General features: G+C 73.6%; 80 protein-coding genes (2 of these 80 cut by a window edge). 39 read left to right on the top strand and 41 right to left on the bottom strand.

Annotated elements, in window-relative coordinates:
- A protein-coding gene (locus ABTY59_RS18835; RefSeq protein ID WP_502995383.1) for a phosphatase PAP2 family protein crosses the window boundary here: on the top strand, positions 1 to 377 show its 3' portion. It extends 346 nt beyond the left edge of the window; the window shows 377 of its 723 coding nt (coding positions 347–723); its start codon lies beyond the left edge, outside the window; it ends in the stop codon at positions 375 to 377.
- A 7-nt stretch (positions 378 to 384) separates the two neighbouring features.
- Here the strand turns inward: ABTY59_RS18835 and ABTY59_RS18830 are convergent, their stop codons facing one another.
- From ABTY59_RS18830 to ABTY59_RS18725, 22 genes are all read right to left on the bottom strand, one after another.
- Entirely contained in the window at positions 385 to 1,710 is a 1,326-nt protein-coding gene (locus ABTY59_RS18830; protein ID WP_352020087.1) for a glutamate-1-semialdehyde 2,1-aminomutase, read from the bottom strand.
- 7 nt (positions 1,711 to 1,717) lie between these two features.
- On the bottom strand, positions 1,718 to 2,269 hold the full coding sequence (rfbC, locus tag ABTY59_RS18825; protein ID WP_352020086.1) for a dTDP-4-dehydrorhamnose 3,5-epimerase: 552 nt from the start codon (positions 2,267 to 2,269) through the stop codon (positions 1,718 to 1,720).
- Entirely contained in the window at positions 2,266 to 3,486 is a 1,221-nt protein-coding gene (locus tag ABTY59_RS18820; RefSeq protein WP_352020085.1) for a polysaccharide pyruvyl transferase family protein, read from the bottom strand. Before ABTY59_RS18820 ends, rfbC begins: the two co-directional genes overlap by 4 nt.
- On the bottom strand, positions 3,483 to 4,448 hold the full coding sequence (locus ABTY59_RS18815) for a glycosyltransferase family 2 protein (RefSeq protein WP_352020084.1): 966 nt from the start codon (positions 4,446 to 4,448) through the stop codon (positions 3,483 to 3,485). Before ABTY59_RS18815 ends, ABTY59_RS18820 begins: the two co-directional genes overlap by 4 nt.
- Positions 4,445 to 5,737 carry an MATE family efflux transporter gene (locus ABTY59_RS18810; RefSeq protein ID WP_352020083.1) on the bottom strand — a complete coding sequence of 431 codons (1,293 nt, stop codon included), beginning with the start codon at positions 5,735 to 5,737 and terminating at the stop codon, positions 4,445 to 4,447. Before ABTY59_RS18810 ends, ABTY59_RS18815 begins: the two co-directional genes overlap by 4 nt.
- 5 nt (positions 5,738 to 5,742) lie before the next feature.
- On the bottom strand, positions 5,743 to 7,026 hold the full coding sequence (locus ABTY59_RS18805; RefSeq protein WP_352020082.1) for a DUF4910 domain-containing protein: 1,284 nt from the start codon (positions 7,024 to 7,026) through the stop codon (positions 5,743 to 5,745).
- On the bottom strand, positions 7,014 to 8,039 hold the full coding sequence (locus tag ABTY59_RS18800) for an NAD-dependent epimerase/dehydratase family protein (protein ID WP_352020081.1): 1,026 nt from the start codon (positions 8,037 to 8,039) through the stop codon (positions 7,014 to 7,016). The genes ABTY59_RS18805 and ABTY59_RS18800 overlap by 13 nt, the downstream gene beginning before the upstream one ends.
- A gap of 3 nt (positions 8,040 to 8,042) precedes the next feature.
- Positions 8,043 to 8,690, bottom strand: a complete 648-nt coding sequence (locus tag ABTY59_RS18795; protein WP_352020080.1) for a PIG-L deacetylase family protein — start codon at positions 8,688 to 8,690, stop codon at positions 8,043 to 8,045.
- On the bottom strand, positions 8,687 to 9,493 hold the full coding sequence (locus ABTY59_RS18790; RefSeq protein ID WP_352020079.1) for a glycosyltransferase family protein: 807 nt from the start codon (positions 9,491 to 9,493) through the stop codon (positions 8,687 to 8,689). The genes ABTY59_RS18795 and ABTY59_RS18790 overlap by 4 nt, the downstream gene beginning before the upstream one ends.
- Positions 9,490 to 10,725 (bottom strand): class I SAM-dependent methyltransferase, encoded by a 1,236-nt coding sequence (locus tag ABTY59_RS18785; protein WP_352020078.1) that lies wholly within the window; start codon positions 10,723 to 10,725, stop codon positions 9,490 to 9,492. Before ABTY59_RS18785 ends, ABTY59_RS18790 begins: the two co-directional genes overlap by 4 nt.
- On the bottom strand, positions 10,722 to 12,002 hold the full coding sequence (locus ABTY59_RS18780; RefSeq protein ID WP_352020077.1) for a glycosyltransferase: 1,281 nt from the start codon (positions 12,000 to 12,002) through the stop codon (positions 10,722 to 10,724). Before ABTY59_RS18780 ends, ABTY59_RS18785 begins: the two co-directional genes overlap by 4 nt.
- Before the next feature lie 7 nt (positions 12,003 to 12,009).
- Positions 12,010 to 13,263 (bottom strand): O-antigen ligase domain-containing protein, encoded by a 1,254-nt coding sequence (locus ABTY59_RS18775; RefSeq protein ID WP_352020076.1) that lies wholly within the window; start codon positions 13,261 to 13,263, stop codon positions 12,010 to 12,012.
- A 1-nt stretch (position 13,264) separates the two neighbouring features.
- A complete protein-coding gene (locus ABTY59_RS18770) occupies positions 13,265 to 14,836 on the bottom strand; it encodes a right-handed parallel beta-helix repeat-containing protein (RefSeq protein ID WP_352020203.1) in 1,572 nt (523 codons plus the stop codon).
- Between the two features lie 11 nt (positions 14,837 to 14,847).
- Entirely contained in the window at positions 14,848 to 16,806 is a 1,959-nt protein-coding gene (locus ABTY59_RS18765; protein WP_352020075.1) for a heparinase II/III family protein, read from the bottom strand.
- Entirely contained in the window at positions 16,803 to 18,989 is a 2,187-nt protein-coding gene (locus ABTY59_RS18760) for a bi-domain-containing oxidoreductase (protein WP_352020074.1), read from the bottom strand. The genes ABTY59_RS18765 and ABTY59_RS18760 overlap by 4 nt, the downstream gene beginning before the upstream one ends.
- A 29-nt stretch (positions 18,990 to 19,018) precedes the next feature.
- Positions 19,019 to 20,953, bottom strand: a complete 1,935-nt coding sequence (asnB, locus tag ABTY59_RS18755; protein ID WP_352020073.1) for an asparagine synthase (glutamine-hydrolyzing) — start codon at positions 20,951 to 20,953, stop codon at positions 19,019 to 19,021.
- A gap of 3 nt (positions 20,954 to 20,956) precedes the next feature.
- Positions 20,957 to 22,477 carry a Wzz/FepE/Etk N-terminal domain-containing protein gene (locus tag ABTY59_RS18750; protein WP_352020072.1) on the bottom strand — a complete coding sequence of 507 codons (1,521 nt, stop codon included), beginning with the start codon at positions 22,475 to 22,477 and terminating at the stop codon, positions 20,957 to 20,959.
- A complete protein-coding gene (locus tag ABTY59_RS18745) occupies positions 22,474 to 23,856 on the bottom strand; it encodes a Wzz/FepE/Etk N-terminal domain-containing protein (RefSeq protein ID WP_352020071.1) in 1,383 nt (460 codons plus the stop codon). The genes ABTY59_RS18750 and ABTY59_RS18745 overlap by 4 nt, the downstream gene beginning before the upstream one ends.
- A complete protein-coding gene (locus ABTY59_RS18740) occupies positions 23,853 to 25,133 on the bottom strand; it encodes a glycosyltransferase family 4 protein (protein WP_352020070.1) in 1,281 nt (426 codons plus the stop codon). Before ABTY59_RS18740 ends, ABTY59_RS18745 begins: the two co-directional genes overlap by 4 nt.
- Positions 25,123 to 26,439, bottom strand: coding sequence for a nucleotide sugar dehydrogenase (locus ABTY59_RS18735; protein WP_352020069.1), 1,317 nt, complete (start codon positions 26,437 to 26,439; stop codon positions 25,123 to 25,125). The genes ABTY59_RS18740 and ABTY59_RS18735 overlap by 11 nt, the downstream gene beginning before the upstream one ends.
- A 73-nt stretch (positions 26,440 to 26,512) precedes the next feature.
- The gene (locus tag ABTY59_RS18730) at positions 26,513 to 27,991 is read right to left on the bottom strand and encodes a sugar transferase (protein WP_352020068.1); all 1,479 of its coding nucleotides are present in this window, start codon (positions 27,989 to 27,991) and stop codon (positions 26,513 to 26,515) included.
- Between the two features lie 465 nt (positions 27,992 to 28,456).
- Entirely contained in the window at positions 28,457 to 29,005 is a 549-nt protein-coding gene (locus ABTY59_RS18725; RefSeq protein WP_352020067.1) for a GNAT family N-acetyltransferase, read from the bottom strand.
- Positions 29,006 to 29,132: 127 nt separating this feature from the next.
- On the opposite strand from ABTY59_RS18725, the gene ABTY59_RS18720 reads away from it, so the two are divergent.
- Genes ABTY59_RS18720 through ABTY59_RS18700 form a run of 5 tightly spaced genes read left to right on the top strand, consistent with a single transcriptional unit; the run spans position 29,133 to position 36,545 of the window.
- Entirely contained in the window at positions 29,133 to 29,636 is a 504-nt protein-coding gene (locus tag ABTY59_RS18720) for a hypothetical protein (protein WP_352020066.1), read from the top strand.
- Positions 29,606 to 31,030 carry a hypothetical protein gene (locus ABTY59_RS18715; RefSeq protein ID WP_352020065.1) on the top strand — a complete coding sequence of 475 codons (1,425 nt, stop codon included), beginning with the start codon at positions 29,606 to 29,608 and terminating at the stop codon, positions 31,028 to 31,030. The genes ABTY59_RS18720 and ABTY59_RS18715 overlap by 31 nt, the downstream gene beginning before the upstream one ends.
- The gene (locus ABTY59_RS18710) at positions 31,027 to 32,619 is read left to right on the top strand and encodes a VWA domain-containing protein (RefSeq protein WP_352020064.1); all 1,593 of its coding nucleotides are present in this window, start codon (positions 31,027 to 31,029) and stop codon (positions 32,617 to 32,619) included. Before ABTY59_RS18715 ends, ABTY59_RS18710 begins: the two co-directional genes overlap by 4 nt.
- Positions 32,620 to 32,637: 18 nt before the next feature.
- Positions 32,638 to 33,759 carry an ATP-binding protein gene (locus tag ABTY59_RS18705; protein ID WP_352020063.1) on the top strand — a complete coding sequence of 374 codons (1,122 nt, stop codon included), beginning with the start codon at positions 32,638 to 32,640 and terminating at the stop codon, positions 33,757 to 33,759.
- Positions 33,756 to 36,545 (top strand): DUF5682 family protein, encoded by a 2,790-nt coding sequence (locus ABTY59_RS18700; RefSeq protein ID WP_352020062.1) that lies wholly within the window; start codon positions 33,756 to 33,758, stop codon positions 36,543 to 36,545. Before ABTY59_RS18705 ends, ABTY59_RS18700 begins: the two co-directional genes overlap by 4 nt.
- An 85-nt stretch (positions 36,546 to 36,630) precedes the next feature.
- Here the strand turns inward: ABTY59_RS18700 and ABTY59_RS18695 are convergent, their stop codons facing one another.
- Positions 36,631 to 37,188 carry a mycothiol transferase gene (locus ABTY59_RS18695; protein ID WP_352020061.1) on the bottom strand — a complete coding sequence of 186 codons (558 nt, stop codon included), beginning with the start codon at positions 37,186 to 37,188 and terminating at the stop codon, positions 36,631 to 36,633.
- A 107-nt stretch (positions 37,189 to 37,295) separates the two neighbouring features.
- On the opposite strand from ABTY59_RS18695, the gene ABTY59_RS18690 reads away from it, so the two are divergent.
- Entirely contained in the window at positions 37,296 to 37,904 is a 609-nt protein-coding gene (locus ABTY59_RS18690) for a hypothetical protein (RefSeq protein ID WP_352020060.1), read from the top strand.
- A gap of 73 nt (positions 37,905 to 37,977) precedes the next feature.
- Positions 37,978 to 38,901 (top strand): GNAT family N-acetyltransferase, encoded by a 924-nt coding sequence (locus tag ABTY59_RS18685; protein ID WP_352020059.1) that lies wholly within the window; start codon positions 37,978 to 37,980, stop codon positions 38,899 to 38,901.
- On the opposite strand, the gene thpR is transcribed toward ABTY59_RS18685, so the two are convergent.
- On the bottom strand, positions 38,862 to 39,479 hold the full coding sequence (gene thpR, locus ABTY59_RS18680; protein WP_352020058.1) for an RNA 2',3'-cyclic phosphodiesterase: 618 nt from the start codon (positions 39,477 to 39,479) through the stop codon (positions 38,862 to 38,864). The genes ABTY59_RS18685 and thpR overlap by 40 nt on opposite strands.
- Positions 39,480 to 39,628: 149 nt before the next feature.
- The gene (locus ABTY59_RS18675) at positions 39,629 to 40,309 is read right to left on the bottom strand and encodes a TetR/AcrR family transcriptional regulator (protein WP_352020057.1); all 681 of its coding nucleotides are present in this window, start codon (positions 40,307 to 40,309) and stop codon (positions 39,629 to 39,631) included.
- A 204-nt stretch (positions 40,310 to 40,513) separates the two neighbouring features.
- On the opposite strand from ABTY59_RS18675, the gene ABTY59_RS18670 reads away from it, so the two are divergent.
- The 3 genes from ABTY59_RS18670 (at position 40,514) to ABTY59_RS18660 (ending at position 44,848) form a co-directional block, all read left to right on the top strand.
- A complete protein-coding gene (locus tag ABTY59_RS18670; RefSeq protein ID WP_352020056.1) occupies positions 40,514 to 42,013 on the top strand; it encodes a flavin-containing monooxygenase in 1,500 nt (499 codons plus the stop codon).
- Positions 42,014 to 42,208: 195 nt separating this feature from the next.
- A complete protein-coding gene (locus ABTY59_RS18665) occupies positions 42,209 to 43,168 on the top strand; it encodes an AurF N-oxygenase family protein (protein WP_352020055.1) in 960 nt (319 codons plus the stop codon).
- A 27-nt stretch (positions 43,169 to 43,195) separates the two neighbouring features.
- Complete coding sequence (locus tag ABTY59_RS18660) at positions 43,196 to 44,848, top strand: FAD-dependent oxidoreductase (RefSeq protein WP_352020054.1); 1,653 nt, start codon at positions 43,196 to 43,198, stop codon at positions 44,846 to 44,848.
- Here ABTY59_RS18660 and ABTY59_RS18655 read toward each other — a convergent pair.
- Positions 44,805 to 45,818, bottom strand: a complete 1,014-nt coding sequence (locus ABTY59_RS18655) for a LacI family DNA-binding transcriptional regulator (protein WP_352020053.1) — start codon at positions 45,816 to 45,818, stop codon at positions 44,805 to 44,807. The two genes, ABTY59_RS18660 and ABTY59_RS18655, sit on opposite strands and share 44 nt — an antisense overlap.
- A gap of 139 nt (positions 45,819 to 45,957) precedes the next feature.
- Here ABTY59_RS18655 and ABTY59_RS18650 point away from each other — a divergent pair, with 139 nt between their 5' ends.
- Both ABTY59_RS18650 and ABTY59_RS18645 read left to right on the top strand, forming a co-directional pair.
- Positions 45,958 to 47,019, top strand: coding sequence for a C45 family autoproteolytic acyltransferase/hydrolase (locus tag ABTY59_RS18650; RefSeq protein ID WP_352020052.1), 1,062 nt, complete (start codon positions 45,958 to 45,960; stop codon positions 47,017 to 47,019).
- 46 nt (positions 47,020 to 47,065) lie between these two features.
- Positions 47,066 to 48,397, top strand: a complete 1,332-nt coding sequence (locus ABTY59_RS18645; RefSeq protein ID WP_352020051.1) for an MFS transporter — start codon at positions 47,066 to 47,068, stop codon at positions 48,395 to 48,397.
- A gap of 184 nt (positions 48,398 to 48,581) precedes the next feature.
- On the opposite strand, the gene ABTY59_RS18640 is transcribed toward ABTY59_RS18645, so the two are convergent.
- The gene (locus ABTY59_RS18640) at positions 48,582 to 49,277 is read right to left on the bottom strand and encodes an esterase/lipase family protein (protein WP_352020050.1); all 696 of its coding nucleotides are present in this window, start codon (positions 49,275 to 49,277) and stop codon (positions 48,582 to 48,584) included.
- 129 nt (positions 49,278 to 49,406) lie between these two features.
- Between ABTY59_RS18640 and ABTY59_RS18635 the strand changes: the two genes are divergently transcribed.
- From ABTY59_RS18635 to ABTY59_RS18620, 4 genes are all read left to right on the top strand, one after another.
- Entirely contained in the window at positions 49,407 to 50,354 is a 948-nt protein-coding gene (locus ABTY59_RS18635) for a tetratricopeptide repeat protein (RefSeq protein WP_352020049.1), read from the top strand.
- A 204-nt stretch (positions 50,355 to 50,558) separates the two neighbouring features.
- A complete protein-coding gene (locus tag ABTY59_RS18630) occupies positions 50,559 to 52,916 on the top strand; it encodes a collagenase (RefSeq protein WP_352020048.1) in 2,358 nt (785 codons plus the stop codon).
- A gap of 94 nt (positions 52,917 to 53,010) precedes the next feature.
- Positions 53,011 to 53,970, top strand: coding sequence for a proline racemase family protein (locus ABTY59_RS18625; RefSeq protein WP_352020047.1), 960 nt, complete (start codon positions 53,011 to 53,013; stop codon positions 53,968 to 53,970).
- A 38-nt stretch (positions 53,971 to 54,008) separates the two neighbouring features.
- Positions 54,009 to 54,905 carry an ornithine cyclodeaminase family protein gene (locus tag ABTY59_RS18620; protein WP_352020202.1) on the top strand — a complete coding sequence of 299 codons (897 nt, stop codon included), beginning with the start codon at positions 54,009 to 54,011 and terminating at the stop codon, positions 54,903 to 54,905.
- A 23-nt stretch (positions 54,906 to 54,928) separates the two neighbouring features.
- Here the strand turns inward: ABTY59_RS18620 and ABTY59_RS18615 are convergent, their stop codons facing one another.
- The 6 genes from ABTY59_RS18615 to ABTY59_RS18590 form a co-directional block, all read right to left on the bottom strand.
- Positions 54,929 to 56,167 carry an NAD(P)/FAD-dependent oxidoreductase gene (locus tag ABTY59_RS18615; protein ID WP_352020046.1) on the bottom strand — a complete coding sequence of 413 codons (1,239 nt, stop codon included), beginning with the start codon at positions 56,165 to 56,167 and terminating at the stop codon, positions 54,929 to 54,931.
- 91 nt (positions 56,168 to 56,258) lie between these two features.
- Positions 56,259 to 57,248 (bottom strand): ABC transporter ATP-binding protein, encoded by a 990-nt coding sequence (locus ABTY59_RS18610; protein ID WP_352020045.1) that lies wholly within the window; start codon positions 57,246 to 57,248, stop codon positions 56,259 to 56,261.
- Positions 57,245 to 58,249, bottom strand: coding sequence for an ABC transporter ATP-binding protein (locus tag ABTY59_RS18605; RefSeq protein WP_352020044.1), 1,005 nt, complete (start codon positions 58,247 to 58,249; stop codon positions 57,245 to 57,247). The genes ABTY59_RS18610 and ABTY59_RS18605 overlap by 4 nt, the downstream gene beginning before the upstream one ends.
- Entirely contained in the window at positions 58,249 to 59,235 is a 987-nt protein-coding gene (locus ABTY59_RS18600; protein ID WP_352020043.1) for an ABC transporter permease, read from the bottom strand. The genes ABTY59_RS18605 and ABTY59_RS18600 overlap by 1 nt, the downstream gene beginning before the upstream one ends.
- Positions 59,232 to 60,164 carry an ABC transporter permease gene (locus tag ABTY59_RS18595; RefSeq protein ID WP_352020042.1) on the bottom strand — a complete coding sequence of 311 codons (933 nt, stop codon included), beginning with the start codon at positions 60,162 to 60,164 and terminating at the stop codon, positions 59,232 to 59,234. Before ABTY59_RS18595 ends, ABTY59_RS18600 begins: the two co-directional genes overlap by 4 nt.
- A 14-nt stretch (positions 60,165 to 60,178) precedes the next feature.
- Positions 60,179 to 61,924, bottom strand: a complete 1,746-nt coding sequence (locus ABTY59_RS18590) for an ABC transporter substrate-binding protein (protein ID WP_352020041.1) — start codon at positions 61,922 to 61,924, stop codon at positions 60,179 to 60,181.
- Positions 61,925 to 62,140: 216 nt separating this feature from the next.
- Between ABTY59_RS18590 and ABTY59_RS18585 the strand changes: the two genes are divergently transcribed.
- From ABTY59_RS18585 to ABTY59_RS18565, 5 genes are all read left to right on the top strand, one after another.
- Positions 62,141 to 63,298 carry an NAD(P)/FAD-dependent oxidoreductase gene (locus ABTY59_RS18585; protein ID WP_352020040.1) on the top strand — a complete coding sequence of 386 codons (1,158 nt, stop codon included), beginning with the start codon at positions 62,141 to 62,143 and terminating at the stop codon, positions 63,296 to 63,298.
- Positions 63,299 to 63,332: 34 nt separating this feature from the next.
- The gene (locus ABTY59_RS18580) at positions 63,333 to 63,647 is read left to right on the top strand and encodes a (2Fe-2S)-binding protein (RefSeq protein WP_184930662.1); all 315 of its coding nucleotides are present in this window, start codon (positions 63,333 to 63,335) and stop codon (positions 63,645 to 63,647) included.
- Entirely contained in the window at positions 63,628 to 65,088 is a 1,461-nt protein-coding gene (locus ABTY59_RS18575) for an FAD-dependent oxidoreductase (protein ID WP_352020039.1), read from the top strand. Before ABTY59_RS18580 ends, ABTY59_RS18575 begins: the two co-directional genes overlap by 20 nt.
- Positions 65,089 to 65,327: 239 nt before the next feature.
- The gene (locus tag ABTY59_RS18570) at positions 65,328 to 66,236 is read left to right on the top strand and encodes a dihydrodipicolinate synthase family protein (RefSeq protein WP_352020038.1); all 909 of its coding nucleotides are present in this window, start codon (positions 65,328 to 65,330) and stop codon (positions 66,234 to 66,236) included.
- Between the two features lie 118 nt (positions 66,237 to 66,354).
- Positions 66,355 to 67,749 (top strand): aldehyde dehydrogenase family protein, encoded by a 1,395-nt coding sequence (locus ABTY59_RS18565; protein ID WP_352020037.1) that lies wholly within the window; start codon positions 66,355 to 66,357, stop codon positions 67,747 to 67,749.
- 7 nt (positions 67,750 to 67,756) lie between these two features.
- Here the strand turns inward: ABTY59_RS18565 and ABTY59_RS18560 are convergent, their stop codons facing one another.
- Together ABTY59_RS18560 and ABTY59_RS18555 are read right to left on the bottom strand one after the other, a co-directional pair.
- Positions 67,757 to 68,863, bottom strand: a complete 1,107-nt coding sequence (locus ABTY59_RS18560; protein ID WP_352020201.1) for a serine hydrolase domain-containing protein — start codon at positions 68,861 to 68,863, stop codon at positions 67,757 to 67,759.
- A 217-nt stretch (positions 68,864 to 69,080) separates the two neighbouring features.
- Positions 69,081 to 69,977: an alpha/beta hydrolase gene (locus tag ABTY59_RS18555; protein ID WP_352020036.1), complete on the bottom strand. Its 897-nt coding sequence runs from the start codon at positions 69,975 to 69,977 to the stop codon at positions 69,081 to 69,083.
- A 118-nt stretch (positions 69,978 to 70,095) separates the two neighbouring features.
- Between ABTY59_RS18555 and ABTY59_RS18550 the strand changes: the two genes are divergently transcribed.
- Positions 70,096 to 71,124, top strand: coding sequence for a helix-turn-helix domain-containing protein (locus tag ABTY59_RS18550; RefSeq protein WP_352020035.1), 1,029 nt, complete (start codon positions 70,096 to 70,098; stop codon positions 71,122 to 71,124).
- A 13-nt stretch (positions 71,125 to 71,137) separates the two neighbouring features.
- Here ABTY59_RS18550 and ABTY59_RS18545 read toward each other — a convergent pair whose 3' ends face one another.
- The 3 genes from ABTY59_RS18545 to ABTY59_RS18535 form a co-directional block, all read right to left on the bottom strand.
- Positions 71,138 to 73,162, bottom strand: coding sequence for an ATP-binding cassette domain-containing protein (locus ABTY59_RS18545; RefSeq protein ID WP_352020034.1), 2,025 nt, complete (start codon positions 73,160 to 73,162; stop codon positions 71,138 to 71,140).
- A 191-nt stretch (positions 73,163 to 73,353) separates the two neighbouring features.
- Positions 73,354 to 73,800: a MarR family winged helix-turn-helix transcriptional regulator gene (locus ABTY59_RS18540; protein WP_352020033.1), complete on the bottom strand. Its 447-nt coding sequence runs from the start codon at positions 73,798 to 73,800 to the stop codon at positions 73,354 to 73,356.
- Positions 73,797 to 74,279, bottom strand: a complete 483-nt coding sequence (locus ABTY59_RS18535) for a MarR family winged helix-turn-helix transcriptional regulator (RefSeq protein WP_352020032.1) — start codon at positions 74,277 to 74,279, stop codon at positions 73,797 to 73,799. The genes ABTY59_RS18540 and ABTY59_RS18535 overlap by 4 nt, the downstream gene beginning before the upstream one ends.
- A 396-nt stretch (positions 74,280 to 74,675) precedes the next feature.
- On the opposite strand from ABTY59_RS18535, the gene ABTY59_RS18530 reads away from it, so the two are divergent.
- From ABTY59_RS18530 to ABTY59_RS18520, 3 genes are all read left to right on the top strand, one after another.
- Positions 74,676 to 76,073, top strand: coding sequence for an APC family permease (locus tag ABTY59_RS18530; RefSeq protein ID WP_352020031.1), 1,398 nt, complete (start codon positions 74,676 to 74,678; stop codon positions 76,071 to 76,073).
- Positions 76,074 to 76,264: 191 nt separating this feature from the next.
- The gene (locus tag ABTY59_RS18525) at positions 76,265 to 76,672 is read left to right on the top strand and encodes a hypothetical protein (RefSeq protein ID WP_352020030.1); all 408 of its coding nucleotides are present in this window, start codon (positions 76,265 to 76,267) and stop codon (positions 76,670 to 76,672) included.
- A gap of 177 nt (positions 76,673 to 76,849) precedes the next feature.
- On the top strand, positions 76,850 to 78,358 hold the full coding sequence (locus tag ABTY59_RS18520; RefSeq protein WP_352020029.1) for a right-handed parallel beta-helix repeat-containing protein: 1,509 nt from the start codon (positions 76,850 to 76,852) through the stop codon (positions 78,356 to 78,358).
- Positions 78,359 to 78,460: 102 nt separating this feature from the next.
- Here the strand turns inward: ABTY59_RS18520 and ABTY59_RS18515 are convergent, their stop codons facing one another.
- On the bottom strand, positions 78,461 to 78,859 hold the full coding sequence (locus tag ABTY59_RS18515) for a nuclear transport factor 2 family protein (RefSeq protein WP_352020028.1): 399 nt from the start codon (positions 78,857 to 78,859) through the stop codon (positions 78,461 to 78,463).
- A 215-nt stretch (positions 78,860 to 79,074) separates the two neighbouring features.
- Here ABTY59_RS18515 and ABTY59_RS18510 point away from each other — a divergent pair, with 215 nt between their 5' ends.
- The gene (locus tag ABTY59_RS18510; RefSeq protein ID WP_352020027.1) at positions 79,075 to 82,101 is read left to right on the top strand and encodes an AfsR/SARP family transcriptional regulator; all 3,027 of its coding nucleotides are present in this window, start codon (positions 79,075 to 79,077) and stop codon (positions 82,099 to 82,101) included.
- Positions 82,102 to 82,123: 22 nt separating this feature from the next.
- On the opposite strand, the gene ABTY59_RS18505 is transcribed toward ABTY59_RS18510, so the two are convergent.
- Positions 82,124 to 82,384, bottom strand: coding sequence for a hypothetical protein (locus ABTY59_RS18505; protein WP_352020026.1), 261 nt, complete (start codon positions 82,382 to 82,384; stop codon positions 82,124 to 82,126).
- A gap of 305 nt (positions 82,385 to 82,689) precedes the next feature.
- Between ABTY59_RS18505 and ABTY59_RS18500 the strand changes: the two genes are divergently transcribed.
- The 6 genes from ABTY59_RS18500 (at position 82,690) to ABTY59_RS18475 (ending at position 103,352) form a co-directional block, all read left to right on the top strand.
- Positions 82,690 to 84,024 (top strand): helix-turn-helix domain-containing protein, encoded by a 1,335-nt coding sequence (locus ABTY59_RS18500; protein ID WP_352020025.1) that lies wholly within the window; start codon positions 82,690 to 82,692, stop codon positions 84,022 to 84,024.
- Positions 84,025 to 84,502: 478 nt separating this feature from the next.
- The gene (locus ABTY59_RS18495) at positions 84,503 to 94,042 is read left to right on the top strand and encodes a non-ribosomal peptide synthetase (protein ID WP_352020024.1); all 9,540 of its coding nucleotides are present in this window, start codon (positions 84,503 to 84,505) and stop codon (positions 94,040 to 94,042) included.
- On the top strand, positions 94,039 to 94,824 hold the full coding sequence (locus tag ABTY59_RS18490) for a thioesterase II family protein (RefSeq protein ID WP_352020023.1): 786 nt from the start codon (positions 94,039 to 94,041) through the stop codon (positions 94,822 to 94,824). Before ABTY59_RS18495 ends, ABTY59_RS18490 begins: the two co-directional genes overlap by 4 nt.
- 46 nt (positions 94,825 to 94,870) lie before the next feature.
- Positions 94,871 to 95,905, top strand: a complete 1,035-nt coding sequence (locus ABTY59_RS18485) for a TauD/TfdA family dioxygenase (protein ID WP_352020022.1) — start codon at positions 94,871 to 94,873, stop codon at positions 95,903 to 95,905.
- An 8-nt stretch (positions 95,906 to 95,913) separates the two neighbouring features.
- On the top strand, positions 95,914 to 97,770 hold the full coding sequence (locus tag ABTY59_RS18480) for a non-ribosomal peptide synthetase (RefSeq protein ID WP_352020021.1): 1,857 nt from the start codon (positions 95,914 to 95,916) through the stop codon (positions 97,768 to 97,770).
- Between the two features lie 101 nt (positions 97,771 to 97,871).
- Complete coding sequence (locus tag ABTY59_RS18475) at positions 97,872 to 103,352, top strand: condensation domain-containing protein (RefSeq protein WP_352020020.1); 5,481 nt, start codon at positions 97,872 to 97,874, stop codon at positions 103,350 to 103,352.
- Between the two features lie 119 nt (positions 103,353 to 103,471).
- Here the strand turns inward: ABTY59_RS18475 and ABTY59_RS18470 are convergent, their stop codons facing one another.
- A complete protein-coding gene (locus ABTY59_RS18470) occupies positions 103,472 to 104,572 on the bottom strand; it encodes a serine hydrolase domain-containing protein (protein ID WP_352020019.1) in 1,101 nt (366 codons plus the stop codon).
- Positions 104,573 to 104,835: 263 nt separating this feature from the next.
- Here ABTY59_RS18470 and ABTY59_RS18465 point away from each other — a divergent pair, with 263 nt between their 5' ends.
- From ABTY59_RS18465 to ABTY59_RS18440, 6 genes are all read left to right on the top strand, one after another.
- On the top strand, positions 104,836 to 111,963 hold the full coding sequence (locus ABTY59_RS18465) for a non-ribosomal peptide synthetase (protein WP_352020018.1): 7,128 nt from the start codon (positions 104,836 to 104,838) through the stop codon (positions 111,961 to 111,963).
- Complete coding sequence (locus ABTY59_RS18460) at positions 111,960 to 112,175, top strand: MbtH family protein (RefSeq protein ID WP_352020017.1); 216 nt, start codon at positions 111,960 to 111,962, stop codon at positions 112,173 to 112,175. The genes ABTY59_RS18465 and ABTY59_RS18460 overlap by 4 nt, the downstream gene beginning before the upstream one ends.
- Before the next feature lie 165 nt (positions 112,176 to 112,340).
- Positions 112,341 to 112,751, top strand: a complete 411-nt coding sequence (locus tag ABTY59_RS18455) for a cobalamin B12-binding domain-containing protein (protein ID WP_352020016.1) — start codon at positions 112,341 to 112,343, stop codon at positions 112,749 to 112,751.
- A complete protein-coding gene (locus tag ABTY59_RS18450) occupies positions 112,748 to 114,061 on the top strand; it encodes a methylaspartate mutase (RefSeq protein ID WP_352020015.1) in 1,314 nt (437 codons plus the stop codon). The genes ABTY59_RS18455 and ABTY59_RS18450 overlap by 4 nt, the downstream gene beginning before the upstream one ends.
- 222 nt (positions 114,062 to 114,283) lie before the next feature.
- Positions 114,284 to 115,288: an asparagine synthetase A gene (locus tag ABTY59_RS18445; RefSeq protein WP_352020014.1), complete on the top strand. Its 1,005-nt coding sequence runs from the start codon at positions 114,284 to 114,286 to the stop codon at positions 115,286 to 115,288.
- A protein-coding gene (locus tag ABTY59_RS18440) for a glutamate synthase-related protein (protein ID WP_352020013.1) crosses the window boundary here: on the top strand, positions 115,285 to 115,343 show its start. It continues 1,240 nt past the right edge of the window; 59 of the gene's 1,299 nt are visible here — the first part of the coding sequence; it begins with the start codon at positions 115,285 to 115,287; its stop codon lies beyond the right edge, outside the window. The genes ABTY59_RS18445 and ABTY59_RS18440 overlap by 4 nt, the downstream gene beginning before the upstream one ends.

The following is a 115,343-nucleotide window of genomic DNA, read 5'->3' as shown; positions in this document are numbered from 1 at the left end:
TCGGCCTCAGCGTGGCGACGACGACGCTGCTCAAACCCGTGGTCGGACGCACCATCCACGGTGACGACAACCTGTCCTACCCGAGCGGCCACACCGCGTTCCTCACCGCGTTCGCCCTCACGGCGGCACTGCTCCTGGCCGCGCGGCTCGGCCTCGGCAGGGCGGTCGGCACGCTCCTCGTGCTCGTGGCGGCGCTGCTCGGCGGCGCCGCCATGGGCTGGGCGCAGGTCGTCCTCAGCGCGCACTATCCGACCGACACCCTCGGCGGCTGGTGCACGGCCCTCGCGGTGGTCCCGGCGACCGCCTGGCTGGTCGACCGGGCCGCCGGCCGGATGGCCGGCCGGCGGCCCGGTTCCGGCCGGCGGGACCCCCGCTGACCTCGGCTCACGCGAGGCGGCGGAACACGGGCTTGACCGGCCGCCCGCCCAGCCAGGGGGTGGGGTCGCCGGCGTCCAGGGCCTTCCGGTAGACCGCGCACGCCTCGGCCACGACCTCGACGGTGCGGTCGATGTCGGCGTCGTCGAGCGCGCTGCTCACCACGAACGACGGGGCCAGCACCCCGCCCGCAAGGAGCCGGCGGAGGAACAGCGTGCGGTACGGCTGAGAGGGCTGCCCCCGCTCGTCGAGGGTCGCGAAGACCAGGTTGCTGGCCCGGCCCCGGACGAGGACGTGGTCGCCGACGCCCATGCCGGCCGCGGCCGCGCGGACACCCGCCGCCAGCCGCTCGCCGAGCGCGTGCAGCCGCGCGGTGACGCCCTCCTCCACGTACGTGGCCTGCACGGCCATCGCGGCGGCCAGCGCGTGCGTCTCCGCGCCGTGCGTGGTCGAGAGCAGGAACACCCGGTCGGCGGAGTGCCGCAGCCCGCCCCGCTCCATCAGCTCGCGGCGCCCGGCGAGAGCCGACACGGCGAAGCCGTTGCCCAGCGCCTTGCCGAACGTGGAGAGGTCGGGAACGACCCCGTACAGTCCCTGGGCCCCGGCCTCCGACCACCGGAAACCGGAGATCATCTCGTCGAAGACCAGGAGGCAGCCGTGCCGGTCGGCCAGCTCCCGCAGCCCGGCGAGGTACCCGGCCGGGGGTTCGGTGTGCCCGGCCGGTTCGAGGATCAGACAGGCGATCTCGCCCTCGTGGCGGGTGAGCAGCTCCTCCGTTGCGGCCAGGTCCCCGTAGGGGAAGGCCACGGTGAGGTCGGTGGTCGCCGCCGGAATGCCCGCGGACATCGGCGTGGTGCCGATGAACCAGTCGTCGACGGAGAAGAACGGCTGGTCGCCGCAGATCGCCACCCGGGAGCGTCCGGTGACCGCGCGGGCGAGGCGCACCGCGGCGGTGGTGACGTCGGAGCCGTTCTTCGCGAACTTCACCATCTCGGCGGTCGGCACGGTGGCGAGGAAGCGCTCCGCGGCGTCGATCTCCAGCACGGACGGCCGGACGAAGTTGCCGCCGCGGTCGATCTCCCGCCGCACCGCCTCGACCACGCGCGGGTGGGCGTGGCCGAGGCTGACCGACCGCAGGCCCGAGCCGTACTCGATGTAGCGGTTGCCGTCGACGTCCCACACATGGGCGCCCCGGCCGTGGCTGATGACCGGGGCCAGGTCCTCGGGGTACTGGTCGTCGCCCTTGGCGTAGGTGTGCGCGCCCCCCGGGATCAGGGCGTGCAGCCGCTCGTTCGCCTGGCGCGACCGGGGCAGGAGGAAGTCTTCGGTGTTCACGCTGGTCTCACTTCTCCGCTTGCTTCAGGGCCTCGGCGAGGCGCGGCGCCTCCCGGTCCCGCTGGGACATCGAGGTGGCCGGCAGCGGCCACGGGACGGCGAGCTCGGGGTCGTCGAAGGCGATCGTCACGTCCTCGGCGGGATCGTGAGGACGGTCGATCCGGTACGAGGTGTCGGCGGTGTCGGTGAGCGCCTGGAAGCCGTGCGCACACCCGGCCGGGATGTAGAGCGTCACCTGCGTGTCGCCGGACAGCTCGAACGTGGCCACGTTGCGGTACGTCGGCGACTCCGGCCGCAGGTCGACCACCACGTCGAAGATCCTCCCGGACGAGCAGCGCACCAGCTTGGCCTCACCGGCGCCCGCGCGCAGATGGAGGCCGCGCAGCACGCCGCGCACCGAGCGGGACACGCTGTCCTGGACGAAGGCGTCCGGGTCGAGACCCACCGAGCGGACCACGTCGGCGTCGAACGTGCGGCAGAAGAAGCCGCGTTCGTCGGCGTACGGCGTCGGTTCGAACAGGAAGGCGCCGGAGATCTCCGGGACTTCGGTCGCTTTCATGGGGTCTCCCGCAGGGCGTGGACGTGGGCAGGGCGGTGCTTCGGGAAGAGCGCCGCGGTCAGGGCGGCGAACTGGTGCTCAAGGCGGCGGGCGGCGGCCCGGTTCCGCTCGGCGAGGGTCCGCCGCAGCTCCGCCGAGCCCTTCTCCAGCTCCCTGAACTGTTCGAGCAGCCGGTCGGCGTCGACCTCGCGGGCCGGATGGCAGTACGCGCCGAGGCCCATCCGCTCCATGAGCGCGTCGCTCTTCGTGGCGTAGCTGAGCGCGAGCGTGGGCGTGCCGGCCTTCAGCGCGCAGACCAGGTTGTGGTAGCGGGTCGCCACCACGGTGTCGGCGGCCGCCGTCTCCACCGTCAGTTCGGCGAGGGAGGCCGCCCCGGAGGCGGTGACCAGCGGGGAGTCCACCGCGTCGAGGATCGCGGCCACCACCGGCTCGTCGCAGGCGTCGCCGGTGAGCAGCCGGACCGTCCTGCCCTCCTCGACGAGCGCGCGGACGAACCGCGTGGTCCCGTCGAGGTAGCGCCGGTGGATCTCCTCCGCGCGGGCACGGTCGTCGTTGCCGCCGTGGAAGGCCATCACGCCGACGCACACCGGACCCGGGCGCCCGCCCCGGTCCGCGGGCGGCGTCGGCAGGGCGAAGGCGAGGTCCGGGTAGACCTCGTCCCGCGCGGTGTCCACGCCCATCGCCCGCATCGCGTCGCGGGACTGGGTGTCCCGGTACGAGCGGTACGCGGCGAGCCGCGCCGACCAGCGCACCAGGTTCCGGGTCGCCCGCTCGCCGATCGGGCCCGCGCCGACGCCGGCCAGCGCGACCCGGGTGCCGAACAGCCGCCCGGACGCGCAGAGCAGGAACAGCGCGTAGGGAAAGCCCCACGGCCGCAGCGGCAGCGTGGCCTCCAGGACGCCCATGCCAGGCACGATCACGACGTCGTGCCGGCGCACCCAGGCGGCGGTCCGGACGGCGTCGACCAGTTTGCCCAGGCCCTTGCCGGCGATCGCGCCCGCGCGCGACGCGGTCCGGTACTCCCCCCGGTACCAGTGCAGTCGGGTCGCGGGGATCCCGAACCGGGCCGTCACCGCTTCGGGGCCGCCGCACAGCGCGTCCACGACCGCTTCCGGGTGCTCGGCGCGGAGGTAGCCGAGCACGGCTTCCAGGGACCCGTCGTTGCCGAGGTTCCCCGAGCCGAGCAGGCCGAAGACCCCGACCCGTACCGGAGTCACCCCTGCCTCCCCGTACGCCCCGCCCGGCCCTCGCGCCCGGCGACCAGGTCGTCGACGGAGACCCCGAGCCGCGCCGGGTCGACCGGCGTGCGGTCCTCGACCCGCTCGCCCGCACCGGGGCGGACGCGGCTGGTCGCCCACGCGGCCAGGTGGCCGTGGCAGGCGCGCCGGTCGGCGGCGGACAGCGGCGCGCGCTGGATCGCCGACACGAAGCCCCAGACGTACTCGGCGAGCAGCCGGGGCGTCGGGTGCAGCACGCCCGCCCGGCGCGGGTCCAGGTTGACGCAGCGGGAACGCTTCGACGGGTTGGCGCGCTCGGCGCGGGTCGGGTGGTCGCGGCGGAAGTACAGCAGCTCCGGCACCTGGTGGAACGGCCCGTGCAGACCGATCTCGGAGACGAACGTGCGGTCCGCGTGGTGGTAGCTGTCGTGCGGCTTCACCCGGCGCAGCACATCGGCCCGCATCACCCCGTAGAAGTCGTCGCCGCCGGGCTCGAACAGCATGCTGCGGAAGCGCTCCGGCGCGGACGGGGAAGCCGTCGCCAGCGTGTACTCGTACGGCACCTTCACCTGGCCGTCCTCGTCGATGACCGCCTGGTCGGCGTGGGCGAGGATCACCTCGGGACGCTCGTCCAGCGCCTCCACGCACCGCCGCAGCAGGTCCCGGGCGTACAGGTCGTCGTGCGAGGCCCACTTGAACAGCTCGCCCCGGCACTCGGTGAACACGTAGTTGTGGTTCGGCGCGGCCCCGACGTTCCGGGGCAGCCGGATGTACCGGATGCGGGAGTCCTTCTCGGCGTACCGGAGGCAGATGTCCCGCGTGCCGTCGGTCGAGGCGTTGTCGGAGATGACCAGCTCGAAGTCCTCGTACGTCTGGCCGAGCAGCGCGTCGAGGGACTCGGCGAGGTACTCCTCGCCGTTGTACACGGGCAGGCCGATGCTCAGCCGGGGTCGGGCGGTCATGAGGTCCTCACTTCGGGAATGGAGTTCTGGTGGTGCTCCCGCAGGGCGGAGCGCAGCTGCAGCCACCACACGGCCGAGCCGCAGACGGTCGCGGCGGCGACGCCCCAGGCCGAGCCGACCGTGCCGGCCACGACCGCGCCGCCGAGTCCGCCGGCGACGTAACAGGCGGAGGCGATCAGCTGGCTGCGCAGACTGCGCCGGGCCGCGCCGAGCGCGCGCAGCCCGGCCGCCGCGCCGGTGCCGAGACCGGCGCCCGCGACGCCGACCGTGACCGGCACGATCAGCTCGGAGGCGGCGCTCCAGACGCCCCCGAGCACGAACGCGCCGGCGCGGTCCGGGACGAGCAGCAGCGCCCCGCCCCAGAGCAGCGCGCCGACGGCCTGCCCGCCGCCGAGCAGCAGGCAGAAGGCGCCGAGGCGGTGCGGGGCCCGCCGCAGCACCCGCGCCGCCTCCGCGACGGTGACCAGGGACAGGCCCATCAGCACGGCGAGGAACGGGCCGAGCAGCAGCTCGGCGCCCCGGACCACGCCCACCGCGCCGACCCCGACGATCGCGCCGAGCCCGTACGCCCGCAGCTGGCTCGCGCCGCTGTTGGTGACGTTCTCGACGAGGTACCGGGAGCCGAGGTCGCGGTGGGCGCCCAGCCACTCGCGCGCCCCGGCCGGCCGGGGCCGGATGCCGGACTGGAGCCAGCCGTACGCCGCGGCCACCGCGGCGGACCCGCCCCAGGCGAGCACGAAGGCGGCGACGCTGCCCACGCGGGCGGCGACCACCATGGCGGGGACCAGCGCGACGGCCCACACCATGTCGTTGACGAACGCCTTCCGCCCGGCGCCCGCGGCGAAGAACGCGAACCGCCACGCGTCCTGGAGCAGCAGCCCCGGCAGGACGACGCCGAGGCAGGCGAACGCGGTCCCCACACGGCCGCCGAGAGCGAGGCCGAACAGCAGGGACAGCGCGCCGAGGGCGACGCCGACGCCGAGCGCCGTCCCCGACGACCGGGCCACCGCCCCCCGCCACGTCGCGGCCGGCACGCCGCTGAAGCGGACCACCAGCGGGTCGGTGGACAGGCCGCGGGAGACGTTGAGCACCACGCCGTACGTCACCCAGGCCAGGCTGAACACGCCGAACGCGGTCAGCCCCAGCGAGCGCGCCACGTAGATCCCCACCGCGAAGTTGGACACGCTGGAGGCCGCCTGGTCGGCCAGCCCCCAGGACAGCCGGCCCGCCACGGCCCGCTTCCCGGTCCGCCGGTCCGGCGGTGTCGTCGTCTCCTCCTCGGTGGTCATCGGCGTCACGCCTTGATCAGCCCGGCGGCGGCCAGGGCGTCGGCGGCGTCGGCCACCGTGTCGAAGGGCAGCCCGGACCGCTCGGCGACGTCGAGCAGACCGTGCTCGCCGTCGGAGAGGCTGAGCACCCACAGCATGGCCATCTGCGCCTGCTTGGTGTCGCTGCGGCCACCGAGCGCCTCGTACAACCCCCGCCTGCCCAGCTGCGGTTCGCCGTAGGGGCTGAGGTTGACGTACCGGCGGTTGCGGTCGAGCACCGCGAAGGCCTCCTGGCAGACGGCGAGGGTGTCCGCCATCGCCTCCGGGGAGACGAAGTCCGGGTTGTCCGCCGAGGTGTGGTACTCGGGGTAGCCCGCGTAGGGGGTCCGGCTGAGCGAACCCACGCCGAGGTCGAACCCGGGGGAGCAGTACTGCCGCTCGTCGTAGCCGTACGGCGTGAACTCGTCGACCGTGTGCGGGCGTTCGGACGCGCGCAGGACGTGGGCCATCACCCGGTCGATCTCCGCGTCGCCCCGCCTGCTCCGCTTGTACGTCAGCTGCCCCGTGTCGCCCGCGCAGGCCAGCACCAGGCCGTGCTTGACCTCCTCGATCCGCTCCTGGTTCCGGGCCAGCCAGGTGATCGCCCCGATCGTGCCGGGCGCGTAGACGAAGCGGTACGTGTAGTACGGCGTCCGCTCCGCCAGCGCCCGGGCGAGGAACGTCGCCACCGCGATGCCCGCGAGGTTGTCGTTGGCCAGCGACGGGTGGCAGACGTGACAGGAGACGATCACCTCCTCGGCGACCCGCCCGGGAACCACGTGTTCGGCGTAGGTGAGGTGCCCGTCGCCGAGAGTGGAGTCGATACGCACCTCGTAGTCGCCCTCGGGCAGCGCGTCCAGGGTCTCCTGGGTGAGGCAGAACCCCCAGGCGGGCTGGTAGTAGCTGGTGCGGTACGGCACCCAGCCCGGGTGTTCCGGAAGGGTGTACAGGTGGTCGCGCAGCTCGGACAGGGGCATCGTCGCGGACACCGGCACGCTGTAGCCGAGCACGTGCAGGCTGGACGCGGCGAAGTCGACGACCCGCCGCCCCGAGGCGTCGGCGACGTACGCGTCCCGGATGTTCCACTCCTGCGGCACCGTCCAGTCGAGCACCTGGGTCCCGGTCGGCACCTCGTGCACCCGCAGCGGGACGTACTCGCCGATGATCTCCAGGGTGGCGCGCACCCCGTCGCCGGTGATGCTCCGGCAGAGCGGGTACAGCCGCTCCACCAGCGCGTGCATCTCCTCGCCGAGCTCGGTCACCGGCGCCACCGCAGGGTGTCGTCGACGGCACCGGTCCCCGACGCCGCCCGCAGCACGGCGAGGCGGGTGAAGCGCTGCTCGAAGTCCTCCCGGCTCAGCACGTGGTCCCGGTAGGCGTCGGCGAGTTCGAGCGCGCCGCGCTTCACCGTCCACTCGACGTCGAAGCCGGGGACCGCCTCGCGGAACCGGGAGAAGTCCACCCGGTACGAACGCGGGTCGGCGCCGTTCTCCCCGGTGATGACCACCTTCGCGCCCGAGACCGCCTCGGCGACCTGCTCGGCGATCTCGGCGACCGTCACGTTGTTGACCTCGCTGCCGATGTTGAACGCCCGGTCGTGCACCGCCTCCCGGGGGGCCGTCAGCGCGGCCGTGAACGCCCGCGCGATGTCGGCGGCGTGCACCAGCGGACGCCAGGGGGTGCCGTCGGAGAGGACGAGTACCTCGCCCGACAGCAGGGCGTGGCCCACCAGGTTGTTCAGCACGATGTCGGCGCGCAGCCGCGGCGAGTAGCCGAACGCGGTGGCGTTGCGCATGTACACCGGGGTGAAGTCGTCGTCGGCCAGGGCGTGCAGGTCGTCCTCCACGCGCACCTTCGACTCCGCGTACGGCGTCACCGGCCGCAGCGGGGCGTCCTCGCCCACCAGCTCGTCTCCGCCGGCCGCGCCGTACACCGAGCACGTCGAGGCGTACAGGAAGCGCCGCACCCCGGCCTCGCGGGCCAGCTCGGCGAGGCGTACGGACGCGTGGTGGTTGATGTCGTAGGTGAGCTCCGGCGCCAGCGAGCCCAGCGGGTCGTTGGAGAGCGCGGCCAGGTGGATCACGGCGTCCACCCCGGCCACGTGCTCGGCCGTGATGTCACGCAGGTCCACCCGGTGCCCCGGAGGGTCGGCGGGCTGCGGGCCGAGGACGCAGTCGGCGAACAGGCCGGCGTCGAGGCCGACGACCTCGTGCCCGGCGGCCGCGAGGACGGGAGCCATGACGGTGCCCAGGTAGCCCTGGTGTCCGGTCAGCAGTACGCGCAAGGTTCATTCCCCCAGATCGAGAGTGAGTTTGGTGACGGTGAACGCCTCGGCGTAGCGCGCGTGGCATTCGATGCCGCGGATGCGGGCTAGCCCGAGGAAGGCCTCCCGGTCGTACCAGGGGCGGTGCCGCTGCGAGGGATAGTGGTCCTGGAGCAGGCGCACCTTCTCCTCCGCGACCTCCGGCGCCAGCGGCTGGTACGCCGTGGGACGGCCGAGATCGCCGTCCCATTTGACGATCTCGTAGCGGAGCACCAGGTGGTCGCGGAACGCGGTCGTCACCAGCTTCGCGAGCCCGCGGTGGTCCTGGTGCGCGTCGTCGGTGCGCGGGGCCAGGATCAGCTCCGGCTCGGTCCGCCCGCGCAGCTCCTCCACCGCGGCCTTGGCCTCGTCCCAGTGCACCGGCAGCCGGCCGTCCGGCAGCTTCAGCACGGTCAGCCGCAGGTCGGCGCCCGGACAGAAGGCGGCGAGCGCCGCCCGCTCCTCGTCCTCGCGCTCGGTCCCGCCGCCCGAGAGCACCAGGACGTCGACGCGGACGCCCGGCCGCGCCCGGCACAGCGTGAGGAGCGTGCCGCCGGCGCCGATCGCGATGTCGTCGCAGTGCGCCGCCACCGCGACGACCCGGTCCGTACGCCCGGCACCCAGGCGGATCACGCCCGGGCTCCCGTGGTCGTCCCCGCGCCGTCCCGCTCCCACACGGCCCACGGGCGGTCGCCCGCGGCGTAGGCGGCATCGAGCGCGGCCCGCTCCTTGACGGTGTCGGTCGGCTTCCAGAAGCCGCGATGCCGGTGCGCCACCAGTCGGCCCTGCTTGGCGAGACCGGCACAGCCGTCGGCGACCAGGTCCCCGTTCTCCGGGATGTGGTCGAAGACCTCCTGGCGGAGCACGAAGTAGCCGCCGTTCTCCCACAGGGGCATGTCGCTCACCGCGGTGATGCCCCCGACCAGGCCGTCCTCGCCCAGGTCCACGCAGTGGAACGACTGCTGGGGCGGCACCACCATCATCGACGCACCGGCGTCGCGCCGCGAGAACCGGTCGACCATCTCGTCCAGCGGGGCGTCGGTCAGCACGTCCGCGTAGTTGGCGAGGAACATCTCGTCGCCGTCCAGGTGGTGCCGCACCCGGCGCAGCCGCTCGCCGATCGGCGACTCGATGCCGGTCTGCGCGAAGGTGATCGTCCAGTCCGATATGTCGGTGGACAGCAGCTCCGTCCGTCCGCCCCGCAGCACGAAGTCGTTGGACGTCGTCTCCTCGTAGGTGAGGAAGAAGTTCTTGATGTGGTGCGCCCCGTAGCCGAGGCACAGGATGAACTCCGTGTGCCCGAAGTGCGCGTAGTACCGCATGACGTGCCAGATCAGCGGGCGCGGACCGACCATCGCCATCGGCTTCGGCACGTCGTCCGAGGCTCCGCTGCGCATCCGCATCCCGTAGCCGCCGCAGAACAGTACGACCTTCATGCCTTCACCTCGACGATGCTCAGTTCCGGGATGGGGAAGACGAGCCGGCCGCCCCACTCGTGCACGAAGGACAACTGTTCGACCAGTTCCTCCCGCAGGTTCCACGGCAGGACCAGGACGTAGTCCGGCCTGTCGGCGGCGATCCGCTCGGGCGGCAGGATCGGGATCCGGGTGCCCGGGGTGAACCTGCCGTGCTTGTACGGGTTCCGGTCGACCGTGTACGCGAGCAGGTCGGGCCGGACGCCGCAGTGGTTGAGCAGGGTGTTGCCCTTGCCCGGGGCGCCGTAGCCGACGACCGTCTCGCCGCGCTCGGCCGCGTCGATGAGGAACCGCAGCAGGTCCCGGCGCACCTTCGCCACCCGGGCCGAGAACTCGGCGTACCCGGACAGCTCCTGGAGTCCCGCCGCCTTCTCCCGGTCGAGCACCTCGGCCACCCGGGCGCTCGGCTCGCCCGCGACCCCGGTCGGCCGGGCCCACAGCCGGATGGAGCCGCCGTGCGTCGGCAGCAGCTCGACGTCCACGAGCGCGAGCCCGCCGCTCGCGAGCGCCCGGGCCGCCGAGGCGACCGTGTAGTACTGGAAGTGCTCGTGGTAGATCGTGTCGTACTGGTTCTCCTCGATGAGGGTCAGCAGGTGCTGCACCTCGATGGAGACCCAGCCGTCGTCGGCGACCAGCGAGCGCAGCCCCTGGGTGAAGCCGACCACGTCGGGGATGTGCGCGTACACGTTGTTGGCCACGACCAGGTCCGCCGGGCCGTGCTCGGCCCGCACCGCCGCGCCGGTCTCCGGCGACAGGAACGCCGTCAGCGTCGGCACGCCCGCGTCCCGCGCCGCCGCACCGACGTTCACGGACGGCTCGACGCCCAGGCAGCGGATCCCCCGGTCCACCACGTGCTTCAGCAGGTACCCGTCGTTGCTCGCGACCTCGACCACGAAGGCGTCGGGACCGAGGCCCACGCGCTCCACGGCGCCGGCGACGAACGTGCGCGCGTGCTCCACCCAGGACGTCGAGTACGAGGAGAAGTAGGCGTACTCCTGGAACGTCTCCTCCGGGGTGATCAGCGGAGGGATCTGCGCGAGCCAGCAGTCCGTGCACACCCGCAGGTGCAACGGGTACGCCGGTTCCGGCAGGTCCAGTCGGTCCGCGGCGAGAAAGCTCTCGCACGGCGGCGTCGCCCCCAGGTCGACGACGCTCGCCAGCGCCGCCGAGCCGCAGAGTCGGCATCGTGTCATTTCTCCTGCCCCCCATCTCCGCCCGCGCGGATGCCCCGCGACGAGCCGGCTTCTTCGATCCCTACCGGCGGCGCGCTGTTCCCGCCGCCCGCCCGGCCCGCGATCGCGGTCCGGTACTCCTCCAGCAGGCGTTCGAGCCCGACGGACGGGCTGAACCTCTGCTCGTAACGGCGCCGCGCCGCCGCGCCCATCTCCCTGTTGCGGACCGGATCGCCCGCGATCCGGCGCATCCGGTCCGCCAGCGAGGCGGCCTCGCCCGGCGCGTGCAGCAGCCCGGTCACCCCCTCGTCGACGAGCTCGACGAAGGCGCCGTGACCTGCGGCGACGGCCGGGACCCCCGCCGCCATCGCCTCCGCGACCACCAGACCGAACGTCTCCAGGGACATCGAGGGCGCCACCACGGCGACCGACCGCGCGACGGCCCGCCGGCACTCCACGGGGTCGAGGAGCCCGACGTACGACACGTCGTCGCGGCCCGCCGCCCAGGCGGTCACCTCCCGCTCCAGCGGCCCCGCGCCCGCGATGACGAGCGGCACGCCCACCCCGCCGCCCGCCGCGATCTCGTCCCACGCGGCCATCAGCGGCCGCACGCCCTTGGCCTCCGCCAGGCGGCCCAGGAAGAGCAGGTGCTCGCCGTCGCCCTCGCGGCGCACGCCCGGCTCGGGCACGAAGTTGTACTTCACCGACAGCCGTTCGGCCGGCATGCCGGAGCGCACCAGGATGTCGCGCTGCGCCCCGGAGATGCAGAGGAACCGGTCCACTCCGGACCACCAGCGCCGCCGGTTGACCGTCATGCTCACCGCCAGCGGAACCGTCGCGAGCCGCGAGTCCCGGTAGCAGCCGTGCCGGACGGCGGGCAGCGCTCCCGGCGTCCCGACGCACTCGGTGCACTGCCGGCCGTCCCGGTGCAGCGTGCCGGGCGGGCAGATCTGCGTGTAGTTGTGCAGCGTCGCGACGACGGGCACACCGGCGTCCGCGCAGGCGGCGAGCACCGCGGGCGACAGCAGCGGGAAGACGTTGTGCACGTGCACCACGTCCGGCCGCTCCGCACGGAGCAGGGCGGCGAACTCCTTGCGCACCGCCGGGTTCCACGGCACGAGCAGCGGCACCGCGGCCTTGCCGAGCAGGGACCGGGCGGCGATCTCGTCGCTGCGCCGCTCGAACAGCTCCACCCGGTGGCCGGCCGCGCGCAGCAGCCCCACCTCCTCGTCGACGACGCGGTTCTCCCCGCTCGGCTGCGCCGACGAGTAGCGGTTGTGCACTACGAGGACATGCATGGTCAGGTCACCTCCGGGCCCAGCGCGGGATACGTCGTCGGGGGGTCTCGACCGCCGGCGGCGGCGGCGTCGCCTCGGCGGGTGCCGCGAGCAGCGAGACGGCCAGGGCCAGGTGCAGCAGGTACGCCGAGGCGTCGCCGAGCCCGACCTCGGTGTACGAGGAGAGCGCGCAGTAGCTGATCAGGAAGATCGCGCACGCCCTCGGCAGCGACGGCGGCCGCAGCAGCGCGACACCGCCGAGCACGATGACCATCGCCGCCACGATGGTGACGCCGACGAGGCCCTGCTCGTCGTAGACGGCCAGCCAGCTGTTGTCGATGGGAAGGCCGTCGAACGACTTGTCGCCCAGACCCATGCCGAACACCTCCTCGCCGACCGTCCGGGGCGCCGCGAGCAGGGCGTCCCAGACCTTGGCCCGGCCGGTGAGGTTGGCGAAGTTCTCCTGGCTCTGTCCGCGCAGGAACCAGGCCCGCAGCGCCGAACTGAACACCACCGCGCACACCGCCGCGCACACCACCGCCCAGGCGAAGAACCGGCGGGCCGCGGCGCTCGTCAGGATGAGCGAACCGATCGCGAGCACGAGCCCGATGAGCAGGCCCAGCGTGGCCGTCCTCGTGTGGGTCATCGCCAGCAGGACCAGGGACGGCACGATGACCACCACCGCGCCGGCCCCCGTGGTCCTGCGCCCGAGGAGGAGCAGCACCGTCAGCCCGATGATCACCGCGGCGTACTGCCCGATCTGCGGCGGGGTGAGCGGCCACAGCGCGCCGACCAGCCGCTGGCCGTAGTACTCGGGCATGGCCGTGCCGGGGGAGACGACCAACCCGGCGGCCACCAGGACGAGCACGGCGAAGTACATCCGGATGTGGTACCGGACGAAGGTGAGGCTGCCGTCCCACCAGCGGCTCAGCAGCCACAGCGTGCCGATGAACAGGGTCAGCCGGGCGCAGCGGAAGAGCGCGCCGAAGCCGACGTCCGGCTGCACGCTGGAGATCAGGCTCGGCACCAGCAGCAGGGTGAGCAGGAACAGGAAGGCGCTGGGCCGGAACCGCAGCCGCGGATTGAGCGCGAGCGCCAGCGCGAACGCGGTGACCAGCGCGCCCATCGTGACCATCTGGATCAGGGAGCGCGGCAGCGGGACGACGGTCTTCGCCCCGGCGGAGCCGAGCGTGTTGAGGGCGAGGCACGCCCAGACGATCCCCACGGCCTTCGGCGTGCCCGCGGTCCCCGGCGCGGCACCGGACTTCACGTTCCCCTCCATCTCAACCACCGGCCCGCGCGTCGAAGCTGCTGTCGGCGTCCTGCCGGTAGGGCGCGCCCCGCCACCGCGCGGGGTCGAGCCTGCTGCCCGCGTCGTGCGCGGTGAAGCTCCACGGCCCGCGGTAGACGTTGGCGTGCCAGCGGTTGTGCTGCTCCTGGGTGATCGCCCGTGCGACCCGGTCGCCCTTGTACGGCGACCAGTCGGGGGAGCCGCCGACGTCGGACAGCACCGCCATGCGGCCGCACTCCGTCGCGCAGCCGACGACGGACGGATCGAGGAGGAAGCGGTTGTCGTGGATGTCCACCCGCTGGGTCCTCCACCGGCAGTCGGCGTACAGCGGGGCGGAGGCGATCGCCGGCGGCGCGCAGCGCCGGGTGTCCTTCACCAGCAAGGTGCAGTAGTCGGCCGAGGTGTTGGCCGGGCTGTTGCAGAACCGGTCGGCGTTCTCCCACAGGGTGATGCCGTTCCAGTTGTCCTCCAGGACGTTGCCGTAGATCTCGATCCCGTCCGTCCGGGCCGGGACCCGCGGCTCGCCGCCGGACTCGGACACGTAGACCGTCGCGTACGGGAAGTCGTCCCCGTCCTCGGCGGACGCGCGGCCCTCGACCCAGTTGTTCCGCCGGATCGTGTTGTTCCGCACGACCGCGTTGTAGCTGGTCTCGTACATCAGCGCGGCACCGTCGTTGCCCTCCAGGACGTTGTCCTCGAAGAGGAAGTCGTTGTTGTTCGTGTCCGCCCACAGCCCGGCCCCGCGGTTGTCGTGCACCCAGTTGCCGCGGATGTCGGCGCCGTCGACGGCCCAGAACTTGATGCCCGCGGTGCAGCCGCAGCCCGGCTGCCGCCGCTCCCAGTCGTCGGTGTTGTTGCCGGTGATCTCGCTGCCCTCGACGACGAGGCCGCGGATCGAGTCACCGGTCTTGTAGGCGTTCATGCCGTACTGCCCGTTGCCGCGCAGACAGCTGGCGCGGACCCGCTGGCGGGCACCGGCCATCAGCCCCGCGCCCGCGTTGTGCTGGATCGTGCTGTGCTCCACGACCCATCCGTCGGCCATGTCGTGGTTGACCACGCCCTCGTCCTGCGGCGCGACGAACCCCTGCACGGTCAGATACCGGATGGCGACGTCCGGGGCGGTCCCGCCGAAGGCGTACTGGTTGGTCCTCCGGCCGTCGAGCACCGCGCCGGGCGCGCCGAGGTACCGGTTGCCCCGCTTGGCCTCCACCTGGGCGTAGGGGTCCGAGGAGAACCGGTGCGTGCCGGGCAGGAGCCAGAACGTGGTGTGCGGGGGATTGCGGTCGGTCTTCGCGACCAGGTCCCCGACCACGGCCGGGTCGACCGTCACCGCGCCCGCCGGAGCCTTCGCCGGACCGGCCGCGGGCGCGTCGCACACCCGGGCCACGGCCCCGGAGGGCGCACCGGACCCGGACGGCGCCGTCGACCCGGACGGGGCTGTGGACCCGGACGGCGCCCCGGCCCGCTGCGCCGGGGCGTCCGGTGCGCTCGTGCAGCCGGTCGCCACCGGCAGGGCCAGCGCCAGCGCCGCCACCGGCAACGCCCAGCGCCGCCTCTCGAACACCACGCCTCCCCCTAGCCGTGGAACCTGAGCACGGTGGTGAACCCCCGCGCGCCGTCGGCGAAACCGGTGCCGACCAGCGTCGTGCTGGGTTCCTTGCGCCCGAAGCCGGCCGAGTACCAGCCCAGCGGCGGCTCGGACTCGCCGCGGTGCGCCCGCCAGGACAGCTCCCCGGGCAGGTCGAGCGTCGCGGAACGGTCCTCGCCGTCCCGCGTCCAGGTCAGCACGGCCCGGGACTCCGTCAGCTCCGCCGTGATCTCCGGCCCGAGGTGGAACGCCAGCTCCAGGGACCGGCGCGGGCCGCTCACCTCGTCGACGACCCTCACCTCCCGGGTCTCGCCCGTCAGCTCCACCCGGCGCCGGTGCGTGGCGTCCTGGTAGCCGTCGTGCTCGGCGGACCAGCGGGCCACCTTCGCGTCGGAGGTGTCGGCGACCAGGACACGGCTGCGGGCGTGCCGGGTCCACAGGAACGGGCCGCCGGACACCGACTGGTCGGCGCCGCCGAGGCGCAGGGTGTTGTGGCCGAGGGTCGACCGGAAGTACCGCCGCCACTCGGGCTGCCCGTGGTAGCAGTACGTCCCCGGATCGGCGAGCACGTCGACCCCGTCGTGCCGGACCTCCACGGAGAGCGCGTCCGCGTGGGCGTGGGCGGCGATCGACAGGAAGCCGTGCGGGCCGCCGTCGCAGCGGCACCAGATCTCGCCCGGACCGCGCAGGATGGTCATCCCCGCGTCGGCGAAGTGCGTGGGGCGGCTCGTCGGGCGGGGCAGGGCCGGCGGGGTGCCCCCCTTCCCGTACGGCCGGATGAGCGCGGCGAGGAGCGGGGTGCGCACATCGGTGCCGGTTACCGCCGGCCACCAGCCGAGCCGGCCGAACACGGCGTCCCCGGTGGCGAGGAGCGAGCCCCAGCGGTCGGTGCCCGCGCCGTCCACGACCAGACCGTGCCCGTCGTCGGAGTCGCCCTGGCGCGGCGGCCGCAGCCGGGCGTCCACGACGGCCGCGAGCGCGTCGGTCATCCGCAGCAGCACCGGCCGGACCGCCCCGGGGACCGGGACGCCCGCGGCGTCCGCCTCGGCCACCGCCGCGAGCCCGAGTTCGAGCACGAGGCCGTGGTATTCGCTGGCCAGCTCCCGGTTGAGGCCGGAGTGGAAGGTGTTGCTCCGCAGGTGCCGCTCCAGGGACCGCAGCGCGTCGTCCCGCCAGCGCTCCGAGGAGGGGAACCAGCCGAACGCGCAGGCCGCGGCGAGCTGCCCGGCGGCCTCCGCGATCACGTGGTTGTTCGCCGAGGACCCCCGGCTGGGGAACGCGGCCAGCCACCGCTGGTGGTGCCAGATCTGCCGCAGCGCCACCGGGTTCTCCTCGAAGAGACCCCTCGCGCCCGCCCAGCCGTCGAGCAGCCGCCGGACCCACACCCAGGACAGGAGGCGGATGCCCAGCTCGATCCCGCTCGTCCAGTGCACCCCGCGCAGCGGGGCGTTGGCCGCCCACCACGACCGCAGGTGCTCGGCCACCCGCTCGGCGTACCGCTCGTCCCCGGTCAGGGCGTACGCGGCGGCGAGCACGGTGAGGTACTGGTGCCGCGACAGCTCCCAGATCTGCTTGATGTCCCCGACCAGCTCCTCGTCCCGGTAGGGCACGTCGAAGGCGTAGCCCCACGGGGCCCGGCGCCCGGTCTTCGGGTCGAGGCACCAGTCCGGGGCGACCAGGTCGTCGCGCTCCTCGCCGAAGTACTCGGCGTGCCCGGCCATCAGCCGGTCCGCCTCGGCGACGAGACGCTTCGCGGCGTCCGGCGGCACCGAGTCGATCGCCCCCGCGGGCAGCACGGCGGTGAACCGGGCGCCGGTCACGCCGGGGCAGACCGGCCGCGCCGAACGCCACAGCCGCCTGCGGACGGTGTCGCCGACCCGGCCGCCGACCTCCCGCGGACCCATCCGGGACAGCCGCCGCAGGTACCAGCCCGCGCTCATCGTCATCGGGCGTCCGCCAGCGTCACCGGCACACCGGCGGCCAGACCGGCCTGTACGGCGAGGGTGGCCGCCGTGGTGGCGACCAGCGACTCCAGCGGCACCGGCATCGGTCCGCCGGTCCGCACGGCCTTGACGAACGCGGCCAGCTCGGCGTTCTGCCCCTTGTCCCGGGCCTTCGGCAGCCGCGAACTGACCCACTTCTCCGGGCCGTGCACCGAGGCGCGGACGAAGTCGTCCAGGCGCAGCACCTTGCCGTCCGCGACCAGGTCCAGCGTCTCCTTGGGGTAGCCGGGCGCGCCGGTGGTGACGTAGCTGATGGCGGCGGTGGACCCGTCCGGGTACCGCAGCAGGATCTGGAGGTCCTCGTTGCCCGCGGGGGCGACCGCGTACACCGAGACCGGATCGGCCCCGAGGAGCCAGCTCGCCGTGTCGATGAAGTGTCCGCCCTCGCCTGCGAACCGCGAGCCCTCGGTGCCCTGCTGGAGGTACCAGCTGCCGTGCTGGAGCCGCCCCGCGTTGACCAGGTAGCGCAGGCTCGCCGGGCCGGTCCGGGCCCCGAACCGCTTCCTGGCGTCCTGGAGCAGCGGCGCGAACCGGCGGTTGAAGCCCACCTGGAGCCGGTCGTTGCCGGACTTCTCCACCGTGGCGAGCACGCCGGCCAGCTCGTCCTCCGTGAGCGCCAGCGGCTTCTCCACGAACACGGCCTTGCCGGCGAGCAGCGCCTTCTGGGTCAGGTCGGCGTGCGAGCTGTGGCGGGTGACCACGAACACCGCGTCGATCCCCGGGTCGCCGAGCACGGCGTCGAGATCGGTGGTGGCGCCGCGGAAGCCGAACTTCCGCTGGGCGTTGGCCGCGGAGAGCGCGGTCGTGGTGACGACCGTGGACAGCTCGACGCCGTCGCGCCCCACCAGGTGCGGCAGCAGCATCGACGTCGCGTAGTTCCCCGCGCCGACGAACGCCAGCCGCACCGGCCCCCGGGCGGAGCGGGCCGGAGCGGTCGCCGTGCCGGAGCGGCGCACCTCGGGAACGGTGACCGCAGGGGCCTCCGGCTCCCCCTCCGCCGTCTGCTCGGGGTAGCGGAACAGGACGGCCACGGCCTTCAGGTCGCCGTCCTTGAGCGACCGGTACGTCTCGACGGCGTCGTCGAAGTCGGCGACGTGGGAGATCAGCGGCTCCACGTCGACGCGGTCGCGGGCGAGGAGGTCGACGAAGCACGCCAGGTTGCGGCGCTCGGTCCAGCGCACATAGCCGATCGGGTAGTCCCGGCCCTCCAGCTCGTACTCCGGGTCGTAGCGCCCGGGGCCGTAACTGCGGGAGAACCGGACGTCGAGCTCCTTCTCGTAGTACGCGTTCCAGGGCAGGTCCAGACGGCACTTGCCGATGTCGACGACCCGGCCCCGGTCCCGGCTCAGCCGGGCGGCCAGCTCGACGGGCTGGTTGCTGCCCCCGCCGGCCGCCAGGTACACCTGGTCCACGCCGTGGCCGCCGGTCAGCTCGGCGACCGCCGCCTCCACGGCCGGTGACGCGGGATCACCGCAGGCGGCGGCGCCCATGCGCAGGGCCAGCTCACAGCGCTCCGGATCGGGGTCGACGCCGACGACCACCGCCCCCGCGGCGGACAGCAGCTGCACCACCAGCTGCCCGATCAGCCCGAGGCCGATGACCAGCGCCACCTCGCCGAGCTGCGGCTCGCCCTGGCGGACGCCCTGCAGGGCGATCGAACCGACCGTGCCGAAGGCCGCGTGCCGCGGCGCGAGACCCTCGGGGACCGGCGTGTAGAGGTTCTTCGGAACCCAGTTCAGCTCGGCGTGCAGCGCGTGCTCGTTGCCGGCGCAGGCCACCAGGTCGCCGACCTTCACGTCGTCGATCCCGGCACCGACCTGCTCGACCACCCCGCACAGCGAGTAGCCGAGCGGCGTGTAGGAGTCCAGCTTGCCCATCACCTTGCGATACGTGGCGGGCACCCCGTTGGTGGCCACGCTCTGCATCACCTTCGCCACCTGGTCCGGCCGGGAGCGGGCCTTGCCCAGCATCGACATCCCGGCCTCGGAGACCTTCATCAGCTCGGTGCCCGTGGATATCAGCGAGTAGGCGGTGCGGACCAGCACACCGCCCGGCTTGCACCCCGGCACCGGCACGTCGAGCACGGCCAGCTCGCCGCTCTTGTAGTTCTGCACAACCTGCTTCACTCGAAGTCCCCTTGTTCCAGAGCCGTCTTCTACGCAGCCGACCGAGCGTCCCGGCCGGACCCGGAGGTCGCGTCGCGGTACCAGTACTCGAGGGTCAGCACATGCCACAGATGCTTGGAGAAGTCCCGCTGCCCGGCCGCGTCCTCGGCGACCATGCGCGCCAGGGCGTCGCGGCGCAGCAGCCCGGACCGGACCAGCTCGCCGTCGTTCACCACCTCGCGCACCAGCGGCGCCAGATCCCGGCTCATCCAGGCCCGCAGCGGGGCGCTGAACAGCCCCTTGGGCCGGTACACGATCTCCCGCGGCAGGACCGAGGTGGCCGCCTCCTTGAGCACGGCCTTGCCCTGCCGGCCGACGATCTTGCGGTCGCCGGGCACGGTGAACGCCGCCTTCACCACCTCGACGTCCACGTACGGCACCCGTACCTCGGTCGACGCGGCCATGCTCGACCGGTCCGTGTAGGCGAGGTTCAGGCCCGGCAGGAACATCCGGGAGTCGCCGAGGCACATCCGGTTGACGAAGTCGTCGAGCTCGTTGTCCTCGTACACGTCGGCGTGCTCGGTCAGCACGTCGTCCACGGTCCCCGCCAGGTCCGGGTCGACCAGCGCGAGCAGCTCCTCCTGGTCGTACATGGTGTAGCTGCGGCGGAACGCGGTCTCCTCCGGCAGGTCGGCGAAGGACAGGAACCGCTTCGCGAACCGCACCGACCGGTACCCGCGGCGCGCGGTGGCGACCGGCAGCCGGTCCACCGCCGCGGACAGCCCGCGCCGCACCGGCCGCGGGACGCGCTGGTAGCGCAGCGCGATCAGATTGGCCAGGTGCTTGCGGTAGCCGGCGAACAGCTCGTCGGCGCCCATCCCCGAGAGCATCACCTTGACCCCGGCCTCCCGGGCGGCCGAGCAGATCAGGAACGTGTTGATCGCCGCCGGGTCGCCGATCGGCTCGTCCAGGTGGTACGTCATCTCCGGCAGCAGGTCCAGCACGTTCGGGGCGATCTCGATCTCGTGCAGGTCGACGCCGAACCGCGCGGCCACCTGCCGGGCGTAGCGCAGGTCGTCCGGCATCGCCTCGAACCGGGCGTCCTCGGCGCGGAACCCGATCGTGTAGGCGGAGATCCCGGGCTGGTGGCGGGCCGCGAGCGCGGTCAGCCAGCTGGAGTCGAGGCCGCCGGACAGGAAGGTCGCCACGGGCACGTCGGCGAGCAGATGGCGCCGGGTCGACTCCTCGACGATCGCGGCCAGGTCGGGCCGCTCGCCCGCCCGGGCCCGTTCCTGTCCCTCGGCGGCGACGTCCTTCAGGTTCCAGAACCGGCCGCGCTCCACCCCGCCGTCGGGCCGGCACCGCAGCCAGCTCCCCGGCGGCAGCTTCTCCGCCTCGCGGAACGCGCACCGGGAGTCCGGCACCCAGTAGTACAACAGCGAGGCCACCAGAGCCGCGTGGTCCACCTCCAGCTTCCCGCCCGTGGCGGCGGCGAGCGCCTTCAGCTCGGACGCGAACACCAGGCCCCCACCGCGCCGCAGCAGGAACAGCGGCTTGATCCCGAGCTGGTCACGGGCGAGCACCAGCTCGCCGGTGCGCTCGTCGAAGATCCCGAACGCGAACATGCCGCGCAGCCGGGGCAGACAGTCCGTGCCCCAGCGGCGCCACGCCTCCAGGAGCACCTCGGTGTCGGAGGTGCCGCGGAAGCGCACACCGGCCGCCGTCAGCTCCGCCCGGAGTTCGGGCGCGTTGTACAGCTCCCCGTTGTACGTGAGGACGAGTCCGTCCGAGACCATCGGCTGGGCGCCCGTCTCGGACAGATCGACGATGGCCAGCCGGCGGTGCCCGAGCTGCACGTCGCCGTCACCGACGGGGTGGCCGTACCGCCCGGCTCCGTCCGGACCGCGGTGGGCGAGGGTGTCGGTGAGCCGGTCGGTGACGATCTTCCCGTCCGGCCACCGGTACGTACCTGCGATGCCACACATGCTCTACCGCGCCTCCTGGTCGCTGTCCGGAACCCGCGCCGCCCACAGGGGCAGCCGTTCCGTCCGATGCCGTCCCGCACCGCTCGGCCGGGGCAGCCGTTCGTTCCGTCCGCGCAGCGCGGTCCCCGTCCCGTCCCACAGCGTGCCGTCGGTGCGGTCACGGGGATCGGGGTCGATCAGCACCACACCGATCACCGGGATGTGCTGGTCCGCGAGCTGCCGCGCCACCGTGTGCAGCCACGCGGCGCTGCCGTGCCCGGCACGCACCACGAGCACCGTGCGCGTACCGAGGTACTGGAGGTCGGTCCACGCCGTGCCCGGCGCCACCGAGCCCACGCCGACCCGGCGCTCCTGGTTCCGCCCGGCCGTGGCACGGTCACCGCTGACCACGGTGGGGTCGCCCGGCTTCGCGCGGCGGGCGGCGAGCGGCAGACCGGGCATGCCGTCGACGACGACCACCGGGCCGTCCGCCGCGAGGGCCTTGGCGAGGTCCCGGGCGATCATGCCCGTGGCCCCCACGCAGCCCAGTTCGAGGAGCGACACCGGCTCGGCGGAGCTCCGCACGGTGCGCGCCAGCGAAGCGGTCAGTCTCGTGCGCGCCGCCCGGGTCCCGCGGCGCCGCCAGGGCGCGGCCGAGCGGTGCGGCAGCTCCGCGACGACCGAGGCGCCGAGGTTCGCCGCGATGTCCCGGCGCAGCACGGGCCGGTCCGCCACCACCGCGCCGACCGCGGCCACCGCGAGGCCGAGCGCCAGGCCGAGCGCGAGCCCGATCGCGGCGTCGGTCGCGGCGGCCTTGGGCAGCGAGTGCCGCACCGGCCGCGGCGCGTCCACGATCTGGGTGCCGGCCACGAGATGGGGCGTGCCGATGCGCGCCTGCGCCGCGCGCTGGCCGTAGTCGGCGATCTGCGAGGTGAGTTCGGCCCGGCGGGAGAACAGCGACTCCATGTCCGCCGACGCCTTCGCCCCGTCATCCGACGCCCCGTCACCGATCGCCTTGTTGACGTCGGCGAGGTCCTCCCGCAGCCGGTCGCGCTGGTCGAGGAGCGCCTTCGACTCGGCGTCCGCGGCCTCCTGTATGCGCCGCACGTGGTCCGCGACGAACGCGTCGGCCAGCGCCTGGGCGCGGGCCACCGCCTCGGCCTCGCTGTCGCCCGACACGCTGATCTCCAGCACGTTGTTCGTCAGGCCGATGCCGCTGTAGTCCTCCATGAAGTCCTCCGGTTTCTCCGGGGAACCGAGGGTCTGCAGGGCCTTGGCGGCGATGCGTGTGGTCTGGAGCAGCGAGACGTCGGTCCGTATCAGCGTGCCGGGGTCGTTCGGCTGGTCCTCCTGATGGGCGACCAGCAGCTTGGTCACCGCGGTCGGCGGGGGCGGCAGCAGGACCGCCAGGGCCACGCCCGCGAGCATCCCGAGCAGCGCCAGCGACGACCAGAGGCGGCGCCGTCTCCGTACCGCCGCGACCAGCGGCTGGAGGTCGAGCAGGGGAGCCGCGGCCGACGGCTCCGGGGTCGTACTCGTCGTCACTCCGTACCTCCCGTGGCGCGCGCGCCGACGGCGGGCGCGGGTGCGTCGACGTCCCGGGAACGGCCGGAGGACCGCGGCGGGCGGGCCCAGACCGTGCCGGCGACGACGATGCCGACGACCTCGTGCCGGGCGTCGGCACACGCCTCGGCGATGCCGGCCAGCTCGCCGGCCGTCCAGCAGCCCGCGCTGAGCACGATGAGGGCACCGGACTCGTCCTCACGGTCCTGCACCATCGGCTGGGACACCGACACCCCCACCGTCCGCAGCCGGGGGTCCGCGCCGGACGACGCGCCCCCGGCCTCGGCGACGAGCTGCGCCGCGGCCCGCTCGGCGATCCGGTCGCCGTCCGGGACGACGACCAGGACCGGCAGGGGCGCCGGCACCAGGTCCCGGAGGCGGGCGTACACCCGCCGGTAGCGGATGCCCCGGCTGGCCTCGTCGCCCGCGGTCCGCGGAGTCGGCACGTCCCACCGGATGTCCACGCCGACCAGCCGCCGCAGCAGACCGCCCGGGCCACGGCCACCCGGCCGGTGCGCGGACTTGTCGGCGGGCACGTCCACGGTGCCGAGGAGCGCCGAGCCCAGCGCCTCGGCGATCTCCGTCTCGGTGCGCAGTCTCCGGCTCACCCGCGCCGAGGCGAGATGGGCGACGACCGCGACCAGGAAGAACAACAGCGCCCCGGCGACGACGAGCTGCGTCCGTGTCGGAGGCGCCTCGCCCGTCGGCCGCGCCGCGGGACCCATGACGACCAGCTTGGCCTTGTCGGTCGACGGGTCGGCCTTCTCCAGCTTGTCCATGGACTCCTGCAGCGAGGTGCGCAGCTTCGCCAGCTCGGTCCGGGTCTGCACGCTCTCCACGGTGTTCCCCGAACCGGCCCCGTCGGCCAGCTCGTCGATGCGGCGGCTGGTCTGCTCCACCAGCTTCCGCAGCGCGTCGTCCTGCGCGGCCGCGGCGGACGCGCCCGTGTCGCCCAGGATCTCCGCCGCGAACGTGACGAACTGCCGGGCCGTCTGGTCGGCGAGCTTCTGCGCGCGCTCCGGCGTGTCCGCCGTGCCCGAGATCCTGATGATGTTCCCGTCGGCGATCTCGGCGGTCACCCGGTCCTTCAGCTCGCCGCCGCCGACCCCCGCCCAGCCCAGCGAGGCGGCCGTGCGATCGACCACCACCGAACTGGTCGCGATCTGGGCCTGGGTCAGCAGTTCACGCTCCTCCCACGCCCCCGGCAGCAGCACCGACGCCGAGGTCGTGTAGCGCGGCGGCAGCAGCAGGGAGGTGCCGTAGCCGACGAGCGCACCGACCACGACGAGGAGGGTGAGCAGCCGTCGGCGCCGACGGACGATCCGCCCGATCGTGACCAGGCGTATGGTGTCATCGCTCAACGACGCGGCCTTCTCCCCGTCCGTACACGGCCGCCCACCGACAGGGGAGCGCGGTCACGGCAGGCGGCGGCGTAGGCCGCCAGCAGCGAGAGCTGCGAGTGCCGCCAGGAGAGCTGCCCGCCGATCCGCTCCTGGCCGATCTTGCCCATCCGGGCCCGCTCCTCCGGGTCGTCCAGAAGCCCCGCGATGAGCCCGGCGAACGCGGCCTCGTCGTTGGCGGGCGCGTACACGGCGGCGTCACCGGCGGAGACCCGCGCCTCGCGGAGCTCGAACGAGACGATGGGCCGGCCCATCACCATGTACTCCAGGACCTTGTTCATCGTCGACACGTCGTTGAGCGGATTGCGCGGGTCGGGGGAGAGGCAGACGTCGGCCGTGGACAGGTAGCGCGCCAGGTCGGCGTCCGGGATGCGCCCCGTGAACTGGACCTGCTCCGCGAGACCGAGCCGCCGGGACAGCTCGACCATGGCGTCGAAGGCGTCGCCGGCGCCCACGAACACCGCGTGCCAGTCGGTCCGTCCGAGCTCGTCGCGCAGCTTCGCCAACGACCGCAGGGCGTAGTCGACACCGTCCTGCGGGCCCATGACCCCCAGGTAGCACAGCAGATGGGGCTTGCCGCGCTTCAGCTCCGGCTCCGGCGGCACGGGATGGAACCGGTCGACGTCGGGCGCGCTGCGCACCACGAAGACGTCCTCCGGCCGCCGGCCTCCCCGGCGCACCGCGACGTCCCGGTAGCTCTCGTTCGTGGCGAGCACGACGTCGGCCGCCCGGTAGGTCATCCGCTCCAGCGCGCACACGGCGCGGTAGAGCAGGTCCTCACCGCGGTCGAACCGGGACAGGTACAGCTCGGGCACCAGGTCGTGCTGGTCGAAGACGAAGCGCGCCCCCTGCCGCTTCATCCACAGGGCGGGCAGGAACAGCAGGTCCGGCGGGTTGCAGGCGTGGACCACGTCGACCGGACCGACCTTGCGGGCCAGCCGGAGCGTGTGCCACAGCGCCGTTCCGTACTCCTTCAGATAGCCGGCGGGACCTCCGGTGGCCGCGCGCAGCGGATAGCGGTGGATCCGCACCCCGTCGATCACCGCCTCCGCCTCGGTGTCCCGCTTCTCGCCGCGGGGGCAGATGACGTGCACCTCCCAGCCCGCGTCGCGCAGCGTCGTGCACTCCTGCCACACACGCCGGTCGAACGGCACCGAGAGGTTCTCCACCAGGACCAGCGCGCGCCGGCCGGCCCCTTCGCCCTCGGTCCTGTCACCGCTGGTCTCATTACCAAGCAAGGCCCACGTACCCCGGTTCGGCCCGGCGCGCGTCGGCGTCGGGAAGGTGGATGAGGTCGACGATCACCGGGCTCTCACCGTGGGGGAGCGCCGCGAGGACGGCGGGGTCCCTGGTTCCGACCAGGCACACCTCGGCGTGGTCGAGGACCTCGCCGACGGATTCCGCGAGCAGCTGCGCGAGGTGCGGAAGCCGGGTCTCGATGTACTCGCGGTTCGCGCCGAGCAGCCGCGACAGGTTCACGTTGGGGTCGTAGATCCGCAGGTCGTACCCCTTGCCGAAGAGCCGCTCCGCCAGCTCGACGAGCGGGCTCTCGCGCAGGTCGTCGGTGCCGGGCTTGAAGGAGAGGCCGAACAGGCCCACCCGGCGCTTGCCGGTGCGCTCGACCAGCTCCACCGCGCGCTGGAGGTGGTCGGCGTTGGACGGCAGCACGTGCGACAGGATCGGCACCGACACGTCCGCCCGCTGCGCCGCGTGGACCAGGCTGCGCAGGTCCTTGGGCAGGCAGGAGCCGCCGAAGGCGAAACCGGGCCGCAGATAGGCGGGGCTGATGTTCAGCTTGCGGTCGGCCAGGAAGACGTCGATCACCTGGTGCGAGTCCACCCCGAGCGCCTGGCACACCGCGCCCAGCTCGTTCGCGAAGCCGATCTTGAGGCCGTGGAACGCGTTGTCCGCGTACTTGATCGCCTCGGCCGTCGGCACCGGCACCCGGAACACCTCCCCGGGCAGCCCCTCGTACAGCGACGCCACCACATCGCCGCTCGCCGCGTCGAGTTCGCCGACGACGGTCTTCGGCGGGTCGAAGAAGTCCCGCACGCTCGTGCCCTCGCGCAGGAACTCCGGGTTGACCGCGACCCCGATGTCCACCCCGGCCGTGCCGCCCGCGGCCTTCTCCAGGATCGGCACGAGCAGGTTCAGGCAGGTGCCCGGAAGCATGGTGCTGCGGAACACGACGGTGTGCCGCCCACCGCGCTCCGCCACCGCGGCACCGATCTCCTCGGTGACCCGCTCCAGATACGTCGTGCACAGGCTGCCGTTGGGCTCCGACGGCGTGCCGACGCACACCAGCGACACCTCGCTGTCCGCGATCGCCGCGCGGACGTCACGGGTGGCGCGCAGCGCCCCCGTCCGCACGACCTCGGCGATGAGCTCGCCGATCCGCTCCTCGACCACCGGGGCCTTGCCGTCGTTGACCAGGTCCACCTTCACCTGGTTGACGTCCACCCCGATGACCTCGTGGCCCATGCTGGCCAGGCACGCGGCCGACACACAGCCCACGTACCCGAGCCCGAAAACGCTGATCCTCATGACTCGTTCCTCCCCCCAGTCAGGCCCTCCCGGCCGGCGCTCCCCGCGCCGGCCGGACGATGAACTCCGTGCATCAGTAGGCCCCCTGCCCGTACAGCACCGCCCGCAGCGTCTTCCACAGGATCACGGTGTCCAGGGCGAGCGACCAGTCCTCGACGTACCGCAGGTCGAGTCGGACCGCCTCCTCCCAGGACAGGTCGCTGCGTCCGCTGATCTGCCACAGACCGGTGAGCCCCGGCTTGACCAGCAGACGGCGCCGGACGTCCGGGCCGTACGCGGCGCACTCCTCCGGCAGCGGAGGCCGCGGACCGACGAGCGACATCGACCCCGTGAGCACGTTCAGGAGCTGCGGCAGCTCGTCGATCGAGTACCGGCGCAGCACCGCGCCCACCCGGGTCACCCGGGGATCCCGGCGGACCTTGAACAGCAGCCCCGCGCCCTCGTCGCGGTCCGCCAGCTCGGCGCGCGCCCCGTGCGCCCCGGTCACCATCGTGCGGAACTTCAGAATGGTGAACTCGCGGCCGTCCTTGCCGACCCGGCGCTGGAGGTAGAAGGCCCCGCCCCGGCTGTCCGCGAGCACGAGCAGTCCGACGATCAGCATGAGGGGCGCGAACAGCAGCAGCAGGAACGCGGCGCCCACCCGGTCGACGACCCCCTTGACCGCGCGGCGGCCGCCGGTGAAGGCCGGCATGCTGACCCGCAGCAGCGGGATCCCGAGCACCGCGTCGACGTGCAGCCGGGGTCCGGCCACCTCCATCAGCACCGGCGCCACGACCATCTCGGCGTCGCTGCCCTCGAGGTTCCACGCCAGCCGCTGCAGCCGGGCCGGCGACCAGTGCGGGTCCGGAGTGACCGCGACGACGCGGTAGCCGTCGCGGCGGACGTGCGTGGCGACGTCCGCCAGCGGGCCGACCACCGGCACCCCGTCCAGCTGGCCGTCGTCGGGCCCGAGGCCGTCCGTCGTGCACACCGCGTCCACCCGCCAGCCGAGGTGCGGGAACTTGCGGGTGCGGGTGATGAAGTCGCGCACGGTGTCCGGGCTTCCGGCGGCGAGCACCGGCCGCAGGCAACGCCCCTCCTTGCGCTGCTTGTGCAGCCAGAGCCGCAGCAGGTACCGCGTGGGAATCGTCACCAGCGCGATCGTCGGGACCGCGACGAAGATCCAGAGCTTGATGTTGTTCGAGGTGAGGGCGATCCCGCCGAGCGCGAGGACGACGGTCGCCGTGAACAGGGAGCGTCCGAGCCGGCGGAACTCCTCGGCACCCTGGCCGAGCACGGCCGGAGCCCACGCGCGGCTCACCGCGAGCGCGCCCAGCACGAGCAGTTCGGTGCCGAACGCGAGAATGCCCCACTTCTCATGCCAGTTGGCCGCGTCCCGGGCTCCGAAGAAGCCGCCGATCGCCGTCACGACCAAGGCGGTGGCCATGGTGTCGGCGATGATCACCGCGGCGCGGTAGCGCTGCTCCCAGTCGCTCGTGGCCCGGCCGATCGCGCCGCTCTCCAGCCCGTCGCGCGTCGACGGAAACGGGCTGACCAATTCCCCCTGCTGCACGGACCCCCCCAGGGTGCCAGTGGGCTCGACGTGTTGGCTCCACACGGTTCCTCCCCCTCGGGAGGCCCCCGCCTCCCGCGCTGTTCCTCCCCTCGGGAGGCCCCCGCCTCCCGCGCCGCGCTGTTCCTCTCCCCGGGAGGCACCCGCCCACCCCGCGAACGACGTACCGGCTACCGCAGCGCTACTCGAACACCCCGCCCAGGACGATTGATCACGCTTTGTCGCCTGGTGTCCGGGCTTGTGAAGCAAGGTCAATCTAGAGCATCGAAGACCCTGCGGAAGAGGGATGTGCGCAACTTGTGCTGAACCTTTGGAGGTTGATCGGAAAGCGGCAGTCCGCCCGACGGGACGCTCCTGGCGGGGACGTGCCCTGTGACCTGTGGTGACGGGTGTTCAGCGGGCTGTAGGCACCTCGCACCGAGACGCCTCGCCGTCCGGGCGCCATGGTCGAGCTTGGCTTGTTTTTTAACCTGGTCGGGGGTGGTGGGAGGGACAACCCGGGCTCTGGACACCGGGGTTACACTCCGCCGCCTTCTCCACCTCACCTGCCGGAGACCTCCGAGGTGGCAACAATCGGCGGGTCCCGCTCCCCGGCGGCGACCCCGGCCGCATTCGCGTGGATACGATCCGATCGAGACCCCGCTCCTCGAACCCGAACCGCACCACGGCCCTGGCGGCCTCCGTGGCCAGCCCCGCCCCCCAGTGGGCCCGCCCCAACCGCCAGCCGATCTCGACCGCGGGCAGCACCTCCGGCAGGAAGCGCGGCACCGACAGGCCGGTGAAACCGGCCAGTTCGCCGGTCGACCGGATCTCCACGGCGAACAGGCCGAAGCCCTCGGCCTCCCACTCGCTCTCCCAGGCGCGGATCCCGTCGCGGGTCTGCCGCTCGTCACGGACGCCGCCGTCCCGGATCCAGCGCATGACCTCGGGGTCGCCGTTGACGGCGGCCATGGGCGCGACGTCCTCCTCGCGCCAGCGCCGCAGGACCAGTCGGGAAGTCTCGAGCGTCACCATCCCCGCATGATGAGTCGCGCCGGGGCCGCCCGTCACCCCGGGGGCGTTGTCAGTGGGCGGGGATACGTTGTCGATGTTCCGCCGCTCCGGCGTGAACAACCCCTTTGACGTGCATGGGAGAAGTGCGTTGCCGGTCTGGGAGAGGTCGAGCGCGGCGCGGGTGGTACCGCCCGCGCGGCCGCGGAAGCTTGCCAAGGTGCCGTTCGTCGAACTGGCCGACGGGCGCTTGCAGGGCGTGGTGTCCAGCGGCTCCGACATCGGACGCGTGTACGTGTCCTCGATCGCCGCCGGAACGTTCGCGTTCGCGTGCAGCACCAACAACAACCGCCCCTGCGGAGGCGCGCGCGGCTCGTTCTGCAACCACCTCCGCGCGCTCGTCACCGAGGCGGTCCTGCAGTACGGCGCGCGGCGCGTCGCCCGCTACCTGAAGGCGGAGACGCCCGACCCGGAGCCCGACGCCGCCGCGCTCGTCGCGGCGATGACCGCCACCCGCCCCGCGCAGGGCGACACCTCGGCCGCCGCACCCGTCTTCAGCCGGTTCCTGCGGCACCTGGCCTACCTCGAACGGGAGCCGGTCACCGCGCCGTCGACCGAGATGCAGTGGTTCCCGGCGACGAGGGCGGCCGCCTGATGCGTACGGACCTGCTCGCCGACCCCGTCGACGGTCTCGACGAGGCGCTCACCGCCGTCGACGCCTTCGACGACGTGCTCGTCACCGGCCTGCTCCGCCCGGGGCCCGCGCAGACGGAGGGTCTCGCCGCGCTCGCGGGCGCCCTCGCCGGCTCGCCGCTCGCCGCCCTCGTCGCCGAGGCCGCCGAGAAGGCCGCGTCCGGCGCCGCCGGCGAGGACCACTTCGTCGCCCTCGCCGCCGCGCGCACCGCGCTCATGGGCTCCGTCCACGACGCCCTGACGGCCCGCGTCTCGGACGTCACCGGCCGCCCCACGGCGGAGGAGCCCGCGCGGCCCACCGGCGACGCCGAGCCCGCCGCCAACCCGCTGGCCGCCGCCCGCGCCTGGCTGTGCGACCTCGCCCGCGCGGGCTGGCAGGGCATCGACCACGAACTCGTCGGCGGCGCCGCGCCCGTGGTGTCCGCGCTGCTCCCCGACCCCGCGCTCCGCAGACAGGCGACCCTCCTCGACGGCTTCTCCGCCGAACTCGCCGCGTCCTGCCCGGGCGCGACCCTGGAGCGGACACCGGTGCGCCGCTGGGCCGATCTGTGGTCGCGCGCCCTGCTCCTGACCCTGCCCGGCGCAGCCCGCACGCCCGCCGTGACCACCGCCACGGGCCGCCTGCTGCCCCTGGGCCTCGACCTCCAGGAGCACGCGACCGCCGTACAGGCGCAGGTCCACGCCGTGCTCGAACCGGCCGACGGCACGCCGCCACGCCTGGTCCGGGCCGCCGTGTCCGCGCCCAAGCCGGACACCGTCGTCGGCGCCGGACTCTGGCAGCTGCTCCGGCCGCGCATGTCGCTGCTCGCCGCCGTGAGCGAGGGCCGCGCCGTGGAACTCGACGCCATGCCCGTCACCGCCGACGGCGACCTCCTCTGGGACGACGACCGTGCCCGTGCGGGGGAACCCGCCGACCCCTTCGCCACGGCCCGGGTCGCGCTCGCCACCGCGACCGACCCCGTCGCCGCACCCCTGGACCGGCACCCGGTCCGGATCGCGGTACCCGTCCTCCTGGAGGGGTACGCGGTGGAGCGCGCGGACGACGGCACGCTGACGTTCACCGTGGCGGGCTGCCGGCTGGCCGTCGACACCGACCGCGCACCGGCCGCGGGACCGCTCACCCCCGAGGCCGTCGCCGCGTCCGGCGCGTGCCTCGGACTGCTCCGCTGGGACGCCGGAGCGTTCCTGCTCCAGCCGCTCGCCGTCGAGTCGACCGTCCGGAAGAAGACCGTCGCCGTCCACGCGGGCGCGTGGGCCGGGGGCACCGCCGACAAGGCCGGAGCCCGCGCGGAGAAGGCGGCGACCGACGCGGTGGCCGTCCTCCGCGAGCGAGCGGGAAGGCTGCTGCGCGCATGACCGGACCCACCACACCACCGGAACCCGGCACCACGCCGCCGGCGCCTGCCACCACGTGGGGGCCCGCCGCCACGCCGGGGCCCGCCGCCACGCCGGGGCCCGCGATTCCGCCGGCGTCCGCCACTACGCCGGGGCCCGCGACCACCTCCGAGGCCACGCCCACGCCCGAGCCCGAGTCCACGTCCGAGCCCACGTCCGCGCCCGTGACCACCTCCGAGCCCTCCGAGCCCTCCGAGCCCTCCGAGCCCGTCGGGCCCGACGCCGATGTCAACCGGCGGCAGGTGCTCTACTGGCGGCTCCTCGCCCGGCTCTTCGACCCCGAGGAGCAGGCCGCCCTGGAGGCGGCGAGCCTCGCCGTCGTCGAGGACACCGGTCTGCCGGCCGCGCTGCTCGACCCCGGCGTCTCCGTGGACTCCGTCGTCCAGCGCCACCCCGGGCTCGCCGAGGAGCTCGACGGCCTGATGACCCCCGAGCCCGAGCCGGACGGCGCGCGCGACCGGGCCGCCGAAGTGCGCCGCGCCGCGCTCGCCTCGAAGCTGCTGCTCAACGTCTTCTCGACGGGCTCCGGCACCGTCTCCGCCGGGCAGCTCGCCCGCTGGCAGTCGGACGCGGGATGGCTGGAGCGCGCGCTGGGCTCCCCGCCCGGCGGCCTGCGCGGCGCCGGGGCGGCCGGCGCCGCCCTCACCGGCGACGTCGGCGGCCTCGGCCCCGAACTCGGCGCCATCGAGGCCGACCTCGTCCACCGCATGCACCTGCGCGAGGTGCTGGCCGACCCCGTGCTGGCCGCCCGGCTCACCCCCAGCATGTCCCTGATCGAGCAGCTGCTGCGCGACAAGGGCAACCTCTCGGGGGTCGCCCTGGCCAACGCCAAGGCGCTGATCAAGCGGTACGTCGACGAGGTCGCCGAGGTGCTCCGCACGCAGGTCGAGAAGGCCACCGTCGGCGAACTCGACCGCTCGGTCCCGCCCAAGCGGGTCTTCCGGAACCTGGACCTCGACCGCACCCTCTGGAAGAACCTCACCAACTGGAGCCCGGAGGAGGAGCGGCTCTACGTCGACCGCCTCTACTACCGGCACACCGTCCGCAGGACCACGCCCCAGCGCCTGATCGTGGTCGTGGACCAGTCCGGTTCCATGGTCGACTCCATGGTCAACTGCACCATCCTCGCCTCGATCTTCGCCGGGCTGCCCAAGGTGGACGTCCACCTCATCGCGTACGACACCCGTGCGATCGACCTCACCCCCTGGGTGCGGGACCCGTTCGACGTGCTCCTGCGCACCAACCTCGGCGGCGGCAACGACGGCCCGGTGGCGATGGCCATGGCCCGGCCGAAGATCGCCGAACCGAAGAACACCGTCATGGTCTGGATCTCCGACTTCTACGAGTTCGACCGCTCACAGCCGCTGTTCGAGGGCATCGAGGAGGTGCACCGCTCCGGGGTGCGGTTCATCCCCGTGGGCTCGGTGACCAGCTCCGGCCGCCAGGAGGTCAACCCCTGGTTCCGGGAGCGGTTCAAGGCCCTCGGCACCCCCGTGGTCTCCGGCCACATCGACAAGCTCGTGCACGAACTCAAGACCTTCCTCACCTGAGACCGAAAGGCCCTTCGCATGTCCGACCTGCTCCGCGCTCCCGCCGAGATCAAGTACGCCGAGGAACTCGACTGGCTGGAGTCGATCGACGACCACCCCAAGCCCTTCTCCTGGCGCCTGTCCCCGAAGATGGTCCGCCTGTTCATCCTGGGCTCCGAGCGCGCCGACGGCCTGGACCGCGAGGTGGCGCAGAAGTGGTTCGGCGACCGCAGCTTCGTCGAGCGCTCCATCGTCACCCTCGCCTCCGACCGCGGCCTGCTCCTCATCGGCGACCCCGGCACCGGCAAGAGCTGGCTCGCCGAGCTCCTCTCGGCCGCGATCAGCCGCAACTCCACCCAGGTGGTCCAGGGCACGGCCGGCACGACCGAGGACCACATCAAGTACTCGTGGAACGTGTCGATGGTCATCGCCAAGGGCCAGTCCCGCGAGTCGATGATCCCCTCGCCGATCATGACGGCGATGGAGACCGGCACCATCGGCCGCTTCGAGGAGCTGACCCGCGCCACCAGCGACGTCCAGGACGCGCTCATCTCGATCCTCTCCGAGAAGTACGTCTCGGTCCCCGAACTCGACGGCGCCGACGGCGAGAACATCGTGTTCGCCAAGCCCGGCTTCTCGGTCATCGCGACCGCCAACAGCCGCGACCGGGGCGTCAACGACCTCTCGTCCGCGCTCAAGCGCCGCTTCAACTTCGTCCGCATCCCCGTCGTGACGAACAAGAAGAGCGAGGCCGAGATCGTCCGCTTCCGCACCGAGGAGCTGCTGCGCCGGCACTCCATCGAGCTGGACGTGCCGCCCACCCTCCTCGACGTGCTCCTGCAGAGCTTCGCCGACCTGCGGGCCTCCGCCGCCGCGGCAGGCGGCGACGACGAGAAGCTGGAGTCGGCGCTGTCGACCGCCGAGCAGATCGGCGTCCTGGAGGACTCGATCCTGCACGGCAACTTCTTCGGTGAACGCACCCTGACGGCCCGCTCCCTCGCCGCCTCCCTGGTCGGCACGCTGGCCCGGCGCGAGCCGGAGGACCTGGCCATCCTCAACAAGTACCTGCACGGCGTCGTCGAGCCGCGCGGCAAGGAAGAGGGCGGCTCGTGGCCGGAGTTCCTCGAAGGCGGCCGCGAAGCGATCGCGAAGCTGTCGTGACCGGGGCGCCGTTCGCCGCGCTCCGCGGTCAACTCCACGAGGCCGCGGCGCGGTTCGCCGGTGGACCGGACGCCCTGGAGGGCATCCTCCTCGGGCTCGTCGACGACGTCGACCGCGCCGTCGCGGAGCCGCTGGAGATCTTCCCGGTGTGCCACCACTCGCCCGCCTCCGCCCTCGCCATGGCCCGCCGGCTGCGCGAGAAGCAGCCCAAGGTCGTCTACCTGGAGCTGTGCGAGGACATGGCGCCGCTCCTCACCGAACTGCGGAACTGCCGGCTGCCCGTGGCGGTGCAGGCGTTCGCGAGCGACATCGACGGCTTCCCCGCCGACTGGGCGCCGCTGTCGGTCGTCGCCCCGATCACGGAGGCCTCCGCCGAGTACCAGGCCCTCGCGTACGCCCTCGACACCCCCGGCGTGGAGCTGGTCCTCGTCGACCGCTCCTCGGACCACGTCTTCCAGTGGGATCCCCGGCACGACCGCCCCGACGCCCGGGCCCCGGAGGGCGCCGGGACCGCGACGGGCACCGAAGCGGAGACCGCGCTCCACGGCGAGGCCGTCGGCGTCGAGATCGGCGACCTGCGTCCCCGCTTCGCCGACCTGGAGGAACACCTCCTCCGGCACGGCAAGGTGCGGCACTGGTCGGAGTGGTGGCACCAGTACGTCGAGGTGCCGCTCGGCGACAGCGACCACGACACCTACCGCCAGGTCATGTTCCTCATCGGCAGCCTGTTCCGGCGGCTCGCCCCGGGCGACGGCGACCGCGTCCGCGTCGACGAGGACCGCGAGCGCCACATGTGGACCCGGATGCGCGAGCACCTGGCGGCCACCGGCACCGACCCGGCGGACTGCCTGTACGTATGCGGCGCCTTCCACGCGGCCAGCCGGGTCGCCGAGTTCGGCGTGCACGGCGGCGACGGCTTCGAGATCACGCCCCGCACGGCCACGACCTGGCAGTACGGGCTGATCCCTTCCAGCAACGCCGCCATCGAGGCCCAGTTCGGCCTCGCCTCCGGCTCCGTGTCCCTCGCGGCGACCCAGTGGACGAAGAACCTCAAGCGCACCCGGGTGAAGCCGTACCGCCTGGACGGCCAGGCCGGCACGAAGCGGACGGGGACCAGGGCGGTCGCGCCGACCGTGCCTCCCGCCGCCGCGCCACCGGCCGAGGACCGGCTCAGCGGCTTCCTCCAGAGGCCGCCGGTCCTCGACACCCTGGACGAGGCCGAACTCCTCGGCTGGTCCGTGGACGTCGTCCGCGCCGCCCGCCGCAACGGCTACCTCGCCTCCACCGCCGACGCGATCGCCGTCTTCGAGACCTCGATCCTGCTCGCCGGCATGCGGGACCGGGCCAAGCCCACCCCGTACGACTTCCAGGACGCGGCGGTCACCTGCATCGAGAAGGACAGCGTCCCCGGGCGCCGCGACGTGCGCCGGCTCGTCGAGAACATGATGGGCGGCGACCGGATCGGCCAGGTCGGCTACGAGGCCCTGCCGCCGCTCGCCCGCGACGTCCACGACCGACTGGCACCCCTGGGGATCGACCTCCAGCAGCGGGGCGTGCGCCGGGCCCTCCTCGACATGACCTCCCGGCCGGGTCTCGAGGCCTGCTCCGACGTCCTGTGGATGCTGCGCCGACTGCTGCCGCACGGAGCGGCGCGGCCCGTCATGGGGGAGCGGCGGCTCGGCGAGCGGTCGATCCAGGAGTCCTGGGACCTGGCCCTCGGCACCCACCAGCGGGCGCTCATCGAGCTCGGCTACGAGGGCGTGAGCCTCGAACAGGTCCTGGAGCAGCGGCTGCGGCGCACCGCGTACGGCCCCCGGGCGACCACCGCCGAGGTCCTCGCGGCCGTCGAGGACGCCACCCTGTACCTCGGCGGCCGGCGGCTCGCCGACGAGCTCGGCACCCGTGCCCTCGACGTGCTCGCGGGGGAGCGGACGGTCGACGGGGCGCCGGAGGTCCTCCGCCGGGTCCGCGGCCTCCTCGCGTACTACCGCACGAGCGAGCCGGTGCTGCCGCCGTGGATCGAGTCCTTCGTGCGCACCGGGTACGCGCACTACTGCACGCTGCTGCCGACGGCCTTCCGCGACGAGGACGTGACCGTGGGGCAGGTCGCGGCGATGCTGGGCTTCCTGTTCGGCATGGAGAACCTGGCGCTCTCCCTGGGCTGCGACAGGACCCAGCTGGAACTGGCGGTCGCGCAGGCGCACCCCGGCGACCCGGCGAAGACGGCCCTGCTGTGGGCGGCGCGGGTCCAGCTGGGCACGCTCTCCCGGGCGGAGCTGCGGGCCCGCTGCGACGAACTCCTCGCCAACCCCCTGGCCGTGCCCTCCTACCCGCGGTACCTCAGCGGCTTCGTCCACGCCCTGGAGCCGGTGCCGGCCCTGGCGGACGTGGTGGTGGAGGCCGTGTCGAACGCCTTCGGGCGCCTGCCGGACGCCGTCCTGCTGCCGTGGCTCCCGGTCCTCATCACGACCCTCCGTTCGAACGCGGCGGAGCTGGCCCCGCTGCTCATCCGGGAGGCGGGACGGATCTTCCCGGCCCGGCTCGCGGCCCTGGACGCCTGGGTCCCGCCGTGGCAGGAGCGACCGGCCGCCCCGCGCGCCGTTCCCCCGGCCGGCGCGCCCCGGGGCGTGGCCCTGCTCCCCGCCCACCCGGCGACCTGCGACGCCCTCGCGGAGCTGCTGGGCGGTACGGAGGGCTGGACGACGACGGCCGCACCGGGCGTGGAGCTCCTCACGAGCCACCCGGCCACCGCCGACGCCCTGGCGGCCCTCCTCGCCGACCGGTGACCCACCAGGGCCGCCGGCCCGCCGGCGGCCGGGAGGTGCCGGGAAGCCGTGACCCTTCCCCGGAGTGGCGGGGGAGCCGCGGCCGCTACTGGCCGACGCGTCCGTCGACGCACTCGCGGAGCAGGTCGGCGTGGCCGCAGTGACGGGCGTACTCCTCGATCCGGTGCACCATCAGCTCCCGCACCGCGATCCCGTCCTTCGGGAGCCGCTCGCCCAGGTCGGGCAGGGCGGCGAGGGCGGCGTCGGCCGCCGCCTGCTCGCGCTCCAGATCGGCGTACGAGGCGTCGACGACCGCCGGGTCGGCGACGGCTCCGTGGAAGTCCGCGTCACGCTCGCCGTACACCTTCGGCAGCGGCTCGCCCGTGATCCAGGTGATCCAGTCCCGTTCCACCTCGGCGAGGTGACGGATCAGTCCGAGGAGCGACATCGTCGACGGCGGGACGGAGCGGCGGGCCAGCTGCTCCGGGTCGAGGCCCTCGCACTTCATCCGCAGGGTCAGTCGGTAGCCCGAGAGGAAGTCCTCCAGCGTGGCCCGCTCGCCCTCCGGACCCTCGCCCCCGGTGTCACGGGGGTCGTCGGCAGGGTCCGCCCACATGTCGGGGTAGACAGTCGCCTGGCTCCAGCGCTCGGGATGATCGTTCATGGGCACATCCTCACGCAGGAGAACCGGGCCCCGCCAGGGAAATTCGTCCGGCCCTCGCCGCCCGTCGGACGGCCGCGTCCACGTACGGCCGCGGTTCACTCGTCACGGTGGACCGGAGCCGAGCCGCCGACCCCGCCTCGCGGACCTCGGGCACCGTGACTCCCATGCACGCCCGCCGCACGACCCTCCTCCTGCTCCTCACGCTCCTGACCTCCGCGTGCGTGGCCGTCCCGCACGAGCGCGCCCCGGCCCCACCGACCCGCCCCGGTCGGCTCGCTCCGGCCGCGGACCGCCCGCCCGCCCCGCTCCCGGTCCGGCCCGCGCCCACCGAACCGGCCCCGCGCGAGACCCTCGCGGCCACCGGGCCCCGGCCGGACCCCCGGCCGCCCCGTACCCCTGCCCGGACCGCGACCGCCGCGGGGGCACCGGCCCCGGACCGTCCCCGTGCGCACCAGCCTGCCCCCACCCGCCCGCACACCACGGCGAGCAAGCCGGGAAGGCGCACGGAACGCGAGCAGTCCCGCCGGAAGTCCGGTACGAGGCCGGGCCCGGGAACCGTCCCCGCCTCCCCCCGCACGACCCGGCACGTCCCGGCCGCGCCGCACCGGCAGCCGGACGCGAGGCCGCCGGAGATGCGCCGGCTCTGCCGCCAGGCCGAGTCGATCCAGGCGCCGATGGGCGCGGCCGACCTCTGCCGGGGCGCGTACGGCGGCTGACCCGGCCCTCACGCTCCCCGGCGCCGTGGAAACTCCCTTGCACCGGCCTCTCCGCGCCCGGTAGACGTCGTGCATGTTCACGCCACGACCGTTCCTCCCCTCCGACATGCCCGGCCTCCAGGAGACCGTGGCGGAGTGGATCGCCCTCGCCGGTCGTGACGCGTACGACCACGTGGGCGAGCTTCCGCACCGCGTCTACGACAACCTCCGCGGCGGTCCGCCCGTCGGCGACCTGGTGCACGTCTGGGAGGACGAGCGCGACGGGCGGACCGGCGGCGTGACGATCTGTCTGCGCTTCGGCGCGGCCTTCGACGCGTTCTGCGCGCCGGACCTGCGCGGCACCGGCACCGAGCGCGCCATGCTGACGTTCGCCGCCGACACCACCGAGCGGCACATGGCGGCGGGTGAGGAGCACGTCCTCACCGACCTCTTCGAGACCGACACGGCCCGCGGCCGTCTCCTGGACGAACTCGGCTTCCGCCGCTTCCGGGTCTGGGACGACGTGAACACCCGCGACCTGCGCGACCTCCCACCCGTCGAGGTCCCGACCGGGTTCACCGTCCGCGCGGCCACCCTCGACGACGCCGAGGGCCTCGCCGAGGCCCGCAACGCCTCGTTCGGCTCCGACTGGACGGGCACCGCCTACCGGGACGGCATGATGACCCGCCCCGGTTACGACCCGGGGCGCGAGATCCTGGCGGAGGCACCGGACGGACGCATCGGCGCCTACGCCGTCCACTGGACCGACGCGCGCAACGGCCTGGGGCACTTCGAGCCCGTCGGCACCCACGAGGCCTTCCGGCGCCTGGGCCTGGCCCGCGCCGTCATGGCCGACTCCCTGCACCGCATGGCGGCGCTCGGCCTGCGGCGCGTCACGGTCAACCATGACGCCGAGAACCTCCCGGCCGCGAAGCTGTACGCCTCCCTGGGTTTCACCCGCGAGTGCCGCACCCTCGGCTACCGCAGGGCGAAGGGCCAGGCCTCGATGTCGCGGTAGCGGATCGGACCCGGACCGCGGCCGTAGTCGCTGGCGACGAGATGGAGCCGCTCGGCCGGCCACCGGCGGCCGTTGAAGCCGACGAGTCCGGCGGCGATCTCGAGCACGGACGCCGGATCGTCACGGCGGGCGCGCGCCAGCGTCAGATGGGGCCGCAGCGGCCGGCCCTCGAAGGGGATCCCGCACTCCTTGACGGCGGTGCGCACCTCGTCGGCCAGCGCGTGCAGTCCGTCGAGGTCGCCCTCGATCCCGCTCCACAGCACCCGGTCGTCGAAGTGCCCGCCGCCGCGCAGCGCCAGCTCCACGGGCCGCCGCGCCGCGGCGATCTCCGCCAGCGGGGCGCGCAGGAGGGGGACGGTCGCCGCGGGGAGCTCTCCGAGGAACGCCAGCGTGATGTGCCAGTCCTCGATGCGGTTCCACCGCATGCGCGGGTACGCCTCGTACGCCGGGCCGAGCGCGCGGGCCAGCTCGTCCTTCGCGTCGTCGGGCGGGGCCAGCGCGACGAACACCCGCACGGTCGCGGCGCGCGCCCTGTCGCCGTCACCGGACTCCGTACCCTGCCCGGGCGCCTCAGCCATCCACCGTTCCCTGCCCACCGTCCTACCCGCGGTCCTTCGCCGACGAGCCTACGCGGTGCCCCGGCCCTCACCCGCGTCGGGGAGCCGCCCACCGCTCCGCCGGAGGCACCCCGGCGGACACGGCCGGGGAACGTTCATGTCACGCCCCGTCACGTCAGGTCGATCGGCTGGTCGGGGTCGAGCTTGATGCCCAGACGCGTGGTGGAGCCGGCGAGCATGCCCCAGAGGGCGTCGCCCAGGAACCGGGTCAGGTCGTCGAGGGAGCTCCTGGGCCCGGGGTGGGCGGCCCACTGGTTCACCACTCCGTCCACCAGGCCGACCATGCCGAACGCCAGGTTGAGCTGGAAGCCCGGGGGCGCCTGCTCCCCGTCGAGGAAGCGCTCGGCGTACCTGTCCAGGAGCACGGCCAGGTGGAGGGCGATCGCGGTGCGGGTGCCCGTGACGGCGGGCGAGCCGGTGCCGAGGAACCGGTACAGCTCGGGGTGGAGCGCGACCCAGCCGGCGTAGGTGGCGGCGGCGTGCTCGATCGACTCGCGGATCGTGCCCTTGGGGTCGAGGGCGGGGGAGAGGGCCGCCATCAGATCGTCGGTGATGCGCGCGCGGATCTGCTCGTCGAGGTCCTCACGGCTGCGGAAGATGCGGTAGACGACGGAGCGGGGCATCCCGGCCTCGGCGCCGATCGCCGCCACGCTGAACGTCGTTCCCTCGCGGCCGATGACGGTGAGGGCCGCGGTGAGCACCTGGTCCCGGCGCTCGGCCCGGTGCCCGGTCCATCGGGTGTCGCGGCCGTCGGGGCGCCTGTCGTCGCGTGTGTGTCTGTGCTCGGCCACGGCGTGGATCGTACCCGGCGGGCGCCACGGACCGGGGCCCGAGGGGTGGCGCACGTCACGTTACCGCCAGTACCCTGGACGCGGTGACACAGGTAAATTCCGGTGCCGAGAAGGCGCCGGAACGCGCCGGAGGGTGCCGTGAAGGCGCCGGGAGGGCGGCGGGGGAGAATCGCACCGCCACCACCGGCCGCAGAGGGGATGGACATGGAGAACCAGCAGGTCGACGTGCTGATCATCGGCGCGGGGCTGTCCGGGATCAGTGCCGCCTGCCACCTGCTCGACGGCAACCCCGCAGCCACGTACGCGATCATCGAGCGGCGCTCCGGGATCGGCGGCACCTGGGACCTGTTCCGCTACCCCGGCATCCGCTCGGACTCGGACATGTACACCTTCGGCTACGGCTTCCGTGCCTGGCACGGCACCAAGGTCCTCGCCGACGGCACGGACATCCGCCGCTACATCCGGGCCACCGCAGAGGAGCACGGCGTCACCGACCACATCCGCTTCGGGCGCAGGGCCGTCCGCGCCGACTGGTCGAGCGACGCCGCCCGCTGGACCGTCGAGACCCGCGACGAGACCACCGGCGAGACGCACGTCCTCACCGCCCGCTTCCTCGTCGGCGCCACCGGCTACTACGACTACGACGCCGGCCACCGCCCGGAGTTCCCCGGCGAGGAGCGCTTCCGCGGCACCCTCGTGCACCCGCAGCACTGGCCCCGCGACCTCGACCACACGGGCAAGCGCGTGGTCGTCATCGGCAGCGGCGCCACCGCCGTCACGCTCGTCCCCGCGATGGCCCCCGACGCCGCGCACGTCACCATGGTCCAGCGCTCGCCCACGTACGTCCTGGCCCTCCCCGCCGACGACCCGCTCTCCGTGCTCCTCCGGCGGCTGCGCGTCCCCGCCGCGCTCGTCCACCGGGTCGGCCGCACCCGCAACATCGCGATGCAGCGCGGCCTGTACGCCCTGTGCCGCAAGGCCCCGCGCCTGATGCGCAAGGTCCTCCTCGCGGCCGTGCGGGCCAGGCTCGGCAAGAGCGTCGACATGCGCCACTTCACCCCGAGCTACAAGCCCTGGGACCAGCGGCTGTGCGTGGTGCCCGGCGGCGACCTCTTCACGACCCTCAGGAGCGGGCGGGCGTCCGTGGTCACCGACCACATCGAGACGTTCACCGAGACCGGCGTCAAGGTCAGGTCCGGCGAGGAGATCCCCGCCGACATCGTCGTCACGGCCACCGGCCTGCGCATGCAGCTCGCCGGCGGCATGGAACTCGCCGTCGACGGCGCGCCCGTCGTCACCCGTGACCACCTGCTCTACAAGGGCGTCATGCTGGACGGCGTCCCCAACCTGGCGATGATCATCGGCTACACCAACGCCTCCTGGACGCTCAAGGCCGACCTCGCCGCCGACTGGGTCAGCCGCCTCGTCGCCCACATGGACCGGCACGGCCTCGCCACCGTCACCCCGGTCGCCGACGAGGGGGACCGGTCCTCCGTCTCCGTCATGGGCGAGTCGCTGACCTCCGGGTACATCGCCCGCGGCGACGCGATCATGCCCCGTCAGGGCACCCGGGACCCGTGGCGGATCCGGAACGACTACTACCGCGACCGCCGTGCGCTGAAGCGGTCCCCGATCGAGGATCCCGCCCTCCGCTTCGGCCGCGCGGTCCCCGCCGCCCGGCCCGACAAGTCCCCTGCGGCCTGACTCCGTTCGGGACCACGCCACACCCGTTCCGCACCGCCCGTTCGTCCGCACCACGCCTGCCCCGCACCGCCCGTTCCTCCGCACCACGCCCGTCCCGCACCGTCCGATACCCCGCACCACACCTGTTCCGCACCACGCCCGTTCCGCACCGCGCCCGCTCCGGACAGCAGACCGCGAGAGAGACCGAGGACGACGATGACCAGCGTGCAGAGCTATCACGAGAGGCTCAGGACCCTGTCCGAGGCCTCGGTGCACATCCACTTCGACGCGTTCACCGACATCGACTGGGACCACCCCGACTTCGCGGTCGACCCGACCGACCGACGCTGGGTGCTCCCCGCCGCCGACCCCCTGGGCGGCCACCCGTGGTACCGGGAACAGCCCCTGGAGGTCCGCACGCGCATCGGCCTGTGGCGCTACGCCAACATCGTCAAGGTGGGCATGCAGTTCGAGAACGTGCTCATCCGCGGGGTGATGGACTACCTGTTCTCGCTGCCCAACCAGAACCCGGAATTCCGCTACCTCACCCACGAGGTCACGGAGGAGTGCCACCACACCCAGATGTTCCAGGAGTTCGTGAACCGCGCGGGCGCCGACGTCCCCGGCGGGCGGCGCTCCTTCCGCGTCCTCAGCCGCTTCCTGCCGCTGGCCGGGTCCCTGGTCCCCGAGTCCTTCTTCACCGGAGTCCTCGCCGGGGAGGAGCCCATCGACCACCTCCAGAAGGCGATCCTGCGCAGCGGGGACGAGATGCACCCCCTGATGCGCCGCCTCATGCAGATCCACGTCGCCGAGGAGGCCCGCCACATCTCCTTCGCCCACGAGTACCTGCGCGTCAAGGTCCCCCGCTACGGCAGGGCGCGCAGGGGCGCGCTCTCCGTGGCCTTCCCGGTCATCATGCGGGTCCTCGGCGACGTCATCGTGGTCCCCGACCGGAAGACCGCCGAGACGATCGGCGTACCCCACTGGGTGATCAAGGACATCTTCTGGAAGTCGCCCGACGGCGAGAAGATGCTCCGCGACCTCTTCTCCGACGTACGGATGCTCGCCGAGGACATCGGCCTCATGAACAGGGCCTCCCGGCGGGTCTGGAAGGCGCTGCGCATCGACGGCCGCCCCTCCCGCCACCGGGGCGAGCCCGCCCCGCACGCCGCCTGACCTCCCGTAGGCCCGGAACGGAGAACCATGCCCTACGTCGTCACCCGGTCGTGCTGCGCCGACGCCTCCTGCGTCCTCGCCTGCCCGGTGAACTGCATCCACCCCGCTCCCGGCGAACCCGGCTTCGGGCAGACCGAGATGCTGTACGTGGATCCCCGCACCTGCGTCGACTGCGGCGCCTGCACCTCGGCCTGCCCGGTCGACGCGCTGAAGCCGCACACCGCGCTCACCGAGGCGGAGCTGCCGTTCCTCGCGCTCAACCGGGCCTACTACGACGGCCATCCGCACGAGGACCGGGCGCCGATGGCCGTCGTACCGCCCCAACGCCGCGCCGCCACCGAGGGGTTGCGGGTCGCCGTCGTCGGCGCCGGACCGGCCGGACTGTTCGCCGCCGACGAGCTGCTCCGGCATCCCGGCGTGACCGTCACCGTCCACGACCGGCTCCCCACCCCGTACGGCCTCGCCCGCGCGGGCGTGGCACCCGACCACCAGGACACGAAGCGGGTCGCCGGGCTCTTCCGGGCCGTCGAGAGCCAGCCCGGCTTCTCGTACCGGCTCGACACGGAGATCGGGCGCGACCTGCGCCACGAGGACCTGGTCCGCGACTTCCACGCCGTGGTCTACGCCGTGGGCGCCGCCACCGACCGCCGCCTCGGCATCGACGGCGAGGACCTGCCCGGCAGTGCCTCCGCGACCGGCTTCGTGGCCTGGTACAACGGCCACCCCGACCACGCCGGCGATCACTACGCCCTGGACGGCGAGCGGGCCGTCGTCGTCGGCAACGGCAACGTGGCCCTGGACGTGACCCGCGTCCTGACCGCCGACCCCGACGCCCTGGCCCGTACCGACATCTCCGACCGGGCCCTCGCCGCGCTGCGCGCGAGCCGCGTCCGTGAGGTCGTCGTCCTCGGTCGCCGAGGACCGGCCGAGGCAGCCTTCACCCTGCCGGAGCTGCTCGCGCTCGCCGCCCTCGACGGCGTCGACGTCCTCGTCGAGGGCCCGCCCGAGGACGTGCCCGCCGGCGCGGGCCCCAAGGCCGCGGTGCTCGCCGAACTGGCCGCCCGGACCCCCGTGCCGGGACGGCGCCGCATCGTCCTGCGCTTCCGGACCCGTCCGACGGGGATCCTCGGCGGCGACCGCGTGACCGGCCTGGCCGTGGAAGGCACGGGACCCTCCGCCGACCGGGGGACCGAGACCATCGGGACCTCGCTCGTGCTGCGCGCGATCGGCTACCGCGCCCGGCCGGTCCCGGGGCTCCCGTTCGACGAGGCGACGGGCACGGTGCCCCACGAACGGGGCCGGGTCGCACCGGGCGTGTACGTGGCCGGCTGGATCAAGCGCGGCCCCAGCGGCTTCATCGGCACCAACAAGTCCTGTGCCCAGGAGACCGTCTCCGCGCTGCTCGACGACCTCGACGCCGGGCTGCTGACCGCGCCCGTGGGCGGAGTTCCGGCGTCCGGCGGGCACCCGGCCGCCGTCGGCCTCGACGGCTGGCGGGCGATCGACGAGGCCGAGCGCGCCGAGGGCCGTCTCCAGGGGCGGCCTCGCGTCAAGATCGCCGACAGGGAGGGTCTGCTCGCGGCGGCCCGCTCCGCCCGCCCTCCGATTCGCACGGGCCGGTTCTTCCCCCGCCGGCCTACCGCCGGGTCGACGCCCTCGGACGGAAGCGGGCCCGGGTGAGGCGCGGCCCCTCGGTGGGGCGGCCGGCGATGAGGGACTGGAGGATGTCGAGGAGCGCCGCCGCGCTGTCCACCGGGTTCAGCTCCAGGGCGGAGATCGCCGGCCTGCTGTTGCGGGCGTGCTCGGAGTCGGAGCCGGCGACCACCATGGTCTGCTCGGGGACCCGCACGCCCCGGGCCGTCAGGCCCCGCTGCACACCGGCCGCGTGGCGTCCGGTGAGGCAGAAGACCGCGTCCGGCGGGCCCTCGGCGACGAGCCGGTCGGCCAGCGCCACGCCGCCCTCGACGCCCGCGCGTTCGGGCAGCTCGTACAGCCGGGGCGTGCTGCCGCGCTCCGCGCACCAGTCGAGGTAGAGCTCCTGGTGTTCGAGGTTCCAGGCGTTCGGGTCGGTGCCCCGCACGAGCGCGACGGAGCGGGCCCCCGCGGTCGCCAGGTGGTTCAGGACCAGCCGGGCGGAGACCTCGTCGTCCTCCGAGACCCAGTGCGTGAAGTCCGGACGCCCGGGCGGCCGGCCGTAGGTCACGTAGGGGATGCCCCGGTCTTCGAGGCGGGCGATCACCGGGTCGTCCACGTGCGGGTTCGTGACGATGTAGCCGTCCAGCGAGAAGGCGAGCGGGGGCACCGGCGCCCGGGTCAGGTCCGGCACCAGCATGAGGCTGAGTCCGCGCGCCAGGGCCTGTGAGGCGGCGGCGCCCACGAACCGCTCGAAGACGTCCACGCCCGCGGGCGCGTAGTCGCCGAGGGCGTCCAGGGAGCGCAGCACCAGACCGACGGCCCCCATCGTGGAGCGCCGCAGTCCCCGGGCCAGGGCGTCGGCCTCGTACCCCATCTCGTCGGCGACGGTCCTGATGTGCTCGCGCGTGGCGGCGCTGAGCGTGCCCTTGTCGTTGAGGGCGTGCGAGACGGCGGTGATGGAGACCCCCGCCCTGCGCGCCACGTCCTTGATCGTGATGCCCCGCGCCCGTGCCATCGTGCCGCCCGTCCTGAACCGAATGCCGCGGATCGGTGCCCGATCCTGCCCCCAAGCATTGCATAAAACGTTTTACGTTCCTAGCTTGATGCCCGCCGCCCCGTTGGCCCGCGGCCTCACCAGCTCCGAAGGAACACGCGTGGAACTGCACACCCTCACGACCGAGACGACCGACCCCCGCGAGCGCGGGACCCTCGTCGGCACCCGGTTCGCTCCCCACGTCCGCCGCGTCGCGGAGCTCTACCGCGAGCACTTCGCCGTCCTCGGCCTGCCCGAGGAGCGGGTCCGTGACATCGCCGGACGCAGCCACGAGGCGTTGCGGGCCTGGGCGCCCGCCCTGGCCGAGGAGTCCGACGCCTGCGCCGACGCGGCCGGCGTCGAGCGCTGGAAGGTCGCCGCCGTCGGCGCCCGCACCGAGGTCCTCGCCGGCTGCCCGCAGCCGGGGAAGGGCGAGTGCTCCACGGCGGTGTTCGCCCCCGCCGGGGCCGCGCCCCAGACCGTGCAGACCTGGGACTGGCACGACATGCTCGTCCCGGACGCGCTGCTGCACGAGCTGACGCCGCGCGAGGGTCGCAGGGTGAAGCTCTTCACCGAGTTCGGCGCCCCCGGCAAGATCGGCGTGAACAGCGCCGGCCTCGGCGTGCACTTCAACATCCTCTTCCACGCCTCCGACTCCGCGGACGGCGGCGTGCCCGTGCACGCGGTCGCCCGCCGGATCCTCGACGAGGCGGACACCCTCGACCAGGCCGTCGAGCTGGCCTCGACGGCACGCGTCAGCGCGTCCACCTCGCTGACCGTGGTCACCGCCGGCGCCGCCGCGAGCCTGGAGCTGTCTCCCGCCGGCCTCGCGGTCGTCCCGGCGGGCGAGGACGGCTGGCTGCTGCACACCAACCACTTCCTCGACGCCGGACTCGCGGCGGCGGACACCGGACCGGCCGACTCGATGACGGCCGAGCGCCTCGCCCACCTGCGCGCGGTGCGCGCCGGCCTGCCGGGGCTCACACCCGCCGAGCGGGCGAGGGCCTTCTGCGGCGAGGGAGGCGCCGACGCCGTCGTCTGCATGCGCCCCGACGCGCACAAGCCGCCGCACGAGCAGTGGGGCACCCTCCTCACCATCGGCCTCGACGTCACCCGCTGCGCGATCGACCACCTGGCCGGCCCGCCGCACGAGGCCCCGCCGAGCGGCCTCGCGCGCTTCTGAATCCCCTTCCTCCCACCGCTCCCTCCCCACCCCCGAAGGACCCGCCATGACGGAGCCCGTCCTGCCCGGCCTCAAGGCCCGCGCGGCCAGAGGCACACGCACCTTCCTGATCTCCGGATTCGGAACGGCGCTGGAGTTCTACGACTTCATCATCTACGGCCTCGCCGCCGCGATCGTCTTCCCGACGGTCTTCTTCCCCGCGTTCGACCGCACGGTGGGCACCCTGGTGGCCTTCGCCGCGTTCGGCAGCGGGTTCGTCGCCCGACCGCTCGGCGGCATCGTGATCGGCCACTTCGGCGACCGCGTCGGCCGCAAGTCGATGCTGATCCTGACGCTGCTCGTCATGGGCGGCAGCACCTTCCTCATCGGCTGCCTCCCCTCGTACGGCACCCTCGGCATCGCCGCGCCCGTCATGCTCGTCGCCCTGCGGCTCGTCCAGGGCTTCGCGGCGGGCGGTGAGTGGGGCGGCGCGTCCCTGTTCGGCATCGAGAACGCCCCCGAGGACCGGCGCGGCCTGTGGGGCAGCTTCACCAGCGCCGGCATCGGCATCGGCAGCCTCTTCGGCACCGGCGTCTTCACCCTGATCTCCCTGCTGCCGCAGGACCGGCTCGAAGCCTGGGCCTGGCGCCTGCCGTTCTGGCTGGGCGGCCTCCTCGTCCTCGTCGGCGTCCTCGCCCGCAGCCGCATGCCCCAGGAGGAGCGCCGCACCGAGAGCGCGCCCCGCGTCCCCATCCTGGAAGCCGTCAGGCGGCACCCGCGCCGGATGCTGCTCGCCATCGGCGTGGCCTTCGGGTACAACACCCTCGCGTACATCGGCACGATCTTCACGGTGACGTACGCGGAGGAGCGCGGCTACAGCTACACCGAGTCCCTGCTCCTCCAGGTGGCCGGATCCCTCGCCTTCACGATCGCCGTGCCCGTGATGGCGCTCCTCTCCGACCGGAAGGGCCGCAAGCCCGTCGTCATCCTCGGGACCGTCGCCTACGCCGTCTTCTTCTTCCTGTACTTCCCGCTGGTGGACGGCCATGTGCTCGTCCTGGCCACGGTCGCCTACGTCCTGGTGAACGTGCTGATGGCCGCCCCGCAGGGCTGCATCCCCGCCTTCCTCGGCGAGCAGTTCTCCGCGGCCACCCGCTACTCGTCGATCTCCGCCACCTATCAGACCGGTGCCGCGCTGGGCGGCGGGACGGCGGCCACCGCCGCGACCGCCCTGTTCCTCGCGTACGACGGCGATCCGATCGGCGTCGGCCTGTACTCGGGCGCGGCGGCGCTGGTCCTGGTGCTCTGCGCCTGGGGTCTGCGCGAGACGTTCCGCGTCCCGACCGCCCAGCTGGGCGAGGAGACGGCGCAGCCGGTGACCGAGCGGGTCACGGTCTAGCGACTTTCCGGACAGGCCGCTAGGGGGTGTTTCGGAAGTCCCGCACAGCACCCGCGGCGCCCGGCACGCGCCCTCGCCGCACCGGCCAAAGACCCAAGTAGCTCCGCTACGAGGGCCTTCGTCCGGCACGCCGAGGGCGCGCACCGGACACCGCGGGCACCGCACAGGACTTTCGAAACACCCCCTAGGAGCGGAGGAAGGCGCGCACCCCCGCGGAGACGGTGTCGTCGCCGAGGAGCGCGTTGTGGTCCAGACAGCCGGCGCCGTTGTTGACGGCGCCGGCCAGGGGCACGCTGGCGTCGGGGTTGATGACCTCGTCGCAGTTCGACCACCAGGTCGCGTAGCGCACGGCCCCGGGCGTCTCGTCGCCCTCCGCGAGCTTCTTCTGGACGTAGGAGTTCGGGGTCATGTCGCGGCAGGCCTGGTCCCACAGCGCGCACGCCCAGGCCGTGCCGGTGCCGTGGTTGGGGCCGGCGAGGGAGACCCAGTGGGTGACGGAGGACTGACCGGCGGGGTCGAACTTCACGTACCAGCGGGTGACGAGGCTGCCGAAGGAGTGGGCGACGAGGTCGACCCGGCTCGCCCCGGTCCGGCGCTTGACGTCCTCGACGTACGCGGCGAGTTCCCCGGAGATCACCTCGTTGACGGACCTGTGGGTGTCGTACCCGAAGGAGAACAGTTCGGCGTCGGTGTATCCGTCGGCCTTCAGGTCGGCGCGCAGCCCGCCCCAGACGCCCGGGTCGGCGTTGTATCCGTGGACGAACACCACGGGCGTACGGGCGGACGCGGGAGCCTCGGCACGGACCGGCGCGGCCGACAGGAGCAGCGACGCGACGACGGCGAGCAGCGGAGCGACGGTCCGGCCACGGAGTCTCAACACGCTTTCCCCTAAGATGAGTTACGCACGAGTAGTCACGAGCATGGTGGGGGCCCGAGGGGGCGGATGGCCAGCCCCCCGCACGGTTTCGCGGCCCCCGGTTCCGTCAGGTGATCGCGAAGGGGGACGCGCGTGCGGGGACGGCGGGGGAGCGACGGGGGCTCCGGTCGCGGCGATGGGGAGACGGCGCGCCTGCGCGCCGCCGCCGAGGCGGGGGACGTCACGGCGATGTTCCGGTACGGCGTGGGGCTCGCGACGGGCGACGACAGGGACGGCGGAGAGCGCTGGCTGCGCCGGGCGGCCGCGGCGGGGCATCCAGAGGCCGGGGTGACCCTGGGCGTCCTGCTCCACCGGTGGCAACGGCCCGTCGAGGCCCTGCCGTTGCTGAGGGCGGCGGCCGGGGCCGGGCACGTGCGGGCGATGGAGATCGTCGGCTATCTGATGCGGCAGCGGGGCGAGGACGCCGAAGGGGTCCTCTGGTACCGGCGGTCGGCCGAGGGCGGCAACCCCTACGCGATGGCCGTCCTCGGGGACCTGGACCGGGAGCGGGGTGACCTGTCCGCGGCCGAGAGCCGGTACCGGCGGGCCGCCGAGGCGGGCCTCGCCGACGCCGCGTACGCCCTGGGGAAGCTGCTGTTCGAGCGGGGCGAGGGCGTCGAGGCCCGGAGCTGGGCCCGGCGTGCGGCGGAGGGCGGCAGCACCGCCGCGATGAACACCCTCGGGATCCTGGCGCAGGAGGAGGGGGACCGCGAGGCGGCGAAGGCCTGGTACCGCAGGTCGGTCGCGGCCGGCGACGACGAGGGCGGGCGCCTGCTCGCCGGGGTGCTCACCCGCGACGAGGTGCTCGGGGAGCTGGAGGACCGGCTGGCCGAGCGGGCGGGGAAGGGGGACGTCGAGGCGTGCGTCGCCCTCGGGCGGGCGAGGGAGCGGAGCGGCGACCTCTACGCGGCTCAGGGGTGGTACGAGAAGGCCGCGAGGGCGGGGCACGTCGGGGCGATGAACCATCTGGCCCGGATCTCGGAGGAGCAGGGCCACCTCCGTCAGGCGCGGTCATGGCGCCGGAAGGCCGAAGAATCCTGAGGCCTCTGTGACGGATTGACCCTCTTCGGGCGGAGGCCCTCCGGGTCCACGGGCGAAGTGGTGCCGTCCCAGGGGTTGTCAGTGCAATTTCACATTACTATGTTACAGCGCACACGGCCTGATGAACGCCCGTCATACGCCGTGGGAACCCGACCAGTTCGCGAACCCATCCCCGCACCACCCCCCTCATCAGCTGGAGTTCCGTTGTCCCTCCACCGACGTGTGCGCTCGTCCCTGCTCGCCTCCGCCATCGCGGTCACCCTCCTGGCCTCCGCCGGCCAGGCCGGTGCCTTCGCGACCGCCACGGACGACGCCACCACGGCCCAGGCCCCCGCGTCCGGCGCGCGGGCCCCTCAGACGCAGCCCGGAGCCAACCCCTTCGACGAGGTCCAGCACCGCGCCTCCGCCCCGAGCACCACCTTCGGACCGGCCCCCGCCCCCGGCGGTCTCGCCACCGGCCGCGTACCCGGCCGGGCCCCGGCCGCCACCGGCGCGCGCCTCCTCGCCGCGGCCGCCCCCGGCACCACCGCCGCCGGCGTCCCCTGCACCCTCGACGGCATCACCGGCCTCGGCCCCGAGCAGTTCGCCGACTTCCTCGCCGACCCCGCGGTGACCGCCGACGGCTGTCTGCGCGGCCTCATATGGACCTGGGACGCCCGCCTCGCGCCCGTCATGTCCGACGCCCACGTCCAGGCCGTCGCCCGTCGCATATCGAGCCTGTCCGCCGCCCACGACGGACGGAACTCCTCCCACCTGGAGGAGATGTTCACGTACCTCCACGCCGTCGCCTACCACGACTTCTCCCGCGGCGAGATCGACACCACCGACGCGCCCACCGTCGACGCCGTCCGGCGGGCCGTCGCCGACTTCGGCGCCGCCGCCCGCACCTTCGACGTCACGGCCACCAACGCGAACACCCTCCGCGAAGCCCTCAACGCGGCGAGCGCGCCCGGCCTGCGTCAGCACCAGCTCGGCCTGATCAAGCGGGTCCTGGCCACCATGGACCCGTCGCACACCGCCACGAACCTCGACCCGGCCTGGGCCGGTGCCGCGCTCGCCGGCCTGTCCGTCAACTACCTCGGCGTCTACCCGGGCAACCAGGACAGCGCCTTCCACGCGGCCGTCGCCGCCGACCCCGCCTACCGCGCGGCCTTCAAGGCCTTCGCCGGCTACGTCCACCTCAAGGGCACCGCCAACGCCTGGGTCGTCCGTGACGCCGTGAGCGAGTACGGTCGCTTCGGCCAGGTCGCCGCCCTGAAGGACGGCGTCGTCGCCGACCTCGGTCCGCTGCTCACCACCGTCACCGACACCTTCGGCCGCGGCAGCCAGCCCTGGGCGAAGGTCGTCTCCTGGCTCAACTTCTACGAGGCCTGCGCGCCGTACGGCGTGTGCAAGGCGGACATCGAGAAGCAGCTCTTCCCGTACACGTACACCTACGACAACGGGGCCATCAAGGTCCGCACCGCGCTCGACCGGGCCACCGTCGACCAGCTCTACTACGCGAGCAAGCAGGTCAAGGCGCAGTTCCACCGCGTCATCGGCACCGACCAGCCGCTGGCCGGCGACACCAACACCACCCTGAACATCGTCCTCTACGCCTCCCGCGCCGACTACGAGAACTACCACCCCCTCCTCACCGGGATGGACACCAACAACGGCGGCATCTACATCGAGCGCGGCGCCACCTTCTACACCTACCAGCGGCGCGTCCCGCAGGACTCCTCCCTCACCCTGGAAGAGCTCTTCCGGCACGAGTACACCCACTACCTGAACGGCCGCTACGCCGTCCCCGGCTCCTTCGGCGAAGGCCCCTGGTACCAGGGAGACCGCACCACCGCCATGGACGAGGGCACGGCCGAGTTCTTCGACGGAGCCACCCGCGACAACGGCATCGCCGTCCGCAAGTCGCTGGTCCGCGGCGTCATCAACGACACCGCAGGCGGCGGTCCCCGGATGAACGTCCGCCAGATCCTCAACGCCACCTACGCCGGCGACGGCTTCCGCTTCTACAACTACGCCGGAACCTTCTTCGAGTTCCTCTGGACCGAGCGCCCCTCCCTGCTCCGCGAGATGTACGCGAACCTGCGGGCGAACGACGTGGCCGCCTACGACGCCTGGCGCAACCGGCTGGGCTCCGACACCGGCCTCCAGCGCGACTACGACCGCTTCCTCGACACCCAGATCGCCAAGGTCGACCAGCTCTACGTCCCCAACACCACCTTCACGCCCAACGCGCAGCTGCGTGACTCCGCCCTCGCGTCCGTGAAGTCCGCCTTCGCCACCGCCACCTACAGCACCCCCGACTGCGTCGAGAACGGCGACCCGGGCAAGCGCCGCTTCGTCTGCACCGGGCGGATCACCGCCAACCTGTCCGATGCCGACAACCCCGACAAGATCTTCAAGGACATGTCCGAGACCGTCGACTACTTCATCCTCGACCGGGCCGGCGCCGCGTCGAACAACCTGGCCGACATGAACTGCAGCTTCGGACCGGTCGACATCTGGTCCAACAGGGTCGCGGGCACGTCGAGCTTCAGCTGCGAGGGCCCCCTCCGCAGCTGATCCCGCATCCCGCATCCCGCACCGTCCGGGCCGGTCCTTCCACGGGGGGAGGGGCCGGCCCGGCACCGCGACCCCCCCTCCGGAGGACGTACACGTGAGCACCACCCCGCAGCAGGTCCGCACCACCGACTACCACACCGCGGGCGAGCCCTTCAGGATCGTCGACGAGGACCTGCCGCCCCTCCCCGGCGACACCGTCGCCGCGCGCCGCGCCCTGGCACCCCGGCTCGGCCCGGTCGACGAGCTGCGCCGCCTCCTCGTCCGGGAGCCGCGCGGCCACTCCGGCATGTACGGCGGGTTCGTCGTCCCGCCCGACGACGACGGCGCCCACTTCGGCGTGCTGTTCTGGCACAAGGACGGCTACTCCACCGCCTGCGGCCACGGCACCATGGCGCTCGGCGCCTGGGCCGTCGACACCGGACGCGTCCCCGCACCCGACGACGGCGACGTCCCCGTCCGCGTCGACGTGCCCTCCGGGCGCGTCACCGCGACCGTCCACCGCGCGGGCGGCCGCACCACCGGCGTCACCTTCCGCAACGTCCCGGCCCGCGTCCTCGCCCGCAAGGTCCCCGTCACCACCGCCTCCGGCACCGTCGACGTCGACCTCGCCGACTCCGGCGCCTGCTACGTGTCGGTCCCGGCGCGCGCCCTCGGCCTCGACACCACCCCGGCCTCCCTGCCCGCGCTCGTCCGGGCCGGCCGGGAGATCCGCGCCGCGTTCCCCCGGCACGACGTGTACGGCGTGATCCTCCACGAGGAGCTGCCCGACACCCCCACCGGGCCCCGTCAGCGCAACGTCACGGTCTTCGCCGACGGACAGGTCGACCGCTCGCCCTGCGGCTCGGGGACCTCCGCCCGTCTCGTCCTGCTCGGCGACGAGGGGCGACTCGCCCCCGGGGACGTCCTCACCCACGAGTCCGTGGCCGGCACCGTGTTCACCGGCCGCCTGCTGTCCGGCGGGATCACGGAGGTCACCGGTGCCACCCACCGCACCGGCACCCACACCTTCGTCCTCGACCCCCACGACGACCTGGGAACGGGGTTCCTGCTGTGACCACCACGAACGAGCCGCTGCGCATCGACGCCCCGGCCATGACACGCCTGCTCACCCCGGCGGCGGCGGCCGACGTCCTCGCCGGCGTCCTGCGCGCCGGACTCGACCCCGAGACCGCGCCTCCCCGCACCGCCGTCCCCGTCCCGGCCGGTGAACTCCTCCTCATGCCCGCCGCCGACCACGCGTACGCCGGGGTGAAGATCGCGGGCGTGGCACCCGGCAACCCGGCCCTCGGCCTGCCCCGCATCACCGGCTCGTACCTGCTCCTCGACGGCACGGACCTCCGGCCCCTCGCCCTCCTCGACGGCGCAGCCCTCACCGAGCTGCGCACCCCGGCCGTCTCCGCGCTCGCCGTCCGCCGGCTGACACCGGACGACCGGCCCCTGCGCCTGGTGCTCTTCGGCACCGGGCCCCAGGCGTACGGCCACCTGGAGGCCGTCCTCGCCGTCCGCGAACTCGCCGAGGCCGTCATCGTCGGACGGTCCCCCGTCGCCGCGCGCGCCCTCGCCGGATACGCGCGGACGCTCGACGTGCCCGCGCGCGCCGGAACCCCCGGGGACGTCGCCGGGGCCGACCTCGTCGTCTGCTGCACCACGGCCCGTACACCCCTCTTCGACGGCACCCTGGTCGCCCCCGGCGCCACCGTCGTGGCCGTCGGCTCGCACGAGCCGACGGCCCGGGAGACGGACACCGCGCTCGTGACCCGCTCCGAGGTGTACGTCGAGGCGCGCGCGGCGGCGCTCCGCGAGGCCGGCGACCTGCTCGTCCCGATCGCCGAGGGGGCGATCGGCGCGGACCACATCGCCGGCACCCTCGCCGACCTGGTGAACGGCCGCGCCCCCTCCGGGCGTCCGCGGTTCTTCAAGAGCGTGGGCATGGCCTGGGAGGACCTCGCCGTCGCGAGCGCCCTGTACCGGGCGGTCTGGGAGGCCTGACCGGGCCCCCTTCCCGGCGCGCCTCAGCGGTGCCTGAGGTTGACGACCGCGGCCCTGGCCACCGCCAGGGGGTTGAGGAACCGCAGCGGGCCGATCAGACGGGACGCGAACAGGTGCATGTGGCGCGCCAGCGCCCCGTCCCGCGCCGCCGCCGAGAACATCAGCCGCTCCATGGGGTTGAACGGCCGCCCCTTGGCGAAGTCGGCGGCCAGGAACTGGTGGCCGCTCAGCCGGCGCCGGTGCCTGCGCGCGTACGCCGCGAGCGAGCGGTCGAGGTCGCCCCCGCCGGTCACGGCCGCGGCGACCGCCTCCGCCAGCCAGTGCGCCGACTGCAGGGCCCACCCGCACCCCACGCCCCACAGGGGATCGCCGGTCAGGGCCGCGTCGCCGACGAGCGCGAGGCCCGGGGCGGTGGCCCTGCGGGTGTGGAGCGGGTAGTCGACCGCGCCGGTGAACTTCGTGACGCGCTCCGCGGAGTCGATCGGCGGCGCGTCGGGCAGGGAGCGGACGAAGTCCAGGAAGCTGCCCTCCAGGTCCTCCCGGAAGGCCGGCAGCCGCTTCTTGTCCGGGAGCACCGCGACGACCGTGATGCCGTCGTCGTTCGGGAACGCGTAGGCCATGTCGGGGACCAGGAACCAGGCGTGACTGATGCCGTCGCGCAGCGGCAGGTTGCGGAAGTGGGCGAGATAGCCGAACCGCGCGTTCTCGTGCCGCCGGGTGGGCACCCCCGCGAGCCGGGCCACCGCCGAGTCCTTGCCGTCGGCACCGACCACCAGACGGGCCCGTATCTCGCGCTCGCCCTCGGGTGTCGACGCCCGCACTCCCACGGTCCGCCCGTCCTCCTGGACGAGACCGGTCACGGTGTGGCCGAGGAGCACGTCGACCCCCGGGGTCTCCGCCGCCCGGCACCTGATCAGCGGGTCGAGGACGCTGCGCCGGACGTTGTAGCCGTAGGGCAACTCGGGGCCGGGTGCCGCGCTCGGCTCGATCCAGCCCCAACGGGTGTACCAGCGCGCCTCGTTGCGGACGGCCCCCGCCTTCTCCAGGGCGGGGGCCAGGCCGAGTTCCGCCAGGATCGGGGTGGCGTTGGCGGTGATCGAATGGGTGCACAGCGCCTTGTACGCCGTGGGGCGCGAGCGGCGTTCGAGGAGCGCCACGCGGGCGCCCCGTCGGGCGAGCAGGATCGCCGCGGCGGAGCCGGCGAGGCTCGCTCCGCCGATGACGACGTCGTAGTCGGGTCCCGCGCTCTCGGGCTCGGTCATGCGCTGTTCGTCCCCCCGTGAGGTGCTGCCATTTCTGTCAGGAACATGAGGACGAGGAACGTGAGCGGTTGTCAAGAGCGCGGGCCGGCCTTCAGCCGCCCACCGGGCCCTCGGGGAAGTGGCAGGCCACCTGCCGGGCCTCGCCCGCGGTGACGGTCCTCAGCGGCGGCGCCTCGGTGCGGCACACCTCCCGCGCCTTGGGGCACCGGGGATGGAACGTGCAGCCCGGCGGGGGAGCGGCCGGGCTCGGCGGATCCCCGAGCAGCGTGATCCGCTCCCGGGCCCGCTCGGCCGCCGGATCGGGCAGGGGCACGGCGGAGAGCAGCGCCCGGGTGTAGGGGTGGGCGGGCGCCGCGTACACCCGCTCCTTCGCGCCGATCTCCACGATCCGGCCGAGGTACATCACGGCGACCCGGTCGCAGACCCGCTTCACCACCGAGAGGTCGTGGGCGACGAAGAGGTAGGCGAGGCCGAGTTCGCGCTGGAGGCGCTCCATGAGGTTGACGATCTGCGCCTGGACGGACACGTCGAGCGCGGACACGGGCTCGTCCGCGACGACCAGCCGGGGTCCGGTGGCCAGCGCCCGGGCGATGCCGATGCGCTGGGCCTGCCCGCCCGAGAACTCGTGTGGATGCCGGTCGATGTGCTCCGGGATGAGCCCCACCAGCTCCATCAGCTCGGCGGCCCGCTTGCGCGCCTCGGCGGCCGAACTCCCCTGGACCAGCAGCGGGTCGGAGATGATCCGGGCGACGGTCTGCCGGGGGTTGAGGGAGGAGTGGGGGTCCTGGAAGACCATCTGGAGCTCGCGGCGGAGCGGCTTCAGTTCTCGCTGGGACAGATGGCTGATGTCCCGTCCGTCGTACGTGACGGAGCCGGCGGTCGGCTCCAGGAGCCGCACGATCATGCGGCCGGTGGTCGACTTCCCGCAGCCGGACTCCCCGACGAGGCCGAGGGTCTCGCCCGCGGCCACGTCGAAGGAGACGCCGTCGACGGCCCGGACGGGCGCCGACCGGGCCCGCCGTCCGGGGAACGTCATCGTCAGGTCCCGGACGCGGAGCAGGGGCGGGGGTGTGGTGGTCATGAGGGAACGCCTTCGTGAGCGGGGAAGTGGCAGGCCGCCGGGTGTCCGTCCGGGCCGCGGAGCGGCGGGCGTTCGGCCGCGCAGCGGGCCCGCTCCTGCTCGGAGCCGGCGGCGGCGCGGGAGCAGCGGGGCGCGAACGCGCAGCCCGGCGCCGGGGCGAGCAGGGAGGGCGGGCTGCCGGGGATCGCCCGGAGCGGCGCGTCGTCCTCGTCGTCGAGCCGGGGCAGCGAGTCGAGCAGGCCCCGGGTGTACGGATGGGCCGGCCGCGCGAACAGCGCGTCCACCGGGGCGTGTTCGGCGGCGCGGCCGCCGTACATCACCAGGACCTCGTGGGCCACCCGGGCGACCACCCCCAGGTCGTGGGTGATCATGACGACGGAGAGGCCCCGGTCCTCCTGGAGGCGGGCGATCAGCTCCAGGATCTGGGCCTGGACGGTGACGTCGAGCGCGGTCGTCGGTTCGTCGGCGATCAGCAGCTCCGGCTCGCAGGCGAGCGCCATCGCGATCATCACGCGCTGGCGCATGCCCCCCGAGAACTGGTGCGGGTACTCGCCGGCCCGGCGGCGGGGCTCGGGGATGCCGACCTCGCCGAGCGCCTCGACGGCCCGCGCGCGGGCCGCCGCGCGACGGGACCCGAAGTGGACCCGGTGGTGCTCGGCGATCTGCTCCCCGACGGTGTAGTACGGATGCAGGCTGGACAGCGGGTCCTGGAAGATCATCGCCATCCTCCGGCCGCGCAGCCGGTTGAGCTCGCGCTCCGGGAGCCCGACCAGTTCGCGGCCCGACAGGCTGACGGAGCCGGAGACCTCGGCGCCCGTGTGGAGGCCCATCACGGCGAGCGAGGTGACGGACTTGCCGGAGCCGGACTCGCCGACGATGCCGAGGGTGCGTCCGGGCGGGACGTCGAAGGAGAGGGCGTCGACGGCCCGGACGGGGCCGTGGCGGGTGGGGAAGGTGACCGTGAGGTCCCGCACCGACAGCAGGGGGGCCTGGTCGGCCATCAGTACCTCACTCGCGGGTCGACGACGGCGTACAGCAGGTCGACGGCCAGGTTGGCGACGACGATGAAGGTGGCGGCGAGCAGCGTGACCCCGAGGATGACGGGCTGGTCCCCGGTGGTCAGGGCGCCGTAGAAGAGACGTCCGACGCCGGGCAGTCCGAAGAGGGACTCGGTGATGACGGCGCCGGCGAGGAGCCCGCCGAGGTCCATGCCGAAGAGGGTGAGGACCGGGGTCATGCCCGCCCGCAGGCCGTGCTTGACGACGACGGTGCGGCGCGGCAGGCCCTTGGCGCGGGCGGTGCGGATGTACGGCTCCGCCATGGACTCGATCATCGAACCGCGGCTCTGCCGGGCGTACATGGCGGCGTAGAGCACGGCGAGGGCCAACCAGGGCAGCAGCAGGTTGGAGGCCCAGGACAGCGGGTCGGAGGTGAAGGGGACGTACTGCGGGTAGGGCAGCAGCCCGGTCAGCCGGATCAGTCCGTAGATGAGCAGCACCGAGGTGAAGTAGACCGGCAGGGAGGCGGCGGCGACCGCGCCGACCATGAGGACCCGGTCGGTGAGGGTGTCCTTGCGGAGCGCGGCGGTCACGCCCGCGGAGAGGCCGAGGACCAGCCACAGCACGGCCGCGCCGACGGCGAGCGAGGCGGAGACCGGCAGCCGGTCGACGAGCAGGTCCCAGACGCCCTCGCTGTTCTCGTACGAGTAGCCGAGGCACGGGAAGTCGCAGCGCAGGGCGTACGGTCCGGTGCCCATGGTGCGGCCGGTGAAGATGCCGGTGACGAAGTCGGCGAACTGGCGCCACAGCGGGGCGTCCAGGCCCATGTGGGCGCGGATCGCCTCCAGGCGTTCGTCGCTGCACGCCTTGCCGCAGGCGGCGGCGGCCGGGTCGGAGGGCAGCACGTAGAAGATGGTGAAGGTGACGGCGGCGATCGCGAGGAGCACGCCGGCGACCCCGAGGAGCCGGCGGCCGAGGTAGAGGATCACGTACGCCCCCCGCGCGGGTCGAGGAGGTCGCGCAGGGCGTCGCCGAGGAGGGTGAACGCCAGCACGGTGAGGAAGAGGCAGAGGCTGGGGACGAGGAAGTACATGGGGTCCGTGTCGTAGTAGGCGACGCTCTCCGCGATCATCTGGCCCCAGGACGGGGTCGGCGGTCGGACGCCGACGCCGAGGTAGCTGAGGGCGGCCTCGGTGGCGATCATGCCGGGGATCATGAGCGTGGTGTACGCGATGACGGGTCCCGCGACGCCCGGGAGGACGTCCCGGGCGAGGATGCGCCAGGGGCCGGAGCCGCCGACGCGGGCCGCGTCGACGTACTCGCGGTGCTTGAGCGAGAGGGTCTGGCCGCGGACGACCCGGGCGACGCCGGGCCAGCCGAAGAGGCCGATGACGAGGATCATCAGGAGCGTGCGGTTGACGTCCCGGGCCACCGACATCATCGCGATCATGAAGATGAGGGAGGGGAAGGACATCGTCAGGTCCATCAGCCGGGACAGGACGGTGTCGGTGCGGCCGCCGAAGTAGCCCGCGGCGATGCCGGCCGTCACCCCCGCCACCACGACGATCGCGGTGGCGGCGAAGGCGATGAGCAGGGACACCTGGGCGCCGTGCACGACCCGGGCGAACAGGTCGCGCCCGGTGATGGGTTCGACGCCGAGCCAGTGCTCGGCGGAGACCCCGCCGAGCGGCCCGATCGGCAGCCCGCCGAGGTAGGGGTCGACGGCGGTCTTGTCGAACTCCTCCGGGCTCCAGCCGCCCAGCGCGCCGATCAGCGGGGCGGCCACGGTCATGAGGGCGAAGAGGGCGACGACGGCGAGGGAGAGCTTGAGGGAGGTGCGGCGGCGCAGTTCCGCGCGGACCAGCCGCCAGGCCCCGCCGCCCCCGTGCACCGGTGGTGCGGTGGTGGTCGTGTTCATGGGAGGGGCGTCCTTCAGTTCGCGCTCTTCGACGGGTCCTTGAGTCCGACCGTCGCGTAGTCGAGCTGGCCGCTCCAGGAGGTGTGCCCGTAGGCGCCGGCGATGTTGGTGCCGACGAGCAGCGAGCGGCGCTTCATGGCGCCGGGAGCGACGGGGGCCTTGGCGAGGATCTGTCCGTCGAGCTCCTGCCACGCCTTGTTGGCCCGGTCGCCGTCGGTCATGGCGGCGATCTCGTCCATCCGCTTCATGGTGGCGTCGTCCTTGAAGAGGGAGTGGTTGCCGGAGTTGCCCTTCACCTTGATGTAGCGGCCGTCGAAGACGAACGGCAGGAAGGTGGTGCCGGAGGGGAAGTCGGGGCACCAGCCGGTGTAGACGAGGTCCGTGCGGTTCTTGGTGTCGCCGATGGTGTCGTAGAAGGCGGACGGGTCGACGGTCTCGAGGGTGACCTTGATGCCGGCCCGGCCCAGGGACTGCTGGATGGCCTCGCCGATGGCCTTGTCGTTGATGCTGACGGTGAGGCGGGTGGAGAGGCCGTCGGCCTTCCCGGCCTCCTTCAGGAGCTGCTTCGCCTTCTCGGGGTCGCCGGACAGCGGGATCTTCAGGGTGTCGGGCTGCTTTCCGCCGGTGAAGAGGAGGCCGGGCATGGCCGCGGTGGAGGCGTCGGTGACGGCGGGGCCGCCGGCGGCGGTGACGATCGCCTCTCGGTCGAGGGCCCACTGCACGGCCTGGCGGACCTTCAGCTCGTCGAAGGGGGCGCGGCCGGTGTGCATCTGGAGCATCTCGGTGCAGCTGCTGGACTCGGCGAGCAGCCGGGCCCGGACGTCGGCCTTGGTGAGCACCTTGGAGATGGACTCGGGGCGGAGCTGGGCCCACGGGACGGCGGAGGCGTCGGTGCCGGAGGAGGCGACCAGCCGGTCGTCGATCTGGTTGCCCTTGAGGCCCATGGTGACGACGATCCGGTCGGGGTAGGCCTTGCGGACGGAGTCGGTCCTCGGGTCCCAGTGGGGGTTGCGGACGAGGACGAGCTGCTTGTCGCGGGCGTACGTCTCGATCTTGTACGGCCCCGAGGAGAACGGGCGGCTGTCGTACTGGGGGCCCTTGTCCTGCTGCCGGGGCACCGGGGCGAAGGTCGGGAGGGTGGCGGCGTAGGGGAACTCGGCGAAAGCGGTGTGGAGTTCGAAGACGATCGTGCGGGCGTCCGGGGTCTTCACGGAGTCGAGGTGCCTGCCCTGGGCCGGGCCCTGGTAGCCCTTGGCGCCGGCGAGGTAGCGGGCCGCGTAGTCGGGGCCGCCGGGCAGGTCGGGGGAGAAGGACCGCTCCACGTTGTACTTGACGTCCTGGGCGGTGACCGGGGTGCCGTCCTCGTACTTCAGGCCCGGCTTGAGGCGGAAGGTCCAGGTCTTGGCGCCGTTGGAGGGGGTTCCGAGGTCCTCGGCGAGGTCGGGGACCAGTTCGCTGCCCTGGGCGCCGGGCCCGGCCTTGTAGGTGACCAGGGTGCGGTAGAGGAGCCGGGTGCCGAAGTCCATGTCGGGCATGACCCAGTTGCGGGCCGGGTCGAGGTGGGTGAAGTCCTGGTTGGACAGCACCGTGAGCGTGCCGCCCTTCTTCGGGGTCCCGCCGACGACCGCGCCGTTGGTGGCGGCGGCGGGGTTCGCGCGGTGCGGGGAGCCCGCGGACGTCCCGCCCCCGGAACAGGCGGTCGCGCCGAGGGCGAGGGTGGTCACCAGGGCGATGGCCACGGTGCGGGTGCGCTGGTTCATGAAGGTCACTCCGGGAGAGCAGCAGTCGGACAGCCGGCGTCGAGAAAGGAGCGGCTGGAATGTGACCGGTAACATAGTAATGTGAAATTGTACTGACAAGGTGTCGGGCGCTCCGTTACTCATCCGTGTCCGGGTGGCGAGGGCGATGACGGCGCGGCAACTGAGAAGCTCCCCGCAGGTCTTGGCAACGTCAGTGCCATGTGAAATATTACTGCCGTGCCCACGAGAAACACCTCGGATGTCATCGTCGTCGGCGCCGGCGTCGTCGGCGCGGCCTGCGCCCACTACGCCGCCCGAGCCGGCCTCTCCGTCACCGTCGTCGACCGCGGTCCCGTCGCCGGCGGGACCACGGGAGCCGGTGAGGGGAACCTCCTGGTCTCCGACAAGGAACCGGGGCCCGAACTCGAACTCGCCCTCATCGCCACCGCGTCGTGGCGGGAGCTCGCCGAACTGCTCCCGCCGCAGGTCGAGTACGAGGCCAAGGGCGGGCTCGTCGTCGCCTCGGACGAGGCGGGCATGAGCGCCCTGCGCGCCTTCGCGGCCCGCCAGGAGAAGGCGGGCGTCACCAGCCGGGAGGTCCCCGGGGACCGGCTCCACGACCTGGAGCCCCACCTCGCACCCACCCTGGCGGGCGGCTTCCTCTATCCCCAGGACGCCCAGGTGATGCCCGCCCACGCCGCGGCCCAGCTCCTGCGGGCCGGCGGCGAACGCGTCCGGCTGCGCCTGGGGGAGGAGGTCACCGGCCTGCTCACCGGATCCGCCGGCGAGATCCGCGGCGTACGGACCACCGCCGGCGAGATCCACGCCCCGAACGTCGTCAACGCCGCCGGGACCTGGGGCGGCGCCCTCGCCGAACTCGCCGGCGTCCACCTGCCCGTACTGCCCCGCAGGGGCTTCGTCCTCGTCACCGAACCCCTCCCGCGCCTGGTCCGCCACAAGGTGTACGCCGCCGACTACGTCGCCGACGTGGCCAGCGGCTCCGCCGCGCTCCAGACCTCGGCGGTCGTCGAGGGCACCCCCGCCGGCCCCGTCCTGATCGGCGCCAGCCGCGAACGGGTCGGCTTCGACCGGACGCTCTCCACCGAGGTCCTGCGCCGGCTCGCCGCCGGGGCCACCGCGCTGTTCCCGGTCCTCGGCACCGTACGGGCCGTCCGCACCTACCTCGGCTTCCGCCCGTACCTGCCCGACCACCTGCCCGCCATCGGCCCCGACCCGAGGGTCCCCGGACTGCTCCACGCCTGCGGCCACGAAGGGGCGGGCATCGGACTCGCCCCCGTCACCGGCCGGATCGTCACCGCCTGCCTGACGGGCGCCGAACCGCCCCTCGACATCCACCCGTTCCGCCCCGAGCGATTCGCCGACACGGCGGCCTGACGGGCACGCACCCACCGTCACGAGAGGAGGGCCCGTGGCCCGCACCCCCGCCGACCTCGTCGGCGCACAGCCCGACCCGCCGTTCGAGATCACCTTCGACGGCCGCCGCGTCACCGCCCTGCCCGGCCAGACCGTCGCCGCCGCCCTCTGGGGCGCCGGCATCCTGGCCTGGCGCACCACCCGGGACGGCGGCCGCCCGCGCGGCGCCTTCTGCGGCATCGGCCAGTGCTACGACTGCCTCGCCACCGTCAACGGCGAACCCAACCGGCGCGCCTGCCTCGTCCCGGCCCGTCCCGGCGACGCGATCACCACCCAGGAGGGACACGGCCATGACCGCCTCACCGTCTGAGCCCGGGGCGCGGCGCGCACCCTACGACCTCGCGGTCGTCGGCGCGGGCTCCGCCGGACTCTCCGGAGCCGTCACGGCCGCCGAACTCGGCCTCTCCGTCGCCCTCCTCGACACCTCCACCCAGACCGGAGGCCAGTTCTACCGCCACCCGGCGCCCGCCCTCGGCGCCGTGCGGCCCGAGGCCCTGCACCACGACTGGTCCGCCTACTCCGACCTGAGGCGACGCCTCACCGGAAGCACCGTCACCCACCTGCCGGGCCACCACGTGTGGTCCACCGTGCGGGAGGGCGACGGGACCTGGGCGGTGCACGCGGTCACCGGGGCGGACGGCGACGCCGAACGGCCGGTACGGATCAGGGCCAGGGCCCTGCTGCTCGCCACCGGCGCGTACGAGCGTCAACTCCCCTTCCCCGGCTGGACCCTGCCGGGCGTCGTCGGCGCCGGAGGGGCCCAGGCCATGCTCAAGTCCGGCCTCGTCCTGCCCGGCCGTCGCGTCGTGGTGGCCGGCAGCGGCCCGCTGCTGCTCGCCGTCGCCACCTCCCTCGCCGCGGCGGGCGCCCGGGTGCCCGCCGTGGTCGAGGCCGCCGGATACCTCCGGTACGCCCGCAGCCCCCGGGCCCTCGCCGCCAACCCGGGGAAGGCGGCGGAGGCCCTGCTGCACGGAGCCGGACTGCTCCGGCACCGGGTGCCGGTCCGGCTGCGCAGCGCGGTCACCGCCGTGCACGGCACCGACCGGGTGGAAGCCGTCACGGTCACCCGACTGGACGCCGACTGGCGCCCCGTACCGGGAACCGGCCGAACCATCGGCTGCGACGCCCTGGCGGTCGGCCACGGCCTGGTGCCCCAGATCGAACTCGCCACCACGGTCGGCTGCGCCACCCGGCCGCTGCCCGACGGCACCCTGGGCCTCGCCCTGGACGAGCACCAGGAGACCTCGGCGCGCGGCCTGTGGGCCGCGGGCGAGACCGGGGGCGTCGGAGGCGCCGAACTCGCCCGCACGGAAGGGGAGCTGGCGGCGCACGCCATCGCCGCACGACTCCTCGGACGGCGCACCGGCACGGGACGCGTCGCCGCACTCCGGCGCCGCCGCGACCGGATGCGCGCCTTCGCCGACGTGATGTCCGCGGCGCACGCCCCGGGCCCGGGCTGGCGGCACTGGCTCACCGACGACACGGACGTGTGCCGCTGCGAGGAGGTCAGTGCCGGCCGCGTGCGGGAGGCGGTCGCCGAGCTCGGCGCACGGGACGCGCGCACCGTCAAGCTCCTCACCCGGGCGGGCATGGGCTGGTGCCAGGGGCGGATGTGCGGCACGGCCGTGGCCTGCCTCGCCGCGGGTGACGGCGCCGCCGAACCGCCCGCGGAGCGGCGTCCGTTCGCCGTCCCGGTGCGGCTCTCGACCCTCGCCGCGCTGGAGGAGGTCCCGGACGTCGATGCCCCCTAGTGCTGTGACCGGAAAGGTTCACCGGGTCGCGACGCCCGGCACGGCACCTCGCCGCGTTGTCGGCCCTCGCGAGTACGTCCCGTACGAGCCGAGGCCCTCCGCCTTGCGATGCACCGCACCGGACGCCGCGACCCGGCAAACCTTCCCGGCCACAGTACTAGCGTCTGAGGGAGAGGCCCACGAGGCCTCTCTTCTTTCCCTCTCTATAAAATGTCACACACTATAGAAAGGTCATCGCCATGACCACCAGCACCTGGAACACCGACCGACCCTGGCGCGGCATCATGGTCGCCACCACCCTCCCCTTCCGCGAGGACCTCTCCGTCGACCACGACGCCTACGCCGAGCACGTCGCCTGGCTGATCGCCAACGGCTGCGACGGCGTCGTCCCCAACGGCTCCCTCGGCGAGTACCAGACCCTCACCGACGCGGAACGCGCCCAGGTCGTCCGTACCGCCGTCGAAGCGGCCGGAGACGGAGCCCGGGTCATGCCCGGCGTCGCCGCCTACGGCAGCGCCGAATCCCGCCGCTGGGCCGAACAGGCCGCCGAGGCCGGCGCCGGCTCCGTCCTCCTCCTGCCGCCCAACACCTACCGCGCCGACCCGGCGGCCGTGCGCGCCCACTACACCGAGGTCGCCGGAGTCGGCATCCCCGTCGTGGCGTACAACAACCCCTTCGACACCAAGGTCGACCTCACCCCCGACCTGCTCGCCCGACTCCACGGCGACGGCAGCATCGTCGCCGTGAAGGAGTTCAGCGGCGACGTCCGCCGCGCCTACGAGATCGCCGAACTCGCCCCGGAACTCGACCTGCTCATCGGAGCCGACGACGTCCTCCTGGAGCTGGCCGTCGCGGGCGCCGTCGGATGGATCGCCGGCTACCCCAACGCCTTCCCGGCGAGCTGCGCCGAGCTCTACCGCGCCGCCGTCGCGGGCGACCTGACGACGGCCCTGCCGCTGTACCGGTCGCTGCACTCGCTGCTGCGCTGGGACTCGAAGACGGAGTTCGTCCAGTCCATCAAGCTCTCCATGGACATCGCCGGCCGCCCCGGCGGTCCCACCCGGCCCCCGCGCCACCCGCTCACCGGCACCGTCGAGGCCGCGGTACGGACCGCCACGGAGAAGGCCGTCGCGAACGGCCACCACTGACACCCGCCCGCGGCCGCCCGCACGCCGACGGCACAGGCCCAGGCCCGCCGTCGGCGTCGCGCGGCGCTCCCCGAGACACCCCTGACCCGGATGACTTCTTCCCCGGAGGCCTCCTCCCGTGAACGACGCCCTTCCCTTCCTCACCTCCCGCAACCCCTCCGATCCCGCCGACGTACTCCTCCGGATCCCCGCGCCCGGCGCCTTCGCGGCCGTCGACGCGGTCGAACGCGCCCGCGCCGCCCAGCCCGGCTGGCAGCTCGCCGGAGCCGCCGCCCGCGCGGCCGCCCTGGGCGCGGTCGCCGACGCCGTCGAGGCCGCGGCCGACGAACTCGCCGGGCTCGCCGTGCGCGAGGTGGGCAAGCCGCTCTCCGAGGCCAGGGCCGAGGTGGCCCGGACCGCCGCGATCTGGCGCTACTACGCCCAGGCCCCCTACCAGCCCACCGGAGCCGTCCACGAGACCGCGGCGGGAGCCGGCCTGCTCCTGAGCCGGCGCCGCCCGCACGGCGTGGCCGGACTCATCACCCCCTGGAACTTCCCCTTCGCCATCCCGGCCTGGAAGGCGGCCCCCGCGCTCGCCACCGGGAACACCGTCGTCCTCAAGCCGGCCCCCGAGGCCACGGCGTGCGCCCAGCGCCTGGCCGAACTCGTGCGCCGGGCCGTACCGGAAGGGGTGTTCACCGTGCTGCCCGGCGGCGCGACCGAGGGCAACGCGCTCGTCTCCGCCGCCGACGTCGTCTCCTTCACCGGCTCCACCCCCGTCGGGCAGGCCGTGGCCCGGGCCGCGACCGCCCGGGGCATCCCGGCGCAGACCGAGATGGGCGGCCTCAACGCGGCGGTCGTCCTGCCCGACGCGGACATCGAGCAGGCCGCGCACCACATCGCCGCCTCCATCGCCGGGTACGCGGGGCAGAAGTGCACCGCCACCAGCCGGGTCATCGCGGTCGGCGCCGCCCTCGACCCGCTGCGCGACGCCCTCGCCGAGGCGCTGAGGGCCCTCCCCGTCGGCGACCCCGCCGACCCGGCCACGGTGTGCGGACCGCTCATCCACGAGGGCGCACGCGATCGCGTGCTCGACGCGTGCCGCGGCCTGTCCACGCTCGCGGGCGGCACGCCGCTGGACGGGCCCGGCTGGTACGCCGCCCCGACCCTGGTGGAGAAGGTGTCGCCGGGTCACCGGCTGCTGCGCGAGGAGGTCTTCGGGCCGGTCGCGTCCCTGCTGGCCGCCGACGACCTCGCCCACGCGGTCCGGATCACCAACTCCGTCCCGTACGGCCTGGTCACCTCGGTCCACACGGCCGACCTGAACGCCGCCCTGACCGGCCTCGACCTCCTCGACACCGGCATGATCCGGATCAACGCCCCCTCCACCGGAGTCGACTTCCACCTGCCGTTCGGCGGATCCAAGGCCTCCAGCCACGGGCCGCGCGAACAGGGCGCGGCGGGCCTGGAGTTCTACACCTCGGGCCGGACGTACACCCTGGCACCGGCGGGACCGGCGGCCGGCGGGGCCTGACCCCCGGTTACGGAACGACCGCGTGGTCCGTGGCGGTCCCCCCGCACATCGCCCGCCCGTACAGCTCCTTCAGGGCGCCGTCGATGGGGTGGGGCTGCGGCTTCCCCGAGGCGTCCGGCCTGTTCCACCGGATGAGGTTGACCGCCACGGACATCTGCCGCCCGCCGTCGGCACGGGTCAGCGACATCGTCCCCGCTCCCCAGACGGTGCCGTCGTGACCCCAGAAGGTGCCGCACGGGGCCTCGACCCGGTGCAGTCCCAGGCCGTACTGGATCATCGACCCGTCCAGGGCGCGGACCGGGATGGTGCGCTGCATCTCCGCCAGCGAGGAACGGCCGACGATCCGGCCGTCGAGCAGCAGGCGGTAGAAGCGGTTCAGGTCCTCCATCGTCGACACCAGCGCGGCGCCCGTCCCCGCCCAGGACATGTCGTACACGCTGTAGTCGCGCGGCGGGTCGATCAGGCCGTAGAACGACTCGTACAGCCGCGCGTGGGGCCCGTCGATCCGGGGCCCCTTCGGGAACCCGGTGTGCCGCAGTCCGGCCCGCTCGATCACATGGCGGGTGATGTACTCCTCGGCCGGGAGACCCGTCACCTCCTCCAGGAGCTCGCCCAGGATCAGCCAGTTGGTGTTGGAGTAGACGCCCGTCGGCCCGCCGGGCTCCCCGGTGGGTGGCGCCGCGAGCCCCATCGCGATCAGCTCGGCCGGACGGAACCTCCGGAACCGGTTGTCGTCGAGGCTCTCGGTCGAGACGTCGGGAAGCGAGGGAAAGGCCCGGAGCGACGGGAACGCGTAGGGGAGGTAGTCGGGGATTCCGCTGGTGTTGTGGAGGAGCATCCGGACCGTGATCCTCCGGCCCCGTTCGCCCGGCACGAGCTCCGGCAGATAGTCACCGATCGGCGCGTCGAGCCCGATCCGTCCCCGCTCCACCTGCTGCATCACGGCTGCGGCGGTGAACGTCTTGGTGACGCTGCCGACGCGGTGCAGCAGGTCCGGCCTGACGGGACGGCCGGTCGCGACGTCGGCGACGCCCGAGGCCCCGCGCCACGTCCGCCCGCCGGCCCGCACCTCGGCGAACACCCCGGGCACGCCCGCGCGGTGGACGGCGTCCAGTGCGGAGCGGAGCTCCGCCGCCTCCGCGCCGGCGGAGGAACGGGCGGTCGGAGCGGGGAGGGATCCCCGGCCGCCGGGCGAGGCCGACGCGGTGATGACGCCCGTGCAGACGGCGAGGGCGGCGACGCCTCCCACCAGTGCGAGTCGCTTCTTCAAGACTTCGGTCCTTTCGAGTCGGGACGCACGATCGACGTCGTGCGGAGGGACGGGGTGTGGTTCAGTCGGCGAGGGCACGGCGCAGCACGGCGCCCAGTTCGGCGTTCTGCCGCTGCGAGACCTCGGCCGACAGGAGCGCCTGCGAGCCGTGGAACGTCCCCGGCCACTGGTGCAGCTCCACGGACACCCCCGCCTGGAGGAGACGTACGGCGTAGGCGATGTCCTCGTCGCGGTTCGGGCAGAACTCGGCGGAGGCGACGTACGCCGGAGGAAGGCCCGACAGGTCACCGGCCCGCGCGGGAGCGGCGTACGCCGTGGCGGGCCGGGAGCCCAGATAGTGCTGCCACGAGGCGACCGCCTTGCCCCGGTGGAACCAGGGCGTGTCCGTGAAGTTCCGCGCCGACCACGTGTCGAGCCGGTCGTCGAGACCCGCCTGGTTGAGCAGTTGGAAACGGATCGGCGGCCCCTGCTCGTCACGCGACCGCAGTGCCGTCGCGGCCGCCAGCCCGCCACCGGCGCTGTGGCCGCCGACCGCGATCCGCTCCGGGTCGACACCCAGCTCGGCCGCGTGCGCGGCCGTCCACTCCAGCACGGCGTACGCGTCGTCCAGGGCGGCCGGGAACGGATGCTCGGGCGCCAGCCGGTAGCCGACCGAGATCACCACCGCGCCGGAGCTCTCCGCGATGCGGGCGGCCCACGGGTGCTCCGTGTCCACGTCCCCCATCACGAATCCGCCGCCGTGCATCCAGATCACGGCCGCCCGCGCTCCGCGCGGCCGGTAGATCCTCACCGGCACGTCCGGTTCGGCGGGCACGAGACGGTCCTCGACCTCCATGCCGGGGGTGTCCGGCGCCGGCACGGAGGCAGCGAGACCCGCGAAGTGCGCACGGGCGGCGACCGGGTCGGACAGGTCGGTCTTCGGGAAGAACGGTATGAACGCTTCGAGTTCGGGATCCATGACGACCATCCTGCGGGCGAGCCCCCTACGGGTCATCCGACACCCGTCGCGCGTCCCGCCCCCGTCCCGCACCGAACGGCGCGCGCCCGGCCGCCCCTCCGTCTGCGATCCTTCTGCCATGGAGGCACTGGCCGTACGGCTGTCAGGACTCGATCCGTACGTCGACGGCGCGATGCGCATCGTCGCGTTCTACGACACCCTGATGCGCCGCCGCGTCGACCTCCCCGCGCTCGCCCGCGCCTCGGCGGGCCTGGCCGAGTGCGTCGCGGGAGTACGGCTCCACGGCACCGGCCGCCCGACCCGGGTCTCGCCGCACGGCACCCCGGCGTCCACCCCTCCCGCGCCCGCCTCCCTGGAAGTGGCGATCACCCTCGACGACGAGGAGATCGGCACGGTCTGGCTGGAGCGCTGCGGCCCGCCCAACCCGCTCGACGAGGTCCTCCTCGACCGGTTCGCCCTCGCCGCCGCGGCCGCCGCCGAACGCTACGGACCCGCCCGCACCACCATGGCCGACCCGGCCCTCGTCGAACTGGCCATCAGCTCCGACAGCGACGACGCCGCCCGGGCCCGGGCGCTCCGTCTCCTGGGCTTCCCGCCGGGCCTTCCCGTCCACGTCGTCGCCGTACGCGCACCCCTTCCGCTCGACCGACTCGGCTCCCTGGTGTGCCCGGCCCGCCCGGTGAAGGCGGCCCCGCTCGCCGACGTGGGCGTCATCCTGGCGACCACCGTGGACCGTACGCAGTTCCCCGCGGGAGTACGGGCGGGCATCGGCGCAGACGAGAGCCCCGACCGCTCCTGGCACCAGGCCCGCACGGCCCTCCGCTTCACCACCCCGCGCCAGCCCGTCGTCCACCACGGCGACCTCGGCGCCCTGGCCCTCCTGGCGGACATCCCCGAGGAGGCCGTACGGGACAACCCCGACGTGGCCGCCCTCGACCGCCTGTCCCCGGAGGACCTGGAGACCCTGGACACCTACTGCGCCACGGCGTCCGTCCGTCGCGCGGCCGAACTCCTCCACCTCCACCACAGCAGCATCGCCCGCCGCCTGGACCAGATCGGCAGGACGCTCGCCCTGGACCTCACCACCCCGACGGGCCTCACCCGCGCCCGCCTCGCCCTCACCACCCGGCGACTGCTCGCCGGCTGAGCCGCCACCGCTGTCAGGCCGGCGTGTCCTCCGGGGCGGTCCTCGGGGCGGCGGGGCCCGGCTGGCCGGGGACCACGGGGGCCAGGAACTGGCGGGCCTGGAGGTCGTACGCCTCCCGGAAGGCGCCGGTGCCCCGGGACGGGTCCATGAGGTCCTCGAACGTGCCGTGCTCGACGACCCGGCCCCCCTCCAGGACGTAGATGAGGTCGGCGTGGCGGACGCTGTGGAGGCGGTGCGTGATCAGGACGGTGGTCTGGCCCGTACCGGCGAGCCGGTGGATCTGGTCGAAGACCCGCTGCTCGGCCACCGGGTCCAGGGCGCTCGTCGGCTCGTCGACGACCAGGACGAGGCCGTCGCGGTACCTGGCCCGCGCCAGGCCGACCTTCTGCCACTGCCCTCCGGAGATCTCCTGACCGCCCTGATAGCCGCGGGCCAGCAGCGTGTCCAGGCCCCGGGGCAGCTTCGCGACGACGTCGTCGGCCCCCGCGTACGCGGCCGCCGCGTCGACGGCACGGTCGTCGATCGCCGCGCCGGGCCGGCCGATCCCGATGTTCACCCTGGCGGTGAACGGCCAGCGGTGGAAGTTCTGGGCGACCATCGCGACCCGGGAGAAGATCCGGGCCCGGCAGGCCTCGGCGGCGTCCACGTCGCCCCACATCACCCGGCCCGACTGGGGCAGATGGAGACCGCACAGGAGCTTGGACACCGTGGTCTTGCCCGAACCGTTCGCGCCCACCAGCGCCACGGTCCTGCCGCGCGGGATGACCAGGTCCACCTCCCGCAACGAGGGCTCCTCGGCGCCCTGGTAGGAGAAGGTGACCTTCTCGAACCGGATCGCGTCGAAGTCCTCCGGCACGTCCACGCCCGTCTCCGGGATCGCCCGCCGCTCCGCCTCGGCGCAGAGCCGCTCCAGGTCGGCGACGAAGAGGGACTCCTCCTGGATGTCGGTGACCCGCAGCACCAGGTCGGTGATGCTCGCCGACCCGGCCCGGATGGCGAGGACCGCGGTGCCGCCGACCGCGAGGGCCATCTGGCCGTGCCACAGGAGCAGTCCCAGGACCGCGTACGCGGCGACCGTGGCCAGGCCGCGGGCCCCGTCCGCGAAGAGCCCCGTGCGCGCTCCGATCCACGCGAGCCGGGTCTGTTCGCGCTCGCTGGTCTCCGCCATGCCCCGGAAGTGCTCCAGGAGGAACGGCCCCACGTCATGGACCCTGACCTCCCCCGCCGCCTGCTGGTCGATCAGGAGGCGGCTGAGCAGCTGCGCCGCGCGCGCGTGCTGGACGAACCGGTGCCAGCTCTCGTACCGGGCCCGCGCCATCGTCAGGGAGCCCCAGGCGCTCGGCAGCGCCATCGCGGCCAACAGCGGCAGCAGCGCCACGTGCAGGACGGTCAGCACGCCGGCGGCCGCGACGAGGGAGATCGCCGAGGCGACCACCGCCGTGCAGTAGCCGACCATCCGGCGGGCGCCGTCGGCGCCCCACTGCGCGGAGTCCATCAGCTTGTGGAAGGCGTCGTCCTCGATCGCGTCCATCTCCACGCGCGCGACGAGCCCCAGGTACCGCTCGGTGGCGACCCGTTGGACCTTCGGTTCCAGAATCCCCGTGGAGGCGGTCGACGCCGACCGCAGCAGCGAGGAGACCACCGCCATCACCGAGACGAACACCAGCGACGGCAGGGCGGCCCGCAGCCGGTCGACGAGCTCTCCCGACGCCAGCAGCTCGGCGAGCAGCGCGTTCACCGCCACCAGGGAGAACGCCTGGGCCACGCCCCGGCCGATCTCGCCGACCGCCACCGTGTACAGCGCGCGACGGTCGGCCTGCCTGGCCAGCCGCGCGGCGATCGCGACCTGGCGGGGGAAGCTCAGGGCCATGTTCCACATGCCCAGCTTCACCCAGGTCCCGCGGTGCTGGCTCCAGCCCTGGTCGTAGGCGAGTTCCCCGCCGAACAGCAGCCGCTCGGACGCCGAGACGGTGTCGGGCGGGGGGACGGTCGTCTTCGTGGCGTCGGACGGGGTGCCGTCCGTGGTGGTGGGGCGCATGGCGTTCTCCGGGAGCCGGGGTCGGGCTGTCGGAGGGCTCAACGACGGGGCCGGGCCGGTCGAACACATGTGTTTCGGACGGTGCCCGCACCCCGTGGCAGAGCGAAAGCCCGTTCGTGCCCGGTGCATCGACCCTTGCGCCGGACGGGTCGTGCCCCGGCACGGGCGTGGCCGAAACGCCGACGAGCAGCTCAGGCCTTCGCCAGTTCGGCGTTCGCGCGGGCGGTGAGCAGGGTCAGCACGCGGCCCGCGACCGCCAGGTCCTCGGCCGGGATGTCGGCGTACAGGCGGCCCGAGATCGCGGCGGTCTCCGCCGTGGTGGTCTCGTACAGCTCCCGCCCGGCGTCCGTCAGTCGCAGCCGGGAGGCGTCCGCCGGGTCCTCCTCCAGGAGCCCCGTCGCCGTGAGCCCGTCGATCACGCCGCGCACGGCCGGCTCGCCGGTCTTCAGCGAGCCGACGACGTCGGCGACGAGCCCGTCCCGGCCGACGGAGTCGCCCGCCACCGCGACGGCCCGCAGCGTCACGCTCTGCTCGAAGGTGGCGCCGTGGCGGGTGAGCACGCCCTCCAGGAGGGCGCGGGCGGAGTAGTGCGCCAGGGCGATGACCCGGCCGTTGGTGGTGGGTGCGGTGGTGGTCATGACTGCTCCTCGGTGTGGTCGGCGGGCGGATCGAGAGGTGCGTCGAGCAGGGTCGCGAGCTCCTGGGCGAACTGGCGGGCACGCGGGCTGTCCTGCCCCCCGAGCGGCTCCAGCATCCGGTCCAGGAGCCCCTGGACCACCCCGATCGCGCGGCGCGTGACGTCCAGCCCCTGCTCGGTGAGCGACAGCTGCATGGCGCGCGGGTCGGCCGGGTCCCTGGTGCGGGCGACGAGTCCGGACGCCTCCAGCGCTCGGGCGAGCTTGGAGACGTACAGCGGTTCGAGCCCGGTGTGGTCGGCCAGCTGTCGCTGGCTCGGCCGCAGGTCCGAGCGCGCCATGCCGTACAAGGAGCCCATCAGCGCGTACTGCGCGTGGGTCAGACCCAGCGGCGCGACCGCCCGGTCGACGGCCACCCGCCACTTCATCGACAGGCGCCAGACGAGGAACCCCGCCGTGGCGCTCTCAGCTGCTGCGTTCACGAGAGATACAGTACATGGCTACTATGTACATGGCTACTATTTCTCGCCCATCGAGCACGGGCGGGCCGTCGGGTTCCGGGTGATCCGTCCGGGGTTCCGGCGGATCGCCCGGTGTTCCGGAATGTGGAGCGGCGGTAAAGCGCGGGAAAAGTCCTCCCGCGCCGACTGCGGTTCCCGCACGGAGCGTTTCCGCCGTCTTGACGCGTCCTTGACGTCGCAGCGCCCCTCCCGGGCGTGTCGGAACAACGGATTCCGCAGCGGGAGGGCCATTGACCTGTGGTTCTGCTCACGCTTCCATTCAGCCCGGGAGCCCACCGGACCAACTGATCACCAGCCGCCTCGGAGGCGATACCGCTCCCGCCCAGATCTACCGCTCGCATCGATCGGAACCGCCTGATGACCGACACCCTCAGCGCACCGCACGCGTTGGCCCCTCCGACCGGCCCCGTGCCGCAGAAGCTCAAGCGTTCCATCGGTGTCGTGGGCGGCACCCTGCTCACGCTCTCCTGCGTGACGCCCGCCTCCACTCTCTTCGTGGTCGTCCCGGACCTGTTCGACGGGGTCGGCACGTACGCGGCCCTGACCATCGCGATCGGCTCGCTGCTCTGTATCGGCGTGGCGTTCTGCTACTCCGAGCTGGGCACCCTGATCCCCAGCGCGGGCGGCGAGTACGCCATCGTCTCCACCCTGTCGGGCCGGCTCGCCGGCTGGCTGGTGTTCGTGCTGTCCCTGCTGGTGGTGATGATCGTGCCCCCGGTCATCGCCATGGGGACCGCCGACTACCTCGCGCCCCTGGTCCACATCCCCGCCCCGATCGCCGGTGCGGGCGTCATGCTCCTCGCCACTCTCGCGGGCCTCCTCGACCTGCGCGCCAACGCCTGGATCACCGGCATCTTCCTCGTCCTGGAGGTGATCGCCGCCGGCCTCGTCGCGATCCTCGGCTTCGCCCACTCCGAGCGGGGTGTCGGCGCCCTCGTCCACGGCCAGGTCGCCGCGGAGGGCGGTACGCACTCGCTCGTCACCGGCGCCATGGTCGTCTCCGGCCTCGCCATCGCCCTCTTCATCACCCAGGGCTTCTCTACGGCCGTCTACCTGTCCGAGGAGCTGGAGAACCCCCGCCGCAACGTGGCCCGCACCGTGCTCGCCACCCTCGCCATCTCGACCGCCGTCATCCTGGTGCCCGTCATCGCGATCACCCTGGGCGCCGGCGACCTGGAGACCCTGACCGGCGGCGACATCAGCGGCATGATCGCCGCCTGGTCCAACTCCGCCGTCGGCACCTTCATCAGCCTCTGCGTGGCGCTGGCCATCATCAACGCCGGCATCGTGATGGTCATCCAGAACTCCCGGGTGCTCTTCGCGTCGGCCCGTGACAAGGCCTGGCCCGAGCCCGTCAACAACGCCCTGTCCCGCCTGGGCCGCTTCGGCTCCCCGTGGGTGGCCACCCTCGTCGTGGGCGTGCCGGGCGCCGCCCTGTGCTTCGTCAACCTCGACACCCTGTACGGCGTCACCGGCGTCTCGGTCACCGGCATGTACCTGCTGGTCGCCGTGGCGGCCCTGTTCAGCCGTCGCGGCGCGCACCGCGAGGTGCCCGCGTGGCGCATGCCGCTGTGGCCGGCCGTCCCGGTGGTCCTGATCGGCGTGCTCGCCTACGTCCTGTACATGCAGGACGTCCAGTACCTGCTGTGGACCGGCGGCATCACGGCGGTGGCGACCCTGTACTGGGTGCTGTACCTGCGGCCGCGCAAGGACACCCGCTGGCTGGTCAGCATCCCCGAGGACGAGCAGGCCTGAACGGGCCGGCACCATCCCGCGCGAGGGCCGGGGCGCTTCACGGCGCCCCGGCCCTCGGGCGTTCCCCGGGCGGCGCGCCGCGTGCCGTGCGGGCCGGAGGACGCCGGGCGATCACTCCGTACGGGGGGAGGACGGGGGCTCCCGCGTGTCGTGCCGGGCGCCATGGGCAGCGGAAACGTATCTGTGCATGCATGACCGCTGACATGGAACACCTGTTGAACGTACGCCTGTGCGAGCGCTTCGGGGACGTGGCCGACTGGACCGAGGTCACCTCCCTGACCGCCTCCCATCTCCGGGTCGTCGTCTCGGCGTTGGGTCCCGAGGACGCCTTGGCCTTCCTGACGGCCGCGCGTCGGGCCCTCGACGAGGAGGAATCCCGGGCAGGAACGATTCACCTTGGCTTCGGGGCCCACCTCTGGACCCACCTCGAAGAGGTCTCCTGGGGGGCGTCCGCCCTCGCCAGGGCGTCGGCCTGGGACGCGATGCTGACCATGCACCGCCTTTCCGTCCTGGCCTCCGACCCAGGGTTCGGCTCCCATCTCGACAGCGCCCTGGACGCCTGCCGGCTCCGCCTGGTCCCGGCCGCCGCCGGGCTCTGACCGGACCTCTCCCGGGGCCGTCACCGCAGGGGTCGGCCCCGGACGTGCCGGGGCTGTCGGGATCGACCAATCATCCATCCCCTGAGCGAAATTCGATCATTCGACCCTTCTCCATTGACTCGATCACCGGTCGCACCTAGCTTCTGGCCGCACCCGACCGCCAGAAAGGTTTGCGCCATGACCGACAGAGCCCTTCCCGGGCGCCGGTCGATGGGCCGTGCGCTCATCGCCGCCGTCCTCGCGTTCAGCGGCACCGCCGCCCTCCCCGGCGCACCCGCCGCCGCCGCGGGGAGCGTCACCCACGTGGACTGCTCACGGCCGGCCGCCGGGGACGGCAGCCAGGCCGCGCCGTTCAACAGCATCGTGCAGGCCAACGGAAGGACGTACGGGCCCGGTGACACGCTCGCCTTCGCCGCGGGCAGCACCTGCACCGGGTCCCTCGCCCCGCAGGGCAGCGGCACCGCCACCGCCCCCGTCGTCCTCACCGCCTACGGCTCCGGCGCCCTGCCCGTGATCGACGGCGGCGGCGCCCCGAACGTGATCTCCCTGACCAACCAGGACCACTGGCGGATCAGCGGCCTCAAGCTCACCAACCCCGCGGCCACCCTGGCCCGCCGCACCGGCCTGCGGATCTCCGCCACCGACGGAACGGCGCACCGCGGCTTCGACATCGGCGGCCTCGTCATCGACCGCGTGGCCGGCCAGACCAGCAAGAACAGCCCGACCACCGAGGACTTCGTCCAGTCCGCCGGCATCGTCACGGGGGCGAGCGGGACGAACTCGACCCTGCACGACGTCCACGTCCACGACAACCGGATCAGCAACACGGGCGGCGGCGGCCTCAAGATCCGCGTCGGCGCCATGGCCGTCAAGGGCACCGGAGTGCTCATCGAGAACAACACCGTCAAGGACGTCGGCGGCGACGGCATCATCGCCAGCTACGCGGACGCCCCCATGATCCAGTACAACAACGCCTCCGGCGTCGGCAACGGCGTCTATCCGTTCTCCGGCGGCAACTTCGCCGGCATCTGGGTGCTCGGGGACCACAACCCCACGATCCAGAAGAACGCCGTGTACGACACCACGCGGATGTCGGTCGCCGACAGCCAGGCGTTCGACTGCGACTGGGGCAACACCGGGACCTGCACGATCCAGTACAACTTCAGCCGCGACAACATCGGCGGCTTCTTCCTGGACTGCGACGGGTGCGGCACCATCGGCGGTGCCCAGCAGGTCATCCGCTACAACATCTCCGAGAACGACTGCCGCATGAGCAGCGTCAGCGCCGGACGCTCCGCGCTGCACATGTACAACAACGTCCTCTACTGCACGGACAAGAAGTTCAGCATCACGCTCCCCGACGAGAGCGTCGTCGAGAACAACATCTGGGTGGGGACGACCGACTCGCGCCTTCCCACGGCGGCGGGGATCTCCTGGCTGTGGAACGTCTTCCAGGGCGTGCCCCGGCCGACCGCCAACGGCATCGCCGGCGACCCGCAGTTCGTGAGCCCGGGCACGGGCGGCGACTCGATCCACTCCGCCGACGGCTACAAGCTCCGCGCCACGTCCCCCGCCCTGAACAACGGCTCCGTGGTCAGCGGCAACGGGGGCCGCGACTACTGGGCGAACCCGGTGAGCGCGACCACGAAGCCGCACCGGGGCGCGTACAACGGCCCGGGACTGTAGCCCCTACGGCGGCCACCTCCGGAGCCCCTACGACAGCGCCACCTCCACAGCTCCTACGATGCCGAGGCCCGAGGACGGGCGGGGACCGTCCTCGGGCCTCGGTCATGGCGCCACGTGGTGGTAACGGGTGCACGCGAGGACCAGGCCGTCGTCCGCGATCGTGAACACGTCGACGAAGCGCAGGTCCTGCCCGTCGGTGCCCGGGACCACGCGGCGCCCCGTCGCCACCACGCCGCGGTCCTGGCCCATGACCCGGTCGATCTCGTAGCGGGCGCCGGGCAGGGTGCGCCCGAAGTGCGTGTGGAGGACCGCGGCGCGCCCGTGGAACGCAGGCAGCCCCGGCAGTTCGAGGACCACGCCGTCGTGCAGCAGGGAGGCGCACGCGTCCAGGTCACCGGCGTCGAGGTAGTCGTAGACCAGGCGGACGTGGTCGATTCCCGCGGCGGTGACCAGATCGGCCGGTCCCGGCGAGCCGGTGCTCGTTTCTTCTTGGCGGTTCAACGGCTGAGCCCCTTTCACTCTCGGCCAGGAGTCTGGGGGGAGTCGCCAACTCCACGTTATCCCCCCTCTATCTCCGACCGGGATCTTCACGGCATGGACAGGGCGGGGGTGGTTGTGGAGACTGTCCTCACTCGGACCTGACGTGTCAACTCGTTTCTTTGGTGGGGGAATCGGTGACGGACGACATCGGGGACAGATCCCAGGAACTCCCGGACATGTCGCCCCTTGCCTTCCGGGTCCTGGGACCGCTGCAGGTCCACGGCCCCGGCGGGCCGCTGCGGCTGCCTCCCGGGCGCCAGGAGGTCATCCTCGCGGCGCTGCTCCTGGAGACGAACCGCGTGGTCAGCACCAACCACCTCGTGGACCTCATCTGGGAGGACAACCCGCCGGAGACCGCGCGCACCCAGGTGCAGATCTGTGTGTCCCGGCTGCGGAAGCTGCTCGCCGGCGCGGACGGCGAGGTCTCGATCACGACCCGGCCCCCGGGGTACGTGCTCCACACCGACCCGGCGAACGTGGACGCCGCACTCTTCACCGACCTCGTCTTACGGGCCCGGCGGCACCGGGAGAACGGTGAACTCGCCCAGGCCGTGCGGCTGCTGAGGAGCGCGGTGACGCTGTGGCAGGGCGACTGCCTCTCCGGCCTCGACAGCGGCCCCCTCGCCAACAAGGCGCGCCAGCTCAACGAGGAACGCCTCACCGCCGTCGAACTCCGCATCCAGCTCGAACTCGAACTCGGCCGTTCCGACGGCCTGGTGGGCGAGCTGCAGCGGCTCACCCACGAACACCCCCTGCGGGAGAAGCTGCGCGGCCAGCTGATCCAGGCGCTGTACTGGTCGGGACGCCAGGCCGAGGCGCTGGAGGCGTTCCGCACCGCACGACGGTTCCTCGCCGAGGAACTCGGCCTCGAACCCAGCCGGGAGCTCCGAGAGCTGGAGTCCGCGATCCTCGCGGGCCGGCTGCCGGCCCCCGCCGGAGCCGTGCCCGTCCGCGTACCGGCACAGCATGCCTCGCCCGAGGAGCCCGTGCGGCAGGCGGAGGGGGAGACCGACGGGGACACGGACGCGACCGCTCCGACGGCCGTCCCGCCTGCAGAATCGGTTCGGCAGGACGCCGTGCCGCATCAGCTGCCCGCCGCCGTCGCCGACTTCGTATCCGACCCCGGGCAGATCGCCGCACTGGAACAGGCACTGACCGGACGGCCCGGCCGCACCACGGTCGGACTCGCCGCCATCACCGGCAAGCCCGGCACCGGCAAGTCGACCCTCGCCGTGCACGTCGCCCACCTGCTCGCCGAGACAGGCTTCCCCGACGGCCAGCTCTACTGCGACCTGCGCGGGACGACCGGCAGCCCGGCCACCGCCGAAGAGGTCCTGGGACGGTTCCTGCGCGCCCTCGGCATCCCCGGCCAGCTCATCCCCGAATCCCTGGACGAGCGCGCCGAGATGTACCGCACCCGCCTCGCCTCCCGCCGCGTCCTCGTCGTCCTCGACGACGCCGCCGGCGAGGGCCAGGTGCTCCCCCTGCTGCCCGGCAGCCGCGGCTGCGCCGTCCTCGTCACCGGCCGCGCCCGCCTCACCGCCCTGCCCGGCGCGCACCGCGTGGAACTCGACGTGCTCGCCGAGGACCGCGCGCTCGAACTGCTCTCCCGGATCGTCGGACGCGAACGCGTCGCCGGTGAGGCGGCCGCCGCCGAAGCCCTGGTCCGCACCGTCGGACGGCTCCCGCTGGCCCTGCGGATCGTCGCCGCCCGCCTGGCGGCGCGCCCGCACTGGACCCTGGCGTCCATGGTGCAGCGCCTCGCCAACGAGCGGCACCGGCTCGACGAGCTCGCGCACGGCGAGATGACCATGCGTGCCAGCCTGTCGCTCACCTACGAGGGCCTGGCGCCCGAGGACCGCCGGCTGCTCCGGCTCCTCAGCATGGCGCAGGCGCCGACGCTGCCGAGCTGGCTCGCGGGAGCACTCCTCGACGACCACCGCCCCTTCCCGTCGGACCTGATGGAACCGCTGGTCGACGTGCAGATGCTCGACGTCGCCGGAGTCGAACGGACCGGAGGCTTCCGGTACCGCTTCCACGAGATCATCCGCGTCTACGCGCGGGAACAGCTCGCGGCCCACCACACGCCCGAGGTCCGTCAGGAGGCGCTCGCCCGGATGGCGGGCGGCTGGATGCACCTGGCCCAGCAGGCCCATCGGAAGGTGTACGGAGGGGACTTCACCGTCCTGCACGGCGACGCGCCCCGCTGGGAACCCCCGGCGGCCTATTCGGACGAGGTGCTCGCCGACCCGCTGGCCTGGCTCGACGCGGAGCAGGCCTCACTGTGCGGCATGGTCGAGCACACCGCCGAAGCGGGCCTCCACGACCTCAGCTGGGACCTCGCGACCTCGCTCGTCACCCTCTTCGAGGTGCGCGGCCACTACGACCTGTGGGAGCAGACGCACCTGAGCGCACTGGCCGCCGTCCGCAAGGCGGGCAACCTGCGGGGCACCGCCGCGATACGCGCCTCGCTCGGCTCCCTCTACATGAGCCGCAACCAGTTCGACACGGCCCGGCAGGCGCTGAACTCGGCCCTCGACGTCTTCCAGGCGCTCGACGAACCGATGGGCGAGGCGCTGTGCCGCCGCGACATGGCGCTCATCGCCCGCACCAGCGGCGACGACCTCTCCGCCCTGGAGCTGTACCGGCGGTCCCTCGCCGACTTCGACCGGGCCGGCGACGTCGTGGGCCGCGCGATCGTCCTCACCCAGAGTGCCCACATCCGGATGCGGCAGGGCGAGATCGCGGCGGCGCAGGGCCAGCTGGACGAGGCCCTCGACATCTACGAGGGCGTCGGATACACGGGGGGCCGGGCGCGCACCCTGCGACGCGTCGGACAGCTGCTGCTCGAACAGGGCCGGAGCGACCTCGCGGTCCTGACCTTCACGGAAGTGCTGGAACTGTGCAGGGATTCCGGCGATGTGATCGGCGAGGGCCATCTGCTCCGCGACCTGGGGCACGCCTTCACCGTGATGGGCCGTCCCGACCGTGCCAGGGACTTCTACGACCGCGCGGTGACCGCGCGGGAGGGCGTCATGGATTTTAGCGGGGGCGCGCTCGCGCGCCTCGACCTCGCCCGTCTCCTCGACGCGGAGCCCGGACGCTCCCGGGCACTGCTCGTGCCGGCGGTCGAGGTGTTCCGCGAGCGGCGGATGGGCCGGGAACTCGCGGAGGCGGAAAGGCTGCTCGCGACCGGCTGCTGAGCGCCGGGCCCGGTCGTACGGGTCAGTCCCAGGGGTTGTTGTCGTTGCTGCACGGGGTCGTGGTGCCGCCGGTGGTGGTGCCGCCGGTGGTGCCGCCCGTCGTCGTGCCGCCCGTGCCGGTCCCCGAGGTCGGGCAGCCCGTCGTCGTGCTCGTGCTCGTTCCGGTGCCCGTGGTCTCGTCGGCCCAGCTCGCCTGCACACCCACCCCGGTCACGATCACGATCAGCGCGGAGGCCACGGCGGCGCGGAGGGTGGTGCGGGCGGCGGTGGTGGAGATCGACATCGGATCCTGCCTCTCGGTCGTGTGCGGCGTTTCCTTCTGACCACCAACTTAGGAAGAAGGGGATTCACCGCACCGTTCGCTGCCTTATCACCCCGCTATCACGGCACGACGCCCCGCCCGCGGCGCTATCACGGACCCCGGACCGCTATCACGGACCCGCGAACCGCCCTTAGTGACGCGATGCCCCCCGAATAGGCGCGTCCGGACGATGGATCCCAGCAGACGGCGAGGCGCAGCCCCCGGACGGCGGCCCGACCGGGCCTCCGCCCGGCGGCCCGCCCCAACTCGACCAGCGGGAGCATCACATGACGACCAGTCTCTCCCCCGAGGACACCGTGACGGCCACCGCCGCGCTCGGCACCCTCATACGCGGCCACCGGCTCCGCATCGGCCTCACCCAGCAGGAGCTGGCGGACCTCTCCACCATCAGCGTCCGCGCCATCCGCGACCTGGAGAAGGGCAAGGCACAGCGCCCCAGAGCCGACACCGTCCGGCTGATCGCCGACGGCCTGCGCCTGGGCCCCCGGGCCCGCACAGCTCTGGAGGACGCCGTGCGGCGCGGACACCGGGGCGGCGTCGGGACCCGGCACCTCGCCGCCGAGCGGCCCGCCCCGCCCGTACCGCTCCATCCGCTGATCGAGCGGGAGGCCGAGGCCACCGTCCTCGCCGAAGAGCTGCGCTCCGGCGCCGAACGGCTGATCACCGTCGTGGGCCTCACCGGCGTCGGCAAGACGAGACTGGCCCTGGAGGCGGCGGCCCGCCTGCACGACGCCGGCTTCCCCGTCCTGTGGCACACCGCCCCCGGGGCGGTCGCCGACTGCCTGCCCGCCTGCGACGAGCGTCCCGCCGCCCTGGCCGCCGACTGCGCCGCCTTCCTGCACGGCGACGGCCCGGCCGACGACCTCCTCCCCGACCTGTCCGGCACCCTCGGCGACCGTGCCGTGCTCCTCGTCCTCGACGGCGTCGACACCGGGCGGCTCGACTTCCACCGGCTGACCCTGCTCCTTCGCGAACTGCCCGGACTCCGCCTGCTCGTCACCGCCGACGAGCCGTGGAACGTCCCCGGCGAGCGCCTCTTCCTCCTCTCGCCCCTGGAGGCACCGGACCCCGCCGACGGCATCCGCCCCGACGCGCCCGCCGCCCGCTTCCTCCTCAGCAGGCTCCGCCACGTCCGCCCCGACATCGTCCCCGACGACCGCGTCCTCGCCGACGTCGCGTGGGTCAGCCACCGCCTCGACGGCCACCCGCTCGCCCTCTCCGCCGCGGCCTCCTGGCTCACCGTCTGCGACCTCACCACGCTCCGCGGCATCGTCGACTCCGACCCGGCGCCGCTGCTCGACCACCTGTCCGACGGCCGCTCCGGCTCCCGCCTCCGCGAGCGCGTCGCCCGCACCCTCGCCGCGCTGCCCGACGGCCACCGGGAACTGATCGGCACGCTCTGCGCCGCGGACGAGGACGAGTTCGTCCTCGAAGACGTCGTCCGCCTCACCGGCATGCCCCTGCCGCACTGCGGCCGCACCGTCCGCGACCTGCTGGTCAGCGGAGTCATCCGGGCCGGCACCCGCGGCGGCCGCTCCGCGTTCCGCGTCCTGTGCGTGGTCCGCGCCCTCGCGACGGCCACCGCCGCAGCCGCGAGCTGACCGGCGACACGGCTTCCACGGCGACGGCGCCGACCACGGCGACGGTCACGACCACGGCGGCGGCGCCGACCACGGCGGCGGTCACGGCCCGCGGAGCGGCATCGGGCCGCCCCCCGTCCCGGCCCCCCACCCGACCCGACCACGGCGGTGGTCCCGCCCACGGCGACGGCGCCGACCACGGCGGCGGCCACGACCACGGCGGCGGCCACGGCTCGCGGAGCGGCATCGGGCCGCCTCCGCCCCCGCCCCGGCCTCGCCCCCCACCCGACCCGCCCACCGCCATCGACGGACCCCCACGACGTCGCTACGACTGCCGGAACCGCTGCCGCACGACTGCCGCCCAGCCGCCGATTCGCTGGCGTACCGCCGCCTCAACTGCCGCTCGCGGCCCCCGCCCACGGGTTGTATGACCACTGCGCCGCCCGAGCCCGCTCGCCGCCCCCTCCCTCCTCTGCCGTGACTTCCACAGGAGCCCCTCATGCCGTTCGACACGCCCGTCGCACCCGCTCCGGCTGCCGTCCGGCTGCCGCTCTCGGTGGCCCAGCGTGACATCTGGACGGCACACGCCCTCGACCCCACCGGCGTGAAGTACAACGTCGCCGAGTGCCGCGAGATCAACGGCCCCGTGGACCCCGAGGTGATGGCGGCCGCCTGGCACCGGCTCGTCGAGGAGGCGGACTTCCTCCGCATCAGCCGCTTCGAGGACGACGGCGAGCAGGTGTGGCAGCTCCTCGACCCCGACGCCGGCTCGCGCACCCTGCCCTTCACCGACGTGAGCGCCACGGACGACCCCGACACCGAGGCATGGCGGATCGTCGACGCGCTGATCAGCGCCCCCTTCGACCTCACCGACCAGCCGCCGGTCCGCTGCGCCCTGATCAAGCTCGGGGAGGAGAGGTACTTCTACTTCTACGGCTTCCACCACCTCGTCGTCGACGGCGTCGGCGTCTCGATGGCGCTGGCACGGCTGATCGAGCTGTACGAGCAGGCGGTCGCGGGCGAGACCTGGGGACCCTCCCCGTTCGGGAGCCTGCCCGAACTCCTCGCCGAGGACGCGCGGTACCGGGAGTCCGAGGAGGCCGCCGCCGAGCGCGCCGCCTGGCGGGAGCACCTCGCCGGAGCGCCGGACGCCCCCGCCGGACTCGTCCGCGGCACCGGACGTGCCCCGGCCGCGCACGGCGGCCTGCCCTTCTCCCGCCGCAGCGTACGGATCTCCCCGGCGGACGCCGACCGGCTCCGCACGGTGGCGCGCGGCGCGCGCGCCACCTGGTCCGTCCTCCTCGTGGCCCTGTTCACCGCCTACCTCCACCGCGTCACCGGACAGACCGAGCTGATGATCGCCCTCCCGGTCACCGGCCGCACCTCCCCGCTGGCGCGCAGCACCCCCGGCATGTCGTCGAACGTGGTCCCGCTGCGCCTCCGGATCGGCCCCGAGGACTCGCTGAGCGCCCTGGTCCGCTCGGTGGGCGCCGAGGTCAAGCACGGCCTGCGCCACCAGGCGACCCGCTACGAGGACCTGTGCCGCGACGCCGGAGTCATCGACGGCTCCCGCAGGCTCGCCGCACCCGTCCTCAACATCATGGGCTTCCACGCGGACCTCACCGTCTGCGGCCATCCGACGGTCAACCACAACGTGAGCAACGGCCCCGTCGACGACCTCAGCGTCGCCGTGCTCGACCTGGGCGCCGCGCACGGCCTGCGCATCGACTTCGACACCCCGGTGGAGGGCGTCGACGTGGCGGCGGTCGCCGGCCACCAGGACCGGTTCGCGGCCTTCCTCACCGCCGCCCTCGCCGCCGACCGCCCGACCGAACGCCGGGTCGCCGACCTCGACGTGCTGTCGGACGCCGAGCGCGCACTCCTGACGGGCAGCTGGTCAGGGCCGCTGGCGGAGCGCGTGGAGACCACACTCGTCGAGCGGTTCGAGCAGCAGGCGGCGCTGCATCCCGACGGGGTCGCGCTCATCGACGAGGCGGGCGAGGTCACGTACGCCGAACTCAACGCCGCGGCCAACCGCTGGGCCCGCCATCTGCGCTCCCGCGGCCTCGGGCGCGGCGACATGGCCGGCGTCCTGTTCGAGCGCGGAACCCGCTTCGCCACCGCCCTGCTCGCCGTCCTGAAGACCGGCGCCGCCCACGTGCTGCTCGACCCGGACTTCCCCGACGACCGGCTGCGCTCGGCCGCCACCGACGCCGGCATCAGCCACCTCGTCACCCGCCCGGTCCTCGCCCCGCGCGTCGACGGCCCCTGGGAGACCCACACCGAGGCCCCGGGCGAACTCCTGACCCGCAACCCCGGCAACCTGGGCGTGCCGCTCGGCCCCGACGACCCCGCCTGCCTGATGTTCACGTCCGGCTCCACCGGCCGGCCGAAGGCCATCCTCTCCTCCCACCGCAACCTGGTGGCGACCCTGATCGGCCAGCCCTACCTCCCGGTGGGCCCGGACCAGATCTACCTCCAGTGCTCGCCGGTGTCCTGGGACGCCTTCAGCCTGGAGTTCTGGGGCGCCCTCCTGCACGGCGGCACCGCGGTCCTCCAGCCGGGACAGAAGCCGGAACCGGCCCTCGTGACCGAGCTTGCCCGCCGGCACCGCGTCACCACCCTCCTGCTCTCCGCCACCCTCTTCAACTACCTCACGGACGAACACCCCGAAGCCTTCGAGACCGTCACCACCGCCTACACGGTGGGAGAGGCCGCCTCCCCGGCGCACGTCCACAAGCTCCAGCGGCTCAGGCCCGGCATCGCCGTGCTCAACGGCTACGGCCCCGCCGAGGTCATGATCTACGCGACCACCCACACCGTGGAGCCCGCGGCAGCGCCCCACCCGGTCATCCCGATCGGCACCCCGCTCGTCAACAAGCCGGCCTACGTCCTGGACGCAGCCCTGAACCTGTGCCCGCCCGGCGTGACGGGCGAGCTGTACGTGGCGGGCGAGGGCCTCGCCCACGGCTACCTGGGCCGGCCCGACCTGACCGCCACCCGCTTCGTACCCGACCCCTTCGGTCCGCCGGGCGGACGCCTGTACCGGACCGGCGACCTCGTCCGCTTCGACCGGGACGGCCGCCTCCTCTACGAGGGACGGGCCGACGACCAGGTCAAGATCCGCGGCTTCCGCATCGAGCCCGGCGAGACCGAGGCCGCCCTGCTCACCCACCCCGCGGTCACCCGGGCCGTCGTCACCGTCCACGAGAAGCGACTGGCCGCCTATGTCGTCCTCGCGGACGCCGACGCCGAGCCCGACGAGATCCGCCGACACGTCGCCGACCGGCTGCCGGAGCACCTCGTCCCCACGTACCTCACCACCCTCGACCGTCTGCCCGTCACCCCCAACGGAAAGATCGACAAGCGGTCGCTCCCGGCACCGACGACCCTCCTGGGAACGCACCGGGCTCCGCGCGACGAGACCGAGGAGATCCTGGCCGCCCTGTTCGCCCGGACCCTGGACACGACCGACCCGGTCGGCGTCGACGACGGCTTCTTCGCCCTCGGAGGGCACTCGCTGCTCGCGGCCCGGCTGACGAACCACATCGCCGACGCGTTCGGCGTACGGCTCACGATCCGGGACGTGTTCGGTCACCCGACCGTGGCCGGACTCGCGGAGCTGGTGACCGGGAAGGGGACGGGAGAGGCTCTCCCGCCGCTGATCGCGGGGGAGGGGGCCGGCGAGCGTGCCCCGGCGTCGTTCGCGCAGCGTCGGCTGTGGCTGCTCGCGCAGCTGGAGGGCGACAGCGCCGCCTACAACGTGCCGATGGCGGTACGCCTGGAGGACGCCCCGGACCGGACGGCCCTCGCGTCCGCGCTGAGCGATGTCGTGGAGCGGCATGCTCCGCTGCGGACCGTGTTCGAGCCGGTGGAGGGCGAGCCGCGTCAGCGTGTCCTCGCGCCCGAGCAGGCCCGGGTGGAGGTGGACTGGCGACGGATCAAAGCAGACGCACTGGACGGCGAGTTGGCTGCCGAAGCGGGTCGGGCTTTCGATCTGGCGGTGGAGCTTCCGTTGCGGGTGGTGGCGTTCGAGCTGGGTGGCGGGGTGGTGGTGCTGTCGTTGGTGGTGCATCACATCGCGACGGATGGTCTGTCGAACGGTGTGTTCTTCGCGGATCTTCAGCGGGCGTATGAGGCTCGGGTCGCGGGTGTCGAAGGGCGTGTGCTTGAGCCTTTGGCCGTGCAGTACGCGGATTATGCGGCGTGGCAGCGGCGGGTGTTGGGCTCGGTGGACGACCCGGGGAGTGTGCTGGGCCGGGAGGTGGGGTTCTGGCGGGGGGCCTTGGCGGGTCTGCCGGAGCAGCACGGGCTGAACCTGGACCGTCCGAGGCCGGCGAGGGCTTCGCATCGGGGCGGGCAGGTGGAACTCGATCTGGGTGAGGACCTGTTCGCTCGGGTGCTGGCGTGCGCGAAGGCCGAGGGGTGCACGCCGTTCATGGTGGTGCACGCGGCTTTGGTGGCGGCGCTGTCGCGGCTGGGTGCGGGGTCGGATCTGGCGATCGGTACGCCGGTGGCGGGTCGTGGTGAGCGGTCGTTGCAGGACCTCGTGGGGTTCTTCGTGAACACGCTGGTGCTGCGGACGGACAGTTCGGGTGACCCGAGTTTCCGGGATCTGCTGCGCCGGGTCCGTTCGGTCGATCTGGACGCGTTCGCGCATCAGGACGCTCCGTTCGACGTCGTGCTGGAAGCGGTGAACCCGACGCGCAGCCTGTCGCGTCACCCCCTCTTCCAGATCAGCCTCGGACTGGAGACCGAAGGCGGCCCCCGCTTCGAGCTGAGCGGCATCCGGACCGGGCCGTTGGAGAAGTTCTCCAACGGATCCGCCAAGTTCGACCTGGAGTTCTTCCTCCGCTCCGACGACGAGAAGGGGCTCCGGGCGACCGTGCTCTTCGCGGCGGAGCTGTTCGACGAGGCCACGGTACGGCGGATGTCGACCGTCCTCGGCGAGGTGCTCGGGCAGGTCCTCGACGAGCCGGGCCTGCGGCTTTCGGCCCTGGAGGTGCTGACGGAGTCCGAGCGCGAGCTGTTGACGGGTGACTGGTCGGGGCCGGTGGCGGCCCCGGTGGAGAGCACGCTCGTGGAGCGCTTCGAGGAGCAGGTGGCGAGGCGTCCGGAGGCGACGGCCCTGGTCGCCGGTGAGCGTGTGGTCACGTATGCCGAGCTGAACGCGATGGGCAACCGGTGGGCGCGCCATCTGCGGTCCCGGGGCCTGGGGCGCGGTGACATGGCGGGTGTGCTGCTGGATCGTGGGGTGGAGTTCGCCGCTGCGGTGATCGGGGTCGTGAAGTCGGGGGCGGGATACACGCTGCTCGACCCGGACTTCCCGGTCGAGCGCCTCCGCTCCGCTGCCACCGACGCCGGCATCAGCGTGCTCGTCAGCGAGCCCCGCCTTGCCGCACGCCTGGCCGGGCCCTGGGACACGGCCTCCTGCTCGTCGGAGCAGCTGGCCCAGCTCAGCGGCGAGAACATCGGGGTCGAGCTGAGCGCCGACGACTCCGCCTGCTTGATGTTCACGTCGGGTTCGACGGGTCGGCCGAAGGCGATTCTGTCGTCGCACCGGAATCTGGTGTCGACGGTGAGCGGGCAGTCGTATGGCGGGTTCGGTGCGGGGGAGGTGTTCCTGCAGTGCTCGCCGGTGTCGTGGGACGCGTTCAGTCTGGAGTTCTGGGGTGCGTTGCTGCACGGTGGTGTGTCGGTGTTGCAGCCGGGGCAGCGTCCGGAGCCGGTGCTGATCGCCGAGCTGTCGCGCAGGCACGCGGTCACGATGCTTCAGTTGTCGGCCAGTCTGTTCAACTTCCTGGTCGATGAGCATCCGGAGGCCTTCGACACGGTCACCGTGGCGTTCACGGGTGGGGAGGCGGCTTCTCCGGCGCACGTGCACAAGCTTCAGGAGTTGAGGCCGGGTGTCAGGGTCGTCAACGGTTACGGTCCGGCGGAGTCGATGGGCTTCACGACCACGCACCTGGTCGAGCCGGCCGGTGAGCCGCACGCGCTGATCCCGATCGGTGTGCCGCTGGTGAACAAGGCGGCCTACGTCCTGGACGCCCGTCTCGGGTTGTGTGCGCCGGGGGTGACCGGTGAGCTGTATCTGGCCGGCGAGGGACTCGCCCACGGTTACCTGGGCCGGTCCGACCTGACCGCCACCCGCTTCGTACCCGATCCCTTCGGAACCGAGGGCAGCCGTCTCTACCGGACCGGGGACCTCGCGCACTTCGACCGGCACGGGCATCTGCACTACGACGGTCGGGCCGACGACCAGATCAAGATCCGCGGATTCCGTGTCGAGCCCGGCGAGACCGAGGCCGCCCTGCTCACCCACCCCGCGGTCACCCAGGCCGTCGTCACCGTCCACCACGAACAACTCGCCGCGTACATCGTCATCGGGCGGCCGGCGGACCCCGACGAGGTCCGCCGCCACCTCTCCGACCGGCTTCCCGAGCACCTGGTCCCCGCGCACGTCATCGTCCTGGAGCGGCTGCCCCTGACGCCCAACGGGAAGGTCGACAAGCGGGCCCTGCCCGAGCCGGCCCCCGTCGCCTCCACCGGCCGCGCCCCGCGCACGCCCCTGGAGGAGACCCTCCTCGCCCTCTTCGCCCGCACCCTCGACACCGCCGCAGAACTGACCATCGACGACGACTTCTTCCACCACGGCGGCCACTCGCTGCTCGCGGCCCGGCTGACGAACCACATCGAGGAAGCCCTGGGCGCGCGGTTGACGATCCGGGACGTGTTCGGTCGTCCGACGGTCGCGGGTCTCGCGGAGCTGGTGGCCGGGAAGGGGGCGGGAGAGGCTCTTCCGCCGCTGATCGCGGGGGAGGGAGCCGGTGACGGTGTCCCGGCGTCGTTCGCGCAGCGTCGGCTGTGGCTGCTCGCGCAGCTGGAGGGCGACAGTGCTGCCTACAACGTGCCGATGGTGGTGCGATGCGAGGGCGTGCTGGACCTCGGAGCACTGGAGTCCGCGCTGAGCGATGTCGTGGAGCGGCATGCTCCGCTGCGGACGGTGTTCGACGCGGTGGAGGGCGAGCCGCGTCAGCGGCTCCTGCCGCCGGAGCAGGCCAGGGTCTCGGTGGAGCGACGGAGCGTCGCCGCCTCCGATCTCGCCGCCGAGCTGGACGAGCTGGCCGGTCGGGCTTTCGATCTGGCGGTGGAGCTTCCGTTGCGGGTGGTGGCGTTCGAGCTGGGTGGCGGGGTGGTGGTGCTGTCGTTGGTGGTGCATCACATCGCGACGGATGGTCTGTCGAACGGTGTGTTCTTCGCGGATCTGCAGCGGGCGTATGAGGCTCGGGTCGCGGGTGTCGAAGGGCGTGTGCTTGAGCCTTTGGCCGTGCAGTACGCGGATTATGCGGCGTGGCAGCGGCGGGTGTTGGGCTCGGTGGATGACCCGGGGAGTGTGCTGGGCCGGGAGGTGGGGTTCTGGCGGGGGGCCTTGGCGGGTCTGCCGGAGCAGCACGGGCTGAACCTGGACCGTCCGAGGCCGGCGAGGGCTTCGCATCGGGGCGGGAAGGTGGAACTCGATCTGGGTGAGGACCTGTTCGCTCGGGTGCTGGCGTGCGCGAAGGCCGAGGGGTGCACGCCGTTCATGGTGGTGCACGCGGCTTTGGTGGCGGCGCTGTCGCGGCTGGGTGCGGGGTCGGATCTGGCGATCGGTACGCCGGTGGCGGGTCGTGGTGAGCGGTCGTTGCAGGACCTTGTGGGGTTCTTCGTGAACACGCTGGTGCTGCGGACGGACAGTTCGGGTGACCCGAGTTTCCGGGATCTGCTGCGCCGGGTCCGTTCGGTCGATCTGGACGCGTTCGCGCATCAGGAGGCCCCGTTCGACGTCGTGCTGGAAGCGGTGAACCCGACGCGCAGCCTGTCGCGTCACCCCCTCTTCCAGATCTGCCTCGGCCTCGAAGTGGGGGGCCTGCCGGAGCTCCACCTGCCCGGGGTCAGGACCGCGGAGATCTCGGGGCTCGGGAACGGCGCCGCGAAGTTCGACCTCGAATTCCTGCTCCGCTCCGACGACAGCCGCCGCCTGCACGGCGCGATCCTCTTCGCCGCCGAACTGTTCGACGAGGACTCGGTACGGCGCATGGCGTCGGTCCTCGGCCAGGTCCTGTCCCAGGTGCTCGACGACCCCGGTCTGCCGCTGTCCTCCCTGGAGGTGCTGTCGAGCGCGGAGCGCGCGCTGCTGACCGGCCCGTGGGCGGGAACCGTCGCCGACGGGGGTGACGCCTCGCTCGTGGAGCGCTTCGAGGAGCAGGTGGCGAGGCGTCCGGAGGCGACGGCCCTGGTCGCCGGTGAGCGTGTGGTCACGTATGCCGAGCTGAACGCGATGGGCAACCGGTGGGCGCGCCATCTGCGGTCCCGGGGCCTGGGCCGTGGCGACATGGCGGGTGTGCTGCTGGATCGTGGGGTGGAGTTCGCCGCTGCGGTGATCGGGGTCGTGAAGTCGGGGGCGGGATACACGCTGCTCGACCCGGACTTCCCGGACGAGCGCCTCCGCTCCGCTGCCACCGACGCCGGCATCAGGCATCTGGTGACCGCGCCGGCCCTGGCCAAGCGCGTCGAGGGACCGTGGCAGACCCACACCGAGGCCCCGGGCGACCTCCTCTCCCGCCATCCCGGCAACCTCGGCCTGCCCCTCGGCCCTGAGGACTCGGCCTGCTTGATGTTCACGTCGGGTTCGACGGGTCGGCCGAAGGCGATTCTGTCGTCGCACCGGAATCTGGTGTCGACGGTGAGCGGGCAGTCGTATGGCGGGTTCGGTGTGGGGGAGGTGTTCCTGCAGTGCTCGCCGGTGTCGTGGGACGCGTTCAGTCTGGAGTTCTGGGGTGCGTTGCTGCACGGTGGTGTGTCGGTGTTGCAGCCGGGGCAGCGTCCGGAGCCGGTGCTGATCGCCGAGCTGTCGCGCAGGCACGCGGTGACGATGCTTCAGTTGTCGGCCAGTCTGTTCAACTTCCTGGTCGATGAGCATCCGGAGGCCTTCGACACGGTCACCGTGGCGTTCACGGGTGGGGAGGCGGCTTCTCCGGCGCACGTGCACAAGCTTCAGGAGTTGAGGCCGGGTGTCAGGGTCGTCAACGGTTACGGTCCGGCGGAGTCGATGGGCTTCACGACCACGCACCTGGTCGAGCCGGCCGGTGAGCCGCACGCGCTGATCCCGATCGGTGTGCCGCTGGTGAACAAGGCGGCCTTTATCCTGGACGCCCGTCTCGGGTTGTGTGCGCCGGGGGTGACGGGTGAGCTGTATCTGGCCGGCGAGGGTCTCGCCCACGGTTACCTGGGCCGGTCCGACCTGACCGCCACCCGCTTCGTACCGAACCCGTTCGCTGCGGCCGGTGAGCGGCTGTACCGGACCGGGGACCTGGCCCATTTCGACCGGCACGGGCATCTGCACTACGACGGTCGGGCCGACGACCAGATCAAGATCCGCGGATTCCGTGTCGAGCCCGGTGAGACCGAGGCCGCCCTGCTCACCCACCCCGCGGTCACCCAGGCCGTCGTGACCGTCCACCACGAACAACTCGCCGCCCACGTCGTCGCCGACGGGGACGTACACCCGCAGGACATCCGGCGGCACGTGGCGGAGCGGCTGCCCGAGCACCTCGTCCCGACCCATCTCATGGTCCTGGAGCGGCTGCCCCTGACGCCCAACGGGAAGGTCGACAAGCGGGCCCTGCCCGAGCCGGCCCCCGTCGCCTCCACCGGCCGCGCCCCGCGCACGCCCCTGGAGGAGACCCTCCTCGCCCTCTTCGCCCGCACCCTCGACACCGCCGCAGAACTGACCATCGACGACGACTTCTTCCACCACGGCGGCCATTCCCTCCTGGGTGCCCGCCTCACCAACCACATCGCCGGTGCCCTCGACGTGCGGCTCACCATCCGCGACGTCTTCCAGCACCCCACCCCCGCCCGGCTCGCCGAGCACATCGCCTCCCTGAAGGCCACGCCGGCGAGGAAGGCCCGACCCGCCCTCCGCCGCCGCACCACGACCGAGACGGTCTCCGAGACCGTCACCGAGACCGTCACCGCGACAGAACGGATCAGCTCATGACCACCTCCCCGACCCCCGCCCCCGAGGACGTCGTCTGGGACCTGCCCGGCGACCGGCCGCACCGCCTGTCGCTGCTCGTCCTCCCGCACGCCGGAGGCAACGCCCACGCGTACAGCGCCTGGCGCGAGCACCTCCCGGCGGACGTGCGGCTGCTCATCGGGCAGTACCCGGGCCGAGGCGCCCGCTTCAGCGAGGACCTGCCCGAGTCCGTCGACGACCTGGCGCTGCCCGTGGTCGACGCCCTCCCGGCGGACACCGGCGCCCTGGTGGTGCTCGGGCACAGCATGGGCTCCCTGGTCGCCTTCGAGGTGGCCCGCGCCCTGCAGGCCGACGGCCGCACCCCGCAGGGCCTGATCGCCTCCGCCTGCCGGGCGCCCGTGCTGCCCAACCAGTGCCCGGTGCACCCGGAGCGGCTCGACGACGACGAGCTGGTCGCGGCCATCAAGGAGCGTGGCGGCACGGACGACGGCATCCTCGACGACGAGGAGCTCCGCGAGATCGTCCTGCCGTCCATCCGCGCCGACTTCGCCATCGACGACGCCTACCGCTGCACCGCCCCGGCCGTGCGCCTCGACTGCCCGGTCGCGGTGTTCGGCGGGGACGCCGACCCGATCGTCCCGGTCGACATGCTCGACGGCTGGTCCCTGGTGGCCGGACACCCCGTCGTGCCCGAGGTGCTGACCGGGGACCACTTCTACTTCCAGCAGGACCTGCCCGGCTTCTTCGCCCGTCTGAACCCGGTCCTGGACTCCCTGGGCGCCACCGCCCCCAGCAACGCCTGAGCATCCGCCCCGCACCCGCCCTCCGAGGGATCACGAGGAACCCACCATGACCACGTACGCCCAGAACCCGGCCACCACCGGCATCACCGTCGTCCGGGAGCCCGGCAAGCCGGCCCTCGTCCACACCCCCGCCTTCGCCACCATGACGGAGGCCACCGCCTGGCTGTCCGCCCAGCTCCCCGCCATCCAGGCCGAACTGCACCGCTCCGGCGCGGTCATGCTGCGCGGACTCCCGGTGACGGACACGGAGACGTTCGCCGAGGCGCGTGACGCGCTGATCGCCCAGCGCGCCGGCTACAAGGAGAAGGCCACCCCCCGCAGCGACTTCGGCGAGGGAGTCTTCTCCTCCACCGACCTGCCGGCCGCCCAGGCGATCCGTCTGCACAACGAGAACAGCTACACCCTGGACTTCCCCGGCGTGCTGCTCTTCGGCTGCGTCACCGCCCCCGAGACGGGCGGAGCGACCACCGTCGGCGACATGCGCAAGGCCCTCGCCATGCTGCCGCGGGACCTGGTCGACCGGTTCGCCGAGGCCGGCTGGCTGCTGGTCCGCAACTACTCCGACCTCGCGGGCATGCCCTGGCGCAAGGCGTTCTCGTCGGAGGAGCCCGCCGGCGCGGAGGAGTACTGCGATGCCAACGCGATCGGATACGAGTGGCTCGACGAGGACACCCTGCGCACCCGCCAGCGCCGCTCCGCGATCATCACGCACCCGGTGACCGGCGACCGCTCCTGGTTCAACCACTTCGCGTTCTGGAACGCCCGCAGCCTCGACGAGGACGTCCGTGAGGTCCTCACCGAGACGTTCGGCGCGGACGGTCTTCCCTTCGACACCCGCCTGGGGGACGGCACCGCCCTCACCGACGCCGAGGTGGACGCCATCAACGACGTCTACCAGGCGGTCACGATGCGGGAGAGCTGGCAGACCGGCGACCTGATGCTCGTCGACAACATCCTCTGCGCGCACGGCCGGGAGTCGTACACCGGCGACCGGAAGATCGTCGTCGCCATGGGCGAGCCGGTCCGGCTGTCCGACTGCTCCCCGACCACCGCCCCCTCCACCACCCTGTACGGAAGGTGAGCCCCGCCATGACCGCCGTCCTCCCCGAGCGTTCCACCGCCGCCCCGGCCCCCCTGGCCGCGGACGCCTGCGCCTGCGGCAGCTGCGCCGCCGTCGGCACCGGCGCGGCCGACCTCCTCGCCCGGCTCGCCACCGCCCCCGGCGGCCGTACCGCCGTCGTCGCGGGCGACGACCGCCTGACCTTCGACGAGCTGCGCGCCGAGGCCGCCTCGTTCGCCGCCCGGCTCGGCGCCCTCGGCGTCGGTCCGGAGAGCGTCGTCGCGCTGTGCCTGCCCCGGGGCGCGGCCCTGGTCACCGCCATCATCGGCACGCTCACCGCGGGCGCCGCCTATCTGCCGGTCGACCCGGCGCTGCCCGCCGACCGCCGCCGCTACCTCGTCGAGGACTCCGGCGCCGACCTGGTCGTCCTGGCCGGCCCGGACGGCTCCCCCGCGACCGGCGCCCGCACCGTGACGGTCGCCGAGCTGACGGCCGACACGAGCGGTGAGCCGGGCCCGTACGCGCCCGTCCCGGTCACCGGGGACACACTCGCCTACGTCATCTACACCTCGGGGTCCACCGGCCGCCCGAAGGGCGTGGAGATCGGCCGGGGCGCCGCCTCCCTCCTCCTGAAGGAACTGGAGGAAGCGGGCGCCGCGACCGGGGAGGGCCGCCGGGTCGGCTGGAACGCCTCCCCGTCGTTCGACGCCTCCGTCCAGCAGTGGACGCGGCTCTGCCGGGGCGACACCCTCGTCGTGATCGACGAGGAGACCCGCCGCGACCCGTCGCTGCTCGCCGCGTTCGTCGACGAACAGGCCCTCACCGACCTCGACATCACCCCCTCGCACGCCGACCCGCTGCTCGACCTGCTGTCCGCGGACGGCGGCCCGCGCCCGCTGACCCTCCTCGTCGGCGGCGAGGCGATCAGCCCCGCCCTGTGGGACCGGCTCGCCGCCGCCCACCGCGGCGGCCTGCTGCGCGCGCTCAACGTGTACGGGCCGACCGAGTGCACCGTCGACGCGACGGCCGGCTGGATCCACGACCCGGGCGAGCCGCACATCGGCGCGGTCCTGCCGGGACTGCGGATGCGCCTGCTGGACGAGCGGCTCGCGCCGGTCGAGCCGGGGGAGCCCGGCGAGCTGTACCTCGCGGGCCCGCGCGTGGGCCGCGGCTACCGCCGCCGCCCGGCGCTGACGGCGGAGCGCTTCGTCGCCGACATCGACGGCGACGTCTCCGGCGGCCGCATGTACCGCACCGGCGACCGCTGCCGTCTGCTGCCCGACGGCCGGCTCGTCTACCTCGGCCGTGCCGACGGCCAGATCAAGCTGCGCGGACACCGCATCGAACTCCCGGAGATCGAGGCCGCCCTGACCCGCGTGGACGGCGTCGCCGAGGCGGCCGTGATCCTCGGCGAGGACGCCGGCGGCACCGCCTGCCTGATCGCCTACCACCGCGGCGGTGACGCCGCCGGCCTGAAGGCCACGCTGACCGGCAGCCTGCCCGCGTACATGGTGCCGGGCGCGTACGTCGCGGTGGAACGGTTCGCGACCACGCCCAGCGGCAAGCTCGACCGGGCCGCGCTGCCCACGCGCGTGGCGAGTCCGGCGGAGGAGGAGCCCCGGGCGGCCGATGCCGACGGCGGTCTGAACGGCCGCGCCGAGGAACTGATCGCCCGCGTCTGGACCCAGGTCCTCGGCGCCGCGTCGATCGGCCCCGAAGACAACTTCTTCAAGCTCGGCGGCCACTCCCTGCTCGCCATCAAGCTCGTCTCCCGCGTCCGGGCCGAGCTGTCCGTGGCCCTCCCGGTCAAGGCCGTCTACGCCAACCCCCGGCTGCGTGACCTCGCCGCCCACATCGAGGAGCTGCTGGCCGCACGGGATGCCTGACCGCGCCCCGCGCCGGCACCGGGGCCAGCGCCCCCGTCGGCACCGCGGTCCCCGACGCCGCCGCACCCACCCGCCCCCGCCACACACGAGGAGCAGCAACCGTGATCCCCCTGTCCTACGCCCAGCGCCGGCTGTGGTTCCTTAACCGGCTCGAAGGATCCTCCCCGGCCTACAACGCGCCCGTGGTGCTCCGGCTGGGAGCGATGCCCGACCCGGCGGCGCTGGAGGCGGCGGTACGGGACGTGGTGGAGCGGCACGAGGTGCTCCGGACCGTGTACCCGGCGCGCGACGAGGAGCCGTACCAGGACGTCCTCGACGGCACCGACGTGCCCTTCACGGTGGAGGAGTGCGCCGCGGGCGACGACGTGACGGCACGGGCGACGGCCTTCGCCCGGCTCCCCGTCGACATCACCCGCGAACGCCCGCTCCAGGCGAAGCTGTTCGCGGTCGCGGACGGGACGGCCGTCCTGGTGCTCCTGGTGCACCACATCGCGACGGACGGCTGGTCGGTGGGCTGCCTGCTCGCCGACCTCGACACCGCCTACCGGGCCCGCGCCGAGGGCCGCGCCCCCGGCTGGGAGCCGCTGCCCGTCCAGTACGCCGACTACGCCCTGTGGCAGCGGGACATGCTGGGGGACCCCGAGGACCCGGACAGCACCGCGCACGAACAGCTCACCCACTGGCGGAAGGCGCTCGACGGCGTCCCGGCCGAGACGCGCCTGCCCGCCGACCGGCCCCGGCCCACGGAGCCCGGACAGCGGGGCGCGGTGGTCTCGGCGGAACTCGGTGCCGCGACCCACCGGGCCCTCACCACCGTCGCACGCGCCCGGCGGGGCACGTTCTTCATGGTGGCCCGGGCGGCCCTGTCCCTCGCGCTGCGGGCGGCGGGCGCGGGCGAGGACATCGTGATCGGCACACCCGTGGCGGGCCGGCCCGAGGAGGACCTGCACGAGCTCGTCGGCTTCTTCGTCAACACCCTGGCCCTGCGCACCGACCTCTCCGGCGACCCCGGCCTCGGCGCGCTCGTCGACCGCGTCCGCGAAGCGGACCTGGTCGCCTTCGCCCACGAGGACCTGCCGTTCGACCTCCTCGTCGAGGACCTCAACCCCGAACGCTCCTTCGGCCGCCACCCGTTCTTCCAGGTCATGCTGAGCGCAGGGACCCGCCAGGACGAGGGGACCCTCCGGCTCGGACCCGTCCCCGCCGTCCTCGACGACGCGGACCTGGCCACGGCCAAGTTCGACCTGAGCTTCCACTGCCAGGAGACCCTCGACGCCGAAGGCGAGCCCGGCGGGCTGCTCCTCGGGCTCCAGTACGCGACGGACCTGTACGACGAGGACACCGCCGGGCTGCTGCTCACCCTGTTCCGGCGCGCCCTGACCGCTCTCGCCGAGGAGCCGGACACCACGCCCCTCAGCCGGGTCGAACTCCTCACGCCCACCGAGCGGGACGCCGTCGACCGCCGCCACCGGGCCCTCGCCGAGGCGGCCCGCACCCGCGCCACCCCCCGGGAGCGGACCGCACCCCGCTCCGTGACGGACCCCCGCGAGGAGATCCTGGGCGGCCTGTACGCGGAGATCCTGGACCGGGACGACGTGGGCCCCGGCGACAACTTCTTCAAGCTCGGCGGCCACTCCCTGCTCGCCGGCAAGCTCACCCACCGCATCCGCGCCGCTCTCGGCCTCCAGGCCGCGATCCGGGACGTCTTCCTCGCCCCGACGCCCCGCCAGCTGCTCCGCCGTCTCGCCGGGCGGGACGACGGGCCGCGCCGCCCGGCGCTGCGCCCGGTGCCGGCCGAGCACCGCCCCGACCCCGTCCCCCTTTCGTACGCCCAGCGCCGACTGTGGTTCCTCAACCGCCTCGAAGGCTCCTCCGCCGCGTACAACGCGCCCATGGTGCTCCGCCTGGAGGCCCAGCCCGACACGACCGTCCTGGAGGCGGCCGTACGGGACGTGGTGACCCGTCACGAAGTGCTGCGGACGGTCTTCCCCGTACGGGACGGAGAACCGCACCAGCGCCTCGTCGACGCCCCCGAGGCGCACGTCCCGGTCGAGGTCGAGGCATGCGCCACACCCGAGGAGGCAGGGGCGCGGGCGACCGCCTACGCCCGCGTCCCCCTGGACGTGACCCGCGAACTGCCCCTCCGCGTGCGCCTCTTCACGGTCGCGGACGGCACCGCCGTCCTCGTCCTCTCGGTGCACCACATCGCGACCGACGGCTGGTCGGTCGGCTTGCTGCTCGCCGACCTGGACACCGCCTACCGCGCCCGCGCCGAGGGCCGGACGCCGGAATGGGAACCCCTGCCCCTCCAGTACACCGACTACACCCTCTGGCAGCGCGAACTCCTCGACGGCGAACACGGCGTCCGCGACACCCAGACCGCCTACTGGCGCAAGGCCCTGGACGGCATCCCGGCCGAGACACGGCTGCCCGCCGACCGGCCCCGGCGCGCGGAACCCAGCGGCCGGGGAGCACTGGTGACCGCAGAACTCGACGCCCCCGCCCACAAGGCCCTGACCGGTGTCGCCCGCAGCCGCCGGGTCACGTTCTTCATGGTCGTCCGCGCCGCCCTGTCCCTCGCGCTGCGCGCGGCGGGCGCCGGTGACGACACGGTCGTCGGCACCGCCGTGGCCGGCCGGCCCGAGGAGGACCTGCACCGGCTCGTCGGCTTCTTCGTGAACACCCTCGCCCTGCGCACCGACCTCTCCGGCGACCCCACCCTCGCCGAACTCGTACGGCGCGTACGGGACGGGGACCTGGCGGCCCTCGCCCACGACGACCTGCCGTTCGACCTCCTCGTCGAGGACCTCAACCCCGAACGCTCGCTCGGCAGACACCCCTTCTTCCAGGTCATGGTCAGCTCCCAGACCGCCCAGGACACGGCCGTCCGCCTCGGCCCCCTCACCGGCACGACGGACGGCGCCGACCTCGCCGGAGCCAAGTTCGACCTCTCCTTCAACTGCGTCGAGACACACGACACCGCCGGCGAACCCGGCGGAGTGCTCCTCGGGCTGCAGTACGCGACGGACCTCTACGACGAGGACACCGCGCGGCTCCTCCTCGCCCTGTTCCGCCGCGCCCTCACGGCCCTCGCCGAGCGCGCCGCCGACACCCCGCTGAGCGACGTCGACCTGCTCACCGAGGAGGAGCGCCAAGGACTCGACCGCAGGCACGAGGCCCTGGCCGCCGCCCACGCCGAGCGGAAGCGCGCCACCGCCGGGGACGGCCCGGCGGCCGGCCCCCGCGCCGTGACCGACCCCCGCGAGGAGATCCTCCGCGGTCTCTTCGCCGAGGTCCTCGACCGGGACGAGGTCCACCCGGAGGACAACTTCTTCAAGCTCGGCGGGCACTCCCTGCTCGCCGGCAAGCTCACCAACCGCATCCGAGGAGCCCTCGGGCTCCAGGCCGCGATCCGGGACGTCTTCCTCGCCCCCACACCCCGGAACCTGCTCCGCCGCCTCGCCGAGCGGGGCGACGGCCCCGCCCGCCCCCCGCTGCGGCCCGTCCCCGACGCGCTGCGCCCCGCACGCCTCCCGCTGTCCGCCGCCCAGCTCCGGCTCTGGTTCCTCGACCGGCTCGAAGGCCCCAGCGCCACCTACAACATCCCCGTGGTGACCCGGCTGCACCGCCCCGTGGAGCCCGCCGCCCTCGCCGCCGCCCTGGCGGACGTCGCCGAACGGCACGAGGTCCTGCGCACCGTCTACCGGACGGCGGACGGCGAGCCCCACCAGCACGTCCTCGCCGGCGCGGAGCCCGTGCTCGACGAGGTCACGGCCGACGGTCCCGACGTACTCCGCGCGGCCGTCGACGCGGCCGCCGGGCACGTCTTCGACCTGGCCGCCGAGATCCCCTTCCGCGCCGCCCTGGTGACCGACGCCGACGGCGTCCAGACCCTGGTGCTCCTCGTCCACCACATCGCGGGCGACGGCTGGTCGACCGGCTGCCTCCTCGCGGACCTCGACCGCGCCTACCGTGCCCGCGCCGAGGGGCGGGCACCCGCATGGGAGCCGCTGCCCGTCCAGTACACCGACTACACCCTCTGGCAGCACGAGCTCCTCGACGGCGAACACGGCGTCGCCGGCGAACAGCTGGACCACTGGCGCACCGCCCTCGGCGGACTCCCGCCGCTGCTCGCCCTGCCCACCGACCGGCCGCGCCCCGCCGAGAGCGACGGAGCCGGCGCCCTCACCGCCTTCGACGTCGACGCCGACACGCACCGGGCCCTGCTGCGCCTCGCCCGCGGCAGCGGCGCCACCCTCTTCATGGTGGTGCAGGCCGCCCTCGCCGCCCTCCTCACCCGGCACGGCGCCGGCACCGACCTCGCCATCGGCACCACCGTCGCCGGACGCGCGGACGACGCCCTGCACCCGCTCGTCGGCTTCTTCGTCAACACGCTGGTGCTGCGCACCGACACCGCGGGCGACCCCGACGTCACCGAACTGGTCCGCCGCGTCCGCGAGTCCGGGCTCGCCGCGTACAGCCACCAGGACCTCCCCTTCGACCGGCTCGTCGAGCACCTCAGCCCGCACCGCTCCGCCGCCCACGCCCCCCTCGTCCAGGTGATGCTCCAGGTGCACGCCGCCGCGACCGGGAGCGGATCCCCGTCCGTCCTCGACGGCGACCCGGTCGCCTTCACCGCCGTCGGCGCCAAGTCCGACCTCACCTTCGCGCTCACCGAACTCGTCGACGCGGACGGCGCACCGGCCGGTCTGCGCGGCGCCCTGGAGTACGCCACCGCCCTCTACGACGCCGACACCGCCGTCCTCCTGGCCCGGCGGCTGGCCGAGACCCTCGACGCGTTCGCCGCCGACCCCGGCGCCCCCCTGTCCGCCGTGCCGTACGGCCCGGCAGCACCCGCCGGCCGGGAGACCGTCCTGGACGAGCGGGGCCGGCCCGCGCCGGTACGGATACCGGGCGAGGTCCACGAACGGACCGCCGGCGGCGGCCTGCGCGCCACCGGCCGACGGGCCTTCGCCGCCGCCGACGGGACCCCGCGGCCCGTCGCCACGCTCACGGTCGGCGGCTACCCGGTGGAACCCGGGCGGGTCGAGGAGGTCCTCGGCCGGCACCCCGACGTGACCGGTGTGACCGTCTCCGTGCGCGACGACCGCCTGTACGCGTACGTCACCGGGAGCGGCGACGCGTCGACGCTGCGCGGCTGGGCCGCGAAGCGACTGCCCGAGTACCTGGCACCCGCCCGCGTCGTCCCGGTGCACCGGCTGCCGGCGCCGGGCGAGCACGCCGAGCCGAGCCCGGAGCAGGCGCCGAGCGGGCCTCGCCGCCCGGACGTCCGTGAGGAGCGCCTCCTTGGGGTCTTCCGGGACGTCCTCGGGAGCCGTGCCCTCGGCCGGGACGACAACTTCTTCAAGTCGGGCGGGCACTCGCTGCTCGCGGTGAGGCTGCTGAACCGGATCCGCGCCGAGTTCGGCCAGGACCTCTCGCTGCGGGACGTCTTCCGCAATCCGACAGCGGCGGCCCTGGCGCGCCGCCTGGCGGAGTCCGGCGCGGACGGGGCGGCGGCACCGGCCGCCCCTCCGACCCTGCGCCGCCGCACGGCGGCGGGCTCCCGCCGGTCCGACTGAGCGACCCGTGACCGGCTATCGGTGACCGGCAAGGGAGGGTGGGTGTGGCGAGCCGGCCGTGCCCACCCTCTTCGCCGCCGCGGCCGGACAGCCGTCACCCGGCGCGTGGAGACGGCGCCTCAGAAGGCGGCTGCCGCGATGCTCAGGTAGCGCTTGGCGATCTCCTTGTCGTCGGTGGTGAGCGGTATCAGCGAGTAGACGACGGTCCGGCGGAGGTCCCGGGTCGCGAAGACCCCGTTGGTATAGCCGCCGTAGCTCCCGGTCTTGCCGTACACCTCGGTGCCGTCCGGGAGCTTCGCGTACTGCACACCGCCACGGGTGAAGCCGCGCTCGGCGTGCCGAGGGAGCTCGAAGAGCAGTCCCTGCTGAGCCGGAGGCAGCAGCCGGCCGCCCAGCAGCTGCCGCAGGAACCGCTCCAGGTCCGGGCCGTCGGAGACCATCCCGCCCTCGGCCCACGGCCACGGGTCGGCGGCCGGAAGCCGCGGTGCCAGGGCCGGCGCCCGCAGCGCCGTCTCCCCCCATCCGGGGACGTACGTGTGGCGCAGACCCAGAGGCCGGACGATGCGGCGCCCCACCTCATGGGCATAGGAGCGGTGGGTGACCTTCTCGATCACCATGCCGAGGAGGAAGTAGTTCACGCCGTTGTAGACCTGCGGTATGTCGGGTCCGGTGACGGGCTCGCCGGCCTCGGGGCACTCGGTGACCGTCCTCACCAGGTCGGCCGGGGTGTAGACGGCGGCAGGGTCCCAGCAGGCCGCGCGCGGCAGGCCGCTGGTGTGGCTGATCAGCTGCGCCACGGTGATGGGCTGCCAGTGGGCCGGCAGGGTTCCGGGCAGCAGCCGCTGGACCGGGGTGTCGAGGGAGAGCCTGCCCTCGGCCACCAGCTGGAGCACCACGGTGGACGTGAACAGCTTGGTGATGCTGCCGATCCGGAACGAGGCGGCCGGGTCCGTCGAGACGGCGCCCATCGTTCCCGTCCAGTGCCCGTCGCGCCCGCCGACACGGGCCATGGCTCCCGCGAACAGTCCGTCGGCAGGTGTGCCGAGCGAGGCCCGGAGCGAGGCCGGGTCGAGCCGCTCCCCGAGGCCGGAGGCGGCGGCCGGGGCCGACTGCTGCCGGGGCGCGGCACCGGCGGGGAGGGCGGCCCCGACCGTGACCAGGGCGGCACCCGCGACGGCCAGGGAGGTCCAACGAGCGTGTCGTGAAAGGAGCTTCGTCATGTCCACCAGCCTCCCGGCCGGGGCGGTGCCCGCGCGTCGGGGATCTCCCTGGTACCACCCCGACGCCACCCCTGGGGGACGTCCGCGGCGCGCGGAACCGGCAGCTCGTGGCGGGAGGCTTCTGCCGGTCGGAGTTGCCGGGGCACCCCGAGCTGCCGGGCCGACTGCCCCGGGCGGCGGCGGTCCGCGCCTAGCGTGAAGGCCACGGAGGCGAGAGGAACCGTTCGCCCCGGTCTCTCGGCCCCTTACCGGAGGAACTCAGCATGCCCCCCAGCAGAACGGAAGACCTGCTCGACGGCGGACCCTCTCCCGCCCCCGCGCCGCCCGTGCTCGACCTGATCGCCCGCCAGACGCGCATCCGCCCCGACGCCCCGGCCCTGGTGCACGCCGACGCCCGCCTCACCTACGCGGAGCTCGCCGCCGCCGTGCGCGACCGGGCCGGTGAGCTCGCCGCTCAGGGCGCGGGCCCCGGCCGGCTCGTCGCCCTCCACCGGCCCCGAGGCATCGACGCCGTCGTCGGACTGCTCGCCGTCCTCGGCACCGGCGCCGCCTACCTGCCCCTGGACGTCCAGGCCCCCGACGCCCGCAACGAGGCGATCCTCAAGGACGCGTGCGGCGACCTGGCGCCGACCCCCGCCGAGGTCGCCCTCCACGGCGAGCTCGTCCTCGGCGGCCCCGGCGCCGGAGAGGGCGCGGCCTACGTCATCTACACCTCCGGGTCCACCGGCACCCCCAACGGCGTCGTCGTCGCGCACGACTCCCTGGCCCACTTCATCGCGGGTGCGACCCCCGCTTACGGCATCGGCCCCGACGACGCGGTCCTCCAGTTCAGCCCGCTCCACTTCGACGCCAGCATCCAGGAGATCTTCACGACCCTGGGAGCTGGCGGCACCCTCGTCCTGCGCACGGACGACATGCTCGACGTGGCCGAGCTCCTCGCGGGCTGCGCCCGGCACGGCGTCACCTACCTCGACCTGCCCGCCGCCTACTGGCACGAGCTGGTCTACGTCCTCACGACCGGTTCCGTCACGCTCCCCGAGGGCCTGCGGACCGTGATGATCTACGGCGAGGCGGCCCTGCCCGAGCGGGTCGCCCAGTGGCGGGGACTCGTCGGCGACCGGATCCGGCTCCTCAACGGCTACGGCCCCACCGAGACCACCGTCGTGGCCACCATGGCCGACCTCAGCCGCCACGACGACGGGCCCATCCCCATCGGCCGGCCGCTGCCCGGCGTCCGCGCCGCCGTCGTCGACGGCGAACTGTGGCTGCTCGGCGGCGGCCTGACCCGCGGCTACCTCCACCGGCCCGAACTGAACGCCCGCCGCTTCACCGAGCTCGACGGCGAACGCGCCTACCGCACGGGCGACCTGGTCACCATCGGCGAGGACCGGCAGATCCTGTACCACGGCCGCCTGGACGACGAGGTGAAGATCGGCGGCCAGCGCATCGACCCCGCCGCCGTGGACTCCGTCCTCGCCGGCCATTCCGGGATCCGGGAGGCCGCCGTCGTCGCGCAGCAGGACGGCGACGGCGTCAAGCGCCTCGTCGCCTTCGTGGTGACCGAGGGCGGCACCGGCGCCGAGGAGCTGCGCGACTGGGTACGCGCGCGGATGCCCGCCGCCGCCGTGCCCGCCGTCTCGATCGTCGTCGCCCTGCCCCGTACCAGCTCCGGCAAGATCAACCGCAAGGCCCTCCGTACGGCCGACCCCCGCCTGCCCGTCGTCGACGAGGAGCCGCTGCCCGTCGAGGACCGGGTCCCGCTCTCGCACGCCCAGCGCCGCCTGTGGCTGATCGGCCAGCTCGACGGACCGTCCGCCGCCTACAACATGCCGATCGTCCTCGACCTGGAGACGGTCCCCGACCGCGCCGCGCTCGCCGCGGCCGTGACGGACCTCGTCGAGCGGCACGAGGTGCTGCGCACCGTGTTCCCGGCCCCCGACGACGAGCCGTACCAGCACGTCCTCGCCCCCGGCGCCGTCCGGCTGCGCACGGTCGAGTGCCCGGCGGGCGAACGCGCCGAGCGGGTCGCCCGGTTCACCGCCGAGACCTTCGACCTCGCCCGCGAACTCCCGCTGCGGGTCGCCCTGTTCCTGCCCGACGACGGCGCGGGCGCCACCCTGGCCGTCCTGCTCCATCACGTCGCCGGCGACGGCTGGTCCCTCGAACCGCTGATGACCGACCTCGCCCACGCGTACGCCGCACGCGCCGAGGGCCGCGCCCCCGAACGGGAGCCGCTGCCCGTCCAGTACGCCGACTACACGCTCTGGCAGAACGACCTCCTCGGCGACGCGGACGACGCCGACTCCCTCGTGGCCCGGGGCCTCGCCCACTGGCGCACCGCCCTCGACGGGCTGCCGGCCGCGACCGATCTGCCCCTCGACCGGCCCCGCCCCGCGGTCCGCGCCCACGACGGCGGGCTCGTGACCACCACCCTCGGACCGGGCGTCCACGCGCGGCTCGCCCGCCTCGCCGAGGAGCACGACGCCAGCCTGCTCATGGTGGCCCAGGCCGCGCTCGCGCTCGCCCTGCGCGCGGCCGGCGCGGGAGAGCACACCGTCCTCGGCACCCCGGTCGCGGGACGCGACGACGAGGCCCTGGACGAGCTGGTCGGCTTCTTCGTCAACACCCTCGTCCTGCCCACCGACACCTCCGGCGACCCCGCCTTCACCGACCTCCTGCACCGGGTCCGGGACACCGACCTCGCCGCCTTCGCCCACCAGCGGCTCCCGTTCGACCTCCTCGTCGAGCACCTCAACCCGCCCCGTACGCCCGGTGTCCATCCGCTCTTCCAGGTCATGCTGACCCTGCGGACCACGGGACCCGACGCCGGACCCTTCCGCCTCGGCGCCGTCCGGGGCCGCTTCGCCGGCGAAGGACCCGCCACCACCAAGTTCGACCTCACGGCCGCCTTCGAGGAACTCAGGGACGCCGACGGCGACCCCGCGGGGCTCCGCCTCGGCCTGGAGTACGCGCGCGACATCCTCGACGAGGACACCGCCCGCATCCTCCTCACCGCCCTGGACCGCGCCCTGCGCGCCGCCGCCGACGCCCCCGGGACGCCGGTCCCGGACACCGCTCTCGTCGACCCCCCCGCCCGCCACGCCCTGGACGAACGGCGTGCCCGCACCGCAGCGCGCTCCGCCGAGGCGACCCCAGGCCCCAGCACCGAACCGCCCGCCCCGCACACCGACACCCTGCGGGAACTGTTCGCCGACGTCCTCGGCCTGGACCAGGTCGGCCCGCACGAGGGCTTCTTCACCATCGGCGGCCACTCCATGAGCGGCGTCCGCCTCGCCAACCGGATCCGCGCCCGCCTCGGCGTCGACGTCCAGGTCCGCGACCTGCTCCTCGCGCCCACCCCCGACGCCCTCGCCCGCCGCATCGCCGCCCGGTCCACCGCCCAGGAGGCGGACGGGGTCCCCGAGCCCGCACGCCCCCGACCCGTCCCGCGCGCCGACCGCACCGCACGCGTCCCCCTGTCGTACGCCCAGCGCAGGCTGTGGTTCATCGACACCCTCGAAGGCCCCAGCGCCTCCTACAACATCCCCCTCGTCCTCAGGCCGGCGGAACCCCTCGACGCCGGTGCGCTGGCCGAGGCCCTCACCGACCTCTCCGACCGGCACGAAGTGCTGCGCACCCGCTACCGGACCGTCGACGGCGACCCCCACCAGGAGATCCTTCCCTCCGTCCGTCCCACCCTGGACGTACGGACCGTCCCGGCCGACCGGCTCCCGGCAGCCGTCGCCGAAGCCGCCGGACACGTCTTCGACCTGGCCGAGGAGACGCCCCTGCGGGCCGCCCTCGTCACCCCGGACGACGGCGGCGGACAGGTCCTGGTCCTGCTCGTCCACCACATCGCCGCCGACGGCTGGTCCACCGGACCGCTCCTCGCCGACTTCGGGGCCGCCTACCGCGCCCGCGTGGAGGGCCGTGACCCCGGCTGGGAACCGCTGCCCGTCCAGTACGCCGACTACACCCTCTGGCAGCGCGACCTGATCGACGGCCCGGCCGCCGCCGCCCACCTGGAGTTCTGGGAGAAGACCCTCGCCGGCGCCCCCGCGGTGCTCGAACTCCCCTCCGCCCGCCCCCGCCCCGCCGAGGCCACCCACCGCGGCGGCCGCGCGCCCGTCACCGTCGACGCCGCCACCCACCAGGCCCTCGAAGCCGTGGCCCGCGGCAGCGGCGCCACCCTGTTCATGGTCCTCCAGGCCGCCCTCGCCGCCGTCCTCACCCGGCACGGCGCGGGCACCGACCTGCCCCTCGCCACCATGACCGCGGGACGCGACGACGAGACGCTGGGCGATCTGGTCGGCTTCTTCGTCAACACCCTGGTGCTGCGCACCGACACCTCCGGAGACCCCACCTTCACCGAACTCCTCGACCGGGTCCGGCGGACCGACCTGGCCGCCTACGCGCACCAGGAACTCCCCTTCGACCGGGTCGTCGAGCACCTCAACCCGGTCCGCACCACCGCCCACCACCCGCTGGCCCAGATCGTCGTCCAGCTCCACCACGACTACACCGGCGACGTCCCCGCCGCGTCCGCCGCGAAGAGCCTCTTCACGGACGGCGGGCCGGCGCTGCTCGACACCGTCTCCACCAAGTTCGACCTGACCTTCGCCCTCGACGAGCGACGGGACGGGGAAGGACGGCCCGCGGGCCTGACCGGCGGCCTCGAGTACGCCAGGGACCTCTTCGACGCCTCCACCGCCGCCCTGCTCGCCGCCCACCTGGAGCGGATCCTGCGGGCCGCGGCGACCGACCCCGGTGTACGGATCGGGGACGTCGAACTGCTCACCGCCGCCGACCGGTTCCGCCTCGTCGCCGACTACAACGACACGGCCACCCCGGCCCCCGCGGCCCCGGACACGATCCACGGGCTGATCGCCCAGCGGGCCGCGCGGACCCCCGACGCGCCCGCGCTGATCACCGACGGGGAGACCCTCGGCTACGGAGCGCTCGACGCCCGCGCCGGTGCGCTGGCCACCCGCCTCCGCGCCGCCGGGGTGCGCCGCGGCGACACCGTCGGCGTCCTCCTCGCCCGCGGTGTGCCCCTGGTGGTGACGGCCCTCGCCGTCCTCAGGTGCGGCGCCGCCTACCTCCCCCTCGACCCCCGCCTGCCCGAATCCAGGATCTGGCTGATGCTGGAGGACGCCGGAGCCCGCCTGGTGGCGACCGACGCGGACCACGCCGCCCGGGCCGGGGGAGCCGTACCGACGGTCCTCGACGTGGAAGCGCCCGGCACCGGAGAACCGCTCGGCGAGGAGCCGCACGCCACCGGGGACGACCTCATGTACGTGATGTTCACGTCCGGCTCGACCGGCCGGCCGAAGGGCGTCGGCGTCACCCACCGCAACGTGGTGGAGCTCGCCCGGGACCGCGACGTCCGCGCCGGCGGCCCCCGCCGGATGCTGGTCCACTCCGCCACCGGCTTCGACGCCTCCGTCTTCGAGATCTGGGTGCCGCTCCTGAACGGCGGCGCCCTGGTCCTCATGCGCGGCGACGGCACGGACCTCGCCGAGACCGCCCGCGCGGTCCGCGAACACGCCGTCACCACCGCCTACTTCACCGTCGGCCTCTTCCACGTCATGGCCGACGAGGGCCTGGACACCCTGCGGCTCCTGCGTGAGGTGTGGACCGGCGGCGACGTCGCCAACCCGGCGGCCGTCCAGCGGGTCCTCACCCACTGCCCCGACACCGTCCTCGTCCACTCCTACGGCCCCACCGAGACCACCTTCGCCTCCCACAACCAGTGGTTCGGCACCGGCGAACGCACCCTGGGCGGCGCCGGACTCCACCTCGGACGGCCCATGGACAACACCCGCAGCCACGTCCTCGACGACACCCTGCGCCCCGTCCCGCCGGGCGTCCCCGGCGAGCTGTACGTCGCGGGATCCCACGTGGCCCGCGGCTACCTCGGCCGGGCCGGACTGACCGCCGAGCGGTTCGTCCCCGACCCCTTCGAGGCCGACGGCAGCCGCATGTACCGCACCGGCGACCGCGTCCTGTGGACCCCCGCCGGCGAACTCCGCTTCCTGGGGCGTGCCGACGGCCAGATCAAGCTGCGGGGCGTGCGGATCGAACCCGGCGAGGTCGAACGCGCCCTCGCCGCGCACCCCGCCGTGGGCCAGGCCCTCGTCGTGGTCCGCGAGGACCGGCCCGGGGACAAGACCCTCGTCGGCTACGTCGTCCCCCGCGCGGACACCCAGGTCACCGAGGCAGAAGTGCTCGCCGAGGCGCGCGCCGCCCTCCCCGAGCACCTCGTGCCCACCGCGGTCGTCGTCCTCGACTCCCTGCCGCTCACCGTCAACGGCAAACCCGACCGGGCGGCGCTCCCCGCCCCGCACCGCCCCGCCGCCGGGGAAAGCGGGCGGCAGCCGCGCAACGCCCGCGAGGAGGTGCTGTGCGCGCTCTTCGCCGAGATCCTCGACGTCCCCCGCGTCGGCATCGACGACAACTTCTTCGCCCTGGGCGGCCATTCGCTCCTCGGCGTCCGCCTGGTCAACCGCGTCCGCACGGTCCTCGGCATCGAGCGCACCGTCCGTGACCTGTTCCGGCTGCCCACCCCCGCCGGCCTGCTCGGCTCGCCCGACGACGCCACCACGGCCGCCGCCCTGGGCGTCCTGCTCCCGCTCAGCACCCGGGGCACCCGCCGCCCGCTGTTCTGCGTGCACCCGGGCACCGGCGTCGGCTGGGCCTACGCCGGGCTCGCCCGCCACCTGGGCGACGACCAGCCGCTGTACGCCCTCCAGGCCCGCGCCCTGAGCGAGCCCGGCCACCGGCCGCGCAGCGTCGAGGCGATGGCCGACGACTACCTGGAGCAGATCCGGCAGATCCAGCCCTGGGGCCCGTACCGGCTGCTCGGCTGGAGCTACGGCGGCATCGTCGCCCACACGATGGCGGTACGGCTCCGCGAGACCGGCGAACGGGTCGAACTCCTCGCGCTGATGGACACCCACCAGACGGGACCCGGCAGCGTCTCCGTGCTCCCGCCCGAGGAGCGCGCCGGGACGCCCGCCCCGACGGATCCCGTCGAGCTCGCCGCGGCGCTGGAGGACATCCGTCGCGAGGACCCCGTCCTCGCCGGATTCTCCGACGCCGAGCTCCGGGCGGTGCTGCGCGCCTCCGAGACGCACGCCGCCCTCATGGCACGGCACGTGCCGGGCGTCGCCGACGCCGACACGCTGTTCTTCACCGCCCGCCGGCCGGGAGAGCCCGAAGGCGCTCTCGCCGCCACCTGGATTCCCTTCACCGAGGGCGTCATCGACAATCACACCCTCGAATGCGGCCACCTTCGGATGGCCGAACCGGAACCTCTCGAAAACATCGGAAGAATAGTCGCGGAGAAACTCTCCGCGCTCCAGAAGGAAGAAACGAGGAGCCAGTCATGAGCGAGTCCGTCAACCCGTTCGACAACGCCGAGGGCACCTTCCACGTCGTCGTGAACGACGAGGGACAGCACTCCCTGTGGCCCGCCTTCGCGGACATCCCGGCCGGCTGGACCAGTGTCTGGGGCGCCGGTGACAGGGTCGAAGCCCTCGACTACATCACCACCCACTGGACCGACATCCGCCCGCGCAGCCTCGTCGCCCAGTACGCCTGACAGCGCGGCGAACCGAGCGCCGTGCCCCGCATCCGATGCGGGGCACGGCGCATTTCCCGTTTCCGGCAGGCTCGTTCTCCGGAGGAATTCAGGGAGCGAAAGTGCCGGTCCTTGCTGCCGGTCGTACTTCCTCTTCCGGAATCCCCGGAAATCTATCCTCGACACATGAAGATACTCCTGAGCGGAACCGCATCGGATTCCCACACATGGAATCTCGTGTACCTCCGTCTCTTCCTCGAGGAACAGGGCCACGAGGTCGTCGGGCTCGGGCCCTGCGCCCCTGCCGAGCTGCTGGTCGCCGGTTGTCTGCGCCACGCGCCCGACGCGGTGGTGCTCAGCAGTGTCAACGGGCACGGCTACCGCGACGGACTCGCCGCCGTCCGCCGGCTGCGCGCGGAACCCGCCCTCGCCGCCCTCCCCGTGGTGCTCGGCGGCAAGCTCGGCGTCGCCGGACACCGCCAGGAGGCGGACGTGGCACGACTGACCGAGGCCGGCTGCGACGCCGTCCTCGGCGAGGATGTGGACGCCCTCCGCGCGTTCCTCGCCGCACGCGCCCGCAGGGAGGTGCCGGCTTGACCGCCCAGGCCCCCGACTTCGGCGGCTTCGTCGCCGCGTCCGCCGCCGCAGGACGGCTCGTCGTCCAGCCCCGCATGGGCTTCGGCGACCCCGCCCGCATGCGGGCCGGACTCGCCCGCACCAGGGCCGCCACCGCCCACACCGCGGGCACCCTGACCGTCGACAGCTACACCCGCGTCGGCGACCTCGCCGCGGCCCGCGCCGCCGTCGCCGAGGGAAGCCGCCTCAACGGCTACCCGATCGCCGCGCACGCCCCGGACACCACCCGCGCCGTCCTCGACGGCCTGTTCGACGCCGACTTCCCCGTACAGGTCCGGCACGGCTCCGCCCGCCCCCTGGCCATCATCCGGGCGCTCACCGCCGCCGGCCTCGACGCCACCGAAGGCGGCCCCGTCTCCTACTGCCTGCCCTACGGCCGCACCCCCCTGCGCGAGTCCGTCACCGCCTGGGCCCGCGCCTGCGAACTCCTCGCCGACGCGGCGCGCCCGGGAGCCGTACCCCACCTGGAGAGCTTCGGCGGCTGCCTCCTCGGGCAGCTCTGCCCGCCCGGCCTGCTCGTCGCCACCAGCGTCCTGGAGTGCCTGTTCTTCGCCCAGTTCGGACTGCGCAGCGTCTCGCTCAGCTACGCCCAGCAGACCGACCCGGTCCAGGACGAGGAGGCCCTGCGCGCCCTGCACCGGCTCGCCGCCGAGTTCCTGCCCGACGGCATCGACCACCACGTCGTCCTCTACACGTACATGGGCGTCTACCCGCGCACCGAACAGGGCGCCACCCGTCTCCTGGAGGCCTCCGCCCGGCTCGCCGTGCGCTCCGGCGCCGGCCGCCTCATCGTCAAGACCACGGCGGAGGCCCATCGCATCCCGACCGTCGAGGAGAACGTCCGCGCCCTGGAGACCGCCGCCGCGGCCGCCGCGCTCGCCGGACCCCCGGCGCCCGACGCCACGACGGACGGGGGCGGCGAGGTGTACGAGGAGGCCCGCACGCTCGTCGAGACCGTCCTCGGTCTCCACCCCGACCTGTCCCGCGCCCTGCCGGCCGCCTTCGAACGGGGCCTCCTGGACGTGCCCTTCTGCCTCCACCCCGACAACGCCGGCCGCTCCCTGGGCTTCGTCGACCCCGGGGGCCGCCTCCGCTGGGCCAGGACCGGCGCCATGCCGATCCGCCCCGACGCGGCGGCCGACGCGGCGCCCCTCACCTCGGCCGGCCTGCTCGCCGCGCTCCATCACGTCGCCGACCGCTACGACAGCCCCGGCCACCGCGACAGCGGCGACGGCCACGGACGACCGCGGGCCACCCCCCTCACCGTCTGACCAGCCCGGCGAACGCCTCGCCCACCGTCCGCCCCCCGGCACCCCTCGCCCGACCAGCTGCCGCCCGAACGCTCGACGCCCGAACGCTCGACGCCCGACCACCGGCCTCCGGCCTCCGGCCTCCGGCCACAGCCTCCCGACCACCCGCCTCCCGACCGCCCGCCTCCCGACCGCCCGCCTCCCGACCACCCGCCTCCCGACCACCCGAACAGGAGCCCCGCCATGGACACGCCCCACCCCGCCGGCGCCCCGGCCACCCCGCCCCCGCTGGGCGAACACCTCCGCTCGCCCCGGCTGCGCGCCGCCATGCTCGTCCAGCAGGAGGCCCTCCACGCCGCCCGCGCGTTCCTCCGCGGCGAGGGCTTCACCGAGCTGCTGCCCCCGCTGGTCGGCCCCGTCACCGACCCCGGCGGCCGGGGCGCCAAGGCCCTCGACGTCGACTACTACGGCCACCCGTACAAGCTGATGACCAGCGCCATCCTCTACAAGCAGGCGTCCCTCCGCGGCTTCCCCCGGCTCTTCTACATCGCCCCCAACGTGCGGGTCGAGCCCGAGGAGACCGCCACGACCGGCCGTCACCTCGTCGAGTTCCACCAGATCGACGTGGAGATCGCCGACGGGAGCCGCGAGGACGCCCAGGAGATCGCCGCGGGCCTGCTCACCCACGTCACCGAGCACGTATGGACCGCCGTCCCCGAGATCCTCGGCGAACTCGGCCGGGTGGAAGGCGACTTCGCCGACATCCGGGCCGGCAAGTACGACGTGTGCACCCACGACGACGCCGTCTCCCGCCTCCTCGCCGCCGGTCACCCGCAGAACCCCGACGGCGAGATCGACTGGGCCGGGGAGCGGCTCCTCTCCCTGGAGAGCGACCGCCCCTTCTTCGTCAACGACTACCCCAAGGGCTCCCGCGGCTTCTACGACCGGGAGGACCCCGAACGCCCGGGCGTCCTGCGCAACTTCGACCTCATCGCCCCGCACGGATACGGCGAGCTGGTCTCCGGCAGCGAGCGCGAGGCCGACTACGCGACCATCGTCACCCGCATGCGGGAGAGCGGGGAGAACCCCGCCAAGTACGCCTGGTACCTCAAGGAGGCCCGCGACGGCATGCCCGCCAGCGCCGGCTTCGGCATGGGCCTCCAGCGCCTGGTCCGCTTCCTCACGGGCCTCGACGCCCTCTGGCAGGTCAGCGCCTACCCGAAGCTCCCCGGGGTGGTGGCCCCGTGACCGCCCTCAGCGCCCCCGGCCTCCCGGAGCGGGCGATCCGCGCCCGCGCCCGCAA

Origin of the sequence: Streptomyces sp. NPDC096079 (assembly GCF_040303145.1) — a bacterium.
GTDB lineage: Bacteria > Actinomycetota > Actinomycetes > Streptomycetales > Streptomycetaceae > Streptomyces.
The sequence above is the reverse complement of the archived record's forward strand: the minus strand, read 5'-3'. Positions and strand labels throughout refer to the sequence as shown.

Coding starts and splice junctions, on each gene's coding strand:
- ABTY59_RS18610 (WP_352020045.1), bottom strand. CDS start 57,248: ATGACCACCACACCCCCGCCCCTGCTCCGCGTCCGGGACCTGACGATG.
- ABTY59_RS18695 (WP_352020061.1), bottom strand. CDS start 37,188: ATGAACGATCATCCCGAGCGCTGGAGCCAGGCGACTGTCTACCCCGAC.
- ABTY59_RS18725 (WP_352020067.1), bottom strand. CDS start 29,005: ATGGTGACGCTCGAGACTTCCCGACTGGTCCTGCGGCGCTGGCGCGAG.
- ABTY59_RS18710 (WP_352020064.1), top strand. CDS start 31,027: ATGACCGGACCCACCACACCACCGGAACCCGGCACCACGCCGCCGGCG.
- ABTY59_RS18575 (WP_352020039.1), top strand. CDS start 63,628: ATGACCGCCTCACCGTCTGAGCCCGGGGCGCGGCGCGCACCCTACGAC.
- asnB (WP_352020073.1), bottom strand. CDS start 20,953: ATGTGTGGCATCGCAGGTACGTACCGGTGGCCGGACGGGAAGATCGTC.
- ABTY59_RS18590 (WP_352020041.1), bottom strand. CDS start 61,924: ATGAACCAGCGCACCCGCACCGTGGCCATCGCCCTGGTGACCACCCTC.
- ABTY59_RS18485 (WP_352020022.1), top strand. CDS start 94,871: ATGACCACGTACGCCCAGAACCCGGCCACCACCGGCATCACCGTCGTC.
- rfbC (WP_352020086.1), bottom strand. CDS start 2,269: ATGAAAGCGACCGAAGTCCCGGAGATCTCCGGCGCCTTCCTGTTCGAA.
- ABTY59_RS18670 (WP_352020056.1), top strand. CDS start 40,514: ATGGAGAACCAGCAGGTCGACGTGCTGATCATCGGCGCGGGGCTGTCC.
- ABTY59_RS18480 (WP_352020021.1), top strand. CDS start 95,914: ATGACCGCCGTCCTCCCCGAGCGTTCCACCGCCGCCCCGGCCCCCCTG.
- ABTY59_RS18735 (WP_352020069.1), bottom strand. CDS start 26,439: ATGAGGATCAGCGTTTTCGGGCTCGGGTACGTGGGCTGTGTGTCGGCC.
- ABTY59_RS18815 (WP_352020084.1), bottom strand. CDS start 4,448: ATGACCGCCCGACCCCGGCTGAGCATCGGCCTGCCCGTGTACAACGGC.
- ABTY59_RS18455 (WP_352020016.1), top strand. CDS start 112,341: ATGAAGATACTCCTGAGCGGAACCGCATCGGATTCCCACACATGGAAT.
- ABTY59_RS18525 (WP_352020030.1), top strand. CDS start 76,265: ATGACCGCTGACATGGAACACCTGTTGAACGTACGCCTGTGCGAGCGC.
- ABTY59_RS18570 (WP_352020038.1), top strand. CDS start 65,328: ATGACCACCAGCACCTGGAACACCGACCGACCCTGGCGCGGCATCATG.
- ABTY59_RS18775 (WP_352020076.1), bottom strand. CDS start 13,263: ATGGAGGGGAACGTGAAGTCCGGTGCCGCGCCGGGGACCGCGGGCACG.
- ABTY59_RS18460 (WP_352020017.1), top strand. CDS start 111,960: ATGAGCGAGTCCGTCAACCCGTTCGACAACGCCGAGGGCACCTTCCAC.
- ABTY59_RS18655 (WP_352020053.1), bottom strand. CDS start 45,818: ATGGCACGGGCGCGGGGCATCACGATCAAGGACGTGGCGCGCAGGGCG.
- ABTY59_RS18790 (WP_352020079.1), bottom strand. CDS start 9,493: ATGAAGGTCGTACTGTTCTGCGGCGGCTACGGGATGCGGATGCGCAGC.
- ABTY59_RS18780 (WP_352020077.1), bottom strand. CDS start 12,002: ATGCATGTCCTCGTAGTGCACAACCGCTACTCGTCGGCGCAGCCGAGC.
- ABTY59_RS18545 (WP_352020034.1), bottom strand. CDS start 73,162: ATGCGCCCCACCACCACGGACGGCACCCCGTCCGACGCCACGAAGACG.
- ABTY59_RS18470 (WP_352020019.1), bottom strand. CDS start 104,572: ATGACGAAGCTCCTTTCACGACACGCTCGTTGGACCTCCCTGGCCGTC.
- ABTY59_RS18620 (WP_352020202.1), top strand. CDS start 54,009: ATGACACGCCTGCTCACCCCGGCGGCGGCGGCCGACGTCCTCGCCGGC.
- ABTY59_RS18445 (WP_352020014.1), top strand. CDS start 114,284: ATGGACACGCCCCACCCCGCCGGCGCCCCGGCCACCCCGCCCCCGCTG.
- ABTY59_RS18550 (WP_352020035.1), top strand. CDS start 70,096: ATGGAGGCACTGGCCGTACGGCTGTCAGGACTCGATCCGTACGTCGAC.
- ABTY59_RS18540 (WP_352020033.1), bottom strand. CDS start 73,800: ATGACCACCACCGCACCCACCACCAACGGCCGGGTCATCGCCCTGGCG.
- ABTY59_RS18510 (WP_352020027.1), top strand. CDS start 79,075: ATGTCGCCCCTTGCCTTCCGGGTCCTGGGACCGCTGCAGGTCCACGGC.
- ABTY59_RS18500 (WP_352020025.1), top strand. CDS start 82,690: ATGACGACCAGTCTCTCCCCCGAGGACACCGTGACGGCCACCGCCGCG.
- ABTY59_RS18685 (WP_352020059.1), top strand. CDS start 37,978: ATGTTCACGCCACGACCGTTCCTCCCCTCCGACATGCCCGGCCTCCAG.
- ABTY59_RS18660 (WP_352020054.1), top strand. CDS start 43,196: ATGCCCTACGTCGTCACCCGGTCGTGCTGCGCCGACGCCTCCTGCGTC.
- ABTY59_RS18555 (WP_352020036.1), bottom strand. CDS start 69,977: ATGGATCCCGAACTCGAAGCGTTCATACCGTTCTTCCCGAAGACCGAC.
- ABTY59_RS18615 (WP_352020046.1), bottom strand. CDS start 56,167: ATGACCGAGCCCGAGAGCGCGGGACCCGACTACGACGTCGTCATCGGC.
- ABTY59_RS18665 (WP_352020055.1), top strand. CDS start 42,209: ATGACCAGCGTGCAGAGCTATCACGAGAGGCTCAGGACCCTGTCCGAG.
- ABTY59_RS18530 (WP_352020031.1), top strand. CDS start 74,676: ATGACCGACACCCTCAGCGCACCGCACGCGTTGGCCCCTCCGACCGGC.
- ABTY59_RS18705 (WP_352020063.1), top strand. CDS start 32,638: ATGTCCGACCTGCTCCGCGCTCCCGCCGAGATCAAGTACGCCGAGGAA.
- ABTY59_RS18490 (WP_352020023.1), top strand. CDS start 94,039: ATGACCACCTCCCCGACCCCCGCCCCCGAGGACGTCGTCTGGGACCTG.
- ABTY59_RS18810 (WP_352020083.1), bottom strand. CDS start 5,737: ATGACCACCGAGGAGGAGACGACGACACCGCCGGACCGGCGGACCGGG.
- ABTY59_RS18505 (WP_352020026.1), bottom strand. CDS start 82,384: ATGTCGATCTCCACCACCGCCGCCCGCACCACCCTCCGCGCCGCCGTG.
- ABTY59_RS18495 (WP_352020024.1), top strand. CDS start 84,503: ATGCCGTTCGACACGCCCGTCGCACCCGCTCCGGCTGCCGTCCGGCTG.
- ABTY59_RS18465 (WP_352020018.1), top strand. CDS start 104,836: ATGCCCCCCAGCAGAACGGAAGACCTGCTCGACGGCGGACCCTCTCCC.
- ABTY59_RS18765 (WP_352020075.1), bottom strand. CDS start 16,806: ATGACGATGAGCGCGGGCTGGTACCTGCGGCGGCTGTCCCGGATGGGT.
- ABTY59_RS18595 (WP_352020042.1), bottom strand. CDS start 60,164: ATGAACACGACCACCACCGCACCACCGGTGCACGGGGGCGGCGGGGCC.
- ABTY59_RS18605 (WP_352020044.1), bottom strand. CDS start 58,249: ATGGCCGACCAGGCCCCCCTGCTGTCGGTGCGGGACCTCACGGTCACC.
- thpR (WP_352020058.1), bottom strand. CDS start 39,479: ATGGCTGAGGCGCCCGGGCAGGGTACGGAGTCCGGTGACGGCGACAGG.
- ABTY59_RS18785 (WP_352020078.1), bottom strand. CDS start 10,725: ATGACACGATGCCGACTCTGCGGCTCGGCGGCGCTGGCGAGCGTCGTC.
- ABTY59_RS18645 (WP_352020051.1), top strand. CDS start 47,066: ATGACGGAGCCCGTCCTGCCCGGCCTCAAGGCCCGCGCGGCCAGAGGC.
- ABTY59_RS18520 (WP_352020029.1), top strand. CDS start 76,850: ATGACCGACAGAGCCCTTCCCGGGCGCCGGTCGATGGGCCGTGCGCTC.